This is a genomic window from Arthrobacter sp. 05N425, from assembly GCF_056397125.1.
This window is the reverse complement of the sequence record NZ_JBFTMU010000007.1, coordinates 56,434-170,016: the sequence shown is the minus strand read 5'-3', so window position 1 is coordinate 170,016 and position 113,583 is coordinate 56,434. Positions and strand designations below refer to the sequence as shown.

Sequence of the window (113,583 nt, the reverse complement as noted above, 5' to 3'; positions counted from 1 at the left end):
GCCCTCAAGGATGGAGCGGCCTTCGCCGATGGTGGTGGTCTCGGTGGCGCCGTATTCGCGCAGTCCGGTCTGGGCGACCTTGCCGCCCAGGGCGTTGGCCATGGCCTGGAAGCCGTAGCAAATGCCGAACACCGGGACGCCGGCCTCAAACAGGTCTGCGCCGACGCTCGGGGCACCTTCGGCGTAGACGCTCGCGGGGCCGCCGGAGAGGATGATGGCGGCCGGGTTCTTCGCCAGCAGCTGCTCGGTGCTGTAGGTATGCGGAACGACTTCCGAATACACATTCGCTTCCCGGACGCGGCGGGCAATCAGCTGCGCGTACTGGGCACCGTAGTCAACAACCAGCACAGGCCTTTGGGACGTCTGGGATGCAGTGGGAGTGGTCACCCCACTAGCCTACTTTGCGCCGCCGGTCCCCCGCACATTGAGAAGCCCCGGGTAATCGAACTCACAGGCCGCCGGAGCGTCCGGAGGAGAGCAGGTCAGTAGCGCTGCGGCGCCTGCGGGTTGGCAGCCAGTTCCGCCTCCACCTCTGCGTGGAACCTCTTTTCCACAAAGAAGGACAGGAACGGCACGACGCCGCCCAGCGCCAGGATGACGAGCTTGGCAAAAGGCCAGCGCATCAGCGACCAGAGTCGGAAGTTGGACATCAGGTAGACGACGTACATCCAGCCGTGCACGATCAGCACCGCCACGGAGAGGTTCACTCCCCCGATTACTCCCGGCGGCTCGGCGTCGGCGAACCCGAAGCCGAACGGCTGCCCGGTCACGGCGTTGGTGCCGCCGGCGAAAAGGTAGTGGCCGAAGACGTAGCGGGCGATCAGCTCCGCGCAGAGCAGGAGGAGCATGGAGCCCGTCAGGTAGGCGAGGACCTTGTAGAACTTCAGGGCGGAGCGGATCTGCGCCTCGGTCCCGCCGAAGCGGCGCTTCTTGCCGTTGGCGCTTCCCGTTCCGTTGGACTGCTGCGGCTGGATGGCCGGCTGGGGCTCGATCATGATTGCACTCTCGGATTGGTTGGTTCGGTTGCGGGGGAATCAGTGGGCGGATCGGTGTCGTGGGGTCCGCCGGCGGCGGCCAGCCGGGCGGCCGCCTCGTCCTGGGCGTCTTCGAGGCCGCGGCGGTAGTCGTCCTTGACCAGGCGCCACCAAATAAACAGTGCGAAGCCGGCAAAGACCACCCACTCCGCGGCGTAGAAGAGGTTGAGCCAGTTCACGGTCTGGGCGGGCGGCTGCGGGCCGATATTGAGCGGTTTGACGGAGCCGGCGGCGGCAACGTCCGCACCGCCGGAGCGCTCGGCGCTGGCGGCCACGAACCCGGGATAGCTGCTGACGTCCCAGAGATTAATGAGTTCCGCGACGGAGACGGCGCTTGCCCGCCCGGCGCCGGCGTCGGTGTTGGGCAGCGGCGCTTCGGAGGGGATCAGCCGACCGGTGAGTTCAATAGTGCCCGACGGCGGCGCCGCGGCGTCAGCCGCATCGGCCACCCAGCCCCGGGCCACCGGGATCCAGGTCTGCGGCGATGCGCCGGCGCCGGTCAAGGCGGGAGCGCCCTGCACGGCGAAGGCGGAGACGATCCAGAATCCCTTGGCGCCCTCGTGAATCCGGCCCGGCACCAGGACCTGCTTCCGCGGGTCGTAGCTGCCGGTGGCGGTGACGACCTGGTCGGCCACCGAGCCCGGGAAGAACTGCCCCGGCTTCAGGACCGTGGTCAGCGGGCGGGCGTCCTCGGTTCCTGTGGAAACCGGCGCCTCGGACCGTGTGGAGCGGCCGAACTGCCACTGGCTCAACAGCACAAAGACTCCCGAAATCACGATCGCCAGCACCAGGCCTGCGATCCAGCGGGGTTTGAGGGCGGTTTTCAGCACCCCTTAACCGTACTTCGTCGGCGTGTAGAACAACGAAACGGCTCTGGAGACCAGCCATAGCGTCGGCAGCAGGTGCTAGTGGTCGAAGAACACCAGGCTGGAATTGATCAGTTCGGAGATCACTTCGGGATCATAGGCCCGGCGGAGCGACTCCCGGAAGGACTCCTTGGACAGCGAACGCGCCAGGGTGGCCAGCACCTCCAGGTGGTCCGAGAAGGAACTCGCGGGCGTCGCGATCAGCAGGATAACGGTGGCCGGTCCGTCGGCCGCCCCAAAGTCCAGCGCCTTGCCGTACTTGGTGATGCCGACCGCGATCGAGGTGCGGGAAACAAATTCGCTGCGGGCGTGCGGCAGGCCGACGCCGCCGGGAAGCCCGGTGGCCAGCTGGTGTTCGCGGGCGTTGACGTGGCTGAGGAACCCCTCCAGATCGGAGATCCGGCCGGCGTCGTACATCCGCTGCGCGAGCTGGGCGGCGGCGTCGAACTTGTCCTCCGCGTCCAGCTCCAGGATCACCATCTGCGGCGTGGTGAGGTCGGCATCGTACCGGTCCAGTGGTTCCGCCAAGAGGTGTCCCTTCGAAGTGGCGTCGGTGCACGCCGGCTGGCGGCGCCGTACGGCGTCCCCGGTCAGCGCAGCGGAACGATGTCCTCGACGCCCAGGCGTGCTGCGTCGGCGGATTCGTCGTCCGGCTGCTCCTGGCTCAGCCGTTCCGCGTCGACCCGGGCCAGGTAGTGCTTGATCTCGCTCTCGCGCTGCGCGTCGCTCCAGCCGAGAACCTCACCGATCAGTTTAGCGACTACCGGCGCCGCGGACACACCGCGGTCCCACGCCTCGATGGAAATGCGGGTCCGGCGGGTCAGCACATCCTGGACGTGGCGGGCCCCCTCGTACCTGGCCGCGTAGACGGCCTCGGCTGCGAGGTAGTCGTCCGCGCCCGGCAGCGGCTCGGCCAGCTCGGGGTTCTCCCCGATCAGCGCCAGCACTTCCGGGGCCATCGAACCGTAGCGGTTGAGCAGGTGTTCGATCCGCGCGACGTGCACCCCGGTTTCTTCCGCCATCCGGTTGCGCTTGTTCCAGGCAGCCTTGAAGCCGCTCGCACCGAGCAGCGGGATGGACTCGGTGCAGGACGGCGGGACGCGTTCGTCCATGCTGCGGGTGGCTTCGTCGACGGCGTCCTTGGCCATGACCCGGTAGGTGGTCCACTTGCCGCCGGCCACGACGACGAGGCCGGGCACCGGGTGCGCCACCACGTGTTCGCGGGAGAGTTTAGCCGTTGAGTCATTCTCCCCGGCCAGCAGCGGGCGCAGTCCCGCATAGACGCCTTCGACGTCCTCGCGGGTCAGCGGCCGCTTGAGGACCTTGTTGACGTGCTCGAGGATGTAGTCGATGTCCTTGCTGGACGCCGCCGGGTGCGCCTTGTCCAGGTGCCAGTCCGTGTCGGTGGTGCCGATGATCCAGTGCCGGCCCCAGGGAATAACGAACAGCACGGACTTCTCGGTCCGCAGGATCAGGCCCACCGTGGACTGGAAGCGGTCGCGCGGCACCACCAGGTGGATGCCTTTGGAGGCGCGGACCTTGAGCTGGCCGCGGTCGGTGACCATGGCCTGGGTTTCATCGGTCCAGACGCCGGTGGCATTGATGACCTGCTTGGCCCGGATGTTGAAGCTGGAGCCGTCCTCGTGGTTGACGACCTTGGCCCCGACCACCCGTTCGCCCTCGCGGAGGAAGTCGACGACGGCCATCTGGTTCACCGCGTGCGCGCCGTAGTAGGCGGCGGTGCGGACGAGGTTCGCGACGTACTTCGCGTCGTCGACCTGGCCGTCGTAGTAGCGGATGGACCCGACGAAGGCGTCGTCTTTAAGGCTGGGCGCCGCCCGCAGGGTGCCGCGCCTGCTCAGGTGCTTGTGGAACGGGACGCCGCGGCTGTGGCCGCCGGTGATGGACATGGCGTCGTAGAGCGCGATGCCGGAGCCTACATAGGGCCGTTCCACGAACCGCTTGGTGAGCGGGTAGAGGAACGGGACGGGCCGGGCAAGGTGCGGGGCGAGCACGGAGAGGATCAGCCCGCGCTCGTGCAGGGCCTCCTTGACCAGCGCGAAGTCCAGCATCTCCAAGTACCGCAGGCCGCCGTGGATGAGCTTCGAGGACCGCGACGAGGTGCCCGCAGCCCAGTCGTTGGCCTCGACGATGCCCACGCTGAGGCCGCGGGTCACGGCATCGAGGGCGGCGCCGGCGCCGACAATGCCGCCACCGACGATCAGGATGTCGAGTTCCTTGCCGGGCTGGGTGCTGGCTTTGAGCACCGCGAGGGACGCTTCGCGTTCCGCGGGCCCTAGCGCGCCACCGGCCAAGGGAGCACCACCGGGAAAACTGTTCATCTCACGCCTCCATCCGGATCAAACCTCGTAGTGCACCACACTACTTCCAAGTTCTTCGGATGGGCAGGGTCTTGGCCCCGCCGGCGCCGGGCTCAGTTTCCGGCGTACGGGGAGACGACGACGTCGACGCGCTGGAATTCCTTCAGGTCCGAGTAGCCGGTGGTCGCCATTGATCGGCGCAGCGCGCCGATCAGGTTCGAGGTCCCGTTGGTGTGGTGGCCCGGGCCGAACAGGACCTCCTCGAGCGGTCCGACGGTGCCGACGTTGGCCCGGTCGCCGCGGGGCAGTTCGAGGTGGTGGGCTTCCTGGCCCCAGTGCCAGCCCTTGCCTGGAGCCTCTTCGGCGCGGGCCAGGGCGCTGCCGAGCATGACCGCGTCGGCTCCCATGGCGATGGCCTTGACGATGTCGCCCGAGGTGCCCATGCCGCCGTCGGCGATCACGTGCACGTAGCGGCCGCCGGATTCATCCATGTAGTCCCGGCGGGCGGCCGCGACGTCGGAGATGGCGGAGGCCATCGGTGAGTGGATGCCCAGGGCGCGGCGGGTGGTGCTCGTCGCTCCCCCGCCGAAGCCGACCAGCACGCCGGCGGCGCCGGTGCGCATCAGGTGCAGGGCCGGGGTGTAGCCGGCCGCCCCGCCGACGATCACCGGGACGTCGAGTTCGTAGATGAACTGCTTGAGGTTCAGCGGCTCATGGTCCTTGGAGACGTGCTCGGCTGAGACCGTGGTGCCACGGATGACGAAGATGTCAACGCCGGCGGCCACGACGGTCTTGTAGTGCTCCTGGGTGCGCTGCGGCGTCAGGGAGCCGGCCACGGTCACGCCTGCGGCGCGGATTTCGGCGAGCCGCGAGGTGATCAGTTCGGGCTGGATCGGGGCCTGGTAGAGCTCCTGCATCCGGCGGGTGACGGCCGGGCTGTTGGTCTCGTTTTCGAGGGCGGCAATCTGGTCCAGGACCGGCTGCGGGTCCTCGTAACGGGTCCAGAGGCCTTCCAGGTCGAGGACGCCGAGGCCGCCGAGGCGGCCCAGTGCGATGACGGTTTCCGGGGACATCGCGGAATCCATCGGCGCGGCAATGACGGGCATATCGAACTTGTAGGCATCGATCTGCCAGGAGACGGAGACGTCCTTGGGATCGCGGGTACGTCGGTTGGGGACGATCGCAATGTCGTCCAGGGAGTAGGCACGACGCCCACGCTTGCCACGGCCAATCTCAATCTCGTAAGTCACGTCCCCACTTTACTTGACCGGGCCGGGGACCCGGCATTGGCCGCGCCTGCCGGGCTGCGGGCCGGCCCGCGGGGGCACGGCGGCGGCCGCGGCGGCGGCGTTGCCGGGCCGGCCGATAGCGAAGTATGCACCCGAATTAATCGATAGCTCACACTTACTTGACGCGATCTGTCAATAGTTTACAAAACCTGAAAATGCCCTTACGTTTACTTTCGGCCGGCCGGGGATTTCGCCGGGGGCCTCCACACCCAGTTCCGGGCATTCCGCAATGCCCGGTTAAAGAAAGCAGAACCCATGGGAAGTGCATCACTCAGGAAGTCCCGCGTCCTGGCCCTGTCGCTGGCCGCCGTCGTCGGAACCATGACCCTCGCCGTCACCCCGGTGCTCGCCGCCCCCGGCACCGGGCCGGTCGCCACCGAAAATGTCCCCGCGCCGGACGTCAACGCCGGCGAGGCGTACACGCAGTTCATCGTCAGTTTCAAGAAGACCCCGGGCAACGCCACCCCCAACGGCCGCGCGAACGCTTGGGGCAAGGCCGCCAAACAGCAGGGGGTGAGCGTACGGGAGCTGCGCGCCCTGGCTACCGGAGCGACCCTGATCGCCTCCGACAAACCCCTGTCCGACCAGGCCGCCACGGACTTCATGGACTCGATCGTCGCTTCCGGCGCCGTCAACGCCGTCGAACCCGACGCCCGCATGACGGCCGTCCTGTCGCCGAACGACACCCGCTACGGGGAGCAGTGGGACTTCACCGGCGCCAATGGCATGCGGATCCCCGGCGCCTGGGATGTCTCCACCGGGTCGGGGTCCACCGTTGCGGTGATCGACACCGGCATCACCGCACACCCGGACCTGGACGCCAACGTGCTGCCGGGCTACGACTTCGTCTCCGATGCCACCGATGCGCGTGACGGCAACGGCCGCGACTCCAACGCCCAGGACCAGGGTGACTGGTACGCCGCCGGCGAGTGCGGGCAGACCACCGCCGGCAACTCCTCCTGGCATGGCACGCACGTCTCCGGCACCATCGCCGCGGTGACGGGTAACTCCACCGGCGTGGCCGGTGTCGCGCCCAACGCCAAGGTCCTGCCGGTCCGGGTCCTCGCCAAGTGCGGCGGCTCCCTCTCCGACATCGCGGACGCCATCATCTGGGCCTCCGGCGGGACTGTCTCCGGGATCCCCGCCAACGCCAATCCGGCCAAGGTCATCAACATGAGCCTGGGCGGCTCCGGCGCCTGCGGCACCACCTACCAGGCCGCAATCGACTCCGCCGTGTCGCGGGGCACGACCGTGGTGGTGGCGGCCGGCAACAGCAACCAGGATGCCTCCGGCTTCCGTCCGGCCAACTGCAACTCGGTGGTGACCGTCGCCGCCAGCAACCCGAGCGGCGCCCTCTCCTACTACTCCAACTACGGCGCCACCGTGGATCTCACCGCTCCGGGCGGCGACACCAGCGTCAGCGGCGGAGGCATCCTCTCCACGCTCAACACCGGAACCACGACGCCGGGTGCGGCGGGCTACGCCAGCTACCAGGGCACGTCGATGGCGACCCCGCACGTCGCCGGGCTCGTCGCCCTGATGAAGTCCAAGTCACCTGCCCTCACCCCGGCCCAGGTCGAGTCCACGCTCCGGCAGGGCACCCGGGCCATGCCCGGCGGTTGCACCAAGGGCTGCGGCGCCGGCCTCTCTGACGCCACGGCTACGATGGGGCTCCTCGGCGGAAGCACCCCGCCGCCGCCGTCGGGCAACCTGCTCCTGAACCCCGGCTTTGAAAGCGGCTCGGCGTCCTGGACCTCCAACCAGTCGGACACCTTCGAGACCGGCACGGCCGCCCGCAGCGGCAGCGGCTTCGCGGGGCTGAACGGCTGGGGCAAGTCGACGTCGTACACGCTGGACCAGGCCTTTTCCATCCCGTCCTCCGTCAGCGGCTCCTCGCTGTCCTTCTACCTGAAGACGCTCTCGGATGAGACCACCACCAGCACCGCATACGACACCCTGAAGGTCCAGGCCATCAGCGGCGGCGTGACCACGACGCTGGCCACCTACTCCAACCTGAACAAGTCCACCGGCTATGTCCTGAAGACGCTGGACCTGTCCTCGTTCAAGGGCAAGACCGTCACGCTGCGGTTCCTCGGCGTGGAGGATTCCTCCCTGGCAACGTACTTCTACCTTGACGACACCTCGGTGACCACCTCGTAGCACCACCGGCCGCTGCTAAGAATGGGCATGCCCTCCCTCCCCGGGAGGACATGCCCATTCTTTGTGCCCCGGAGTGGACATAACACCGCTATGTCCACGGGACGTCGCCGGCAGAGGGCATGTCCGGCGGCTCAGACCCCCTCGGCCTCGTCGACGGCGAGCTGCGATTCGAACATCCGGAAATAGCGGCCGCGCAGTGCCACGAGTTCCTTGTGCGTGCCCTGCTCCACGATCCGGCCGTCCTCGAGCATGTAGACGATGTCCGCCTTCTCGATCGTGGCGAGCCGATGGCTGATGGCGATGATGGTACTGCTGCGGTCGGCGAAGAGCCGGGTGAAGATCCGGTGCTCGGCCAGGGCGTCGATTGCCGACGTCGGTTCGTCCATCACCATGAAGGACGCGTCCCGGTAGAAGTTCCGGGCCATGGCCAGGCGCTGCCACTGCCCGCCGGACAGGCCGCTGCCCTTCCGGCCGCGCGGGTCCTCCATCCAGTTGCTGACGTGGTTATCCAGCCCGTTGGGCAGCTTGTTGATGAACTCGAGGGCCTCCGCGTCCGACGCGGCCCGGCGGATCCGGTCGTCGTCGCGCGGCGCATCGACGTCGCCGAAGAAAATGTTCTCCGCCGCGGTGGCGAACTCGTACTTCAGGAACTCCTGACTGAGCACCGCGAGGTGGCGGTGCCACGACTTCACGTCGACGGCGGCGAGGTCCACGCCGTCGAGCAGCACCTGGCCCGAATCCGGGCGGTAGAGCCCGGCGAGGATCCGGATCAGGGTGGACTTGCCGGCGCCGTTCTCGCCCACTACCGCGATGTGCTGGCCCTGCCGGATGGTCAGCGAGATCCCTTTGATGACCTCCAGCTCGCTGCCGGTGTAGGTGAACCGGATATCCCGCAGTTCCACGGTCCGGGGCGCCTGGAGCAGGGGCGGGGCATGGTCGGAGTGGACCGGCAGCGCCATGAACAGCTCGTAGTCCTTGAGGTTGGCGAGGTCCTCGTCGATGGAACTGAGCGAGGAGACGAGGCTGTTGGCGGTGGACAGGGCGCGGCTGACGATCTGCTGGACGTAGAGGAACTGCCCCACCGGCTGGGCCCGGGCGATGATCTGGCCCACCACCCAGATCAGCKAGACCACCTCCGCGCCGTATTGCMGGGCGTCGGCGGCGAGCTGTTTGGGGATGTAGCGCTTCTGGAAGTCGAGCCGGCGCTTCTCATCCGCGTCCCGGAGCCGGGAGCGGAGCCCCATCAGGTAGCCGACGATCCCGTAGAGCCGCATCTCGGCGATGTGCTGCGGGCGCAGCAGGTTGGTTTCGATCATCCGGCGCTGCCGGCGTGAATCGACCTGCGTGTTCCAGTGCGCGATCTGTTCCCGGGACAGTTTGAACTGCAGGTAGACGCTGGGCACGATCGCGACCAAAACGATCACCGCGATCCACCAGCTGACCAGCAGCAGCGCGCCGATCGCCAGGACCACCGAAACCAGTTGGGTGAAGATGGCGGCGATCCGGTCCAGGACCCGGGCGTAGGAATCGGAGAAGCGCTTCGCCCGGTCGTACAGGTCCACCGTTTCCTTGTCGTCGTAGCGCCAGAAGTCGAGGGCGAGGAACCGCTCGTACATCAGGTCCCCGACGATCGCGCCGACCCGGAAGCTCATCAGCTGCTGGATGTAGCGGTCCACGCTGCTGAAGGCTCCCCAGAACAGGCCAAGCGCCGCGGTGATGATGACGTAGACGATGGCCTGCTGCCCGGCGGCGGCGTTTCCCGCATAGGCGGCTGCCAGCGCCGTCGTGGTCAGCGCGGCGTAGTAGGTGGTGACGAGGGGCAGCAGCGCCGAGACCAGCGAGCCCACGACTTTCATGACGACGGCGGCGGGCGAGGCGCGGAAGCTGACCCGCAGAACCTGCGCAACGGCCCGGGCGTAGGGCCGCAGCGCCAGTTTCCGCTTCGGCTCGCGTGCGGGCAGGAGTTCGGACATGCCTCCAGCCTAGTTGCGGGCCGCGGCGGCGGAACGCGAAAGGGCCACGGGACGAATCCCGTGGCCCTTCAAGTCGGCGTGGTGGCAGGGGCCGGATGGGCCCACGGCGCCCGGGACTTAGCGCGAACCGTAGTTCGGCGCCTCCACCGTCATCTGGATGTCATGCGGGTGGGATTCCTTCAGCCCGGCCGGGGTGATCCGGACGAACTTGCCACGGGCCTTGAGCTCGGGGACGGTGGGTGCTCCGGTGTAGAACATGGTCTGGCGGAGGCCGCCGACCAGCTGGTAGGCCACGGAGGAGAGCGGGCCGCGGTACGCCACGCGGCCTTCGATGCCCTCCGGGATGAGCTTGTCGTCACCGGAAACGTCGGCCTGGAAGTAGCGGTCCTTGGAATAGGAGGTGTTCTTGCCGCGGGTCTGCATGGCCCCCAGCGAACCCATCCCCCGGTAGCTCTTGAACTGCTTGCCGTTGACGAAGATCAGGTCGCCCGGGGACTCGTCGCAGCCGGCCAGCAGGGAACCGAGCATAACGGTGTCCGCACCGGCGACCAGGGCCTTGCCGATGTCGCCGGAGTACTGCAGGCCGCCGTCGGCGATCAGCGGCACGCCGGCCGGGATGGCCGCCTTGGCGGACTCGTAGATGGCGGTGATCTGCGGGACGCCGACGCCGGCGACGACGCGGGTGGTGCAGATGGATCCGGGGCCGACGCCGACCTTGATGCCGTCGGCGCCGGCGTCGATCAGGGCCTGGGCGCCTTCGCGGGTGGCCGCCTGGCCGCCGATGATGTCCACGTGCGCTGCCACCGGGTCGGACTTCAGCCGGCGGATCATGTCCAGCACGCCCTGCGAGTGGCCGTTGGCGGTGTCCACGAAGAGGGCGTCCACGCCGGCGTCGATCAGGGCCATGGCCCGCTCCCAGCCGTCACCGAAGAACCCGATGGCGGCACCGACGCGCAGCCGGCCCTCGTCGTCCTTGGTGGCCAGCGGGTACTGCTCGGCCTTGGTGAAGTCCTTGGTGGTGATGAGGCCCTTGAGCCGGCCCTGCTCGTCGACGAGCGGGAGCTTCTCGATCTTGTTGGTGGCAAGCTTGTGCGAGGCTTCCTCGCGGCTGATGCCGACGTGACCGGTGACCAGCGGCATCTTGGTCATGACATCGCTGACCAGCCGGATCGGGAAATCCGTCTCCGGCACGAAGCGGGTGTCGCGGTTGGTGACAATGCCCAGCAGCCGCATGCCCTCGTCCACGACCGGCAGGCCGGAGACCCGGTAGTGCGAGCAGATCTCGTCCAACTCGGCCAGCGTGGCCTCGGGGCCGATGGTGAGGGGGTTGGTGATCATGCCGGACTCGCTGCGCTTGACCCGGTCCACCTGGTCGGCCTGGTCGGCGATCGAGAGGTTCCGGTGCACGACGCCAAGGCCGCCCTGGCGGGCCATGGCGATGGCCATCCGCGACTCGGTGACGGTGTCCATCGCGGCGGACAGCAGCGGCGTGTTCACCGTGATGCGCTTCGAGATCCGCGAGGAGGTATCAGCTTCGGAGGGGATGACGTTGGTGTGTCCCGGCAGGAGCAGGACGTCGTCGTAGGTCAGGCCAACAAAGCCGAAAGGGTCGTGTTCGGGCTGGGTCATGAGTGCGCCTCTTACCTTGGGTTTCTGGGTTCACGGGTAGGGGTTGCAGCAGATGACCAGCCCGTCATTACGGGCATGGCCTGTGCAGAGGTGTTGTGTAAATACTAGAACCTTGGCGGCGATCCCCATATTCCGGGACGCGAATGTGAGCAACGGCATCCGACTGGCGGCGCCGGGGGCGTCACTTCCAGCCGGTGGCGGCGAGCAGTCGCTTTTCGAACATTGGGATCATGCTTTGGACGTAGGTCTTGGTCAGGTGGTTGTCGTCCTTGTAGACGTACACGTTCCCGACGACGGCGGGGCAGGTCCCGTCGGCGCAGATGAAGTCGCTCATGTCCATCAGGTGCAGGCGGGCAACCTTGCCGCGGTAGTCGTCCAGCGGTGAGGACGCCGCCAGGGATTCCTGCAGCGGGACGTTGCACTCGGCGGCGTCGGGGCCCTTTTTCTGGACGCATTCGGGCATGTTGGTGGTGAACCGCGGGTTGTCGCGGATGCCGACAACCTCGATGCCGGCGTCGGTGAAGGGCTTGATCCCCTCCAGGTACTGCGGCACCTCGGTTTCGAACGGCGCCTCCTTGTGCGTCAGCGACGCGACCGTGAAGACGGCGTCGGGCTTGTGCGACAGGACGTAGTCGGAGCTGGCTTTGTTGAAGGCATTGCAGTCGGCATCCCGCTCGGGTGACTCTCCCCCGAAGCGGCAGTTTCCCTTGAGCAGGGTGACGACCTCCCAGCCGTGGCTCTTGGCGATGGGGCCCAGCGCGGCCATGTACTGCTGCGCATGCGAGTCGCCGAGCACCACGATTTTCTTGGTGACCTTGTCCGGCCGGCTGTTCTGCAGGCAGCCCTGCAGGAGGGGGTCGCTGGGCACGTTGCCGTCGGTGCAGAGCCCGTCGATGTCGGCCCATTCGTTCTTCATGGCGGCCGGTGCCGGGATGATCTTGGCCTCCGGCGTCGGCTTCCCGGCGTTCTCCGGGGCCAGGGCTGCGGCGCCGGGCGTCAGTTCCTTCGGCTGGGACGCGGCCGCGGCTTCGTCGGCCACAATGTGGCTCTGCCACAAAGTCACCGGGCCGGCCAGCAGGGCCCCGCAGGCGGCGATGACGACGGCGGTGCGCCAGGCGCGGCGCTGCGGCCAGTGCCACTCGCGCAGCGGCTTCTCCACGAAGCGGGTGGTGAGCACGGCCAGCACCACGGAGATGGCGACTATCGCGAGCCCCTGCCACAGGTCCGGCACGCTGACTCCCATCCCGGCCAGGGCCAGCACCAGCAACGGCCAGTGCCAAAGGTAGAGGGCGTAGGAGTTGTCGCCGAGGGCGACGAGCGGCCGCCAGGTCAGGAAACGGTCCACGCCGAACCGGCTGCCGCTCTGCCCCGCCACAATGATGGCGGCGGCAGCCAGCGTCGGCCACAGCGCGATGAATCCGGGGAAGGAACGGTCGACCGTCAGCAGCAGCCCGCAGGAGAGCATCGCCGCCAGTCCCGCCCAGCCCAGCACCAGGCGCAGGATCCTTCCCGGTTTCAGGTACGGCAGGGCCAGCGCCAGCAGCGAGCCCAAAGCGAATTCCCAGAGCCGCGCACGGGTGTCGAAGTAGGCGTAGGCCTGGTTGCTGGCGGTCTGCTCGATAGAGTAAACCAGCGATGCGGCGAAGATGGCGCCGAACGCGAGGGCCAGGAACAGGCGGTAATTCAGCAGTCGTTCGTCCACCCCGGTCCAGCGGCGCAGCGCGTAGCGCAGTCCCTTGCGCAGCAGGGCGGCGCCCGCGAACACGAGCGGCCACAGCAGGAAGACCTGCCCCTGGATGGACAGCGACCAGAAGTGCTGCAGCGGGCTGGCTCCCGAGTGGTCCTGGGCGTAGTAGTCCACGGCAGAGTCCGCGAGCAGCCAGTTCTGCCGGTACAACAGTGACGCCCAGGCCTGGTCGAGGATGTCCGGCCAGCGGCTTGCCGGCAGGATGGCCCAGGTGCCTGCCAGCACGCCCAGGACCACCACGACGACGGCGGGCAGCAGCCGCTTGAGCAGATGCAGCCAGTGGCTCACCAGGTGGAGCGGCTTACCGCTTTCCACCTTGCGGGCAAAGCTCAGGGTCATCAGGAAGGCCGAGATGAGAAGGAAGATGTCGACGCCACCGGAGACCCGGCCAAGCCACACGTGGTAGGTCACCACCATAAGAACGGCGAGGGCACGCAGGCCCTGCACCTCCGGGCGGTACCCCGATTTTCGGCTCGCGGGAGAACCCGCGGCCGCGTGCTGCGGGCTGGCTATGGTTCGCTCGTTCGTCACGCGGGATCCCTCAGGCTGGCTTCCAAAACATCAATGTTACCGAACCGTAATTTTCATTGCCACTTTCCGGGGCGCCTTCCGCCCGGGATTCCCGGGGCAGGGCGTACCGGCGAGGCTAGGCTGTTACGAGTCGAAGGAGGCCGCGAGTGATCGTGCAGGTGCGGATATGTGTCCCGGAGGAGCTCTCCGGAGCCGTGGTGGAGTGCTGCTCCGGTGAGCTTGGCGTCGCGGAGGTTGCGTTGCACCCCGGCGCCTCGGTGGTGCCGCCGGGCAACGTCATCCTCGTGTTCATGGCACGGGAGTCCGTCGAGTCGCTGATCGAAAAACTCCACGCACTGAACGTCCAGGACGTTGGCTCCATCTCGGTCACCACGCCGGAGCTGGTGCTTTCCGATCGCGCGGACCAGGCGGTCGCTGAGGCGCCCGGCGAAGGTGCGGACGCGATGATCTGGGATGAGGTGTCGCGGCAGACCGGGGAGGATTCCCGGCTGACGTGGAGCTACCTGGCGTTTCTGGTCCTCGCGACGCAGCTGGCCGCGATCGGCATCGTCACCGACTCGACCATCGCGATCGTCGGTGCCATGGCGGTGGGGCCCGAGTTCGGCCCGCTCGCCGCCCTGGCCGTGGCCCTGGTGCGGCGCCAGTGGCGGCTGGGGCGCAGCGCGGCACTGGCACTCGGTGTCGGGTTCCCGGTCGCGATGCTGGCGGCGGCCTTCACGGCCTGGCTCTCCGTACCACTCGGGCTCTTTCCAGCTGACGCCCTGGACCGCGGTTCGGCTGTGGAGTTCATCTATCACCCGGGGCCCTATTCCCTGATTGTCGCCCTGCTGGCAGGGACCGCCGGCATGCTGTCCGTGATCAGCCGGCGCTCGGCGGCCCTCATCGGGGTGTTCATCTCCGTGACCACCGTCCCGGCCGCCGGTTTCGTAGCGGTTTCCCTCGTGCTGGGCGAGTACCAGAAGGCCGCAGGTTCCGCCCTCCAGCTCCTTGTGAACTTGGTCGGGATTATTGTCTCGGCGGTGGCGGTGCTGCTGTTCTACCGGCTAGTCACGAAGCGGCTGCCGCGCGACGCCGCGCGGAAGCTGCGGAGGAACGCCCAGCGCCTGCACCACTGAGCTGCACCGTGGCGGCCCCGGGGCGGCCCCCGCGGGGCCTGCGCGCTACATCCAGCCGGTCGACTCAGCGAGCCGCTGGCCGAACACGGGTGACATCGAGGCCACATACGTGCGGGTCAGGTGGTTGTTGTCCTTGTAGACGAACGTGTTCCCGACCACCCCCGGGCAGGTTTTTCCGTCGCAGATCAGGTCGGTCATGTCAACGAACGACAGTCCTGGCACCCGGCCATGCAACGGAGCCAGAGGGCTCTTCGCGGCGAGCACGTCGCGTTCGGCGCGTTCGCAGTCCGGGCTCTCAATTCCCTTGTTCGCCACGCATTCGGCAATGTTGAAGTTGAAGCGCGGGTTATCGCGGATAGCGACCATTTCGACGTGCTTCCCGGTCCAGAATTTCGCGGTCGCTTCAAGGCCGGGTGACAACTTTTCCGCCGGGGAAGACACCGCGGCGACGGTGCCCACGGTGATGATGGCGTCCGGCGGATTGTCGGTGACCTCTTCCGTGACGGCAGCGTTGAAGGTGTCACAGGGAATGGACCGCCCCTGGGCGGCAATGGTGTACCGGCAGCCGGCCCGGAGGATGGAATAGACGCGCCAACCGTTCTTCTTGCCGACGGCATCGATAGCGGCCAGCCACTGCTGCGCGTGGGAATCCCCCAGCACGAGGACGGTCTTGGCGGGCTTGTCCGGAGCCGTGTTCTGCGAGCAACTGCTCCTCAGCGAACGGTCCTCGGGTTCAAGGTCGCCGGAGCACCGGTTGCCCAGGCTGGACCAGTCGTTCTTGAGCTGTTCGGGCAGGGGCAGGATCGGGGCGTCGCTGTCCGCCGCGCTGACGAAACCGGGCACCAGGGCCAGGGCGCCGGGGTTGTTCCGCTGTGACTCTGCCATCACAGCCTGCGCTTGGAAGTGCTGCTGGAGCTGCACCCCGGTGAGCGGCACCGCGACCACTGCGAGGCAGAGCGCCACGGCGAGGGCAGCGCGCCGACGTCGGACTTCCGGCCATGCCCAGGACCGCCACGGCTTCTCGACGAAACGGGTGGTCAGGAAGGCGAGCCCCAGTGAGACGGCGATGATCAGGCTGCCTGAAAGCCATCCCGCATGCTCCTTGCCGCTCCAGGCCAGGGCAAGCACCAGGACGGGCCAGTGCCAGAGGTAGAGGGCGTAGGAATTATCTCCGAGCCTTACGAGGGGGCCAGCGCTGAGGATGCGGTCCACTCCCCAGCGGCTGTTGGTCTGCCCGGCCAGGATGACGCAGCTGGCGGCCAGGGTGGGCCAGAGCGCCACGAACCCGGGGAAAGCCCCTTCCACATCCAGGATGAAGCCGCAGCTGACCATGGCCAAGACACCGACCCAGCCGAGGACCACGCGCACCGACTGCGAAAGGAACGACAAGCCCGGCAGGAACAAGGCCAGAAGCGTGCCCAGTGCGAACTCCCAGAGGCGTGCGCCGGTGTCGAAGTAGGCCTGGGACTGGTTGGTGGCCGTGTAGTAGATCGAGAAGGTCAGCGAAGCCAGGAAGATCGCGGCGAAGATGTAGCTGAGCAGCGCCCGGTAGCGCAGGTTGTACCGTCGTGCGAGGAACGCTGCGCCGGCAAAGATTAGCGGCCACAGGATAAACACCTGGCCCTGGATGGACAGCGACCAGAAGTGCTGGAGCGGGCTGGCCAGCGCGTGGTCCCCCGCGTAGTAGTCGACGGCTTCGGCCTGCAGGACGCGGTTTTCCACGTAGAACAGCGATGCCCAGCTCTGCGCGACCACATCCGGGAAGCGGGTGCGGGGCAAAAGGAAGTAGCTGGCCGCCAGCGTGGTGACAATGACGACGGCGGCCGCCGGCAGGAGCCGCCGGAACAGGTGCAGCCAATGCTTGATCAGCGCCATCTGCGAACCCCGCTCGAAGCGGCCCACGAACTGCAGCGTCATCAGGAACGCCGAGATCAGCAGGAAGATGTCGACGCCGCCGGACACCCGGCCAAACCAGATGTGGTAGGTGACCACCATGAGCACCGCGAGCGAACGCAGTCCTTGGATTTCCGGCCTGAATTTCGTCCCCCGGGCAGGACGTGGCTCGGCGCTCGTTTCGCGCGGCGAGACGAGCGTTACCGCTCCAGACATACAAACCCCCGTAGAAACAACGCAAGACAGCCAGAGCAACTATACAACCCGGTTCGGCGTCGGTCCCTTTCGGATGACGCCGGCCACGATGCCCGGACCCCGACGGCATGGCTCCGGGGAACAAAAAGGACCGGACCAGCTGACGCTGGTCCGGTCCCTTCTTTGCACGGAACCTAGTGCGCGGGAACCTTAGTGCTGGTGTCCGGCGTGCTCGTCCTCGTCGGCCGGCTTTTCCACCACGAGGGTTTCGGTGGTGAGAACCAGCGCCGCGATGGAGGCCGCGTTGCGGAGGGCCGCGCGGGTGACCTTGACGGGGTCGATGACACCGGCCGCGATCAGGTCCTCGTATTCGCCGGTCTTGGCGTTGAAGCCTTGGTTGACGGCGGATTCGGCCACCTTGGCGACGACGACGTAGCCGTCAAAGCCGGCGTTCTGGGCGATCCAGCGCAGCGGCTGGGTCAGGGCCCGGCGGACGATGCCCACGGCAGCTGCCGCGTCGCCGTCGAGCGCCTGGACAGCCGGATCCTCATCAAGCGCCTTGAGGGCGTGGATGAGGGCGGAGCCGCCGCCGGCCACGATGCCTTCTTCGAGGGCAGCGCGGGTGGAGGACACGGCGTCCTCGATGCGGTGCTTCTTTTCCTTCAGCTCGACCTCGGTGGCAGCGCCAACCTTGATCACGCCGATGCCGCCGGCCAGCTTGGCCAGGCGTTCCTGCAGCTTTTCCTTGTCCCAGTCCGAATCGGTGCGGGTCAGCTCGGCGCGCAGCTGGGCAACCCGGGCCGCGACGTCCTCGGCCGAACCGGCGCCGTCAACGATGGTGGTGTTGTCCTTCGTGACGGTGATGCGGCGGGCGGTACCCAGGACCTCAAGGCCCACGGTGTCCAGGCTGAGGCCCAGTTCCGGGGAGACAACCTGCGCGCCGGTGAGGGTCGCGATGTCCTGCAGCATGGCCTTGCGGCGGTCTCCGAAACCGGGAGCCTTGACGGCCACGACGTTCAGGGTGCCGCGGATACGGTTGACGATCAGCGTGGAGAGTGCCTCGCCGTCGACGTCTTCGGCGATGATGAAGAGCGGCTTGGAGCTCTGCAGCGCCTTTTCCAGCAGCGGCAGGAATTCCTGGACCGAGGAGATCTTGCCTTGGTTGATCAGGATAAGGGCGTCTTCGAGGACTGCTTCCTGGCGTTCCGCGTCGGTGACGAAGTACGGGGACAGGTAGCCCTTGTCGAACTGCATGCCCTCGGTGAGGACCAGTTCGGTCTGCGTGGTGGAGGACTCCTCGATGGTGATCACACCATCCTTGCCGACTTTGCCGAAGGCCTCGGCCAGGAGCTCGCCGACCTCGTCGCTCTGTGCGGAGATCGCGGCCACGTTGGCCACCTGGGTGCCCTCGACCGGGCGGGCGTTTTCGAGCAGGCGGGCGGCCACGGCCTCGACGGAGACCTCGATGCCGCGCTTGATCTGGCCCGGGGCGGCGCCGGCGGCAACGTTGCGCAGGCCTTCCTTGACCAGGGCCTGGGCGAGCACGGTGGCGGTGGTGGTCCCGTCGCCGGCGACGTCGTTGGTCTTGGTGGCGACCTCCTTGGCGAGCTGTGCGCCAAGGTTCTCATACGGGTCGTCCAGCTCTACTTCGCGGGCGATGGTCACACCGTCGTTGGTGATCGTGGGGGCGCCCCACTTCTTGTCCAGCACGACGTTGCGGCCGCGCGGGCCGAGCGTCACCTTGACCGTGTTGGCGAGCTTATCGATGCCGGCTTCGAGCGACCGGCGGGCAGCGTCGTTAAACGCAAGCTGCTTTGCCATGGTTTTGTCCTTTCAAGACAGAACCCCGCGCAGCCGTTCGTTCAAAGCGAAGGATCGGCGGCGCGGGGGTCCAAGAGAGTTACTTTACGACGATCGCCAGAACGTCGCGGGCGGAGAGCACGAGGTACTCGGTGCCGCCGGTCTTAACTTCGGTTCCGCCGTACTTGGAGTAGATGACAACGTCGCCAACGGCAACGTCAACGGGAACGCGGTTGCCATTGTCATCAAAGCGGCCGGGGCCTACTGCAACAACTTCGCCTTCCTGCGGCTTCTCCTGTGCGGAGTCCGGGATAACCAGGCCGGAAGCCGTGGTCTGCTCGGCTTCGAGCGGGCGGACAACAATACGATCCTCAAGAGGCTTAATAGAGACCGACACTCGGACCTCTCCTTTTCGTCAGCAAATTTGTGGACTATGAAGCGGTGATCCGTGGCGTACAAACCGTCGTCGCGGTGCCGGCAGTAGCCCGGCGGAACATGCTTCACGTGTTAGCACCCGCCTAGGGAGAGTGCTAATGACGACTCTATGTAAGTAGTTAGCACTCGGTCAAGGTGAGTGCCAGAAGTTCGTCACTGGTGAACGTCCGGCGGGACCGTCCGGAGTGACGGACATGCTCATCGCCAGCTGCCGGCAATGGACATATCGGCAATATGTCCGGTGCTGGTGCCGAAGGATGGGCATGTCCCTCGGTCCGCGCCCAGGCTGGGGCGGCCTACTCCCCCGCCAGGTCCTCGTAGTCCCAGTCCTGGCCGTCGTCGTCTTCCTCGATCCGGGCGGAGGCGTTGCGTTCGCGGTACAGCACGAAGCCGCCGGCGAGGGCAGCGACCACGCCGAGGACGAGGGCGATGATGCCGCCCACCCGGGCTGCGGCATAGGTGTCACGGATCGCGCGCGCCTCATCGGTCGCATCCTTCACGTCTTTGCCGCCGACCGAGTAGACGGTCGCATTGAAGGAGTCCAGTAAGAAGATAATGACGAGCAACGCCACGCATACGACGGCGATCACGATGCCGGCGATCAGCGCCGGCCGGGCGAAGCGGGCCAGTCCCCGGCTGTCCCGGGCCTCCCCGACGGTGTTCTCCCGGGTGCCTGCCGTGCCGAAGTCGTCTGTGTCCCTGCCATCCATGCCGTCCAGCCTATCGGGCGCGCCCGGCGTTCCCCGCCTGAACTACGCTTGATGGCATGGCTGAGACTACGCAGGACCAGATCGCCCCGCTCCTCAATCCGGAGGGCTGGGAGCTGCTGGCCTCGCTGGGACCGTACCGCGAGGAGGAGGCCTTCCGCCTCAACGCCTCGCTCCGGAAGGCCGGTCATTCCCCCGAGCTGGTCTCCGCGGCACTCACCCAGTCCCGCCTGCGGACAAAGGCGGAAGCGAAGTTCGGTGAATTCGCCCGGCAGATGATTTTCACCCGGGCCGGCCTGGAACAGGCCACCCGGCTGACCGTAGCGGCGCGGCACGCGCAGCGCTTCGCCGAGGCCGGGATTGCCCATGTGGCGGATCTGGGCTGCGGACTGGGAGCCGACGCAATGGCCCTGGCCTCGCTGGACATCAAGGTGACCGCCGTGGAACTGGACGAAACCACCGCCGCCTGCGCCACGATGAACCTGATCCCGTTCCGGAACGCCACCGTCGTCCATGCCGATGCCGCCGCCGTCCCGCTCGACGGGATTGACGGCGTCTGGCTGGACCCGGCGCGCCGCACCACCTCAAGTTCCGGGACCAAGCGACTCTGGGATCCGGAGGACTTCTCCCCCCCGCTGTCCTTCGTGGAATCCCTGGCCTCGTCCGGCCGTGCCGTCGGCGTGAAGATGGGCCCGGGCATGCCGCATGCCTCCGTCCCGGAGGACTGCGAGGCGCAGTGGGTCTCGGTGGGCGGCGACGTCACCGAAGTTGCGCTGTGGTTCAACGCGGTCCGCCGGCCCGGAATCCGGCGTGCCGCGCTGGTACTCGGCCCGCAAGGCGCCGCGGAGCTCACCAGCTCGGAGGACTTCGGCGCCGGGCCGGAGGCCCCGCTGGGCCCGGTGGAAGGCTACCTCTACGAGCCCGACGGCGCCGTGATCCGCGCCGGCCTGGTCGCCGACGTCGCGCTCCAGCTGGGCGGTCATCTGCTGGACGAACACATCGCCTATATCTGCGCGCCGGAACTGCACGATACCCCGTATGCCCGCGCGTACAAGGTCCTTGAGGTGATGCCGTTCAACGTCAAGGCGCTCAAGTCCTGGGTCAAGGACAACGGCGTGGGCGTCCTTGACATCAAGAAGCGCGGCACCTCGGTCACGCCGGAGGAACTGCGCAAGCAACTGCTCCCCGGCGGCGGCAGGAGCGCCAAGAATGCGGCCAAGAAGACGGCCACCCTGGTCCTCACCAGGATCGGGGAGGAGCGGGTGGCCATCTCGGTGGAACCGGCCTAGGGCCGGCCTTGCGGGGCGGGGCTACTGGGCCCGCATGAACTCCTCGGCGGCACGGACCTGTTCGTCGCTGGGCCGGATGCCCGTGTAGAGCACGAACTGTTCGAGGGCCTGGATGGTGGCGACCTCGGCGCCGGTGATCACCTGCTTGCCGGCCGCACGCGCGGCTTTGATCAGCGGCGTTTCGGCGGGCAGCGCCACAACATCGAACACCACCTTCGCGGCCGCCACGGCTTCCGGCGGGAAGGACAGGGCGCCGGACTCGGGGCCGCCAGCCATGCCGACGGGCGTCACGTTGATCAGCAGGTCGGCTGTGCCCTCTGCGGAATCCGGGGCCGGGAGTACTGCACGCCATTCGAATCCGTAGAGCCCGGCGAGCGCCCGGCCGGCCGCCTCGTTGCGGGCGATGATCGTGACGTGCCGGAATCCGGCGTCGCGCAGTGCCGCCGCAGTGGCCTTCGCCATTCCACCGGCGCCCAGCAGCCACACCGTGTAGTCCGTGGGGACGGCGTTGCGTTCCAGCAGCTGCTCGATCGCCGTGTAGTCGGTGTTGTAGGCCGTGAGCTTACCGCCGTCGTTGACGATCGTGTTGACCGAGTCGATGGCTTTCGCGGACGGGTCCATGACATCCACGAGGGCGATCACGTCTTCCTTGAATGGCATGGACACGGCGCAGCCGCGGATGCCCAGGCCCCGCACGCCGGCGATGGCCTGGGCCAGGTCGGTGGGGGCGAAGGCCTTGTAGATCCAGTTCAGGCCCAGCTGTTCGTACAGGTGGTTGTGGAAGCGGGTCCCGTTGTTGCTCGGCCGGGCCGAGAGCGAGATGCACAGGGTCATGTCTTTATTCAGGATGGGCACAGCACCATTAAACGCCACGAAACGCCACGGCAACGGCTCAGCGGCAGCCGGAACCAGGCCCTTGCCGCCCGACGGCGACCGGCAGCTTCCCGGGGGCGCTGGTCCGGACTCCATCCGAGGGGGCGTGGCTTCGCGGAACGGGCATCTCCGGCCGGCGGAGGGGCGCTGTGGACACTCCGGCCCTGGGACGGGGCGGGATTCGAGGCGCCGGGGCCGGTGCAGCCTGTGGATACCAGGGCGAGCCCTGTCAGAACCGCCGCGGCTGCCGGGAACAGGCTTCTTCTGTGAAAACTCTCACGCATCAGCTGTAACTTGACCACCAGTTGGATGCTACCCCTGCACTAGACTTTGAACACCGCTGCCTGGCCACTGCATGCCGCAACCGGGCTGCACCAGCGGCCAATGAACACCAGCGGCCAATGAACACCGGCGGCGAACACACACTGGCAGGTGACAAACACCGGCGGGCAACAAAACAGCGAAGGGACCACATGAAGATTGATTTCGCTTCATCCAGGCAATCAACTCTTGGTGTGGAATGGGAGCTCGCGCTCGTCAACGCCGAAACCGGTGAGCTGGCCTCGGTGGCCAGCGAGGTGCTCCGCGGCGTGTCCGCCCGGCATCCCGAGCTGAACGAGGATGACGAACACCCGCACATCAAACAGGAGCTGCTGCTCAACACGGTGGAGCTCGTCACGGGCATCTGCACCACCGTGGCGGAAGCGAAGGCGGACCTGAACAGTTCCCTCGCCGCGGTGCGCGAGGTCACCGACCCGATGGGCGTCGAAGTCTTCTGCGCCGGCAGCCACCCCTTCAGCCCGCCGCAGCTCCAGCCCGTCACCGACAAGGCGCGGTACGCCAAGCTGATCGACCGCACCCAGTGGTGGGGCCGCCAGATGGTCATCTACGGCGTCCACGTGCACGTGGGCCTCGACAGCCGCGACAAGGTACTTCCTGTACTCGACGGGCTCGTCAATTACTTCCCGCACTTCCAGGCGCTTTCCGCCTCCAGCCCGTTCTGGGGCGGCGAGGACACCGGCTACGCCTCGCAACGCGCGCTGATGTTCCAGCAGTTGCCGACGGCGGGACTGCCGTTCCAGTTCTCCAGCTGGGAAGAATACGAGTCCTACGTCCAGGACATGTTCACCACCGGGGTGATCGACACCCTCTCCGAGATCCGCTGGGACATCCGGCCGGTACCCAACCTCGGCACCATCGAGATGCGCATCTGCGACGGCCTGGCCACGCTTGAGGAGGTGGGGGCCATCGCCGCCCTGACCCAGTGCCTCGTGGACGAGTTCTCCACCATCCTGGACAACGGCGGCACCATCCCGACCATGCCGCCCTGGCATGTCCAGGAAAACAAGTGGCGCGCGGCCCGCTACGGTCTGGACGCAATTATCATCCTCGACGCCGAGGGCAACGAGCAGCTCGTCACCGAGCACCTGCGGGAGACGCTGGCCCGGCTCGAGCCCGTGGCTGCCAAGCTCGGCTGCAGCGCGGAGCTGGCCGACGTCGAGAAGATTATCGAGCGCGGGGCCGGCTACCAGCGGCAGCGCCGCGTCGCCGCGGAGCACGGCGGGGACCTGCGCGCCGTCGTCCTGGATCTGGTCGAGCAGATGCGCAAGGGGCCCGAAGCCTAGATTCCTGGGCCGTCTCCTAGGCGGATACGCTCGTCACCGGCATCGACGAGTCCGGCGCGAAGCTGAGCCCGCTCGGCACTATTCCGTACATCACCAGCTGCGCCCCGAGCGCGGCCACCATGGCCCCGTTGTCCGTGCACAGCGAGAGCGGCGGGACGGTCAGCCGGATTCCGGCCGCCGTGCACCGCTGCTCCGTGAGCTGGCGCAACCGCGAGTTCGCCGCCACTCCCCCGCCCAGCAGCAGTTCGGTGATGCCGTTTTCGCGGCAGGCGAGCACCGCCTTGGAGGTGATCACGTCCACCACGGCCTCCTGGAAGGCGGCCGCGATGTCCGCCACCGGCACCGCTTCGCCGCGCGCCTCAAACTGCTCCACGCAGCGGGCGACGGCGGTCTTGAGTCCGCTGAAGGACCAGTCGTAGCGGTGCGGGCCGGGTTCTTCGGCGGTCCCCATGTACTTGGGCTGGGTAAGACCGCGGGGGAAACGGATCGCCTTCGCATTGCCGGTGCGTGCCAGCTTGTCGATGGCCGGCCCGCCCGGGTAGCCGAGCCCCAGCAGCCGGGCCACCTTGTCGTACGCCTCGCCGGCGGCGTCGTCGATCGTGGAGCCCAGCAGCTCGACGTCGTCCGTGATGCTGCGGATCCGGAGGATCTCGGTGTGGCCGCCGGAGACCAGGAGCGCGCCGAGGTTCTCCGGCAGGGCGGTCCCGGAGCCGGCCGCCTGCCCGCTGTCGTCCGAGCCGCCGTCCTCCGGCGCGCCGCCGCCGGGCTCGAGCAGTCCGACGCCCACATGCGCCACGAGGTGGTTGATCGCGTACAGCGGCTTGCCGGTGGCGACGGCGAGGGCCTTGGCTGCGCAGACGCCCACCATCAGGGCTCCGGCCAGTCCCGGGCCGGAGGTGACAGCGATGGCGTCGATATCGTCCAGCGTCACTTCCGCTGCGGCGAGCGCTTCCCGGAGGGTGGGGACGAAGGCGTCGAGGTGCGCGCGGGAGGCGATCTCGGGGATGACCCCGCCGAAGCGCACGTGCTCCTCCATGGAGGACGAGACGGTGTTGGCGAGCAGGCGGGTGCCGCGGACGATGCCGACGCCGGTCTCGTCGCAGGAGGACTCGATCCCAAGCACCAGCGGGGCGGAGCTGCGTGGGTGGTGGTTCATTCTTGGCCTGTTCCCCTTGGCTGTGTGTGGTCCGTGGTGTTGCCGGGCGCTGGCTGTTCCGTCGCGTGCAGCTCGAGGCGCATGATGAGCGCGTCGACGCCGTCGCGGTAGTAGCGCGGCCGGACATGGATCTGCTCGAAGCCGAAGCGCCGGTAGAGCTGCTGGGCGCGGGGGTTGTCCGCGCGCACCTCCAGCAGCACATCGGCCGCATGCCGCCGCCGGCTTTCCCGGATGAGCTCGGTCAGCAGCGCCGAACCGATGCCACGGCCCTCCTGTTCGGGCACAACCGCGATGGTCTGCACGTCCGCGATGGGTTCGATGCACATCAGCCCCGCGTACCCGACGATTGAGCCGCCGGACTCGGCAACGATGTAGCGTCGGGTCTCGGTCTGGGCGAGCTCGTCGACAAACATCTGCAGGGGCCAGGCGTCCACCGGGAACAGCCGGCGCTCCAGCTCGTGCACCGCGGGGATGTCCGCGGAGGCCATGTCCCTGAGGCTCACACCTGCCGGGGACGGTCCGCGCGGCGTATCCGGGGCGTTCACAGGGCGCGCTTCCGCGGGCCCGGGACCTGCGCGTCCGATTCCCGCAGGTACAACGGGGTGGTGTCCAGGAGCTGCTCGCCGGCGGCGAGCCGCGCCAGCGCGAACTGGCCCAGCGAAAGCGCCTCGGGCTGCCGCGCGGCGAACTCGGGGACGGCATTGAGGACGTCCGGGTACAGGCCCGCGCCCGCGCCGTAGACCGGAAGGTCCGGCAGATCGGCGGCGAAGCCCACATGCGGCCCGTCCAGCAGCTGCGGCAGCTGGCTCCCGGCCAGCGCGTAGCGGGCCCAGTAGACCTCCTTGCGCCGCGCGTCGGTGGCCACAATGAACTCCGGGGCCGCTTCCGTGGACTCCGCTACCTCCAGGGCAATGGCATCCAGGCTCATGAGCCCGTAGAGGGGCTTTTGCCAGACGAAAGCCAGGCTGCGGGCGGTGACGATGCCGGAGCGGAGGCCCGTGAATGGACCCGGTCCCACCCCGGTGACAATGACGTCGACGTCGGCGCCGCTGAGACCCGCGGCGGCGAGCAGCTGCTTGATGCCCGGGGCCAACACCTCGGCATGGCTGCGGGTGTCCGCGGTGGCGAAGCTGCCGACGACAGATTCCAGGGAATCATCGGAAACGAGCGCCGCGCTGGCAACGGCCGAGGTATCGATGGCGAGGATCAGCATCTTCAGTCCGTTTCCGTGGTCGCGGGCAGGTCAGGGATTCCGGCAAGGGCGGCGGGCGGTTCGGCCCAGCGCGGCCCAAAGCCGCGGAAGACCACGGTCCTGGGCTCGTCGGCGTCGTCGGTGTCGAAATCCAGCACGTCGGTGCCGCTGGGCTGGGCGGGGCCGGACGGGGCTGTGCCGCTGGGCGGGGCTGTGCCGCTGGGCTGGGCTGTGCCGCCCAGCCGGCGTTGCAGCTCAACCTCCAGCCGGCTCTCGCTCAGGTGCTCCACCCGGCCGCGGCCCCACTCCACGACGGTCACTGCACTGTCCATGGTGTTTTCCAGGTCGATGTCGTCGATTTCGGAAGCAGAGGCGAGCCGGTACGCGTCGACGTGGACCAGGTCCGGGCCGCCGGGACGGGGTCCGTCCGGAAGGTTGGGGTGGATCCGCACCAGCACGAACGTGGGAGAGATGATTCCGGCGCGGACGCCAAGGCCCTCGCCGAGCCCCTGCGTGAAGGTGGTCTTCCCGGCGCCAAGCTCGCCGCTGAGCACTAGCAGGTCGCCCGCCTGCAACTCGGCGCCAAGGCCGGCCGCGAGGGCATGTGTCTGCTCCGCGGTCCCCACTTCCAGGGTCCGCTGCCAGGCCGGGTGGCTCACTGCGCGGCCCCGTCGCCCGGTGCGGGCTCTTCGTTGATGTAGCGGCGCGGCACCCGCGGGCTGATGCGGGTGACGATCTCGTAGTTGTTGGTGCCGGCTGCCCTGGCCCAGTCCTCGGCGGTGGGACCGCCGTCGGCACCGTTTCCGAACATCACGGCTTCGGCACCCAGCAGGCTGGGACCGCCGGCGGAGACGTGGAGCGGGCCGAGGTCGATCACCATCTGGTCCATCGCGATGCGGCCCACCACGGGGTAGCTGATTCCGGCCACCCTGATCGGACCTCCGGTGGCGACGCGCGGAACGCCGTCGGCGTATCCCAGCGGGACGAGGCCCAGCGTGCTGGCGCCCCCGGTGCGGTAGTTCAGTCCGTAGGAGACACCCTGGCCGGCGGGCACGTCCTTGCAGTGCGAGACGACGGTGCGGACTGTCATTGCCGGGCGCAGCCCGATCTCCGCGGAAGTCTGGCCCTCGAACGGTGAGAGCCCGTAGATGCCGAGGCCCACCCGGACGAGGTCGAAGTGCGTGTCCGGGCGGGACAGCGTCGCCGGGGTGTTCGCGAGGTGGCGGACCTCGGGATCGACGCCGGCGTCCTGGGCCATCGCCAGGACATCGCGGAAGGCGGCAAGTTGCTCGTCGGTTTCGGGGCGCTCGGGTTCGTCGGCCACGGCAAGGTGGGAGAAGATGCCCACGACCCGCAGCAGGCCCTGGTCCTGGTAGTCCATCGCTTCGCCGAGCAGGGTGTCCCAGGACTCCAGGGTGGCGCCGTTGCGGCCGAGCCCGGTGTCCACCTTCAGGTGAATCCTGGCTGGGCGCTCCTGCTCGCGGGCTGCGGTTACGATCCGGCCCAGCTCCCAGCCGGAGCAGCCGATGTCGATCCCGGCAGCGACGGCGGCGGCAAAGTTGCTCTCGGGGGTGTGCAGCCAGGCCAGCAGGGGGGCCTCGATCCCGGCGGCGCGCAGGGCAAGCGCCTCGGAGATATGCGCGACGCCTAGCCAACTGGCCCCGGCGCTGAGCGCGGCGCGGGCCACCGGGATGGCCCCGTGGCCGTATGCGTCGGCCTTGACGACGGCCATCACCTTCGCCGGCGAAGCCACCTTGGCCAGCCGCCGGACGTTGTGCCGTATCGCCTCGAGGTCGATGACGGCCGAGCGCTCCTCGACGTGGTCCGGACCTGCTTCCGCCACCGGCCGGAAATCACCTGTTGCTGCTGGGTATATCACTTTACGATTCTACGGGTGGCCGCAGATCCTGCTGAATTCCGCTGGCGCCCCGCACTTTGGGACATGCCCATCCTTGGCTTCGGGACATGCCCACTCCTCGCAGCCGCGACTGGGCATATGCGGACTATGTCCAGTCCACGGCCCGGGCGCAGGGCATGTCCCTCGGCCCGCACCCCGCGGCATCCCAAACCATTCACGGATCCATTCCTGGCGTCGGGACATGCCCACTCCTCGCAGCTACGAGTGGGCATATGCGGAATATGTCCAGTCCACGGGCCGTACGCAGGGCATGTCCCTCGGCCCGCAGCCCGCGGCGCCCCCGAACCATTCACGGATTCATCCCTGGCTTTGGGACATGCCCACTCCCCGCGGCCAAGGGCGGGCATATGCGGACTATGTCCAGTCCACGGCCCGGGCGCGGGGCATGTCCCTCGGCCCGCACCGCGCGGCGCCCCCGAACCATTCACGGATCCATCCCTGGCTTTGGGACATGCCCACTCCTCGCAGCCACGAGTGGGCATATGCGGAATATGTCCAGCCCACGGGCCGTACGCGGGGCATGTCCCTCGGCCTGCGGGCCTGCACCCGCTCCCCAGCCGCCCGCCACCCCAAGGGCTACGCGTCGGAGAGGTGCGCGATCGTCGCCGTCGCCCGCCGCTGCGCCTCCGGCGGCACGTCGCGGACGATTTCTTCCAGGAAACGGTAGCGGCGCAGCCATTGACTGCCCTGCCGCTCCTTGCGGGCATTGGCCCGCTGCCACCAGTCGGCGAGGTCGCCCCAGCCGGGAGCGGCCAGCGAGCCGCCCACCTGCTGCACGGCCAGGGCCGCGCACAGGTTGGCGAACCGGAGCCGGTCCCCCAGCGGCCAGCCGGCCAGGCAGCCGACGATGAACGCGGCCCCGAAGCAGTCCCCGGCCCCGGTGGGGTCGAAGGCCGCCACGGGCAGCGACGGCACCCACTCCTCCTCACCGGTCTCGGAGTCCACCGCCATGGATCCCTGCGGCCCCAGGGTCACCACGGCCACTGGGACCCTGTCCGCGAGCGCGTAGAGCGCGGCCCACGGGTTGTCCTTGCCGGTGAACGCCATGGCCTCCTGCTGGTTCGGCATGAAGGCGTGGAAGTATTTCAGGTTGTCCAGTCGCGCCTGCGCCCACGTCCCGGTGGGATCCCAGCCGACGTCGCCGAAGAGACGCACACCGGCCCGGTGAGCGTCGACGGCCCACGGTTCCAGCTCCTCGCCTAGCTCGGCGACGGCGGCGAGCGCGGGCGGCGGGCAGCCGATCAGTTCGCTTGAGGTTACCGGCGCCGGGTGGCCGTGGGTCACCATGGACCGGTCCTTCTCGACACTCAGCGACACGGTGACCGGCGAGTGCCAGCCGGGAACGCGCCGCGACAGCGACAGGTCCACGTGTTCCTGCCGGTCGAGGATCTTCCAGTTGTAGTCGCCGTAGCCGTCGTCGCCAAACGCTGCGGCCAGCCCGGTCCTCAGCCCCAGCCGTGCCGCGGCGATGGCCTGGTTCGCCACCCCGCCGGGACAGCTGCCCATCCCGTCGCTCCAGATTTCCGTGCCGGGCCGGGGTGCGTGCGGCAGCCCGGTGAAAATGATGTCCTGGAATACGGTGCCGGTCAGGAGCACGTCGAAGCTTCCCGCCGCCGGGGTACGGACGGCGGCGAGCGGGTCGAAGCGCGGCGCTGGAATCGCGTCCATACACGGCACACTACGCCGTCCAGGTAACCGGCGAAAGACGACGTTCCGGGCCCATCAGCGCGGCGCGGAATAGACTGCAGCCATGCGGCTCATGATTGCTGGCGGCGGCGGATTCCGGGTGCCGCTGGTCTACCGGGCGCTCTCCGCCGGTCCCTTTGCCGGGCTGGTCCGGGAGCTGGTGCTGTACGACGTCGACGCCGGCCGGCTGGCCGCCATCAAAGCGGTGCTGGCCGCCCTGCCGGGCAGGGAACCGGGCCGGGAACCGGGCAGGGAACCGGGCAGGGAACAAGGCGGCGGGCCGCCGTTCCGCACCACCACGTCGCTGGCCGAGGCCCTGTCCGGCACAGACATGGTCTTCGCCGCCATCCGCCCCGGCGGCACAGCCGGCCGCACGGCCGACGAGCGCGTGGCGCAGGAGCTGGGCGTGTTAGGCCAGGAGACCACCGGCGCCGGCGGCATCTCCTACGCCCTGCGCACCATCCCGCCGATGTTGGCCCTGGCGCAGGCGATGAAACGTTTCTGCCCCGGGGCGTGGCTGGTCAACTTCACGAATCCGGCTGGCATGGTGACCGAGGCCCTGGTCCCGGTGCTGGGCCGCCGGGTGGTGGGTATCTGCGATTCGGCCGGCGGACTGGTGCACCGCGCGGCGCGGGCCGCCGGCGTCGTGCTGCCCGAGGGCAGGCTCGACGGCGTCGGCTACTACGGGCTCAACCACCTGGGCTGGCTGTACCGGCTGGAGTCCGGCGGCAGGGATGTCCTCCCCGCCCTGCTCGCCGACGCCGGGACCCTGGCAGGTTTCGAGGAGGGCCGGCTCTTCCCCCAACCCTTTCTGGCTGGCCTCGGCTGCCTGCCGAACGAGTACCTGTTCTACTACTACGAGACCGCCCGCGCCCTGGCCGCCATGCGGGCCGCTGCCCAGACCCGCGGCGAGTCCATCCACCGGCAGCAGTCCGAGCTGTATCCGCGGCTCGCGTCCGCCGGTGCGGAGGCCTACGGGCTCTGGGATGCCGCCCGCCGGTCCCGCGAGGAGGGCTACCTGGCCGAGGCCCGATCCGCTGGCGAGCACCGGGACGAGGAGGACCTGGCCGGCGGCGGCTATGAGCGCGTCGCGCTGGCGGTGATGCGCGCCCTCTCCGGTGGCGGCGGGGCCGAACTGGTGCTGAATACCCCCAACGCGCTACCCGGCCCGGACGGTGCACGGGCTGCCGCGATCCCGGGGCTGCCGGCGGACGCCGTCGTGGAGGTCCCCTGCCGGGTGGACGCCGACGGAGTGGTGCCGCTCCCACAGGAACGCCCGTCGGAAGCGCAGCTCGCGCTGATGCTGCGGATCAAGGAGGTGGAACGGCTCGTGGTCCAGGCCACCGGGCCGGGACCCGGCAGCCTGCGGCGTGGGGCCGCCCTCGCCGCGTTCGCCCGGCATCCGCTGGTCGACTCGGACGAGCTCGCGGCGAAGCTGCTCGCCGGTTACGAGGCCGCGTTCCCGGGCCTGTTGCAGCTCTGGCGCAGCGACGTCCGCAGTTCCGGTGACTCCTAGCCGAGTCCGCCGCTCAACGCGGGCCACTCAGCGCAGTCCGCTCAACGCAGTCCGCGGGCGAGGGTCTCCTGTAGCGCCTTGTTGGGTTCGCCCGGCTGGCCGGTGCCGCTGAGGTAGAGCCCCATCTGGGTCCCGTGGTATTCCCAGTACGCGAAGCTGAGCTCGTTCTCCGCCAGGAGATCAAGCATGTCGGTGGCCCACTGGCTGCCGCCCTTGCCCTCCATCTCAAATGCTTGCCGGACCAGGCCGAACTCCATGACCGACATCGGCACGTTGTTATCGATGCCGAACTTGAGTCGCTTCCCCAACTCATGTGCCAAATAGCCTTTGTCGCGTGCCAGGAAGCCGTTTCCGGGTGTTCCGGGCGACTGTGCGTAGACGTCGAGCTGGAGCCCGATCCGGGGTGCCGAACCGGCCGAGGCCGCAATGCTCTGCCCCCGCATGTGGCCCTGGATGCGGTACTTGTTACCCGGCACGACCTTGAACAGGTGGGCGTCGTTGCTCCACCCTGCGATTGCCGTGGCGTCGACGGCATTGCTGATGGAGAGGCTGCCGCTGTCCTGGTGCCCGGTCTTCTCCCGCGCGAACTTCGGCGGCGCCGCCGTGTCCCCGTACTGCCATTGATGCCAGTCCAACGTCGAGTCGCGGTCCAGGGGATCGTTGATGACTTGCCGGAGTTCGGTCCCGTCGGGGCCGTATTCGGTCACCCTGATTGCATCGAAGCCGGCCGTTCCGCGCATGCCGCCCTGCGCAGTGACCATGGGTGCAGCCGCCACCGCGCTGCTGTCCTCGATAGTTACGATGCCGCTGTCATACGCCGCCCAGCCTGAGGTGCCGGGCGGCAAGGACTTGGTTGCGATGCGGCTTTCCGGCAGCAGGACCCGCTGACCGGTCGGGAGAATGGTGTCGGGGTCGGGATAGCGGCCGCCGTCCTGAACCGGGCCCTCGACCCAGGACGCATACTGGTGGGTGTATTTGATGGGCTCGTAGAAGTGGAAGTCGTAAACCACGTTGTCGTCATCAACAAGGAAATGCTGGTCGACCCCGGAGATGCCGTAGCTGCCGTTGACCCCATAGATCCCGCCCACAACCAGAAGGTGGTTCTGGTCCTCGGACCGGACTGCGGCGACCAACTGCCGGGCCAGCACTTTCCATTGTTCCCCGGTCGCGTCAGTCGTCACCGGCTCATTGAGCAGGTCGTAGGCTGCGATGGCTGTTTCATCCTTGTAACGGGCTGCGATATCGCGCCACAGGTCCGCGTTCTGCTGCTGCAGCCGGGGGTTGGACCAGATGTCGAAACTGACGGCGTCGCTGGTGGGGTCCAGCCAGAATCCGCCGATCGGGGTGTGCAGATCCAGGATCAGGCGCATCCCGTGTTCCCGCGCCCAGGCCACGTTTTGGTCCAGCCACTGCCAGAAGACCTGCGGGGAGTCGACATACCAGTCCCCGTCGAAGGCGAAGCGGATGCTGTTGAAGCCAATTTCTTTCGCCCGGGCGAAGTCGTCCCCCGCATGGTGCTGCGAATTAGGAAGCTCGGCCCCGTTCAGGTTTCGATGGTAGAAGTTGGAGAAATTCACCGCTTTCAGCCGGGTGGGCTCGCCGTTGAGGACGAGGCCGCGGCCCGAGGCGGTGACGAAGCCCCGCGAATTCTCCGCCGAGGAGCTTCTGTCGTTGTTCCGGGCCAGCGTGCACCCGGCCATGACCAGCAACGGAACCACCAGCAGCAGGACGGCCGGAACCCACCCAGGCAAGCGGCGCCGTCGTGCACCCCGTTCAGGGCTGCGCCGTTCCTGGTGCGGCAGTTGCGGATCGCCACTTCCGGGCATTCAGGCCTCCCTCGCTCGGCCCCCAGAGGGCCAGCCTATTCGGGCCGGCAGAAAATGTCTTGGGTTGAATCCGGCGAAGGCAGCTATAGCTTGCGGTACATCACGTGGAGTCCCACGTAGCCCAGCTGCGGGTGCCGGAAGGCTTCCGGGATGGTGGCGAGGATCTCGAAGCCCATGGCTTGCCAGGCGGCGACGGCCGGGACGTTGCTTTCCACCACGGCGTTGAACTGCATGGCGCGGAAGCCCGCGGCGCGGGCGGCGTCCAGCGAGTAGGCGCACAACGCCCGGGCCACTCCCTGGCCGCCGTAACCGGCGCGGACCATGTAGCCGGCGTTGGCGACGTGGCTGCCGCCGCCGCCCTGGTTCGCGTGCAGCTCGCCGGCGCCCAGTACGACGCCGTCGAACCGGCCAGTTCCGACGGCGACGAAGGTCCTGCCCGGGACGGTTTTGAACCACTTGGCGCGGGCCTGGTCCTCCGTGGTGTCGCGGTCCCAGGTAAACGTCTCCCCGGCACGGATCACAGGCTCCAGGATCTCCCAGATGGCGGCCCAGTCCTGCGCGGTGGCCTCGCGGATCTCCCACGACGCCGTGGCCGGCCGGTCTTTTGCGTTTGCGCTCACAGCCGCCACGCTAGCAGCAGGCAGCCGCCCGCGAACCGGCCCGGCGTTCAGGAGTAATGTTTTACCGAATCCACGTCACGCGAAGGGAAGGAAGAGGATGCCGCTGGTCCGCCGTGTCGCCTTCCTCTCCCTGCACACCTCGCCGATGGAGCAGCCCGGGTCCGGGGACGCCGGCGGCATGAACGTGTACATCCGGGCCCTCGCCGCCGCCCTCGCGGAGACCGGCGTCGAGGTGGAGATTTTCACGCGGTCCAACGCGGCCGGCCAGGCCGCCGTCGAACACCCCACCCCGGGAGTCTGCGTGCACAACGTGCTCGCCGGGCCGCCGCGGAAACTTCCCAAGGAGGAACTGCCGGCGCTGCTGCACAGCATGGTGGCCGAAATCGACCGGATCAAGCAGCTGCAGCCGCATGGCCGCTACGACGTCATCCATTCGCACTACTGGGTTTCCGGCGTCGCGGGCCTCGAACTCTCGGAGCTGTGGGGGGTGCCGCTGGTGCACACCATGCACACCATGGCCAAGGTCAAGAACCTGCTGCTGGAATCCGGCGAGCAGCCCGAGCCGCGCCGGCGCGAGGATGGTGAACACCGGATCGTCGACGGCGCCACCCGGCTGATCGCCAACACCGGCGCCGAGGCCGCCGAGCTGGTTTCGCATTACGACGCCGACCCCGACCGGATCGACGTGGCGCCCCCGGGCGTGGACCTCTCCGTCTTCACGCCTGCCTTCCGGAGCCGTGCCCGCAGCCAGCACGGGGTCCCGCCGGGCCGCTTCCACCTGCTCTTCGCCGGGCGGATCCAGCGGCTCAAGGGCCCGCAGATCCTGATCAAGGCGGCCGCGCTGCTGCGTGCGCGCCGCCCGGACATCGACCTGCAGCTGACCATCCTCGGTGCGGTGAGCGGTGCGAAGGACTTCGACCTCAAGGCCCTGATCACCGCCGCCGGGATGGACGACGTCGTCACGCACCATCCGCCGGTCAGCGCGCCCAAACTGGCAGGCTGGTACCGTTCGGCCGACGTCGTGGTGATGCCTTCTTACAGCGAGTCGTTCGGCCTCGTCGCGCTGGAGGCCCAGGCCTGCGGAACGCCCGTGGTCGCCACGAAGGTGGGCGGGCTGTCGCGGGCGATCTTCGACGGCCGGACCGGGCTGCTGGTGGAAGGGCACAAGGCCGCGGACTGGGCCGATGCCCTGGAGGCACTGCACGACGACCCTGCCACCCGGGAGGACATGGGCCGCGCGGCGTCGGTGCATGCCCAGGGCTTCGGCTGGCAGCGCACCGCCGCGATTACGCTGGAGAGCTACCAGTCCGCATTGCTCCAGTATTTTGGAACACGGAGCATCCCGGTGGGCCACACGCCCTGAGGGAACCACACCGGGCGCCTGGCCGGAACCGCCGGCCGGAGCGACCCGAAGCCACGAGCTGAAGGGCAACGATGTCTGAGAACACCACGGAAACCGCAGCAGCTACCGAAGCGCCGGCCGGGACGGCGGCACCGGGTTCGCCGGCCGCAGCGCCGGTCCTGAGCGACCTGGAGATTGCGCAGCGGGCCACCATGCGGCCGATCGAGGACGTGGCTGCCGCGGCCGGGATCAACCCGGAGGCGCTGGAATTCTACGGCCGCTACAAGGCGAAGATCGATCCGGCCAAGCTGGCCCGGGACGGTGCGCACGCGCCGGGCAAGGTGGTGCTGGTCTCGGCGATGTCCCCCACGCCGGCCGGCGAGGGGAAATCCACCACCACCGTGGGCCTCGCCGACTCCCTGGCCCGCGCCGGGCACCGGGTGATGATCGCCCTGCGCGAGCCTTCGCTGGGGCCGATCCTGGGCATGAAGGGCGGCGCGACCGGCGGCGGCTACTCCCAGGTCCTGCCGATGGACGAGATCAACCTGCACTTCACCGGCGACTTCCACGCGATCACCTCGGCGAACAACGCCCTGATGGCTCTGGTGGACAACCACATCTACCAGGGCAACGCGCTGAACATCGATCCGCGCCGGATGACGTTCAAGCGGGTGCTGGACATGAACGACCGGGCGCTGCGCGAGGTCGTGATCGGCCTGGGCGGTCCCACCCAGGGCGTGCCGCGGCAGGACGGCTTCGACATCACGGTCGCCTCGGAGATCATGGCCGTGTTCTGCCTGGCCACGGACCTGGACGACCTGCGCGCCCGGCTGGGCCGGATCACCTTCGGCTACACCTACGACCGCGAGCCGGTCACGGTCGCGGACCTCGGCGTCCAGGGTGCCCTGACCATGCTGCTCAAGGACGCGATCAAACCGAACCTGGTGCAGACCATCGCGGGCACCCCGGCCCTGGTGCACGGCGGGCCCTTCGCCAACATCGCGCACGGCTGCAACTCGCTGATCGCCACCCAGACGGCGCGTTCCCTGGCCGACGTCGTCATCACCGAGGCCGGCTTCGGCGCCGACCTGGGTGCCGAGAAGTACATGGACATCAAAGCGAGGATGGCCGACGTCGCCCCGTCCGCCGTCGTGGTGGTGGCCACCATCCGCGCGCTCAAGATGCACGGCGGCGTCGCCAAGGACCAGCTCAAGGAGCCCAACGTCGAGGCGCTGGCCGCCGGCGTCGCCAACCTGCAGCGGCACGTGCGCAACGTGGAGAAGTTCGGCATCACCCCGGTGGTGGCGATCAACAAGTTCGGCACCGATAGCCAGGAGGAGCTCGACTGGCTGCTGGACTGGTGCGCCGCGGAGGGCGTTCAGGCGGCCGTGGCCGACGTCTGGGGCCGCGGCGGAGGGGGCGACGGCGGCGACGAGCTTGCCGCAAAGGTTGCCGCCGCCATCGACGCCCCGCACGGCTTCCGCCACCTGTACCCGCTGGCGATGTCGGTGGAGGACAAGATCCGCACCATCGTGCAGGAAATCTACGGGGCCGACGGCGTCGACTTCTCCGTCCCGGCGCTCAAGCGGCTCGCGGAGATCGAGAAGAACGGCTGGTCCGGGATGCCGGTCTGCATGGCGAAGACGCAGTACTCCTTCAGCGACGACGCCACCAAGCTCGGCGCCCCGAAGGGCTTCACCGTCCACGTCCGGGACCTGATCCCCAAGACCGGTGCGGGCTTCATCGTGGCGCTCACGGGTGCGGTGATGACCATGCCCGGACTGCCCAAGGTCCCGGCGGCCATGCGGATGGACGTGGACGCCAACGGCAACCCCGTCGGCCTGTTTTAAACAGCAACGCGGGGTCACTTACGGCCCATCCCAAGGGGGATGTTGGGCTGTAAGTGACCCCGCGTTGCGGTGTACGGTGCGGGGCTTAGCGCTCCAGGTCGCCGCGGATGAAGGCCTCGACCTTTTCGCGGGCGAGGTCGTCGTTGAACTGCTCCGGCGGGGACTTCATGAAGTAGCTCGACGCCGAGAGCAGCGGGCCGCCGATGCCGCGGTCCAGGCCGATCTTGGCGGCGCGGACGGCATCGATGATCACGCCGGCGGAGTTGGGCGAGTCCCAGACCTCCAGCTTGTATTCGAGCGAGACCGGGGCGTCACCGAAGTTGCGGCCCTCGAGGCGTACGAAGGCCCACTTGCGGTCATCGAGCCACTGGACGTAGTCCGACGGGCCGATGTGCACGTCCTTGGCGGCGAGCTCGGCTTCCACGTTGGACGTGACGGCCTGGGTCTTGGAGATCTTCTTGGACTCGAGGCGGTCGCGCTCCAGCATGTTCTTGAAGTCCATGTTGCCGCCGACGTTCAGCTGGTACGTGCGGTCCAGGGTGACGCCGCGGTCTTCGAAGAGCTTGGCCATAACGCGGTGCGTGATGGTGGCACCGATCTGGCTCTTGATGTCGTCGCCCACGATCGGCACGCCGGCGGCGGTGAACTTGTCCGCCCACTCCTTGGTCCCGGCGATGAACACCGGCAGCGCGTTGACGAAGGCCACGCCGGCGTCGATCGCGCACTGGGCGTAGTACTCGGCGGCTTCCTGGGATCCGACCGGCAGGTAGCAGACCATCACGTCGACCTTGGCGTCCTTGAGGGCCTGGACGACGTCGACCGGCTCCTCCGGGGACTGCTCAATGGTCTCGAGGTAGTACTTGCCCAGGCCGTCGAGGGTCGGGCCGCGCTGAACGGTGACGCCGGTCGGCGGGACGTCGGCGATCTTGATGGTGTTGTTTTCGCTGGCGAGGATGGCGGCGGAGAGGTCCTGGCCCACCTTCTTGCCGTCGACATCGAATGCTGCGACGAACTGCACGTCGTTGACGTGGTACTTGCCGAACTGCACGTGCATCAGACCCGGAATCGTGGCCTGGGGGTCGGCATCCTTGTAGTACTGGACACCCTGGACCAGCGAAGTGGCACAGTTACCCACGCCGACGATTGCAACACGAATCGGATTTGAAGACACGAAACTCCCTTTGAGAACAAACTTCACGTGCCCGGCGCGGCCATACTCTGATGTACGACGGCGGCAAACGGGCACAACGCCAKGCGGCACTCTTGCATTCTAGTCAACGGCGCCGGGACTCAAGTTGTTCCCGGCCACGGCACCGAATCTGTTACGTCAGCCGGCGGCGCCGCGGAACGGCGCCGCCGGGGCTTATTTCTGGGCCCAGAGGTTGATGTCGGACTCGACGGCGAACTCGTCGATCGCGTCCAGCTCGTCGGCCGTGAAGTCCAGGTTGTTGATCGCGGCCAGGGTGTCCTCCAGCTGTCGGACGCTGGACGCGCCGACCAGGGCGGACGTCACCGAGGTGCCTTTGCCCTGCTCGCGCAGGATCCAGGCGATCGCCAGCTGCGCGAGGGTCTGGCCCCGGCCCTCGGCAATCCGGTTGAGCCCGCGCACGCGGTCCAGCTTCTCCCCGGTGATCATCGCCTCGTCCAGGGACTTGTCCTGCGCCGCACGGGAATCCTTGGGGACACCGTTGAGGTAGCGGTCGGTAAGCATGCCCTGCGCCAGCGGCGAGAAAGCGATGGCCCCTGCACCCACCTGCTCCAGCACCTCGTAGAGGTTGGGGCTGCCATTCTCGGTCCAGCGGTTGAGCATCGAGTAGCTGGGCTGGTGGATCAGCAGCGGGGTGCCGAGTTCCTTCAGGATCCGGGCCGCCTCGAGCGTCTGCTCCGGAGTGTAGGACGAAATGCCGGCGTAGAGCGCCTTGCCGGAGCGCACGGCCTGGTCCAGGGCGCCCATGGTCTCTTCCAGCGGCGTCTCGGGGTCCGGGCGGTGGCTGTAGAAGATATCCACGTAATCCAGGCCCATCCGGCCCAGCGACTGGTCCAGGCTGGCCAGCAGGTACTTCCGGGAGCCCCAGTTGCCGTAGGGCCCCGGCCACATGTCGTAGCCGGCCTTGCTGGAGATGATGAGCTCGTCGCGGTACGGCTTGAAGTCGTCCTTGAAGTGGCGGCCGAAGTTGGTCTCGGCGCTGCCGTAGGGCGGGCCGTAGTTGTTGGCGAGGTCGAAGTGGGTGACACCCAGGTCGAAGGCGCGGCGCAGGATGGCCCGCTGCACTTCGAAGGGCTTGTCATCGCCGAAGTTGTGCCAGAGGCCCAGGGAAATGGCCGGCAGTTTCAGTCCGCTGCGTCCCACCCGGCGGTAGGGCATCGTCTCGTATCGGTTCTCTGCTGCAACATAAGTCATGGCTATTATCCTGTCCTAGTTTGAGACGACGGCGGCACTGTGGCCGGGCAGTTCCACGCGGCCGGCGGACAGCGCGACGCCGTCCTCGGTGGCCAGCAGCAGCGCGCCGCCGTCCACGGCTATCTGGCGGGGTTCGGTAGAGAAGTTCATCGCGACCTCCACGCTGCCGCGGCGCAGGCGCAGCCAGCCCTCCTCCTCGCTGAACGCCACTGCGGTGTCCTCGAACCCGAGCCCGGCCAGCTCGGGGGTCGCACGGCGCAGCGCGATAAGTTTCCGGTACAGCTCCAGCAGCCGCGCGTGCTCCCCGGACTCGGCTTCGGACCAGTCCAGCTTGGAGCGGGTGAACGTGGCCGGGTCCTGCGGGTCGGGCACGACGGCGGGGTCCCAGCCCATCCGTTCGAACTCCTTGATCCGGCCCTCCGCCGTGGCCTTGCCCAGCTCCGGCTCCGGGTGCGAGGTGAAGAACTGCCAGGGCGTCGTGGCGCCGTATTCCTCACCCATGAACAGCATCGGGGTGAAGGGCGAGGCCAGGGTCGCGACCGCTGCGAGCGCCAGCTGCCCGTAGCCGAGGCTCTGGGAGAGCCGGTCGCCGGTAGCCCGGTTGCCGATCTGGTCGTGGTTCTGGCTGCAGACCACGAGGGCGGCCGGGTGCACGAGGGCGGTGTTGATGGGCCGGCCGTGGTGCCGCTCCCGGAAGCTGGAGTAGCTGCCGTCGTGGAAGAACCCGTCCACCAGGACCTTCGCGAGGGCCGCGAGCGAATCGAAGTCGCTGTAGTAGCCGGTGGTCTCGCCGCTGACGTTGACGTGGACCGCGTGGTGGAAGTCATCGCTCCACTGCCCAGCCAGGCCGTAGCCGTTTACCTCCCGCGGGTAGAGCAGCCGCGGGTTGTTCAGGTCCGACTCGGCGATCATCGTCGCAGGGCGTCCGGTTTCGGCGGAGACCTCATCGGCGAGCGCCCCGAATTCCTCCAGCAGGTGGACCGCCCGCTCGTCCTTGAAGGCGTGCACGGCATCGAGCCGCAAGCCGTCCACGTGGTAGTCGCGCAGCCACATGGCTGCGTTGTCGAGGATGTAGCGGCGGACGACGTCGGAGCCGGGGCCGTCCAGGTTGACCGAGTCGCCCCAGGTGTTGCCCTCCCCGGACTTGAGGTACGGCCCGAACCGGGGCAGGTAGTTGCCGCTGGGGCCGAGGTGGTTGTAGACGACGTCCTGGATGACGCCCAAGCCGGCGGCGTGGGCGGCGTCGACGAATCGCTGGTAGGCGGCCGGGCCGCCGTAGCCCTCGTGCACGGCGTACCAGAGGACCCCGTCGTAGCCCCAGTTGTGGGTGCCGTTGAACCCGTTGACCGGCAGCAGTTCGACGAAGTCGATGCCGAGGTCGGCGAGATAGCCGAGCTTGCCGATCGCGGCGTCCAGCGTCCCCTCGGGCGTGAACGTGCCCAGGTGCAGCTCGTAGATCACGCCGCCCTGCAGGCCGCGGCCCTTCCACTGCCCGTCTGCCCATTCGTGGCTGCCGGCGTCGAAGGTCCGCGAGAGTGCATGCACTCCCCCGGGCTGGCGGCGTGAGCGYGGATCCGGCAGCGGGGTGGAATCCCCGTCGAGCAGGTAGCCGTAGTCGACGTCGCCGGAGGCCGGTGCCTCCGGCGCGCTCCACCAGCCGGCGGACCCGGACCGGACCATCGGGTAGTGCCGGCCGTCGGCCAGCAGCGTGACGTCCTGCGCTTCCGGTGCCCAGAGGTCGAAGCGTGCGGTTCCGTGTGCGGGCAGAGTCATTGCCGTTCCCCTAAGTTGGTTCGTCAGTTCGTGCATTCAGGCGCCCGGCACCAGCAGGGCCACCGGGTAGTCGCGGAGGATCTCCGCCACGTCCGTCGTGCCCGGCCCGAAGGACCTGCCGCTGAGCTGGTCCGTCATGGCGACGGTGAGGCCGATGGCGGTGTCCTGCCAGCCTCCGCGTTGTTCGAGGCCGCGGGGCAGCCTTGTGGCCAGGGTGAGGGCCCCGGGCGTGCCGACGCCGCGGTCGAAGGCGACCAGGTGTTCGGCGGCGGCTCCGGTGGCAGCAACCGGGGCGTAGCCGGCGAACAGCTCCGGCCGGTCCCGGCGCAGCCGCAGCGCCCGCGAGGTCACGAGCAGCTTCGCCGCGTCCTCCCGGTACGACGCCGGCCGCTCACCGGCGTCGATCGCTTTGAGGGCGGCGCGCCGCGCCCCGAAGTCGAACGGCCGCCGGTTATCAGGGTCGGTCAGCGACCGGTCCCAGAACTCGGTGCCCTGGTAGACGTCCGGCACGCCCGGCATGGTGAGCTGGACCAGTTTGGCGGAGAGCGCGTTGGCGGAGCCGTAGGGTTCCAGCAGGTCCACCAGCGAATCGAGTTCGGCGCGCACCTGGGCGTTGTCGAACGCAGCGTCGACGGCGGCTGCAAGTTTCGCTTCGAAGTCCGGGTCCGGGTCCAGCCAGTTCGTCGAATTGCCGGCCTCTCGGGCCGCCTTCTGGGCGTAGGACTGGAGGCGTTCCCGGTCCGCGGGCCAGACCCCGGCCACGGCCTGCCACAGCAGGTTGGCCAGCGGGCCGTCGGGCAGGGGCGCCAGCTCCTGCAGCCGGCGCAGCGAGGCCGTCCATTCCGGGGCCAGCTCCGCAAGCACGGAGATCCGGGCCCGGGTGTCCTCGCTGCGCTTTGTGTCGTGGGTGCTGAGCGTGGTCATCGACAGCGGCTGGCCCGCCTGGCGGCGTGCCATCCGGGCGTGGAACTCGTCGGCGGACAGCGCGAACTCGGTGGGGTCCGCGCCGACCTCGGTGAGGGTGCCGAGCCGGGTGTAGCGGAAGAACGCGGTGTCCTCCACACCCTTGGCCATCACCATGCCGGAGGTCTGCTGGAAGCGGCGGCCCAGCTCGGCGTCGGGCCCGGGGCCGGCATGCAGCAGCAGCGGGAGCAGCGCCTGCACCACGGGTTCCAGCTCGGGACGCCGCCGGGCGGCGAGTTCGCATGCCTCGCGCAGCACGCCCTCGCCCTCGGGCAGGTAGCTGCGGTAGACCGGGAAGGCCGCGGTGATCTCGGACAGCGCATCGACGGCGGCCTCCGGGCTGAGGCCGGCGGACGCCGGTACCAGCCGGGCGAGCCGCCGCATCTCCGAGTGCAGGATGCCGTCGGTGATCCGGCGCTTGGTGCCGCGGATCATGTCCTCATAGTCGGCGGGCGTGCCGCCGCGCAGCGAGGTGTCCAGGGCGTCGAGGCCCGCCTGGCCGGCGGGGTCGACGAAGAGCCGGTCCACGTCCGCGAGGGCGTCGTACCCGGTGGTCCCCTCGCACTCGAAGCCGGCCGGAAGCTCTTCACCGGGCTCCAGGATTTTCTCGATCAGCAGGTAGGCCCCGCCGGTCACTTCGCGCAACCGGCGGAGGTAGCCTGCCGGATCCGCGAGGCCGTCCGGGTGGTCGATGCGCAAGCCGTCAACGAGGCCCTCCCGGAACCAGCGGACAACCTCCTCGTGCGCCTCATCGAAGACCTCCGGGACCTCAACCTTGATCCCGGCGAGGGTGTTGACCGCGAAGAACCGGCGGTAGTTCAGATCGGTGTCCGCACGGCGCCAGCCCACCAGCTCGTAGTGCTGCCGGTCATGGACCGCGCGCGGGTCGTCGGCGGTGGAGTCACCTGCGGTATAACTGCCCTCGGCCAGCGGGAAACGGTGGTCGTAGTAGCGCAGTTCGCCGTCACGGATCTCGAGCGCGTCCACGTCCGCGTCCTCGCCCAGCACCGGGATCCGGATCCGGCCGCCGCCGAAGTCCCAGTCGACGTCGAACGCCTGGGCGTAGCGCGACTGTTGGCCTTCCTTGAGCAGCGACCACCACCACGGGTTCTGGACCGGGGTGGCGACGCCGACGTGGTTGGGCACGATGTCCACCAACACACCCATGCCGGCCTCCCGCGCCGCGCGCGACACCGCTGCCAGCCCCTCCGGCCCGCCGCGGTCCGGGTCGATCGCGGCGGGGTCGGTGACGTCGTAGCCGTGGTCCGAGCCCTGCTCGGCCGTCAGGATCGGAGACAGGTAGATCCAGTCGACCCCAAGGGACTTCAGGTAGGGCACGGTGTCGGCGGCGTCCTGCAGGGTGAAGCCCGGCCGGATCTGGAGCCGGTAGGTCGAGACGGGGGTCCTCATGAAGCAGTGGCCTTCGCTTCGCTGGCTTCGGCGGCCTTCGTCTGGGCTTCCGCCATCTCCTCCTGCGCGTCCTCGTGCTCGGCCATGGAGGCCAGGGAAGCGGCTGCGGAGTGGTCGACCTCGATCTCGGGGCCTGAGTAGGCGCGCAGCACGGCCATCGACTTGGCTGCCAGCGTCAGGGTCGACCCTGCCTTGAGCGGCTCGTCCGTATCGGCCTGGTCCGCGGTGTCCACGAGGATCTCCCAGAAGGGCGAGTACTCGTCGTTGGGCAGCACGAAGTCCACGCTGTCGTCGTGGGCGTTGAAGGCCATCAGGAAGCTGTCGTCGGTGATCCTGCGGCCCCGGGAGTCCTGTTCCTGGATGCCGTGGCCGTTGTAGAACACGCCGATGGTCCGGCCGAAGCCGCTGTCCCAGTCCTCCGGCAGCATTCCGGTGCCGTCGGTCTTCAGCCAAACGATGTCCGGCAGTTTCTCGCCCTCACCACGGACGACCGGGCGGCCGTCGAAGAAGCGGCTGCGGCGGAACGTCGGGTGGTCGTGGCGGATCTTGTTGACGAACGCGGTGAACTCCACGAGGGGCTGGTCCATGGCTTCCCAGTGCACCCAGCTCAGTTCGGAGTCCTGGCAGTAGGTGTTGTTGTTGCCCTGCTGGGTGCGGCCCAGTTCGTCGCCGTGCAGCAGCATCGGCACGCCCTGGGAGAGCAGCAGCGTCGCAATGAAGTTCCGCTGCTGGCGGGCGCGGAGGGTCAACACCGTGTCGTTGTCGGAGTCGCCCTCTTCGCCGCAGTTCCAGGAGCGGTTGTGCGATTCGCCGTCGTTGTTGCCCTCGCCATTGGCCTCGTTGTGCTTCTCGTTGTAGGAGACCAGGTCGCGCATGGTGAAGCCGTCGTGCGCGGTGACGAAGTTGATCGAGGCCACCGGGCGCCGAGCCGAACTCTCGTACAGGTCCGCGGAGCCGGTCAGGCGGGAGGCGAATTCGCCCAGGGTGGACGGTTCGCCGCGCCAGAAGTCCCGGACGGTGTCGCGGTACTTGCCGTTCCATTCGGTCCACTGCGGCGGGAAGTTGCCCACCTGGTAACCGCCGGGGCCGACGTCCCACGGCTCGGCGATCAGCTTGACCTGGGAGACGATCGGATCCTGCTGGATCAGTTCGAAGAAGGTGGAGAGCTTGTCGACGTCGTAGAACTCGCGGGCCAGCGTGGAGGCGAGGTCGAAGCGGAACCCGTCGACGTGCATTTCCGTCACCCAGTAGCGCAGCGAGTCCATCAGCAGCTGCAGCGAGTGCGGGTGCCGGACATTGAGCGAGTTGCCGGTGCCGGTGTAGTCCATGTAGTGCTTCAGGTCCCCGTCGACCAGGCGGTAGTACGCCTGGTTGTCGATGCCCTTGAAGGAAAGGGTGGGGCCGAGGTGGTTGCCTTCGGCGGTGTGGTTGTAGACGACGTCGAGGATGACCTCGATGCCGGCCCGGTGCAGCTCGCGGACCATGGCCTTGAACTCCTGGACCTGGTGTCCGACGTCGCCGGAGGAGCTGTAGGTGTTCTGCGGGGCAAAGAAGCCGATGGTGTTGTAGCCCCAGTAGTTGTTGAGGCCCTTCTCCACCAGGGTGCCGTCGTTGACGAACTGGTGGACCGGCATGAGCTCGATCGCCGTGACGCCGAGCTTCTTCAGGTGCTCAATGACCGCCGGGTGGGCCACACCGGCGTAGGTGCCGCGCTGCTCTTCGGGGATTTCCGGGTGCAGCTCGGTCAGGCCTTTAACGTGGGCCTCGTAAATGACCGACTCGTGGTAGGGGACGCGCAGCTGGCGGTCACCGTCCCACTCGAAGTACGGGTTGATGACGACGCCGTGCATGGTGTGCGGTGCCGAATCGGCGTCGTTGCGCGAATCGGGGTCGCCGAATTCGTAGGAGAAGAGCGCCGGGTCCCAGTCGATCTGGCCCTGGATTGCCTTGGCGTACGGGTCCATCAGCAGTTTGTTGGCGTTGAAGCGGTTTCCGCTCGCCGGGTCGTACGGGCCGTGCACCCGGTAGCCGTACTTCTGTCCGGGCTGGATCTGCGGCAGGTAGCAGTGCCAGACGTAGCCGTCCACCTCGGTCAGTTCGATCCGCGTCTCGCTCAGGTCGTCGGCCAGGAGGCAGAGCTCAACCCGCTCCGCTTGCTCGCTGAACAGGGCAAAATTGGTGCCGGTGCCGTCAAAAGTGGCTCCCAGCGGGTAAGCCGTTCCGGGCCAGACTTCCATGTGTACTCCTCGTGCGATGCGGACAATCTCTAGACAGACTACTTGTAAGTAAGGTTACTAATTTACCGGAGGCGCGAGGCGCGCGCTTTTGTTACAGCTTCGCGATAACCTCCGGCAGGGCTCCGGCAATGTCCGACGCCGTCAGCGGCCCGCCGTCCGAGGCAGCTGTTCCGGCACGGCCGTGCAGGCTGGCCGCCATCGCGGCGACGGCGGCCCACCGGTCCGGCCCCTCGAGCCCCAAGGCGCTGAAGGCGCCGGAGCCCTCCGGGAGTTGTGCCAGCAGGGCGCCGAGCACCCCGGCCAGGACGTCGCCGCTGCCGGCGGTGGCCATCCACGGGCTGGCTTCGGCCTGGCTGAAGACCGCCCCCGAGGGGGCAGCCACCAGGGTGGTGGCGCCCTTGAGCAGCACGGTCGCTCCGGTGAGCCCGCTGGCCTGCCGGACGGCGGCGAGCGTTGCGCCCTCGACGGAGGTCCGGCCGGGGCCGGCGCCGTAACGTTCCAGCAGGGCGGCCAGCTCGCCGGCATGCGGGGTCAGCACGGTGTGCGGGGACAGTTCGCGGGGCAGGGCCGGCAGCGCACCGGCATCGGCCACGGTGGGAAGTCCGGCGGCTGCCGCCTCGCGGACCCGCTCCAGCTGCTCGTGGGCGCCGGCGTCGAGTCCGGATCCGAGCAGCCAGGCCTGGACGTGCGCGTCGGCGACGGACGTGCCGCACACCACTTCGGGGCAGGCCTGGCGGACCAGGTCCGCGACCTCCGGCGGGCCCACGTAGCGGACCATGCCGGCACCCGCGGCCAGGGCGCCGCGGCAGGCGAGGACGGCCGCCCCCGGGTAGCGGGCGGATCCGGCCACGACGCCGAGCACGCCCCGGGAGTATTTGTGCGAGCGGCGGCCGGGCTGCGGGAGCAGCGCGGCCAGGTCCGCGGCCTCGAGGCGCCGCAGCTCCGGATGCACCAGCGCGTCCTCGATGCCGATCGGGATGGTCCGGAGCCGGCCGGTGAAGTCCGCGCCCGGGTCGGCGAGCAGGCCGGCCTTCGCGGCCCCGAAGCTCACGGTGACGTCCGCGGCCAGGACAGGGGCGTGCGCTTCGCCGGTGTCGGCGTCGACGCCGCTGGGGATGTCGCAGGCAACAACCAGCCCGTGGCGGCTGCGCTGCAGCTCTTCGATCAGCGTGCCGGCCGCGCCGCGCAGCCCACCCTGCGCGCCGGTTCCCAGGACCGCGTCAATGACGACGTCGGCGCGGGCGGCGTCGGCAGCCAGGTCCCTGGCGTTGCCGTCGGTGAGGGCGGTGTCCCGGCCGCCGGCGGCGCGGAAGGCCGCCAGCCCGCCTGGATGGGCGTCGCCGGCGGTGAGCACCGCCGTCGTCCGCAGGCCCCGGCGGGCCAGCAGCGCCGCGGCGTAGAGGCCGTCGCCTCCGTTGTTGCCCTTGCCGGCAAGCACGGTGACGCTGGAGCCGTAGGGCCGCAGTCCGCGGCGTTGGAGTTCCCGGATGACCGCGTTGGCGAGCCCGTAGGCGGCCCGCTGCATGAGAACAGCGCCCATACCAGGGTCCGCACTCGCCTCAAGGAGTTGCTTCTCGAGGCCTCGAATGTGGGTACCGGTATAGGCGCTGATCATGTGCTTAGCCTTCGGCGATCACCGTGGCGGTGGCGATGCCGCCGTCGTGGCTGATCGAGAGGTGCCAGCGCTTGACGCCTCTCGACTCGGCCACGGCCAGTACCGTGTCCTTGACCTGGACGGTGGGTCCGTTCTGGTCCAGGCCGATCCAGCAGTCCTGCCAGTTCATTCCGGCGGGCGCGCCGAGCACCTTGGCCACGGCCTCCTTGGCCGCGAACCGCGCGGCCAGGGACCGGGTGTTCAGTTCCCGCTCGGCCGGGACAAACAACCTGTCGCGCAACCCGGGGGTGCGCTCAAGCTGCCGGCCGAACCGCTCAATGTCTACGACGTCTACGCCAATGCCAACAATCATGCGGCTATTCTACGGTCACGCTCTTGGCCAGGTTCCGCGGCTGGTCCACGTCGTAGCCCTTGGCGCTGGCGAGTGCCAGCGCGAAGATCTGCAGGGGCACGGTGGACAGCAGCGGGGCCAGGAGGGTCGGGGTCTCCGGGATGTAGATGACGTGCTCGGCGTAGGCCTTCACCGCTTCGTCACCCTCCTCGGCGATCACGATCGTCTTGGCGCCGCGGGCACGGACTTCCTGGATGTTCGAGACGACCTTGGCGTGCAGCGAGTCGCGGCCCCGGGGCGACGGGACGACGACGAAGACCGGCTGGCCTTCCTCGATCAGGGCGATCGGGCCGTGCTTGAGCTCGCCGGCGGCGAAGCCTTCGGCGTGGATGTAGGCGAGCTCCTTGAGCTTGAGCGCACCCTCCATGGCAACCGGGAAGCCGACGTGGCGGCCCAGGAACAGCACGGACTTGGCGTCCACCATGTCATGGCCGAGTTTCTTGATCGCGTCGGCATTGTCCAGGATCTGCTGGATCTTGGCCGGGATCTTGCCCAGGTCGGCGAGGATGTCCTTGATCTCGCCCTGGAACTTGTTGCCGCGCAGCTGTGCCAGGTACAGGCCCAGCAGGTAGGCGGCCGCAATCTGGGCGAGGAACGCCTTGGTGGAGGCCACCGCGATTTCCGGACCGGCGTGCGTGTACAGCACGGCGTCGGACTCGCGCGGGATGGTGGAGCCGTTGGTGTTGCAAATGGACACCGTCTTGGCGCCCTGTTCCTTGGCGTACCGGACAGCCATCAGCGTGTCCATGGTCTCGCCGGACTGTGAGATGGAAACGATCAGGGTGTTGGCGTCCACGATCGGATCGCGGTAGCGGAACTCGTGCGAGAGCTCGACCTCGGTGGGGATCCGGCACCAGCGTTCGATCGCGTACTTCGCGACCTGGCCGGCGTAGGCGGACGTGCCGCATGCCAGGACGATGATCTTGTCCACGCTCTTCAGCAGTTCCGTGTCGATCCGGAGTTCGTCGAGGGTCAGCTTGCCGTCGACGTCCGACCGGCCCAGCAGGGTCTGCAGCACGGCGTCCGGCTGGTCGTGGATTTCCTTTTCCATGAAGGACGGGAAGCCGCCCTTCTCCGCGGAAGCGGGATCCCAGTTGACGTAGTATTCCTTGCCCTCGGCCGGGGCACCGTAGAAGTCGGTGATCGCGACGGTATCGGCGGTGATGGTGACGATCTGGTCCTGGCCCAGTTCCACGGCGCGGCGGGTGTAGTCGATGAAGCCGGAGACGTCGGAGCCGAGGAAGTTCTCGCCCTCGCCCAGGCCCACCACGAGCGGGGAGTTGCGGCGGGCGGCCACGACGACGTCGGGCTGGTCGGCGTGCACGGCGAGCAGCGTGAAGGCGCCCTCGAGGCGCTGGCAGGCAAGTTCCATGGCCTTGGTCAGGCCGCCGTTGGCGTTGTCGCCGCCCAGCTGGTTGCGGTAGATGTCACCGATCAGCGCTGCGGCCACCTCGGTGTCGGTCTCGGAGAGGAAGGTCACGCCTTCGCCCACGAGTTCCTGCTTCAGCTCCGCGAAGTTTTCGATGATGCCGTTGTGGATGAGCGCCAGCTTGCCGCCGTCGGACAGGTGCGGGTGCGCGTTCAGGTCCGTGGGGCCGCCGTGGGTTGCCCAGCGGGTATGCCCGATGCCGGTGAGGGCGTCCGGCAGCGGGTGGGCCTCCAGTTCGGTGATCAGGTTGCTCAGTTTCCCCGACTTCTTGCGGGAAGAAATGGCACCGTCCGCCACGACCGCGATCCCGGCGGAGTCATAGCCGCGGTACTCAAGGCGCCGCAATCCCTCCAGGACAACGTCCAGGGCTTTGTGTTCAGTATTTACCCGGCCAGCCGAGCGGCCTACATATCCAACGATTCCGCACATGGACATAAGCCTAACCGGTTTCCCGGTCGTCCGACGTAGGATGTGCCGGTCCGGGCCCGCCGCTGGCGGCTGGCGGGGTGTCCATTTCGCTCTGGGCGTTGTCAAGGGCAGAATCTCTAAGGTGACTTTGCAACGCAACGAAGCGAACGGCGAGGGCGTCTCCCCGTTCGTTGAGCTGGACCGGCAGACCTGGTCCCGGCTCGCTGCCCAGATGGAGCAGCCCCTCAACGAAGAGGACGTGCTCCGCCTCCGCGGCCTGGGCGACCCCCTGGACATGAAGGAGGTCCGCGAGGTCTACCTCCCGCTGTCCCGGCTGCTGCACCTCTACGTCGAGGCCGCCAACCAGCTCCACGCGGCCACCACGACCTTCCTGGGCGAGAAAACCCAGCGCACCCCCTTCGTGATCGGCGTGGCCGGCTCCGTGGCGGTGGGCAAATCGACCATCGCCCGCGTACTGCGTGAAATGCTGCGGCGCTGGCCCGGCACCCCGAACGTCGAGCTGATCACCACCGACGGGTTCCTCTACCCCCTCGCCGAACTCAAGCGCCGTCAACTCCTGGAGCGCAAGGGATTTCCGGAGTCCTACGACCGCCGCGCACTGCTGCGCTTCGTGAGCGAGGTCAAAAGCGGGGCCGAGGAAGTGCGGGCCCCCTGGTACTCGCACGTCACCTACGACATCGTTCCGGGCAAGGAAGTTGTGGTCCGCCGGCCGGACGTGCTGATTGTCGAGGGCCTGAACGTCCTGGCGCCGGCACGCCCGCGGCATGACGGCCGGCAGGGCCTGGCGTTGAGCGACTTCTTCGACTTTTCCATCTACGTGGACGCGAAGACCTCGTATATCGAGGAGTGGTATGTGGACCGGTTCCGCAAGCTGCGTACTACCGCCTTCGCACAGCCCGAATCCTACTTCCACCGCTATGCGACGCTCTCCGATTCGGAGGCCGAGCAGACCGCCCGGGACATCTGGAAGCGCATCAACGAGCCGAACCTGGAAGAAAATGTCCTCCCCACCCGCGGCCGGGCCCAGCTGGTGCTGACCAAGGACGCCGACCACTCCATCCGACGCATGTTGCTGCGCAAGGTCTAGCACAGGTGTGCCACGACAGCGCCGGCACTTCCCCGGGCCCGGCAACCCCGAGCCAGCGGACGCTCGGGCGCCTGCTCGCGGCGGGAACGGCACTGGCTCTCCTTACCGCCGTGGCCGGCTGTAGCCCCGGCAGCAGCCCGGAGCCATCCTCCAGCACGGCTGTGCCAACTGAGCGTTCCTCCGCCGCGGTTTCCGCCTCCGGCTCGCCTACGGCGACGACCACCTCCGCGGGAGTGGCCAGCGCCACCGCCCCCACACCCACGGCCGACGCAGCGCCGTCAGCCTCCGCGCCTGCGGCTTCCGGACCGGCCGCGTCCGGGCCGGCCCGGAAGCATTCCCTGACCGATCCTGCGAGCCCGTGGGTGGTGGTGAACAAGCACCGGCCGCTCTCCCCCGCCACGTTCGTTCCGCCCGACCTCGTGCAGCCGGCCGTCAGGCTGGCGGTTTCCGGCGAGGCCGCGCAGCTGAACAGCACGACGGCGGCGGCCGCCGAGCGGATGTTTGCAGCCGCCGCGGCGGACGGCGTGATCCTGACCCTGGCGAGCGGCTACCGTTCCTACGCGACCCAGACGGCCACCTACAACGGCTACGCGAACGCCCGGGGGCGCGCCGAGGCGGACACGGCTTCCGCGCGGCCCGGTTACTCCGAGCACCAGACGGGCTGGTCCTTTGACATCGGCGACGGCGGAGGGGCCTGCAGCTTCCAGCCCTGCTTCGCGGAACAGCCGGCCGCCGTGTGGGCCAAGGCCAATGCGCACCGCTTCGGCTTCGTGGTCCGCTACCCCTGGATGGCCCACCCGGTCACCGGCTACTTCTACGAGCCTTGGCACCTGCGCTACATCGGTACCGAGGCCGCGGGCGACATGCACAAGCGCGGCGTCGCCACCATCGAAGAGTATTTCGGCCTGGAAGCCGCGCCAGCCTACCGCTGAGCCTGCCGGGCCCGGGCTACCGTGGGTTCATGCTGACTGGATTCAAGAATTTCATCATGAAGGGCAACGTCGTTGACCTTGCCGTCGCCGTCGTCATGGGGGCCGCCTTCGGCGCCGTCGTGACCTCCATCGTGGAAGGACTCCTCACGCCACTCATCGGCTTGCTTTTCAACGCCAAAGGCATCGAGGAAATGGCCTGGGAGGGGTTCAAGTACGGCTCCGTCATCTCCAGCATCATCTCGTTCGTGCTGATTGCAGCTGCCATCTACTTCGTGGTGATCCTGCCGATGAACCACATGATTGAACGCCGCAACCGCCGGCTGGGCATCAACCCGGACGTCAAGGAGGAATCGGCCGAGGACCCTCAGATCGCCCTGCTCACCGAGATCCGCGACGCCCTGACCCGCACCGCCCGCTAGCTTCCGGACCAACAAAAGGTGGCCCGCTTCCTTACGGAAACGGGCCACCTTCTTGCGTTCTTGGAGTCAGTCGGCGATGAGCGCCAGGGCAAGCTCGGTCCGGACCACCTGGGCCAGGCCTTCGGCGACTTCCTGGGCGGTGTCCTGGTCCGCGGCTTCCACCATCACGCGGACAACGGGTTCGGTCCCGGAAGGACGCAACAGCACTCGTCCGGTGTCACCCAGCCGTGCCTCGGCCCGGGCCACGGCTTCAGCCACGGCCTCGTCACCCTTGACCCGGCTGCGGTCGACRCCCTTGACGTTGATCAGCACCTGCGGGAGCTTGGTCATGACCGTGGCCAGTTCCTTGAGCGGACGGCCGGTCAGCGCGACCTGGGCGGCAAGCTGCAGGCCCGTCAGGACGCCGTCGCCGGTGGTGGCGTAGTCGGCGAAAATAACGTGGCCGGACTGCTCGCCGCCGAGGTTGAAGCCACCTTCGCGCATGCCTTCCAGCACGTAGCGGTCGCCTACCCCGGTCTCACGGAGGCTGATGCCTGCCTCGCGCAGGGCGATCTTGAGTCCGAGGTTGCTCATCACGGTGGCAACCAGGACGTCGTCCTTGAGCTTTCCGGATTCCTTGAGGGCCACGGCAAGAATGGCCATGATCTCGTCGCCGTCCACCTCGTTGCCCTCGTGGTCCACGGCCAGGCAACGGTCGGCGTCGCCGTCGTGGGCGATGCCCAGGTCAGCCCCGTTGTCCAGGACCGCCTGCCTCAATGGGCCGAGGTGCGTTGAACCCACCCCGTCGTTGATGTTGAGGCCGTCCGGATCGGCGCCGATCAGTATCACCTCGGCGCCGGCCGTCTTGAAGACCTGCGGTGAGCAACCGCTGGCGGCGCCGTGCGCGCAGTCCAGGACCACCTTTAGACCGTCCAGGCGGTGCGGGAGCGTGCCCAGGAGGTGCACGATGTAGCGGTCTTCCGCGTCGGAGAAGCGCTGGATGCGGCCAACTTCGCCACCGACCGGGCGGTACGGCTCCTTGCTCAGCTGTTCCTCGATCGCGTCCTCGACGTCGTCGGGGAGCTTCTGGCCGCCGCGGGCAAAGAACTTGATGCCGTTGTCCGGGGCCGGGTTGTGGGAGGCGGAGATCATCACGCCGAAGTCGGCGTCGAGGTCGGCGACGAGGTACGCGGCGGCCGGCGTCGGCAGCACGCCGGCGTCGTAGACGTCGATGCCGGAGCTGGAGAGCCCGGCCTCCACGGCGGCCGCGAGGAACTCGCCGCTGGCCCGCGGATCGCGGGCGACGACGGCGCGCGGCCTGTTGCCGTTGGTGTTGCGGTCGTGGCCGAGCACGACGGCGGCGGCCTGCGCCAGCTGCAACGCCAACTCTGCGGTCAGTAGGCCGTTCGCCAGGCCCCGGACACCATCTGTTCCAAATAATCTAGACATCGAGCCCAAGTTTAGTCGATCGCGGGCCCGGGTCCGGTTTCCGACCATCGGAGACCCGTTAAACGCCGGAAACCCGCCCCGCAGAATGCGGGACGGGCTTCCAGTTGAGCGTGTTTAGCGCTTGGAGTACTGCTGAGCCTTGCGTGCCTTCTTGAGACCAGCCTTCTTACGCTCGATGATGCGAGCGTCGCGGCGCAGGTAGCCGGCCTTCTTCAGGGTGGCGCGGTTGTTCTCGGTGTCGATCTCGTTCAGTGAACGGGCGATGCCGAGGCGCAGGGCACCGGCCTGGCCGGAGATGCCGCCACCGTGGATGCGGGCAATAACGTCGTAGGCGCCTTCAAGGTCAAGGATCTTGAAGGGCTCGTTGACGTCCTGCTGGTGCAGCTTGTTCGGGAAGTAGTTCGCCAGCTCGCGACCATTGATGGTCCACTTGCCGGAACCGGGCACGACGCGAACGCGTGCAACGGCTTCCTTGCGACGGCCAACTGCAGCGCCGGCAACGGTCAGTGCCGGACGTTCCTTCTTCGGCGCCGCTGCGTCAGCAGCACCGCTCTCCGAGGTGTAGCTGGTCAGGTTTTCCTCAGCCTCAACGGCTTCGGTGGTCAGTTCTTCGTTCTGAGCCACGATTCTCCTTGATAAAAAGTTGGTTGGTGGCCAGGACTACTGGGCGACCTGGGTGATTTCGAAAGTCTTGGGCTGCTGGGCGGCGTGCGGGTGCTCGGCACCGCGGTAAACCTTCAGCTTGCCCAGCTGCTGTGCAGCGAGGGAGTTCTTCGGGAGCATGCCCTTGATGGCCTTCTCCACGGCGCGGACCGGGTTGGATTCCAGCAGCTCCGCGTAGTTGACGGAGGTCAGGCCGCCCGGGTAACCGGAGTGGCGGTATGCGCGCTTCTGCTCCAGCTTGGCACCGGTGAGGGCGACCTTTTCAGCGTTGATGATGATGACGAAGTCGCCCATGTCCATGTGGGACGCAAAGGTGGCCTTGTGCTTGCCGCGCAGCAGGATTGCGGTCTGGCTGGCGAGACGACCAAGGACAACGTCGGTGGCGTCAATGACGTGCCACTGGCGGTTGATATCGCCGGGCTTCGGGGTGTACGTACGCACGGTGTTTGCCTCGTTCTTGTTCTGGCGTTCTTGTTTTAGGCGTCACGCAAAAGGTGCACCTACTATCTATGCGCTACCGGAACAGAGGTGAGGGCTCCATGTAACCAGTCATCCTGTGGTCTCGAATGTGCACGTTGAGTAGCTATCCTGCAACCGGATTCTCAAGCGGGCACGCATCATCGAGATAGGACACGCACAACGACTACCAAGAATAGCGGAAGCCGGGGTCGTGGGTCAAAATGGGCATGTCCGGTGGCATGCAGCCCTGCGTGCCGTTCAGTTCCGGTATGCCCCGCGTTCCTGGAGGTCCCGTGCCCGATCCCGCCGTTGCAGCTTCCGCGCCGCTGCTGTTCCTAGCGGGAGTCGCCGCCGTCGGGCTGTGCCTCGGGCTGCTGGCAGATGTCTTCGTCAGGCGCGCCCTGCCGGAGCTGGCACCCGGTCCTACGCCTGCGCAGCGGACGGCGACGGCGGTTGCCGCCGCGGGGCTTTGCGCCCTCCTGGCCTGGCGGTTCGGCGCTTCCCCGGAATTGCCGGCGTTTATGGTTTTGGCGGTTATTGGCGTCCAGCTGGCCCGAATTGACGTTATTCATCATTTGCTGCCTAACCGGCTGGTCCTGCCACTCCTGGGAGCCGGCGTTGTGCTGCTCGCAGTGCCTTCGATAGCCCTCGGAGGCTGGGGGCAGCTGGCCCGGGCCCTGGCCGGGGCGGTAATTCTCTTCTTTTTCTACTTCATCTTGGCCCTCATCAGCCCCACAGGCCTCGGAATGGGCGACGTTAAGCTCGCTGCGCCACTCGGCCTGTACTTAGGCCACTTGGGCTGGACCCAACTGTTCTATGGCGGCGCCCTGGGGTTTGTCGCCGGCGGCCTGGTTTCCTTGGTCCTCCTCCTAAAGAACCGCGGAAACAAGCCGAAGGAAGTGGCCTTCGGGCCCTCGATGCTGGCCGCCGCCCTGCTCACCGTCCTGCTCTCCGCGTAGCGCCCTCTCCTACGCCGCTTGTTGGGTGAACCAGTAAGCCGACTTATCAAAACAAGTAGTCGGCTCCGTAGCGCCCGAAAGTACTGAGTACACGTCCCTCAGAGCGGCAAGTAAACGCTCCTTTTCCACCCAAAAAGTCGGGTAGTCGCATGCATTGCCGGGCCGTTAATCGGCGTGCAAATGTTGTCCCAACGGAGCTCCAGCAGGTAGCAAAGGGGACTTGCTGGAATTCCGTCAAACTATTCAAATCTCTGGAGAAGGACTTTCAAAATGACTGGTCTCATGGTCTCAATGCTCGCTTTTGTTGCCGGCGTCAAGAACAAGCTCGAATCCGAAAAGGGAGCAACCGCGACGGAATACTCGCTGCTGGTGGCGTTCATCGCCTTCGCTGTTATTGGCGGCGCAACCGTCTTCGGCAACCAGTTGAGCGCCTGGTTCACCGAGCTGGGCAACAACGTCCGCGCTTGGTCCAACTAGGCAACTAGTTCCGCCACAGGTCTCAGTAACACCGATTGTGCCGCGTCCGTGTATCGCGGGCGCGGCACAGTTCTTATTTCGTCGACTGCATCTATCCCTGGGGGGATCCAATGAAGCGCAGCAATTTTTCGCCCTGGTTTGGGGCTGAGGGACGCGAGCAGGGGGCGGCCGCAGTCGAGTTCGCCCTCGTTGCACCTATACTCCTCGCCTTGGTGGGCGGGATCATCGAATTCTCTTACATCTACAATTTGCAGATCTCGGTGACCCAGGCCGCCCGCGAGGCTGCCCGGACTATGGCCATCTTCAACGATCCGGCCCGCGCCCAGGCTGCCGCTGTCTCAGGTGCGCCCGGGTTGAATGCGGCAGGCTTCACCTACACCTTCACGGGCGCATGCCCCGCCGGCGGCACGGGCAACGCCAAAGTGGCCGTTGGTTACACCGCAAATTCACTGACCGGGATTTTCGGTGGTTCCGTCACCGTCCACGGAACCGGAGCCATGCGATGCCACGGTTGAGGACTTCGATCCAAGACCAGTGCGGCCTAGGGCGGGAGCGGGGCGCGACCGGCGCGCTTGTAGCAGTGATGATGCTGGTGCTCATAGGAGCCGGCGCCCTGGCCGTTGATGCCGGCCAAATCTACGCCGAACGGGCCCAACTGCAGAATGCAGCGGACGCAGGCGCATTGGCGGCAGCACAGAGGTGCCACGCGGCCGGAACCTGCACAGTTCCCCAGGCTCTGGGCTGGGCCCGCGAACTTGCCGGTCCCAACTCCAACGACGGAGCCTCTGCCGTCGATTCAGTAAACGTGGACCTTTCCCGCGGCCAGGTCAAGGTGGTCACGTCCACCCTGGGCAGCAACGAGGCGGGCTTCCTGACCAAAATCTTTGCCAATGCGCTGAACGCCCCACCCGCAACAGTCCGCGCCGGCGCCACCGCGGCCTGGGCACCGTTGAGCAGCGGCTCCGGATTTCCGCTTGCGATCTCCAACAGCTGCTTCAACCTTTCCACTGCCGTGGCCACCGGAGAGGTACAAAAGATCTCCTACAAGCCGGGCGGAACCTGCACCGGTCCTTCCGGAACGCAAATCCCGGGCGGCTGGGGATGGCTCGACCGGAACTCACCATGCGTTGCCGTGACGGCCACCGGAAACAACCGGGTGGGGTCCGACCCAGGCAACAACCCGCCGACCGACTGCGACACCGTGCTGGGCGGCTGGATCGCCACCATCCTCGCCGGCGGAGAGGTGAAAGTCGCTTTTCCCGTCTTCGACGACGCGAGCAACCAGGGGCAGAACGGCTACTTCCACGTGATCGGTTACGCCACCTTCAAGATGTGGGGCTGGAAATTCGGCAACAACCACAACTACGAATTCCGGAACACAGCCGGCGACCCGAACATGACGAGCGCCCTGGCCTGCAGCGGCGGCAACAACCGGTGCATCATCGGCCAATTCGTGAAATTCGAAACTATTAACTCGACCGGACCTGGTGGCGGCGCCGACTTGGGAACCGTCGATATCAAACTCATCAAATAGGTAATTTCTAAGGAGTTACGATGAAAACACGCCTACTGGGAGGCATCGCCGCATTACTTGTGGCAATTATCGGAACCGTATTGCTGGTCTCATATGTTCAGAACGCTGATAAACGAGCGTTAGCCGGCACGGAAACAGAATCAATCTACATTGTGCAAAAGGCCATTCCGGCCGGAACCGCCGCGGACAAGATTGCGGCAATGGTGACAAAGAAGGAAGTTCCCAAGCTGGCGCTGGCTGACAGCAGCGTCACGGATCTCGCCTCACTGGGCACCAAGGTCACCGCCGTTACCCTCATGCCGGGTGAGCAGCTGCTGTCCACCCGGCTGGTGGAAGAGAGTGCTTTCCTCGGCCCGTCCCGGGTCCAGGTACCTGCGGGCTTCCAGGAGATCACGCTCAAGCTTCCGATCGAGCGCGTCGCCGGCGGCATTTTGAAGGCCGGCGACACGGTGGGGGTTTTCCTCTCGCTGGAAGACGCCGGCGGCAAGGCCGGTGCCAAGGTCAGCAGGACGCAGCAAACTTTCCACAAGGTCCTGGTGACCGCGGCGCAGTTCAGCGATGGGGCGGCCACGCAGACTGGGACCTCCGACACCGCGTCCGGGGCCAGCCAGGTCTCGTCAACCTCCTCCACCAAGGCACAGGGTGACGGCAGCTACCTCATTACCCTGGCCAGGAATTCCGCTGATGCGGAGCGGATCGTGTTTGCCACGGAGTTCGGCAAGGTCTACCTGTCGAAGGAACCGGGCAATGCTGTCGAATCGGGCAAGGGCACAGTCGATGCGGCAGGACTGTTCCGATGAGCCGCTTCGTCCTGATCACGCCCAACGCCGATTTCGAACGGCTGGTCCGGCTGGCTGTCGGCGGAATGCATGGGGACCTCCACGTCTTCAAAGCCGACTACCTGCCAGAGGGCCCCGCCGACATCCTGCGCCAAATGGTCGGCGACCCGCCCGAGGTCCTCATCCTTGGTCCCGGCGTGCCTGTGGCCGACTCACTGAAGCTGGCCGCAGTGGTCGACCTCCAGTATCCGGAGATCAGCGTGGTCCTGGCCGTTAATGCCAGCCCGGAAACCGTGGTCCAGGCAATGCGCGCCGGCGTCCGGGACCTGCTCGATCCCGGAGCCGACCCCGACACCATCCGGGTCATGCTGGAGCGTGCCAGCCTGGCCGCAGCGGGCCGGCGTCGGGGTCTCGGTCCGCAGACGACCGAGCATGCCGACCACGGCTCAGGACGTGTCATCGCCGTGATGTCCCCCAAGGGCGGCGTTGGCAAGACAACGGTCGCCACCAACCTCGCGGTCGGGCTGGGAAAGACCGCGCCGATGGGGGTTGTGATCGTGGATCTTGACCTGCAGTTCGGCGACGTGGCCAGCGGACTCCTCCTTGAACCGGAGTTCACGATCACGGACGCCGTAATGGGGGCCGCAAGCCAGGACTCAATGGTGCTCAAGACGTATCTCACAGTCCATCCTGCAGGCATCTACGCGCTCTGCGCCCCCAGGACGCCCGTGGAGATGGACCGTATCAGTGCGGCCCATGTCTCCCACCTGTTGGAACAGTTGCGGCAGGAGTTCCGCTACATCGTGGTGGACACGGCCCCGGGACTGGGCGAACACGTCCTGGCCACGCTCGAACAGGCGACCGACGCCGTGTGGATCTGCGGCATGGACGTTCCGAGCATCCGCGGTATGCGGACCGGGTTCCAGATCCTCGAAGAACTGAACCTGGTACCGGCCCAACGCCACATCGTCCTCAACATGGCCGACCGCCGGGCGGGACTATCGCTCAAGGACGTCGAAGCCACCATCGGGGCCCCCGTGGACGTCGTGCTGCCGCGTTCCCGGACCCTTCCCTTCTCCACCAACAAAGGCGTTCCCGTCCTTCAGGACGGCGGCCGGGACGCTGCCCTCAAGGGGCTCCGCCAGCTGGCTGACCGTTTTAAGCCGGATTGGGAAGCCAGACCGCACAAGCAACTGCACAGAAGGGCGGTAGTCCAGTGAGCCTCACCGACCGATTCCAGCAACTACGCGGCGGACTTCCGCCCGCCGCGCCCGAGGAAAAGCCGGCCGCCGTCGACGTCTTCGCCTCTCATACGCCACCGGCGACGCTGGGGCGGATCCTGGAAGCGAAGACGGCAGCAGAATCGCACCCCGGATTCACCGAGCTGCAGCAGACCGCGTCCGTGGCCAGCGAGGCGCTGAACGCGCTCAAGGAACGCGCCAGCCAGGCGCTCTTCGAACGGCTCGGATCCCGCATCACCGATTCCTCTATCGATGAGACGGAACTTCACCAGTCGGTCAAGGACGAGTTGAAGGCCGTCGTAGACGAGGAGCAGATCCCCCTCACCGCGGTCGAACGCCAGCGCCTGATCCGGGAGATCATCGACGACGTTCTCGGCCATGGCCCCATCCAGCGGTACCTGGATGATCCCACGGTGACAGAGGTCATGGTCAACCGTTTCGACCAGATCTACGTGGAACGCCAGGGGCAACTCCAGCTGACGGACTCGAAGTTCACCTCCGACGACGCCCTGCGGCGGGTCATCGAAAGGATTGTCTCCAACGTGGGACGCCGGATTGACGAGTCATCGCCGCTCGTGGATGCCCGGTTGTCGGACGGTTCCCGCGTCAACGCCATCATCCCGCCGCTGGCCGTCAATGGACCGGCCCTGACCATCCGGAAGTTCGGCCGGGATCCACTGACCGTGCATGACCTCATTTCGATGGGCAGTCTTTCACCGGAAATGGCGGAGCTGTTGCAGGCCTGCGTGCTGGCCAGATTGAACATCATTGTTTCGGGCGGCACCGGCACCGGCAAGACGACCCTGCTGAACGTGCTCTCCTCGTTCATTCCGAGCTCGGACAGGATCGTCACGATCGAGGACGCGGTGGAACTCCAGTTGCAGCAGGACCATGTGGTCCGGTTGGAGAGCCGCCCGCGGAACATCGAGGGAAAGGGCGAAATTTCCATCCGCGACCTGGTCCGCAACTCGCTGCGTATGCGGCCGGACCGGATTGTGGTCGGTGAAGTCCGCGGCGGCGAGTGCCTCGACATGCTGCAGGCCATGAACACCGGCCACGACGGCTCCATTTCCACCGTGCATGCGAACTCCCCCCGGGACGCGATCGCCCGGCTGGAAACCTTGGTGCTGATGGCCGGCATGGATCTGCCGCTGCGGGCCGTCCGCGAGCAAGTGGCTTCGGCGGTGAACCTGATCGTGCATATTTCCCGGCTCCGTGACGGTTCGCGGCGGGTCACGCACATTACGGAGGTCCAGGGCATGGAAGGCGACGTCGTCACGCTCCAGGATGCCTTCGTGTTCGACTACTCCGCCGGTATCGACGCCGGCGGCCGGTTCCTCGGCAAGCCCATGCCTACCGGTGTTCGTCCGCGCTTCACTGATCGCTTCGCCGAATTGGGAATCCCGATTTCGCCGGCGGTCTTTGGCGCAGCGCCTGCTAGGGGGCGGTAACAGTGCAGGATATGTCTCCCCTTGTCTTTGTAGCCGGCCTCGTCCTGGCGTACGCAGCCTTGGCGACGATTGTTGCCGTCCTCTTCAAGTCAAACGCGGTGCCGCTGTCCCGGCGCCGGCCCGACGAGGCGGCCGTCCACTCGTCAAACCTCAGCAGGCTCACCGATCAAGCCGTGCACACCCTCAACAGGGGCCTGCGGAGCCGTGACTCGGGACTGCTCAGCCGCACGAAACTCGAGAACGCCGGTCTGAAGAAACAACCCGGCGACTACGTGCTGATGGGCTGTGCCTTCACTTTCGTGGCCGCGGTCCTTGGCTTCCTCCTCGGCGGACCGGTCCTGGCCGTTTTGTTGACGCTGCTGACACCAGTGGTCCTGCTCTTGTTTCTCAACGTCCTGGTCTCGCGGCGGCGCAAGAAGTTCGACGAGCAGGTGCCGGACGCACTGCAGATGCTCGCGGGCGGCCTCCGGGCCGGCCACAGCCTGCTCCGCTCGGTGGACGCCGCCGCGGAGGAGAACGAGGCGCCAATGAAGGAGGAGCTCAATCGGGTGGTGAACGAGACACGCATCGGAAGGGACCTTGGCGAATCCCTCGCGGAGGTCGCCAGGCGGACCGACAACGAGGACTTTGCCTCGATCACCAGGGCCATCGATATCCACCGCGAAGTCGGCGGCGACCTCGCCCAGGTCCTGGACCACGTGGGCGAGACCATCCGGGACCGCAACCAGATCCGGGGCCAGGTCAGGGCCCTCAGCGCGGAGGGCCGGATGTCCGCCATAGTCCTGATGTCACTCCCGGTGGTGATGTTCATCGGGCTGACACTCTTCAACCCTCTGTACTCCAAGGTCTTCCTGACCACTTTTCCGGGGTTCCTGATGATCGTCGCTGCCATAGTCCTGCTGACTGTGGGCGGCTTCTGGCTCAGCCGACTCGTCAAGCCGAAGTTCTGAGAAGGGAGAGAACCGTGCAAACAATTGCCTACGCAGCGATCCTGGGGGTCGTCGCACCGCTCTCGATCATGACCTGGCTTGCCTTCACCGGAGACCGGGCCGGCCTTCGCAACGTGCAAGCCAACCTCGGGCGGGGTCCGCAGAGCAACGGATCCGCGCTCTCGGCCACCGGCCAATTCGCGGCACTAAGCCGGAAGGTCACGCCGAAGGGCTACACGGCGTGGCTGGACAAGCAGCTCGCCGGTGCCGGCCGGCCCAAGGACTGGCCCCTGGGACGCGTCCTTATGGTCAAGCCCCTGCTGGCCCTCGCGGGAGCCATGACGGGAATCTTCATGGTTGCCGGGAGCCCCACGGCGACCACGGTCCTCCTGATGGTGGGCATGACCGCGCTGGCTTACTTCGTCCCGGACATTCTGCTCCGGAACCACGCCCAGAAGCGCCGCGAAGCAATCAAACTGGAGCTGCCTGACGCGCTGGACCAGATGCTCATCTCGGTCCAGGCCGGGCTCGGCTTCGAAACCGCCATGGCCCGGGCTGGCCAAAACGGCAAAGGGCCGCTCGCCGAGGAACTGATCAGGACCCTGCAGGATATCCAGGTCGGCCGGTCCCGAAAGGACGCGTACCTGGCCATGTCCCAGCGCGTGGATGTGCCGGACCTGCGGTCCTTTGTCCGGGCCGTGGTCCAAGCGGACGCTTACGGCATCGCCATCGCGCAGGTATTGAACGCCCAGGCGAAGGACATGCGCGTGAAGCGCCGCCAGCGGGCGGAGGAACACGCCATGAAGATGCCCGTCAAGATGCTCTTTCCGTTGATCTTCTCGATCCTCCCCACGTTGTTCATCGTGGTGCTGGGCCCCACGGTTATGAGCATCATGGAGGTTTTTGCCAACAAATAGCCACGCGGCCCGCGTCAGGGCCGCCCATAGACCGGACCCCCTTGGTACCCAGAGCCAAGGGGGTCCTCCTTTGTGCCCGGGGCCCACTCCCAGGGCCTACGGCCAGTTCCGCAGCCCCCAGCGCAGGATCCGCGCAGGGAAAGTACAGGAATAGGGCAGTTTGGGAAGTCTTGGCACAGGATGTTCCAAACTCCGATTGACGGCGTGTCGGCGCTTGCTAAGTTCCTCTCAGTGCTGGTGCAGGGCCAGCCGCCCAACTCGCTCAGGAGTCACCAATGCGTTCCTACCTCTCCAACATCGCAACCCGCCTTCGCCGCGACCAGCGCGGCGCGACCGCCGTCGAATACGGCATCATGGTCTCCCTCATCGCCGTTGTCATCATCGTCGCCGTTACGCTGCTCGGAGGCACCTTGAAGGACACCTTCACCCAGGTGCAGTGCTCGGTCAGCAACGGCAGCTTCTCTCCCGCCGTGGCCGGCGTCGACGGGGCTGCAGGAACCGCCGCCAAGTGCACGCCGAAATAGAACGCATTCACCCCCCCCGCCACACTGCCATCTCCGGATGTACCCAGCCAGGAAGGCGGTCCCCCATGTCCAAGACAAGCGAACGGGGCGCCGTCGCGGTGGAGTTCGCCCTGCTGGCCCCGGTCCTGGTCATGATGCTGCTGGGGATCATGGAGTTCGGCCGCGCCTACAACGTGCAGATTTCGCTCTCCAACGCTGCCCGTGAAGGCGCAAGAGTGATGGCCGTCAACTACGCGGCGCCAGCAGCCGCGACGACCGCCAAAGCCGCTGCTGTGAGCGCCGCGAGCGTCCTACAGCCGAGTCTGACAAACGACAAGATTGTCTTGACATATCAGACGACACCCGCCTCGACGCCCGCGCCAACGGCCTGCGCCGCGAATGTCCAAGTTACCGTGACAATCAACTACACCCTGTCCACTATGACCGGAATTGCCGGACCATTTGCGATGAAGGGCGTAGGTACGATGCAATGCGGCGGATAGCAGTTTCGGGCGACACGGAACGTGGCGGGATCGCTGTCATGGTCGCCCTCCTTATGCTGGTTCTACTTGGGTTCGCGGCCATCTCCATCGACGTTGCTCGACTCTATTCCGAGCGTGGCCAATTGCAGAACGGGGCCGATGCGGTGGCCCTCATGCTGGGCCAGAAATGTGCCAAGAATCCGAATGATGTGGACTGCTCGGACACCATGACTTCGCCAGTGATTCTCGCCAGGACGCTTGCCAATGCGAACGCCGTTGACGGTCAGAGCAATGTCAAGACCATCGTCTTGGATAAGGCGAACCGCAAAGCCACGGTCACCACGAGCGCCAAGGACAGTGGGGGCGCCCTCAACTCCGTACCCGACCTTTTTGCCCGCGCACTGGGCTTTTCGAACTCTGAGGTCGCGACAACTTCGAATGTTCAGTGGGGGACGCCGTCCAAGGGCACCGTCATCGTCCCTTTGGCCATCGCCGAGTGCAAATTCTCCCCCGACCCCTCCTTCGTGCAGGTCCTCAATATGAGTGCGGGCGGATGCGCAGGGATCCCCGGAGGTTTTGGATGGATCACGGACCCCAATGCGGCCGATTCTGCGTGCAGCGTTGTGATCAGCGCCGGCGCCTCGAATGATCCGGGCATCTGGTTCAGCAGCGACACCGGCGCCTCCAGACCCTCGGTCTGTACGCCCGGGGACATCAGCGCTTTGAACGATCAGACCGTTCTCCTACCGCTCTACGCCGTGGCCACGGGCACCGGGTCAGGCGGCAAGTACTACATCAAGGGTTTCGCAGCCTTTCACGTCACCGGCTACCGCTTTTCGAGTGACACCTGGAATTCCAGCGGGCTGGCCAACAAGTCCATCCGCGGATACTTCGTGAAGTTCGTGTCCCTGTCACAAGCCCTCGAACTCGGAAGTACAGCCGATTACGGCGCGTCAGTCGTCCGCCTCACCATTGGAGCCCCCTAGTAATGAAGTCACGCCTATTGGCAGGACTGGCCGCAGTCGTGCTGGCCATCGTCGGCGCCGTCCTCGTCGTCAGCTATGCACAGGGCGCCGATACCCGTGCAGTCCAGAACCTCAACCCCGTCAGCGTCATGGTGGTGCAAACGGCCATCCCCGCCGGCACCCCGGTAGCGCAGCTAACAGCCTTCGTCACCGCCCAGGAACTCCCCGGCAAAGCCGTGTCCAAGACTGCGCTGAAGAATCTTGACGGCTTGGCCGGCAAGGTCACCGCCGTCGACCTGTTGCCGGGTGAGCAGCTCGTCGCCGAGCGGCTGGTCGAGCCGGAGGAGCTGAAGACGAGCGGATCCGTGGAAGTTCCAAAGGGGCTGCAGGAGGTGTCTTTCCAGCTTGAACCCCAGCGCGTCGTCGGCGGTCGCATCACGGCCGGGGACCATGTGGGCATCTTCATCAACCTCAAGGAGGGCGGCATCGAGGGAAAGCCTGACCAGCAAACCACGCAACTGACCGTCCACAAGGCCCTCGTGACGGCGGTGCAGCGCGCACCCGTTACCACCCCCACTCCGCAGCCCTCGGCGAGCGGCTCCGCCGCTCCCGCCGAGGACACCTCGCTCCCCGTCGGCTCGATGATTGTGACCGTTGCCGTCAACGACGTGGCCGCCACGAAGATTGTCTACGCCTCGAACTTTACGGACGTGGCGAGCATCTGGCTGAGCCGGGAACCGCTCGACGCAAAGGACAGCGGCCGCCCCGGAATTATTACCCGACCGGAGGTCTACAAGTGAGCCGCTTCGTCCTCATCACTCCCAACGCCGACTTCGATGCGCGCGTCCGCCAGGCGGTCGCGGGCGGGTTGCCCGGCGGCGTCCAGACCTTTGCCTTCATCAATCCCGCCAATCCCGGTGAACTTTTCGCCAACCTCAACCAGGAGCGTCCCGAGGTGCTGATCCTCGGACCCGACGTTCCGATTGAGGACGCCCTGCGGCTCGCCACGGTGTTCGACGTGCAGCTGCCAGAGTTAAGCGTGATCCTGGTGGGCGAGCCCGAACCGGAGTTTGTGCTGCTGGCGATGCGTGCCGGGATCCGCGACATCCTCAGCCCCGCATCTGACCCGGCCCAGATCCGGGTGCTCCTGGAGCGGGCCTGCCAGTCCTACGCCAGCCGGACCCGGGCCACGGCCGTCCAGCAGCCGGATAACAATCCCAAAGGCCTGGTGATCGGAGTCTTCTCCCCAAAGGGAGGAGTCGGCAAGACGACCATTGCCACGAACATCGCCATCGGTCTGGGCCAGGTTGCACCGATGGGCGTCGTCATCGTGGACCTGGACCTGCAGTTCGGCGACGTGGCCTCCGGCCTGTACCTGAATCCGGAACACACCGTCACCGACGCCGTCTCGGCGTCGGCCAGCCAGGACTCGCTGGTCCTCAAGGCGTTCCTCACCGTGCACCCCAGCAGCATCTACGCCCTCTGCGCGCCCCGGACCCCGGTGGAAGCGGACGACATCACGCCCCAGCAGGTCAGCCGGCTGATCGAACAACTCGCGGAGCAGTTCCAGTACGTCGTCGTGGACACCGCCCCCGGCCTGCCCGAGGTGGGCCTGGCCGCCATGGAACAGTGCACCGACGTCGTCTGGGTCAGCGCCATGGACGTGCCCAGCATCCGCGGCCTCCGTTCGGGGCTGGAAATCCTCCGCCGGCTCGACCTGCTTCCGGAAACCCGCCATGTGGTCCTGAACATGGCGGACTCCAAATCCGGGCTCAGCGTCCAGGACGTCGAGGCCACTATCGGCGCGCCAGTGGACGTGAGCATTCCGCGCTCCCAGGCGGTGGCGTACTCCACCAACCGCGGGATCCCGGTCCTGCAGGACGGCCGCAAGGATCCCGCAGTGAAGGGCCTGCGGCAGCTGGTGACGCGCTTTGATCCGGCCTGGCGGGCCACAGCGCAGAAGAAACTGCACCGACGGGTGGTGGTCTAAGTGAAACTCTCCGAACGTCTCTCCGCAGCGGAAGCCGGCCCCCAAACGCAGCCGGCACCGCCGTCGTCGGCCCCGCTAACGACGGCGACCGCCCCGTCGGCCCGGCCACCCCGGCTCTCCCCCCACCTCGAAGCAGCGCGCTCCGAGCCGTCGCGCCTCGCCGCGGCGGCCGCGCCGTCGTTCGCAGAACACCCCGACACGGCCCGCGCCAAGGGGCAGCAACCGGTGGATGCCTTTGCCGCGCTCAAAGAGCGGGCAGCCACCGCCCTGTTTGAGCGGATGGGCACCCGCTTCAACGATTCGGCGGTCAAGGAAGAAGAGCTGCGTGCCACCGCGCGCGACGAATTGACCCGCATCATCGACGCCGAACAGGTGCCGCTGTCCACCGAGGAGCGCACCCGGCTGGTCCGCGACGTCGCGGACGACGTGCTGGGGTACGGTCCGCTCCAGCGGCTGCTGGATGACCCCGCGGTTACCGAGATCATGGTCAACCGGATGGACCAGATCTACGTGGAACGAAAAGGCCAGCTCACCCTGACCGAGTCGCGCTTCAGCTCGGAGGACCACCTGCGCAAGGTGATCGAACGCATCGTCTCCAAGGTGGGCCGCCGGATCGACGAGTCATCCCCGCTCGTGGACGCCCGGCTCGAGGACGGCTCCCGCGTCAACGCCGTCATCCCCCCGCTGGCAGTCGGCGGCTCCTCGCTGACCATCCGAAAGTTCAGCAAGGTCCCGCTCACCGTGCGCAACCTGATCGATTTCGGCACGCTGACACCGGAAATGGCCGAACTGCTGAACGCCTGTGTCCGGGCCAAGCTAAACATCATCGTCTCCGGCGGCACCGGCACCGGCAAAACCACCCTGCTGAACGTCCTCTCCTCCTTCCTGCCGCACGACGAGCGCATTGTCACCATCGAAGACGCGGTGGAACTCCAGATCCAGCAGGAGCACGTGGTGCGGCTTGAAAGCCGGCCGCCGAACACCGAAGGCAAGGGCGAGGTCACCATCCGCGACCTGCTGCGCAACTCCCTGCGCATGCGGCCGGACCGGATCGTGGTGGGCGAGGTCCGCGGCGGCGAGTCCCTCGACATGCTCCAGGCCATGAACACCGGCCACGACGGCTCCCTCTCGACCGTCCACTCGAACTCGCCGCGCGACGCCGTTGCCCGGCTCGAGACCCTGGTGCTGATGGCCGGAATGGATCTTCCGCTGCGCGCCATCCGGGAACAGATTGCTTCGGCGGTGAACTTGATCGTGCAGATCTCCCGTCTGCGGGACGGAACCCGCCGGATCACCCACGTGACCGAGGTGCAGGGCATGGAGGGGGACATTGTCACCCTCCAGGATGCCTTCATCTTCGACTACTCGGCCGGGGTGGACGCCCACGGGAGGTTCCTCGGCAAACCGGTGGCCACCGGGATCCGGCCCCGATTCATCGACCGCTTCGAGGACATGGGCATCTACGTTTCCCCCAACGTCTTCGCGGCGCCGCTGGCACCGGCCGGCAAGGCGTGAGCCGGCCATGACACTGACTATCGGCGCCGCCTTCCTGGCCACCGCCCTCCTCCTGCTCGCCGTCGCGGTCCTCTTGCCGGGGACCGCCCGCGTTCCACTTGACCGACGGCGGCCGGTCCAGGCCGCACCGGACTCCTCGCTCAGCCGGTTCGCGGGATCCGCGGTCAACCTGGCGGACGGCTTCTTCGCACAACGGAAGGTCCGGCTCTTCAACCGGGAGGCTTTGGAACAAGCGGGACTGCGCATGGGCCAGGGCGACTTCTACGTGCTGCTGGCGGTCGGCGCCTTTGTGGGGGCCCTGGCCGGCTTCGTCGTCGGCGGCGTCCTGCTTGCCCTTCTGCTGGTCCTGCTCGCCCCGGTGGCCGGTCACCTGGCCCTCACGGTCCTGGCCGGAAAGCGTCGTGCCAAGTTCGACGACCAGCTGGGCGACACCCTGCAACTGCTTTCCGGCGGCCTGCGGGCCGGGCACAGCATCCTGCGCGCCATCGACGCCGCCGGGAGCGAATCGCAGAGCCCCACCGCGGAGGAAATGCGCCGCGTCATCACCGAAACGTCCCTCGGCCGCGACCTGCTGGCCTCGCTCAGCGACACCGCCGAACGGATGCGCAACGAGGACTTCGTCTGGATCGCCCAGGCCATCCAGATCAACCGCGAGGTGGGCGGCAACCTCGCCGAAGTGCTGGACCAGGTGAACGAGACCATCCGCGAGCGCAGCGAGATCAAGGGCCACATCAAGTCCCTCGCGGCCGAAGGCAAGTTCTCCGCCTACATCCTGATGGCCATGCCCATCGGCATCGTGGTCATGCTGATGCTGGTCAACCCCGGCTACATGAACGTGATGTTCACCAACCCGCTGGGCTGGGCCATGATGGCGGCCTCCGTGATCCTGATGACGATCGGTGGTCTGTGGATGCGCAAGATCATCGACCTGAAGTTCTGAGGCCCGGATGAACCCCCTGATCCTGTGCTCCCTCCTGCTGGTCAGCCTCCCCTCGGCGTACCTGACGTGGTCCGTCCTCTCCGTCGACCGGAAATCCCAACGCGCCATCCGGGAGATGCTTTCCCTGGGCACCGGACCCGCCGAGTCCGCCGGGCCCAAGGAGACGGCCCTGCTCGAGCGGATCGGCCACCGCCTGACGCCTCCCGCCTATGTCCGGAAACTCGACCGGCTGCTGTCCTTGGCCGGACGTCCCGCCTCGCTCCCGCTGGGTCGGGTTCTGGCCGCCAAACCGCTGCTGGGACTGCTGGGCGCCCTCCTGGGTCTCTGGCTCGCCGGCACGCCGGCCCCGCTCCTGAAGCTGGTGGGCTTGTTCGTGATGCTCCTGGGCTACTTCATCCCGGACCTGCTGCTCTACAGCAAGGGCCAGGAACGCCAGAAGATCATGCAGCTGGAACTGGCCAACACGCTGGACCAGATGCTGATCTCGGTCGAGGCCGGATTGGGATTCGAGGGGGCCATGGCGCGGGCCGGTGAAAACGGCAAGGGACCGCTCGCCGAGGAACTGGTCCGAACCCTGCAGGATATGCAGGTGGGACGCAGCCGGCGCGAGTCGTACCAGGCGCTGGCGGCACGAACCAACATCCCCGAGCTGCGCAGCTTTGTCCAGGCCGTGGTGCAGGCCGACACCTACGGCATTGCCATCAGCCGCGTGCTCCGAATCCAGGCCAAGGTGATGCGCGTCAAGCGGCGCCAGCGAGCCGAGGAGAAGGCCATGAAGCTGCCGGTCACCATCCTGTTCCCCCTGCTGTTCTTCATCTTTCCGGTGCTCTTTATCGCCATCCTGGGGCCCGCCGTGATCAATGCCATAGAGACCTTCAGTGGACACTAATCGGCCCATAAGTTTGCGGCGAACGGCCTGCACGGACGCCGCTAGTTGGCCCATAAAAGTGCCGGACAAGGATAGCCGCAAGGTTTCCGCAGGATACTCCGCCGCCTCCGGCGCCGGTCCGGACAGCTAGTACCGTAGAGCCATGTCTCTCTTAGCTGCCTGCCCCGACGACGCAAACGCGGGGTCCTTGCTCGCCGCCGATGCCCCCGCAGGCGGGGCCGGACTGACGGCGCCGTCCTCCGGCGCGGCCCCGCTCGTGGACCCCGCGGCCCTCCAGGACCTGGGCGAGCAGCTGAACAGCGCCGCCGTCGCCAAGGGCTTCGCCCGGGACTACGCAGAGATGTGGGACCAGCGCTATGACTCGCTGGCCGGGGCCCTGGAACGCCGAGACCAGGCAGCCGCGCTGGACGCCGTGCTGAGCCTCAAGACGTCCTCGTCGATGGTCGGCGGCCTGCGCCTGGCCGAACTCGCCGGCGAACTCGAGGAATCGATCCGGGGCGGGGACCTCGGAAGGGCCGCTTCCCTGCTGGACGATGTCGCCGCCCGCGGCAGCGAAACCGTGGACGAGCTGCAGTTCAGCTACATCCTCTGGGAGCGCTAGGAACGTTCAGCGTACTGGGAGCGCTCAGGCGCCAGCCGGTAGCCCACTCCGCGCACCGTCTGAAGCCAGCGCGGTTGCACCGAATCCTCCCGGAGCTTCCGGCGCAGGTTGCCGATGTGGACCTCAACGGCCCGTTCATCGGACTCGCTGATGTAGGCGTCGGCGCGGTAATACTCTCCCCGCACCACACGGACCAGCTCGGTCTTGGACTTCACCGCGCCGGCGCCGCGGAGGAGCGCATGCAGGAGGTCGAACTCACTGCGGGTCAGGGCGAGCGGTTCGCCCTCGACCGTCACCGAGCGCATGTCGGGATTCAGTGCCAGCCCGTTGTGGCGCAAAACATTGTCCGGCACGGCAGCGTCGCCGGCCGGCCGTGCCGACGCCGCAGTCAACGCGCCCTGGCCGTCATGCCGGGGCCGGCGCATCATCGCGGCCACCCGGGCCCGTAGCTCTCGGGGCCGGAACGGTTTGGTCAGGAAATCGTCGGCGCCGGTGTGGAGCGCAGTCAGCGTGTCGAGCTCGTCCGTCCGTGCGGTCAGCATGACGATGTAGGCGTCACTGAACTGGCGGATCCGGCGCAGCACCTCATAGCCGTCAATGTCGGGAAGACCCACGTCCAGTGTTACGACGCTGGCCTCCCGGCGCCGGACAACCTCGACGCCCTCCCGGCCCCCGGCCGCTGAATGCACCTCATAGCCGGCCTGCCGGAGCACTGCCTCCACGAGGTTGCGCACATCCGCATCGTCCTCAACAACGACGGCCACCCCAAGGTCAGTCATGCCACCCTCACATCCGATGCTGCTCTGCCGGCCGGCGATGACCGTGCATACGCCGCCGCTGTAAATCCGGGCCTCATGCCCCGATGCCCACGCCGTGCCCAAGGGACACGGCCTACACATGTCCTGCCACCATACCTACCAAGGGCCCCAATTTCGGTCTCCGGCGCAGTAACACGGGCAACAATAATATGTTTAGTGTCAAGTAGGTGTGACAGCAATGTAAACTCCAGTTGCGAGGAAGGGGCGCTTGTCATTGGGTGAACAGCGGCTGTTTCGTGGCGCGGGCGTGGACCGCCGCCTGGGCGCCCTGCACCCGCGCGCCCGTGTGCTGCTCAGCCAGCTACCACTCACCCTGTTGTTCGGCGCCGGCCTGACGGCCGCGCCGGCCGCTTGGAGCCTCCACTTGGCCAACGGCTGGGGCCAGATCTCCCTCGCCCTTCATGCCGCACTTCTCCTGGCCTGCCTCCTCGTGCCGTGGCAACGGTTCGGGCCGCTGGCGCCCCTGGCGATTCCGGTCCTGGACCTCGCCGCGATCGGACTCAGCCGGGTGGCGGCCGCCGAGGAACTACCGGGCCTCGGAGTGCTGTCAGTGCTTCCCGTCGTCTGGATCGCCGCYTCGCAGCTCTCCCCCGCCGTCATCGCGGCCGTCAGCTTCCTGGGGCCGCTGCTGGCAGGTCTGCCCTGGTATTTTGCCGCCGGCGCCGGGGACAGCCCGGGGCGCGGCGCCACCGTCGTGCTCCTGGCACTGATGACCCTGGCAGTCGCCCTGGCCATGCAGTTCGCCAGGGCGCAGCTGTGGCGCCAGCAGCGCAAGGTCGAAGCCAAGGAGGCGGAGTTGCAGGCCCTCCTCGCGGAAAGCCGGGAGCGTGAACGGCTGCTGAATACCATCCTGGACACGGTCGACGTCGGCATCGTCGCGATCGGCGCGAACGGCCGCCGACTGCTCACCAACAGCTGGCAGGCACGGCTCGAGGCGGCCGCGGCGATTCCCGGGCCTGCCGGGCCCGCGGATCCGGGCTGGGAAGACCAACTGCTGCTAACCGGGCGGGACCAGACCACGCTGCTCCCGCCTGCCCGGCGCCCGCTCCGCCGGGCGCTGGAGGGCGAGTCCTTCGCGGACCACCTTGTCTGTTTCGGGGAAGCGCCGGGCAGCCGGGTTGTGTCCACCGGGGCGAGGCCGCTGAAAAACGACGACGGCGGCTTCGGCGGCGCCGTCGTCGTGTACAACGAGGTCACCGGGCTGGTCAATGCCCTTGCTGCCAAGGAAGACGTGGTCGCGACCGTCTCGCACGAGTTCCGGACACCGCTGACGTCGATCATCGGCAACCTGGACCTGGTCCTGGGCGATGAACTGCCCCTGCCGGTGCTGCGCCGGATCGAGGTGGCGCAGCGCAACGCCGAGCGGCTGCTGGCGCTCGTCTCCGACCTGCTGATGTCCGCCAGCTCAGCGGTTCAGGTCCACCCAAGGAAAACCGACCTGGCCGGCCTGGTGGAGGCGAGCCTCGGCTCGGCCCAGGCGCATGCCCAGTCCTCGCGGGTGTCCCTGGCGATGCACGTGCCGGCGCCGCTGTGGGCGAATGTGGACCCGCTGCGGATCAGCCAGGCGCTGGACAACCTGGTCTCCAATGCCATCAAATACTCGCCGGATGGCGGCGCGGTGACTGTCTCGGCCTGGGCCGACGACGGCCGTGTGCTGCTGCAGGTGGAGGACAGCGGCATCGGCATGACCGCTGCCGACGCCGAAAGGGTCTTCACCCGCTTCTTCCGGAGTCCGGCCGTACGGGACGGCGCAATCCCCGGGGCCGGGCTGGGCTTGTCCATCACCAAGGCGATCGTGGAGGGCCACGGTGGCTCCATCACCTGCAGCACCCTCCCCGGCTGCGGGAGCACCTTTACCGTGGACCTGCCGGCAGACGGCCACCCTGCCGCTTTCTAGTCCCTCGGGTCAGTCGCCGGTCGGAACTCCCCAACTTCGGCGCCGTGGCCCGGCGTGTTGCGCCGACCCGCCGTCCTTGCCGGCTTTGGTGCCGTCAAAGACGGGGAAACTCGGCCGCGGGCTATTTGCGAAGGGCGCGCGTCAGCTCGGCCCGTGCCAGCAGCCCGCTAGCGGAGGGGTACGCCACCTCTTCAAGGACCAGCGGGTGCGGGGCGGCAAGGACGGACCGGGCATCCCGCTGGCGGGCGATCAGCCGCTCGTAGAGCCACCCGGGCTGCTCGACGCCGGCTCCGACGTAGAGCGCCGATCCCACGAGCGAACGGACCATGTTGTGGCAGAAGGCGTCAGCCTGGACCGTGGCGACGATGACGCCGTCAGCGCCCCGGGTGAACTCGAAACGCTGCAGTTCCCGGATGGTCGTGGCGCCTTCGCGGGGCTTGCAGTAGGAACGGAAGTCCTGCAGCCCCAGCAGCTGGGAGGCGCCTTCGTTCAGCAACGCGGTGTCCAGCTGCTCCTTGTGCCAGAGCGTCGAGTACCGGCCGAGCGGATCCCACAGGGCCGCCCCGTCCGCGATCCGGTAGCTGTAGCGCCGCCACAGCGCGGAGAACCGGGCATCGAAGCCTTCCGGCGCCAGGGCAACCCGGTGCACTTCGATCGCGCCGCTGAGCTCGCCCAGCCCGCGGCTCAGCGCGCCGCGCAGCCGCCGGAGCAGGGCCGCAGCAGGGTCGAGTTCGGCCCCGCGGTTCAGCCCCTGCCATTCCGCTTCACTCAGGTCCACGTGCACCACCTGTCCGCGCGCGTGCACGCCGGCGTCGGTGCGACCGGCGACGGTGACGCGGACCGGCCGGCGGATCAGCAGGGCGAGGGCCTCTTCCAGGACGCCCTGCACGGTACGGCGGCCGGGCTGCAGGGCCCAGCCGCTGAACGGGCCGCCGTCGTACGAAAGATCCAGCCGGATACGCAAAAACCCGCCGCCCCCCATAACGGGGGCAGCGGGTTTGAGCTCGTTCATAGACTTAAGTCTATAAGAAGGTTCTAGCGAATTACTTCGCGTCCTTCTCGGACTCTGCAGCAGCTTCCTCGGCGGCCGGAGCCTCTTCGGTCTCGGCGACCTCAGCTTCGGGAGCCTCTTCGGTCTCGGCAGCTTCAGTCTCGGCGACCGGAGCGGCTTCAGCCTTGTCAGCGTCCTTCTTGTCGGCATCGCGCTTCGCAGCGGAAGTAGCCTCGGCTACCACGGCCTGCTTGGCGGAAACCGGCTCGAGAACCAGTTCGATGACAGCCATGGGAGCGTTGTCGCCCTTGCGGTTGCCGATCTTGGTGATACGGGTGTAGCCGCCGTCGCGGTTCTCCACTGCCTGTGCAATGTCGGTGAACAGCTCGTGGACGATGCCCTTGTTGCTGATCAGGCCGAGTACACGACGGCGGGAAGCGAGGTCACCGCGCTTGGCGAAAGTCACCAGGCGCTCGGCGTACGGCTTCAGGCGCTTGGCCTTGGTCACCGTGGTGGTGATCCGCTTGTGCTCGAACAGTGCGGCGGACAGGTTCGCGAGCATAAGACGCTCGTGAGCCGCTCCGCCTCCGAGGCGCGGACCCTTAGCGGGGGTAGGCATTATAGTTTCTCCTCATATGGAAGCCGGCGGGCTGCGCACGCTGCGGTGCGTCCAGCCTGCTGGCCAAGATCTGTTTTAGAGCTCGTCGTCGCTGAAAGCGGCGTCGTCCTCTTCGATGGCTGCGGCGCGGGCTGCGAGGTCGAAACCGGGAGGGGAGTCCTTGAGGGACAGACCCAGTTCAACGAGCTTCGCCTTGACCTCATCAATGGACTTCGCACCGAAGTTACGGATGTCCATCAGGTCAGCCTCGGAGCGGGCAACGAGTTCACCCACGGTGTGGATGCCCTCACGCTTGAGGCAGTTGTAGGAACGGACGGTGAGGTCCAGATCCTCGATCGGCAGAGCCATGTCTGCTGCCAGGGCAGCATCCGTCGGCGACGGGCCAATCTCGATACCTTCAGCTGCGGTGTTCAGCTCGCGGGCCAGACCGAACAGTTCCACCAGGGTGGTACCGGCCGAAGCAACCGCATCGCGCGGGGCGATGGCCTGCTTGGTCTCAACGTCGACAATCAGCTTGTCGAAGTCAGTGCGCTGCTCAACACGGGTAGCTTCCACGCGGAAAGTAACCTTCAGGACCGGCGAGTAGATCGAGTCGACCGGGATGCGGCCGATCTCGGAGTCGCCGGACTTGTTCTGAGCTGCCGAAACGTAGCCGCGGCCGCGCTCGATGGTCAGTTCGAGTTCGAACTTGCCCTTCGAGTTCAGCGTGGCAATGTGCAGATCCGGGTTGTGGAATTCGACGCCGGCCGGAGGAGCGATGTCCGCGGCGGTGACGACTCCCGGGCCCTGCTTGCGCAGGTAAGCAACAACCGGCTCGTCGTGCTCGGAGGAGACCGACAGGTTCTTGATGTTCAGGATGATCTCGGTGACATCTTCCTTGACACCCGGAACCGTGGTGAACTCGTGCAGCACGCCATCGATCCGGATGCTCGTTACAGAGGCACCGGGGATGGAGGAGAGCAGGGTACGGCGGAGGGAGTTTCCGAGGGTGTAACCGAAGCCCGGCTCCAGCGGTTCAATGATGAAACGGGAGCGGTTATCGGAGACGACCTCTTCGGAGAGGGTGGGGCGCTGTGCAATGAGCACTTAGGTTTCCTTTCGGCGAGCATCCGCTATATGACGCAACACAGGTGGTGGAAAGATCGGTCTGAAGACTTAACGCGGCTGGGCTTGCCCGGACCGGCGAGGGTCCGGGCAAGCTCCGGCTAAGACTTAGACGCGGCGGCGCTTCGGCGGGCGGCAGCCGTTGTGCGCGCTGGGGGTTACATCCTGGATGGATCCAACCTCGAGGCCAGCGGCCTGCAGTGAACGGATTGCGGTCTCGCGTCCGGATCCCGGTCCCTTGACGAATACGTCAACCTTGCGCATGCCGTGCTCCTGAGCGCGCTTTGCGGCGGCTTCGGCGGCCATCTGGGCTGCGAACGGGGTGGACTTACGTGAGCCCTTGAAGCCAACCTCACCGGACGAAGCCCAGGAGATGACAGCACCGTTCGGATCCGTGATGGAAACGATGGTGTTGTTAAAGGTGCTCTTGATGTGCGCCTGGCCCAGCGCGATATTCTTCTTGTCCTTCTTACGCGGCTTGCGAACCGCGCCACGAGTCTTCGGGGGCATTATTTCTCCTACAGAAAGTTATCGGGGGGAAGACGAGCTAATCCCGAGGGATTTAGCGGGTCTTCTTCTTGCCTGCGACGGTGCGCTTCGGGCCCTTGCGGGTGCGCGCGTTCGTCTTCGTACGCTGTCCGCGCACTGGCAGGCCCTTACGGTGGCGAATACCTTCGTAGCTGCCGATTTCAACCTTGCGGCGGATATCTGCTGCTACTTCGCGGCGAAGGTCACCCTCAACCTTGTAGTTGCCTTCAATGTAATCACGCAGCTGGACGAGCTCGGCGTCGGACAGGTCCTTGACCCGAACGTCCGCGCTGATGCCGGTGGCAGCCAGGGTTTCGTGTGCACGGGTCTTGCCCACGCCGTAGATGTAAGTAAGCGCAATTTCCAACCGCTTTTCGCGGGGAATGTCTACGCCAGCGAGACGAGCCATAGTGGCAGTGCTCCTTGAATAAACCGGAGGTCGTAGGCAGTACACCCGTACAGTCCGTACGGCCCCAGCCTCCGACCGGGGGTTAGCTGTCCGGACTCGTTATTGCTCAGTGTCCCAGATCAGCTTGTGCTGCCTTTTTATTTACTTGCGTGGGTTAGCAACCCAGGGTTTCCGGTGAAGGAAATTAGCCCTGGCGCTGCTTGTGGCGCGGGTTCTCGCAGATCACCATGACCCGGCCATTACGGCGGATCACTTTGCACTTTTCGCAGATCTGCTTGACGCTCGGCTTGACCTTCATGGCGTTCCTTTGCGTGTTGCAGTTGGTCAGCTGGACCGGCCTTTGGCTAATGCCCTGGCCGGCCAGTGTTTACTTGTAGCGGTAGACGATACGACCACGTGTCAGGTCGTACGGGCTCAGCTCCACCACTACCCGGTCCTCAGGGAGAATCCTGATGTAGTGCTGGCGCATCTTTCCAGAGATGTGTGCCAGAACGATGTGCTTGTTGGTGAGCTCAACGCGAAACATCGCGTTAGGCAGCGCCTCGGTCACAACGCCCTCGATCTCAATGACCCCGTCCTTCTTGGCCATACCCTCCGCTAACTGTTGTTGCCACAGCCCCTCCGGCTTGCACCGACGATCACTGCGGACGATTTTAATTGCTTGTTTTGCTAGCTTGCCTGCTGCCACCAGGCCACAAAAGGGCACAACAGGGCAGACAACCAACAGTCAACACTACGGCATTGCGGGCCGAATGTTAAATCCAGCCATGCTAGCGCACTCCGTCCCCGTATGCACGAAAGCGCCCCGCCGGGGTCTCCACCTCCGCCGCCGCGGCGATCCCGTCCAGGATGGCCAGCCGGACGACGTCGGCTGCCGCGCTCTGCAGGTTTATCAGGCTCAACTGCCGTGCGGCGTCGGTACTGCGGTCCAGCGCGACGGCGCCAGTGGAGAGCGCGAACACCGTGTCGCCGTCGGCCAGCGTATGGCTTGGATTCAGCGCCCGGGCGAGGCCGGCGTGGGCTGCCGATGCTGTCCGCTTGCACTCGGCCTTGTCCAATACGGCGTTGGTCGCGACGACGACGAGGGTTGTGTTGAGGGGCGGCGCGGCATTCGCCGACGTGGAATCGGGAACCCGGAAGCGCGCGTCTAAGGGAGGAACGACCGAGCGCGCGGAGGGTTCGGGATTTCCCGTAGGCACCACAAATGGGAGTCCCAGCGCGTTGACTACAGCAAGCGCCCCGACGACGACGCCGTTTTCCAGGGTGATCGAGGCCGTGCCTACTCCGCCCTTGAATTGGCCCCGGCCGATAGCTGCGCCGGTGCCGGCTCCCACGTTGCCTCGTTCGACGTCGTGCCCCTCCTGGTGTGCGGCGGCATCGGCGGCGGCGGCATAGCCCATGGCCTCGTCCGGGCGGGCGGCGAAGTCGCCGCCGCGGCCCAGGTCGAAGATGGCCGCCGCGGGGACAATCGGCACCACGCCGCCGGGCACGGGGAAGCCCCTCCCCTGCTCCTCACACCAGCGCTGGGCGCCGTGGGCAGCCGCCAGCCCGAAGGCGCTGCCCCCGGTCAGGACCACGGCGTCGACGGCGGTGCTCAGCGTGGTGGGGTCGAGCGCGTCGGTCTCGTGCGTACCGGGACCGCCGCCCCTGACGTCCACCGAGCCTGCCGTCCCCGGGGGCGGCAGGACCACCGTGACACCGCTCTGCCAGCCCTCCCCGGTCCGGGCGGCATGGCCCACGCGGATTCCGGGCACATCCGTAATCGCCGTCATGGCTCCATTGTGCGCCCCGCCGCCGGGAAACCAGGCGCCGCGATCTCCCCGCCCGCAAACGAACGTTGTGGAATACTGCAACCAACAATAGGTAAAAGGGCAAGGAAGCCTGACATAACAAAGCTCTGACGAGGCCTTGTGCGGGGTTCCGCCCACCCAGCGTGTGGTGAAGTGTTCTTGATCCCCCGCCCAACTGCCTGCCCTCGGCAGGCCCGGATCCGTTAGAGACGCCCTATGACTAGACAATTGACGGACAGTCCCGTGGCTACCGCCGGGACCGTCACGCGGGACCAGCGCCGGGGACGCTGGTCTGCCCGGACGCGCAGGGACTTCATCGTGTTCCTGGCGCTGGCCCTGCCGAACCTGGCACTGATAGCGGTGTTCACCTACCTCCCGCTCATCAACAACATCTACTACTCCACGCTGGACTGGACGCTGGGCTCCGCCTCCGCCACGGTCGTCGGCTTCGACAACTACATCAACTTCTTCACCAGCGCTGACGCCCCCAAGGTGCTGGGCACCACGGCCATCTTCACCGTCATAACGGTCGGCGGGTCCATGGTCCTCGGACTGCTGGTGGCCCTCGCCTTGAACTCCAAGGTCCGCGGCACCACCTTCGCCCGGTCCGCCGTTTTCGCCCCCTACGTGCTCAGCGGGGTCGGCGTCGGACTGGTCTGGCTGTTCATCTTCGACCCCGGCTACGGGGTGCTGTCCTGGCTGCTGCGCGGGATCGGCCAGCAGAGCCCGCAATGGATCAACGATCCGCAGCTCTCCCTGGTCATGGTGATCACGGTCTACATCTGGAAGAACCTCGGCTACTGCGCCGTCGTCTACCTCGCCGGCCTCCAGTCGCTGCCCCAGGACGTCATGGAAGCGGCGTCGCTGGACGGCGCCAACGGGTTCCGCCGCTTCGTCAGCATGTCGGTCCCGCTGCTCTCCCCCACCACGTTCTTCCTGCTGATCACCACGATGCTCAGTTCGCTGCAGGCTTTCGACCTGATCCGGATCATGACCCCGCTCGGCAACGGGACGTCCACCCTGATCTACGAGGCGTACCTGCAGGCCTTCGGGGCCTTCAACCGGGCCGGCTACTCGGCGTCCATTTCCGTGGTGCTCTTCGCCATCCTCCTGATCATCACCGTGCTGCAGGTGCGGTTCGTAGAACGGAAGGTGCACTACTCGTGAGCACACTCTCTCCCGTGAACCCCGATCCCGCTGCCAACGCCGGACCCGCCGCCGGCCCCGAGGTTCCACCGCAACGGCAGCGACCGTTTTCCCGCGCAAACCTGGTCCAGACAATCGCCGCCGGCTACGTCCCGCTCATCCTCGCCACCCTCGTGGTGGTGCTGCCGCTGCTCTGGATGGTGCTGAGCTCCTTCAAGCAGCCGGGCGAGATCGTCACGACGGACCTGATGATCCTGCCGGAAAGCGTGAACCTGGACAACTACCACGTAGCGATGACGACGGTGCCCTTCGCCAGGTTCTTCCTGAACAGCCTGATCGTCACCACGGTGGGCGCCACTGTGAAGGTGATCCTGGCCATCCTGACGGCCTACGCCCTGGTCTTTGTCCGCTTTCCGTTCAAGAACGTCATCTTCATCCTCATCCTGGTCGCGCTGATGGTGCCGCCGCAGGTGTCCATCCTGCCCAACTACATCCTGATCGCGGGCCTGGGTGGCAAGAACACCCTCTGGGGCATCATCCTGCCCGGGCTGGGCACCGCCTTCGGCACCTTCCTGCTCCGCCAGCACTTCATGACGCTGCCCGGCTCCATCCTGGAAGCTGCCGAGATCGACGGTGCGGGGCACTGGCGCCGGCTGTGGCAGGTCGTCGTCCCGGTCTCCGGCCCGTCAATCGCCACCGTCGCCCTGGTCACCGTCGTGAGCGAATGGAACGACTACATCTGGCCGCTCATCATCACCGACCGGCCGGAAACCATGACGCTGCCCGTGGGCCTGACCCTGTTGCAGAACTCTGAAGGCAACGGCTCCGGCTGGGGCATCCTGATGGCCGGCGCGGTCCTGGTGATTGTTCCGATCCTGCTGGTCTTTGCGGCGCTGCAACGCTACATCGTGGCCGGCCTCACCCAGGGCAGCGTCACCGGGTGACGCCGCCTCCGAATGCACCCCACCATCACAACAAGTCAACACTTTTGAGAGGATCCACCATGGCAACGAATCTTGGCCGCAGACACTTCCTTGGCCTGGCCGGCGCGGGCGCAGGGGCCGCGGCCCTGGCGGCCTGCGGCGGCCCGTCCACGGGAGGCGGCACCGGGGCCTCCGGCGCGGCGGACATCGACTTCAGCGGCGTGAAGCCGGCCTCGTCGATCGATTTCTGGACCAACCACCCGGGCAAGTCCCAGGACGTGGAAAAGGCGATCATCGAGAAGTTCCAGGCCAAGTTCCCGGACATCAAGGTCAACCTGATCACCGCCGGCGCCAATTACGAGGAAATCGCGCAGAAGTTCCAGACCTCCCAGGCAGCGAAGTCGGCCCTGCCCGGCCTTGTGGTGCTCTCGGACGTCTGGTGGTTCCGGTACTACACCAACGGCAACATCATCCCGCTCGACAACCTGATCAAGCAGTTGGACATCAAGGTTGATGACTTCCAGAAGTCACTCGTCGCCGACTACCAGTACGCCGACAAGCAGTGGGCCCTCCCCTACGGCCGCTCCACCCCGCTGTTCTACTACAACAAGGACCACTTCAAGGCCGCCGGCTTGCCGGACCGGGCGCCCAAGACCTGGCAGGAGTTCGCCGAGTGGGCCCCGAAACTGAAGGCCAGCTCCGGCGCCCAGTACGCCTACATCTATCCCGCACTGGCCGGATACGCCGGCTGGACCCTGCAGAACAACCTCTGGGGCTGGGGCGGCAGCTGGTCCAACGAATGGACCATCAACTGTGATTCCGCCGAGTCGGTGGAAGCGCTCCAGTGGGCCCAGGATTCGATCTACAAGGACAAGTGGGCGGGTGTCTCCTCCAAGGAGGCCGCGGACGACTTCGCGGCCGGCATCACCTCCGCCACGATTGCCTCCACCGGCTCCCTGCTGGGCGTGCTGAGCTCCGCCAAGTTCAACGTGGGCGTCGGCTTCCTCCCGGGCGGCCCGAAGAAGGAAAGCGGTGTCTGCCCCACCGGCGGCGCCGGGCTCGGCATCCCCAGCGGTGTCAGCAAGGAAGTCCAGCTCGCTGCCGCGACATTCCTGAAGTTCATGACCGAGCCGGAGAACACCGCCGCGTTCTCCGCCGCGACCGGCTACATGCCGACCCGGACGTCCGCCGACATGACCGCGGTGCTCGCCAAGACGCCTCAGATCAAGACGGCCATCGACCAGCTCGCGGTTACCCACGTCCAGGACAACGCCCGGGTGTTCCTGCCGGGCGCGGACCAGGAAATGGCCAAAGCCGCCGCGAAGATCCTCACCCAGCAGGGCGACGTCAAGGCCACCATGACCGAGCTCAAGACCACCCTCGAGGGCATCTACACGAAGGACGTGAAGCCGAAGCTCAAGAGCTGACGCTGCGCTCACTGCCTGAGGATACGACGAATCCCTGGCGACGCTGGAATACCAGCGCCGCCAGGGATTCGTCGTATCACAAGCCGCCAAGCGCATCGCTAGGGAGCCGCGAAAGAAACGCTTAGGGAATCGGGACGGGGACGACGCCGAGCGGCGCCAGTTTCGCGGCTCCGCCGTCGGGCGCCGAAAGCACCCAGATGCCCTTCTCGTGCACCGCCACGGAGTGCTCCCACTGGCAGGAGCGCTTCCCGTCGGTGGTGACCACGGTCCAGTCGTCGTCGAGGGTGGCGGTTTCGATGCTGCCGCGGACCAGCATGGGTTCGATCGCCAGACACAGTCCGGGCCGGATCTTGGGGCCGCGGTGGCCCGTACGGTAGTTCAGCACGTCCGGGGCCATGTGCATCTCGGAGCCGATCCCGTGGCCCACGTAGTCCTCCAGGATGCCCAGCGGCTTCCCGGGCACGGAGGAAACATAGTCGTCCACAGCGTTGCCGATGTCGCCGACGAACTTGCCGGTGGCCAGCGCCGCGATGCCGTGCCACATGGCCGCCTCGGTGACGTCGGAGAGCCGCTGGTCTTCGGGGTCCGCCGTCCCGACGATCACGGTACGGGCCGAGTCGGAGTGCCAGCCGTCCACGATGGCGCCGCCGTCGATCGAGATGATGTCCCCGTCCTGCAGGACACGGTCGCCGGGGATGCCGTGCACTACTTCCTCGTTGACCGAGGTGCAGATGGTGGCCGGGAAGCCGTGGTAGCCGAGGAAGTTGGACTTCGCTCCGGCGTCCTGGAGCACGCCGGCAAAGACGGCGTCGAGGTCGCGGGTGGTCACTCCGGGGACGGCTGCCGCCACGGCGGCGTCGAGCGCGCGGCTCAGCACCAGCCCGGCCTCGTGCATGGTCCGCATCTGGGCGTTGGTCTTGTATTCAATGCGGGTCTGGCCGAATGCCATGCTCAGCGTCCTTTCGGTGGTGCCGCAGCCGCCCTGCAGGGGGTGTGCGGACAAATGGCTGAGGCTCCTCCCGGCACTGCGGGAGGAGCCTCAATAGTCACGGGCCGGATCAGGCGGACTGCGCCGCTTTGATGGCCTGCATGACGCGGTCGGTGACCTCGTCGATGCCGCCGATGCCGTCGACCTGGGTGAGGATGCCGCGGTCGGCATACTTGGCCACCACGGCTTCCGTCTGGCCGTGGTAGAGGTCCAGGCGGTGGCGGATCACGGCTTCGTTGTCGTCGCTGCGGCCGGTGTCCTTGGCGCGGCCCAGGAGGCGCTTGACGAGTTCCTCGTCGTCGGCCGTGAGCTGCAGGACGACGTCGAGCTTCTGGTCGGCGTCGGCGAGGATCGCGTCGAGGTAGTCCACCTGCGCGGTGGTGCGCGGGTAGCCGTCCAGCAGGAAGCCGGCTTCGACGTCGTCCTCCGTGAGGCGGTCCCGGACCATCTTGTTGGTCACGCTGTCCGGGACGAAGTCGCCCGCGTCCATGTACTTCTTGGCTTCGATGCCGAGCGGCGTCTCACCCTTGACGTTGGCACGGAAGATGTCGCCGGTGGAGATCGCAACGACGCCGAGTCGCTCCGAAATGCGTTCCGCCTGCGTTCCCTTGCCGGAACCGGGAGGTCCGATAATCAACATTCTCGTCATCGCAAAAGCCCTTCGTAGTGACGCTGCTGTAGCTGAGCATCAATCTGCTTGACGGTCTCCAAACCTACGCCCACCATGATCAGGATCGAGGTGCCGCCGAACGGGAAGTTCTGGTTGGCGTTGATCAGGACCAAGGCAATCAGCGGGATCAGGGCCACAAAGCCCAGGTAGATCGCGCCGGGCAGGGTGATCCTGGAAAGCACATACTGCAGGTAATCCGCGGTCGGCTTGCCGGCACGGATACCCGGAATGAAGCCGCCGTACTTCTTCATGTTGTCAGAAACTTCCTCAGGGTTGAAAGTGATCGCAACATAGAAGTAAGTGAAGAACACAATCATGGCGAAGTACAGGGCCATGTAGATGGGGTGGTCACCGCGGGTGAGGTTGTTGTTGATCCACTCAACCCACGGCGCGACGGGCTCGCCCGGCGCAGGCCGGTTGAACTGGGAGATCAGGCCCGGCAGGTACAGCATCGAGGACGCGAAGATGACGGGCACGACGCCGGCCATGTTCACCTTGATGGGGATGTAGGTGCTGGTTCCGCCCACGGTGCGGCGGCCGATCATGCGCTTGGCGTACTGCACCGGGATCCGGCGCTGGGACTGCTCAACGAAGACGACCAGGGCCACGGTCAGCAGGCCGATGACGAGGACCATAAAGAAGGTGCCCGGGCCCTGCGCCTTCCAGATGGCGCCGAGGGACGTCGGGAAGCCGGCAGCGATCGAGGTGAAGATGAGCAGCGACATGCCGTTGCCCACACCCTTCTCGGTGACGAGCTCGCCCATCCACATGATCAGGCCGGTGCCGGCCGTCAGCGTGATGATGATCAGGATCGTGGTGATGATGCTCGCGTCCGGAATGATCGGCAGCTGGCAGTTCGGCAGCAGTTGGCCGGAGCGCGCCAGCGACACCAGCGTCGTGGCGTTCAGGAGGCCCAGGGCGATCGTCAGGTACCGGGTGTACTGGGTCAGCTTGGACTGGCCCGAGGCGCCCTCTTCGTAGAGCTGCTGGAACCGGGGAATGACCACGCGGAGCAGCTGGACGATGATGCTTGCCGTGATGTACGGCATGATCCCGAGCGCGAAAATTGAGACCTGCAGCAATGCACCGCCGCTGAACAGGTTGACGAGCTGGTAGATCCCGCCCGAGGTCTGACCGTTCTGCAAGCATTGCTGGACATTCTGGTAGTTCACACCAGGCGAGGGGATGAAGGCACCCAAGCGGAAGATTGTGATGATTCCCAGCGTGAACAACAACTTGCGTCGCAGATCAGGCGTGCGAAAGGCCCGGCCAAATGCGCTAAGCAAGCGTCCTCCTGAGTAATAAGTAAAGTCGTGTGAGATAGGTCAAATAAACCCAACAACCGAGTCTAACGGGTGGATGCGCCCGGCGAACAATCGGCATGGCCGGGAAACAGAAAAAACTCCCGGCACCGGGGGCCTGAGCCCCATGGTGCCGGGAGTTTGAACAACGGGCAACTGCCCCGCCGCCTCTTTAGAGGGCGGTGGTGCTTCCGCCTGCTGCGGCAATCTTTTCTGCGGCGCTGGCCGAGAATGCGTGGACGGTGACGTCAACCTTGACGGTGATGTCGCCGGTGCCCAGCACCTTGACGGGCTGGTTCTTGCGAACGGCACCCTTTTCGACCAGGTTCTCCACGGTGACTGCGCCACCTTCCGGGAACAGCTCGTTGAGCTTGTCCAGGTTTACAACCTGGTACTCAACCCGGAACGGGTTCTTGAAGCCGCGCAGCTTCGGCAGGCGCATGTGCAGCGGCAGCTGGCCGCCGGCAAAGCCAGCCTTGATCTGGTAGCGGGCCTTCGTACCCTTGGTACCGCGACCAGCGGTCTTACCCTTGGAACCTTCACCACGACCAACGCGGGTCTTGGCGGTCTTGGCACCCGGGGCGGGACGCAGGTGGTGAACCTTCAGTGCGTTCTGCTTCTCAGCAGCGGCGCCCTGTGCCTTCTCGGCGGTGTTCTTCTCTGCCATTTACTTCGCCTCCTCTACCTTTACCAGGTGCGGAACCGTGTTGAGCATCCCGACGGTCACGGCGTCGGCGGTGCGGACAACGGTGTGTCCGATCCGCTTCAGGCCGAGGGAGCGAAGGGTGTCGCGCTGGTTCTGCTTGCCGCCAATGGCGGACTTGATCTGAGTGATCTCCAACTGAGCGTCGGAGGGAATCAGGTTCTTAGCCATGACTCAGACACCTGCCTTCTGGTTCAGGAGCGCCTTCACCATTGCCGGCGGAGCGACCTCGTCGAGCGGGAGGCCGCGGCGTGCTGCCACTGCTGCCGGCTCTTCGAGGCGCTTCAGCGCATCAACGGTCGCGTGAACGATGTTGATGGCGTTGGAGGAACCGAGCGACTTGGAGAGGATGTCGTGGATGCCCACGCACTCCAGTACTGCACGGACCGGACCGCCGGCGATAACACCGGTACCGGCGGAAGCCGGACGCAGCATGACAACGCCTGCAGCGGCTTCGCCCTGCACGCGGTGCGGGATGGTGCTGCCGATGCGGGGAACGCGGAAGAAGGACTTCTTGGCCTCTTCAACGCCCTTCGCGATGGCGGCGGGAACTTCCTTAGCCTTGCCGTAGCCGACGCCGACCATACCGTTGCCGTCACCGACGACGACGAGGGCGGTGAAGCTGAAGCGACGACCACCCTTGACGACCTTGGAAACGCGGTTGATGGTTACGACGCGCTCTACGAACTGGCTCTTCTCGGCTTCGCGGCCGCCGTCGCGGCCACCACGGCCACCACGGTCGCCACGGCCCTGGCCGCGGTCGCCACGCTCGCCACGACGGGCGCCACCACGGCGGTCGTCAGTGGTAGCAGACGCAGCGGTCTCAGTTGCCGGAGCAGCTACAGCTTCAGTCACCTGAATGTCCTTTTCGTTATTTTCGGTCACAGTGCCAGCCCACCTTCACGTGCGCCGTCAGCGACGGCGGCGATCCGGCCGTGGTACTTGTTACCACCGCGGTCGAAGACAACAGCTTCGATACCGGCAGCCTTGGCGCGCTCGGCGACGAGCTCGCCAACGCGCTTGGCCTTGGCGGTCTTGTCACCGTCGAATGCACGAAGGTCGGCTTCCAGAGTGGACGCGCTCGCTACGGTCAGGCCCTTGGTGTCATCGACAACCTGGACGAATACGTGGCGTGCGGAACGGTTGACGACCAGACGCGGACGTACAGCCGTACCGGAGATGCGCTTGCGGATACGAAGCTGGCGGCGGCTGCGCTGGGCAGACTTGCTCTTGTTCGTACGCTTCTTGTTAATTGCGATGGCCATGGTTACTTACCAGCCTTTCCGACCTTGCGGCGGATGACTTCGCCGGCGTAGCGGATGCCCTTGCCCTTATAGGGGTCCGGCTTCCGCAGCTTGCGAATGTTGGCAGCAACCTCGCCGACCTGCTGCTTGGAGATACCTGAAACAGAGAGCTTGGTCGGGGTCTCAACTGCAAAGGTGATGCCGTTCGGAGCCGAGACGTTGACCGGGTGGCTGTAGCCCAGAGCGAACTCAAGGTCAGAACCCTTGGCCTGGACGCGGTAACCGGTACCGACAATCTCAAGCTTCTTCTCGTAGCCTGCGGTAACGCCCTGGATCATGTTGGCGATCAGGGTGCGGGTCAGGCCGTGCAGCGAACGGGAGGCGCGCTCGTCGTTCGGGCGGGCGACAGTCAGGGTGCCATCTTCCAGGGTGACCTCGATCGGGCTGGCCACAGTGTGGCTCAGCTCGCCCTTGGAACCCTTGACGCTGACGACAGAGCCGTCAACCTTGACCTCAACGCCGGCAGGAACGGTGATGGGGAGACGTCCAATACGTGACATTATTCTCTTCCTTTCCCGTTACCAGACGTAAGCGAGGACTTCGCCGCCCACGCCCTTCTTGCCGGCCTGCTTGTCAGTCAGGAGGCCGGAAGAGGTGGACAGGATTGCGATACCCAGGCCACCCAGCACGTGCGGCAGGTTGGTGGACTTTGCGTAAACGCGCAGTCCCGGCTTGGAAATACGACGAACGCCAGCGATGGAACGCTCGCGATTCGGACCGAACTTGAGCTCGAGGGTCAGCTTCTTGCCAACCTCCGCGTCTTCTTCCTTCCAGGAGGCGATGAAGCCTTCTGCCTTCAGGATGTCAGCAACGCGTGCCTTGAGCTTGCTGTAAGGCATAGACACGGAATCGTGGTATGCCGAGTTTGCATTGCGCAGACGCGTAAGCATATCTGCGACAGGATCTGTCATAGTCATGTGGGCTCTTGCCCTTCCTCATAACGGTTTCCGCTGTCCTGGAAACAAAGCCAGGCAGCCGGACCTTTTACGTAGCTAGATTAATCTTCGGTCTTGAACGGGAAGCCAAGCGCCTTGAGTAGCGCGCGGCCTTCGTCGTCGGTCTTGGCAGTGGTCACGACGGTGATGTCCATGCCGCGAACGCGGTCAATGGAATCCTGGTCGATCTCGTGGAACATAACCTGCTCGGTCAGACCGAAGGTGTAGTTGCCGTTGCCGTCGAACTGCTTGCCGCTGAGGCCCCGGAAGTCGCGGATACGCGGCAGTGCCAGCGTGACCAGACGGTCCAGGAATTCCCACATGCGGTCGCCACGCAGAGTTGCGTGCGCACCGATCGGCATGCCTTCGCGCAGCTTGAACTGTGCGATCGACTTGCGGGCCTTGGTTACCTGCGGCTTCTGGCCGGTGATCAGGGTCAGATCGCGGACAGCGCCGTCGATCAGCTTGGAGTCCTTAGCGGCATCTCCAACACCCATGTTCACAACGACCTTCACCAGACGGGGAACCTGGTTGACGTTCTCGTACTTGAATTCCTCAACGAGCGAGCTCTTGATGGAATCCGCGTACTTGGTCTTCAGACGAGGAACGATCTTGCTTGCCGGAGTCTCGAGAGTCTCAGTCATTAGATGTCCTTCCCTGAGCTCTTGGCCACGCGGACACGCACTTCACGCTTCACGCCATCGCGCTCAACGGTCTCGGTGCGGAAACCGACGCGGGTGGGCTTCTTGGTGGAGGGGTCAACCAGAGCCACGTTGGAGATGTGGATTGAAGCCTCAACGACCTCGATGCCACCGGTCTTGGTGCCGCGCTGCGACTGACCGACCTTGGTGTGCTTGGTTACGCGGTTAATGCCTTCAACCAACACGCGGTTGGTCTCCGGGAATACGCGCAGAACCTTGCCCTGCTTGCCACGGTCGCCGCCGCGCTCAGCCTTGGCGCCAGTGATGACCTGAACCAGGTCACCCTTTTTGATCTTAGCCATGGACTAGAGCACCTCCGGAGCCAGAGAAACGATCTTCATGAACTTCTTGTCGCGAAGTTCACGACCAACCGGTCCGAAGATACGGGTACCGCGGGGGTCACCGTCGTTCTTCAGGATCACAGCTGCGTTCTCGTCAAACTTGATGTAGGAACCATCCGCACGGCGGCGTTCCTTCTTGGTACGGACGATGACAGCCTTGACGACGTCGCCCTTCTTTACGTTGCCGCCCGGAATTGCGTCCTTGACGGTAGCGACGATCACGTCGCCAATGCCTGCGTAGCGACGGCCAGATCCACCGAGAACGCGAATGGTAAGGATTTCCTTAGCACCCGTGTTGTCGGCGACCTTGAGTCGCGACTCCTGCTGAATCACTATTTACTCCTTGCGTCGCGCCGGTTCTCAGACCGAAAATCTTCCTACGGAATGAGCCTTGCGGAACGGTTGATCGGGGTGTCTCTTGACCTGCCTGGATTTTGCCAGACCAGGCCTAAACGCCCGTGCCAAAAACAGTTGCTTCCCGGGAGCGCGAGGCGCGAGGGGGCACTATGCCGTGGCACGATTGTTTACGAGGTTGATGATGACGCACGAAAGGCGCCATACAAACTCAAAATCTTAGCACGTTTCCGGCGCATCCCCATATCACAGCTGCCAGCCCCCTGCCCACGACGCGCGAAGGGACACTTAGTGGGCGCGGGCGGGGTGCGGCCGGCCCTCAGCGGCCGACGTCGTCGCTCACGGCAGTCTCTTGGCCCGCCTTCCGCCCCCTCCCCCGCGAACTGAGCCGGCCGGCGTCGGACACCCGCTGAAACTCTGCGCGGCGTGAGATGCCGGCGACGCCACAGGCCCCCGCCGGGAACGAGGAAACCCCCGCTCCCAGAAGGGAACGGGGGTTTCGGCGCAGATTCCCGGGCGGGGAAGCTGCAGGTGTTACTTGGCCTTCTCGAGGATCTCCACCAGGCGCCACCGCTTGGTAGCGGACAGCGGGCGGGTCTCGGCGAGGAGAACGAGGTCGCCGATGCCGGCGGAGTTCTCTTCGTCGTGAGCCTTGATCTTCGTGTTGCGGCGCATAACCTTGCCGTAGAGGGCGTGCTTCACGCGGTCTTCGACCTGGACAACGATGGTCTTTTCCATCTTGTCCGAGACGACATAGCCGCGCTTCGTCTTACGGTAACCGCGCTCGTCAGCCTTGGCTGCGTCGGAAACAGTTTCCGTCACGTTCTCGTCCTTTTCACTCACTTGGCGTCCTCCTCGGTCTCAACCGTTTCAGCCTTGTCAGCCTTCTTGGTTGCAGCCTTCTTGGACTTCTTTTCTTCCTTGGCTTCCACAACCGGTGCGGCAACCTCGGCACGAATGCCCAGCTCGCGCTCACGGAGAACGGTGTAGATGCGTGCGATGTCCTTCTTTACCGCGCGCAGACGACCGTGGTTCTCCAGCTGTCCGGTGGCGGACTGGAAACGCAGGTTGAACAGCTCTTCCTTGGCCTTGTGGAGTTCTTCAACGAGACGCTCGTTGTCGAAACCGTCCAGCTGTGCGGATGCAAGTTCCTTGGATCCTACTGCCATTTCTACTCACCACCTTCGCGACGCACAATGCGTGCCTTCAACGGCAGCTTGTGGATTGCCAGGCGCAGGGCCTCGCGAGCTACCTCTTCACTGACACCGGAGAGTTCGAAGAGAACCCGGCCCGGCTTGACGTTTGAGACCCACCATTCCGGAGAACCCTTACCGGAACCCATGCGGGTTTCGGCCGGCTTCTTCGTCAGCGGACGGTCCGGGTAGATGTTGATCCAGACCTTTCCGCCACGCTTGATGTGGCGGGTCATCGCGATACGGGCAGATTCGATCTGACGGTTCGTGACGTAGGCCGGGCTCAGAGCCTGGATACCCCACTCACCGAACGAGACCTCGGTGCCGCCCGTGGCAGCGCCGGAACGACCCGGGTGGTGCTGCTTACGGTGCTTTACTCGACGCGGGATAAGCATTTAAGCCTGTCCTCCTTCTACTGCCGGTGCAGCTGCTTCGACAACCGGAGCGTCGGCAGCAGCGGGTGCAGCCTCGGCCGGGCGGTCGTTACGACGACGGCGGTCACCACGGTCAGCGCCACCCGGGCGGCCCGGACGATCGCTGGCACCACGGCCGCGGGACGGAGCAGCAGCTGCCTGCTGAGCCAGTTCCTTGGCGGTGACGTCACCCTTGTAGATCCAGACCTTCACGCCGATGCGGCCGAAGGTGGTCTTGGCCTCGTAGAAGCCGTAGTCGATGTTCGCGCGGAGGGTGTGCAGGGGCACACGGCCTTCGCGGTAGAACTCCGAGCGGGACATTTCTGCGCCACCCAGTCGACCCGAGCAAGCGATACGGATGCCCTTGGCACCAGCGCGCTGCGCGGACTGCATTGCCTTCTTCATCGCACGGCGGAAGGCCACGCGGGAAGTCAGCTGCTCTGCAACGCCCTGGGCAACAAGCTGGGCTTCCATCTCGGGGTTCTTGACCTCGAGGATGTTCAGCTGGACCTGCTTGCCGGTGAGCTTTTCGAGCTCGCCGCGGATGCGGTCTGCCTCGGCGCCGCGGCGGCCGATCACGATACCCGGACGTGCCGTGTGGATATCCACGCGGACACGGTCGCGGGTGCGCTCGATCTCAACCTTGGCGATGCCGGCGCGCTCCATGCCCGTGGACATGAGCTGGCGGATACGGATGTCCTCGCGAACGAAGTCCTTGTACCGCTGGCCGGCCTTGGTGCTGTCGGCGAACCAGTGCGATACGTGATCGGTGGTGATACCGAGTCGGAACCCGTGCGGGTTAACTTTCTGTCCCACTTAGCGAGCCTCCTCTTTCTCCGGGGTAGCGACTACCACGGTGATGTGGCTCGTGCGCTTCTTGATCTGAAATGCACGACCCTGGGCACGCGGCTGGAACCGCTTCATGGTCGGGCCTTCATCAACAAACGCTTCGCTGATGATGAGGTCACCTTCGTCAAACGCCACGCCGTCGCGGTCCGCGAGGACCCGTGCGTTGGAGATTGCCGACTGAACTACCTTGAATACCGGCTCAGAAGCTGCCTGCGGGGCAAACTTCAGAATTGCCAGAGCCTCGTTCGCTTGCTTACCACGAACAAGGTTGACGACGCGCCGGGCCTTCATAGGCGTTACGCGGATGTGACGCGCAATTGCCTTGGCTTCCATTGCTTTCCTTCTCTCGTCTTTGACGTAAGTGCAGGCGCCTAGCGGCGCTTGCCCTTACGGTCGTCCTTGACATGGCCGCGGAATGTCCGCGTGGGAGCGAATTCGCCGAGCTTGTGCCCGACCATCGACTCAGTGACAAACACCGGGATGTGCTTGCGTCCGTCGTGCACGGCGATCGTGTGGCCGAGCATGTCGGGGACGATCATCGAACGGCGGGACCAGGTCTTGATGACGTTCTTGGTGCCCTTTTCGTTTTCCCTGGCTACCTTCACAAAGAGGTGCTGGTCAACGAAAGGACCTTTTTTCAGGCTGCGTGGCATGTGTCCAGGCTCCTATCGCTTGTTCTTGCCAGTACGACGGCGACGAACAATAAGCTTGTCGCTCTCTTTGTTGGGACGGCGGGTGCGGCCTTCGCGCTTACCGTTCGGGTTGACGGGGTGACGTCCACCGGACGTCTTACCCTCGCCACCACCGTGCGGGTGGTCGACCGGGTTCATGGCGACACCACGGACGGTCGGGCGGACGCCCTTCCAGCGCATACGGCCGGCCTTACCCCAGTTGATGTTCGACTGCTCGGCGTTGCCGACCTCGCCGACGGTTGCGCGGCAGCGCACGTCAACGTTGCGGATTTCGCCGGAAGGCAGACGCAGCTGGGCGAAACGGCCTTCCTTTGCAACGAGCTGGATCGATGCGCCGGCGGAGCGGCCCATCTTGGCGCCGCCACCCGGGCGCAGTTCAACTGCGTGGATTACGGTACCGACCGGGATGTTGCGCAGCGGCAGGTTGTTGCCGGGCTTGATGTCAGCGTCGGCACCTGCTTCCACGGTGTCACCCTGGGCCAGCTTGTTCGGGGCGATGATGTAACGCTTGGTGCCATCAACGTAGTGCAGGAGGGCGATGCGAGCCGTGCGGTTCGGATCGTACTCGATTTCGGCAACGCGGGCGTTGACGCCGTCCTTGTCGTGACGACGGAAGTCGATCAGACGGTACTGGCGCTTGTGGCCACCACCCTTGTGACGGGTCGTGATCTTACCGGTGTTGTTACGGCCACCCTTTTTCGGGAGGGGACGTACCAACGACTTTTCCGGCGTCGACCGCGTGATTTCGGTGAAGTCCGCTACGCTCGAGCCACGACGGCCCGGGGTAGTCGGCTTGTACTTACGGATTCCCATAATTTATTTCCTCGTTAAAGTGGTCTCCGCTACGAGAGCGGACCGCCGAAGATGTCGATAGTGCCTTCTTTGAGGCTCACAATGGCACGCTTGGTGTTCTTGCGGGTACCCCATCCGAATTTGGTGCGCTTGCGCTTACCGGCACGGTTGATGGTGTTGATCGATTCGACCTTGACGGAGAAAATCTTCTCCACGGCCAGCTTGATCTCGGTCTTGTTCGAGCGGGGGTCCACCAGGAAGGTGTACTTGCCCTCGTCGATCAGGCCGTAGCTCTTTTCCGAAACGACGGGTGCAAGCACGACGTCGCGCGGGTCTTTGATGGTGGCTGCGCTCACTTGGCATCCTCCTCGTTCTTTGCAGCCTTGTCAGCAACGAATGCTTCGTAGGCAGCCTTGGTGAAGACTACGTCGTCAGAAACGAGCACGTCGTAGGTGTTCAGCTGGTCTGCGTACAGAACGTGAACATCCTGGAGGTTGCGCACGGAGAGTGCAGCAACATCGTTGGCGCGGTCGATGACAACGAGCAGGTTCTTGCGCTCGGAGACGCCACGCAGCGTTGCCAGTGCGTCACGGGAAGACGGCTTGGTGCCTTCGACCAGATCAGCAACGACGTGGATGCGGCCGTTACGGGCGCGGTCAGAGAGAGCGCCGCGCAGTGCAGCAGCAATCATCTTCTTGGGGGTGCGCTGGCTGTAGTCACGCGGCGTGGGGCCGTGGACGATGCCACCACCGGTCATGTGAGGAGCACGGATTGAACCCTGACGGGCGCGGCCGGTGCCCTTCTGCTTGAACGGCTTGCGACCGGCGCCGGAAACTTCGGCGCGGGTCTTGGTCTTGTGGGTACCCTGGCGAGCAGCAGCGAGCTGTGCAACGACGACCTGGTGCAGCAGCGGCACGTTGGTCTGTACGTCGAAGATCTCTGCAGGCAGGTCAACCTTGACAGTGCTAGTCATTGAACTAGGCTCCCTTCACGGCGGTGCGTACGAGTACGACCTGGCCGCGGGCGCCGGGGACGGCACCCTTGATCAGGAGCAGCGACTTCTCGACGTCAACCGCGTGGACCGTGAGGTTCAGCGTGGTGTGACGAACGGCGCCCATGCGGCCGGCCATTTTCATGCCCTTGAAGACGCGGCTCGGGGTGGATGCTCCACCGATAGAACCGGGCTTACGGTGGTTCTTGTGGGCACCGTGGGAAGCTCCAACGCCGTGGAAGCCGTGACGCTTCATAACACCGGCGAAGCCCTTACCCTTGGTGGTGCCAACGACGTCGATCTTCTGGCCGGCTTCGAAGAGCTCTACGGAGAGCTCCTGGCCCAGCTCGTAAGAGTCAGCATCTGCAGTGCGCAGTTCTACGACGTGGCGGCGAGGCGTGACGCCTGCCTTTTCAAAGTGACCAGCCAGCGGCTTGGTGACCTTGCGGGGGTCGATCTGGCCGTAGCCGATCTGAACGGCGACGTAGCCATCAGTCTCTGCATTGCGCAGCTGCGTGATGACGTTCGAGTCAGCCTGGACCACAGTGACGGGGATGAGCTTGTTGTTCTCGTCCCAGACCTGGGTCATGCCGAGCTTCGTGCCCAGCAGGCCCTTTACGTTACGGGTTGCGGTCATAGTCTCTCAGCACCTCCCTACAGCTTGATTTCGATGTTCACGTCGGCCGGCAGGTCGAGACGCATGAGCGAATCAACAGCCTTGGGCGTGGGATCGATGATGTCGATAAGACGCTTGTGCGTGCGCATTTCAAAGTGCTCGCGGCTGTCCTTGTACTTGTGCGGAGAGCGGATTACGCAGTAGATGTTCTTCTCCGTCGGCAGCGGCACGGGGCCAACTACAGTTGCGCCTGCGCGCGTGACCGTCTCAACGATCTTCCGTGCTGAAACGTCAATGACCTCGTGGTCATATGACTTCAGCCGGATGCGGATTTTTTGTCCCGCCATGTCGCCTGACTCTCTTTCAGTCTGTGCTTCCCCTGTTTAGGGCTGCCCTGTTTACTTACTCGTTGTGTGGCTGCCGAAGCATTTGAAGTCGTAACTACCACCCGCCGCACAAGCTGAATCCGGATGAATCCGGGTTCCTCAACCTGCCGGCGCAACCGACCCCCGCGGTCGGGCGTGTCGCGCTTTGCACGCGTACTCGTCCGCAGTTCCTTGGGAAGTGGGTTATGTTTGGGCTCTTACTTGGACCCTGGCACCCGGCATTATCCGGATCGGGACGCGAAAGAGCGCTTGAACAACTCATCTAGTATGCCGGAATTAATCGGCAGAAGCGAATCAGCGCCGACAGGACCTGCCCCTGGCTCCCCGCTCCTCTCGACTCTTGGTCCTGCCGGCGCCCGGTCATTGCCTTCAGCAACGGTCGATACGAAGATAGGGGCATGACCGTGCAGGATTCCCCCGCCGTCCAGGCCCTCGCTGCCAAGCTGCGGCCGGGCTTCATGCTGGGGGTGGCCTCCGCCGCCTTCCAAATCGAAGGTGCCCTCGCAGCCGGGGGGCGAGGACCCTCAGGCTGGGACGCCTTTGCCGAGAAGCCCGGCAGCATCCAGGACGGGCACTCCCCCGCCGTCGCCTGCGATCACTACAACCGTACGGACGAGGACGTCCGGTTGATGCGCGAGCTGGGCATCGATTCCTACCGGTTCTCGATTTCCTGGCCGCGGATCCAGCCGGACGGCACGGGCCCGTTCAACGCCGAGGGCCTCGACTTCTACGACCGGCTGATCGACCGGCTCCTCGAGGCCGGAATCTCGCCGATGGCCACGCTGTACCACTGGGACACCCCGCTTCCGTTGGAGCACCGCGGAGGCTGGATGAACCGGACGACGGCGGAACGCTTCGCCGACTACAGCGCCGCCGCCGGCGCCCGGTTCGGGGACCGGGTGACCCAGTGGGTGACGTTGAACGAACCGGCCTCCGTCACCCTCAACGGCTATGCCCTCGGCGTGCATGCGCCCGGCCACGACCTGCTCTTCGACGCCCTGCCGTCGGTGCACCACCAGCTCCTGGCCCACGGACTCGCGGTCCAGGCCCTGCGGGCCGAGGGCGTTACCGGGGCGGTCGGCGTCACCAACCTGCACTCCCCCGTCCGGCCGGCCACCGGGTCCGTCACGGACAAGCTGCTGGCGAAGGTCTTCGATCTGGCACTGAACCGGATCTACGCCGATCCGATCCTGTTGGGGAGCTATCCGAAACCGCCGCTGCTGGCCAGGCCCTGGTTCCGTGCCCTCGCCAGGATCTCCGACGCGGACCTGCGCAATATCCACCAGCCGCTGGATTTCTACGGGGTGAACTACTACTACCCGGTGAAGGTGGCCACCGGCCGCGGCCCCGCGGACAGCCCGGTCGGCTCAGCGGAGGCGATGGTTAAGCTGCCGTTCCACTTTGCCGCATTCCCGGAGTATGAAACCACCGGCTTCGGCTGGCCGGTTGCGCCGGACCACCTGGGTCCGCTGCTTCGGGAAATGAAGGACCGGTACGGCGAGGCCCTCCCACCGCTCTACATCACCGAGAGCGGAGCGAGCTTCCCGGAACCGGACCATGTGGACGGGCCGATCGCTGACGCGGGCCGGATCAGCTACCTCGCCGACCATCTGGGCCACGCACTCGCCGCGACGGCCCCCGGCGGCATCGCCGACGACGTCGAACTCCTGGGCTACTACGTGTGGACGCTGATGGACAACTTCGAATGGGCGGCCGGCTACTCCCAGCGCTTCGGCCTGGTCCACGTCGACTTCGACACCCAGGCGCGGACCCCCAAGGAGTCCTTCTATTGGTACCAGGCCCTCAGCAGGGCCAGGCAAGAACAGTCCGCGCGCTAGATCAATGCCCCGCTACTTGTTCTTGTTGGCGCGGTCGATGCGTTTTGCACGCTCGATCTCGTGCCGGAAGTATTTCTTGGCCCACAGCCCGCCACCGACGCCGGCGGCAATTACCACCAGGAAAATGATCCATTCCATGCCGGTCTCCTCTCTTCACCTGCAACCGTAGCAGGCACTTAAAAGGAACAGCCCCGCTGCAGTGCAGCGGGGCTGTTCCTTTTCGTCACGGAGGCCGCCAGGCGGCCGCCGATCAGGAGTTCAAGCTCAGATCAGCAAGGACTACTTGATGATCTTGGTGACGCGTCCCGAACCAACGGTGCGGCCGCCTTCGCGGATTGCGAAGCCGAGGCCCTCTTCCATTGCGATCGGCTGGATGAGCGCAACGGTCATCTCAGTGTTGTCGCCGGGCATAACCATTTCCGTGCCTTCCGGCAGGGTGATAACGCCGGTTACGTCCGTGGTGCGGAAGTAGAACTGCGGGCGGTAGTTGGAGTAGAACGGGTTGTGACGTCCGCCTTCGTCCTTGGAGAGGATGTAGACGTTAGCCTCGAAGTCGGTGTGCGGGGTGATGGAACCCGGCTTGACGACAACCTGGCCACGCTCGACATCGTCGCGCTTCAGACCGCGGAGCAGGAGGCCACAGTTCTCGCCGGCCCATGCTTCGTCGAGCTGCTTGTGGAACATCTCGATACCGGTAACCGTGGTCTTCTGGACCGGGCGGATGCCGACGATCTCGACCTCAGAGTTGATCGCGAGGGTTCCACGCTCGGCGCGGCCCGTAACAACGGTGCCACGGCCGGTGATCGTGAAGACGTCTTCGATCGGCATCAGGAACGGCTTGTCACGGTCACGTACCGGGTCCGGAACGGACTCGTCGACAGCAGCCATCAGGTCCTCAACGGACTTGACCCACTCCGGGTCGCCTTCCAGAGCCTTCAGGCCCGAAACGCGGACAACCGGTGCTTCGTCGCCATCGAAGCCCTGCGAGCTCAGGAGCTCACGAACTTCCATTTCGACGAGGTCGAGGAGTTCCTCGTCATCGACCATGTCAGCCTTGTTCAGTGCCACCAGCAGGTAGGGAACACCAACCTGGCGGGCGAGCAGAACGTGCTCGCGGGTCTGGGCCATCGGGCCGTCAGTGGCGGCAACCACGAGGATTGCACCGTCCATCTGAGCAGCGCCGGTGATCATGTTCTTGATGTAGTCAGCGTGACCCGGAGCGTCTACGTGTGCGTAGTGGCGCTTCTCGGTCTGGTACTCAACGTGGGAGATGTTGATGGTAATGCCGCGCTGACGCTCTTCGGGTGCAGAGTCAATCGACGCGAAGTCACGCTTCTCGTTGAGAGTCGGGTACTTGTCGTACAGCACCTTGGAAATGGCGGCCGTCAGCGTCGTCTTACCGTGGTCAACGTGACCAATGGTACCGATGTTAACGTGCGGCTTAGTCCGCTCGAACTTTGCCTTTGCCACAGGTTCCTCCTAGAACGTTTTCAAATGACTTACCCTTCGACCGCGCTTGTCGCGGCTGAAACTCCAGTAAGTCTACTTGGGGGGCTTTGGATTGGTGAAATTGCAGATTCAGGAACTAATACTAGTCCCTCGAGCCTGTTCGTGCTGGCGGCCGGTGCCCGGCTGGACTGCGTCCGACCGGGGCCGGCCGCCAGCACCAGGTGAATCTCCTATTGAGGAAACGCACCCGAGTGTTTTCGCTGCTGCGGGAAGTCCTTGCGGACTACTCGCCGCGGCTCTTCTGGATGATCTCGTCGGCAACTGCCTTCGGGACCTCGGCGTAGCTGTTGAACGTCATGGAGTACACAGCGCGGCCCTGGGTCTTCGAACGCAGGTCACCGATGTAGCCGAACATGCCGGACAGCGGGACGTGCGCGCGAATGACCTTGACGCCCTGGGCATCTTCCATGGACTGCATCTGGCCACGGCGGGAGTTGAGGTCACCGATAACTTCACCCATGTATTCCTCAGGGGTGCGGACCTCGACATCCATCAGCGGTTCAAGCAGGACGGGGTTCGCCTTGCGTGCGGCTTCCTTGAAAGCCATACGTCCGGCGATCTTGAACGCCATTTCCGAGGAGTCAACATCGTGGTAAGCGCCGTCAATCAGCGTCGCCTTGATGCCGACAACCGGGTATCCGGCCAGGACGCCGTCGTTCAGCGCATCCTGGATACCAGCGTCAACGGACGGGATGTATTCGCGCGGAACGCGGCCACCGGTGACCTTGTTCTCGAACTGGTACATCTCGCCTTCGGACGTGTCCAGCGGCTCGATGGCGATCTGGATCTTTGCGAACTGGCCCGAACCACCGGTCTGCTTCTTGTGCGTGTAGTCGTGACGCTCTACAGCACGCTTGATGGTTTCGCGGTAGGCAACCTGGGGCTTGCCCACGTTTGCCTCGACCTTGAATTCGCGGCGCATGCGGTCCACCAGGATGTCCAGGTGGAGCTCGCCCATGCCGGCGATGATGGTCTGGCCGGTGTCTTCGTTGAGGGAGACCTGGAAGGTCGGGTCCTCAGCGGAGAGCTTCTGGATGGCCGTGGAGAGCTTCTCCTGGTCACCCTTAGTGTTCGGCTCGATCGCGACCGAGATCACGGGCTCCGGGAAGCTCATGGACTCGAGGACGATCTGGTTCGAAGAATCGCACAGGGTGTCGCCCGTGGTGGTGTCCTTCAGGCCGATCGCTGCGTAGATGTGGCCAGCGGTAGCGCCGTCAACCGGCATTTCCTTGTTGGCGTGCATCTGGAACAGCTTGCCGATGCGCTCCTTCTTGCCCTTGGTGGAGTTGACCACCTGTGCGCCTGCTTCCACGTGACCGGAGTACACGCGGATGAAGGTGAGCTGGCCGAAGAAGGGGTGCGCGGCGATCTTGAACGCCAGTGCGGAGAACGGCTCGTCAGCGGAAGGCTTACGGGTCAGTTCCTTCTCTTCGTCGCGAGGATCGTGACCGATCATCGGGGGGACGTCGAGCGGGTTCGGCAGGTAGTCCACGACGGCGTCGAGCATCGGCTGGACGCCGCGGTTCTTGAACGCGGAACCACAGAAGACCGGGTAGAGCTCGGAGTTGATCGTCATCTTGCGGATGCCGGCCTTGAGCTCGTCGATCGAAATCTCTTCGCCCTCGAGGTACTTCTCCATGAGCTCTTCGGAGGACTCTGCAACGGTCTCAACGAGCGTTGCGCGGTACTCTTCGGCCTTTTCCTTGAGGTCAGCCGGGATCTCCTGGATCTCGTACTTGGCACCCATGGTGACGTCACCCTTGGAGTCGCCGGGCCAGACCAGTGCACGCATGTACAGCAGGTCGACGACGCCGATGAAGTCGTTCTCGGCGCCGATCGGCAGCTGCATGACGAGCGGCTTGGCACCGAGGCGGCTGACGATGGTGTCGACGGTGAAGTAGAAGTCAGCGCCGAGCTTGTCCATCTTGTTGACGAAGCAGATGCGCGGGACGTTGTACTTGTCGGCCTGGCGCCAAACAGTCTCGGACTGCGGCTCCACACCTTCCTTGCCGTCGAACACGGCGACTGCACCGTCGAGGACGCGCAGGGAGCGCTCAACCTCAACCGTGAAGTCAACGTGGCCGGGGGTGTCAATGATGTTGATCTGGTTGTTTTCCCAGAAGCAGGTCACGGCGGCAGACGTGATGGTGATGCCGCGTTCCTTCTCCTGTTCCATCCAGTCGGTGGTCGACGCGCCGTCGTGCGTTTCGCCGATCTTGTGGTTCACACCCGTGTAGAACAGGATGCGCTCGGTAGTAGTGGTCTTGCCGGCATCAATGTGGGCCATGATGCCGATATTGCGGACCTTGCTAAGGTCGGTAAGCACGTCCTGTGCCACGGTGTCTCCCTTTCGGATGGACTGCACGTTCGCCGCCGACTCGGTTGAGCCGGCGGCGTCCGGGAAGTATTACCAGCGGTAGTGTGCGAAGGCCTTGTTGGACTCGGCCATCTTGTGGGTGTCTTCGCGACGCTTCACAGCGGCTCCGAGACCGTTCGAGGCATCCAGGATTTCGTTCTGGAGGCGCTCGGTCATCGTCTTTTCGCGGCGGGCCTTGGAGTAGCCAACCAGCCAGCGGAGGGCGAGGGCCGTGGAACGGCCCGGCTTGACCTCGACGGGAACCTGGTAGGTGGCGCCACCGACGCGGCGGGAGCGGACCTCGAGGGAAGGCTTGACGTTGTCCATGGCCTTCTTGAGGGCTGCAACCGGGTCGCCGCCGGACTTGGCGCGCGCGCCTTCGAGTGCACCGTAGACGATGCGCTCTGCGGTGGACTTCTTGCCGTCAACCAGCACCTTGTTGATCAGCTGAGTGACCAGCGGGGAGCCGTAAACGGGATCTAGTACTAGCGGCCGCTTGGGGGCCGGACCCTTGCGAGGCATATTACTTCTTCTCCATCTTTGCGCCGTAGCGGCTGCGGGCCTGCTTACGGTTCTTCACACCCTGGGTATCGAGGGCGCCACGGACGATCTTGTAACGGACACCCGGAAGGTCCTTAACACGGCCGCCACGGACGAGCACAATGGAGTGCTCCTGCAGGTTGTGGCCAACACCGGGGATGTAGGCGGTGACTTCAACGCCGCCGTTGAGGCGCACGCGGGCAACCTTACGGAGAGCCGAGTTCGGCTTCTTCGGGGTCGTCGTGTAAACGCGGGTGCAGACACCGCGGCGCATGGGGCTGCCGTTAAGCGCGGGAGCCTTGGTCTTCTTGACCTTAGGCGTGCGGCCCTTGCGGACCAGCTGGTTAATCGTAGGCACTCTCGTGTTCTCCGTTTTATCCGGAGCGGTCGTTGACGGCCGCTCTCTTGTCGCTTCGCCTCGCCGCTCGAGCTTTGAAGTTCTCTCCAGAGCAGCTGAGGCGAAGCCTTAATAGTCGGACCGCATACCGGGCCTCCGGACTCTCATCCTGGACTGCCCCTAGGCATGCGAAAATGTGGCATACGTTGCACAAGAACCCTGCAAACCGGAAACGTCGTCCTGATTGAACCTTTCGGCTGCAACCGGCGCACTCATCCACTGCCACAATAACAATTAGTCTCAAGTCTAACACGGACGGCCCCCAGCCCTTAATCGGCGGGCTTTCGGGCCCATCCGCCGCCGGCCGCCTCCCGCCGTCGAGTGCTGAGATACGGCCCTTCCGGGGCCCGAAAAGGGCGGCATCGGAGCAACCGACTGACCAGGGGCCGGAGGCGCTGGCACCGGGGACGCGGCAGGCTGCGGGTTAAACGGGGATGGTCCCGCACCTTGCGGTGCGGGACCATCCCTGGCAGAGCTACGACGGCCCGGAGGGGCCGCCGTGGCGGTTAGCGGAAGTCGCTGCCCAGATCGTAGTCATCCAGCGGGATGGCGTGGAACTCAGGAGCTCCGTCGCCGCCCAGGGAGTCGTAGGAGAAGTCGCTGAACGCGCTCGGGCCGGTGAACAGATTGGCCTTCGCTTCTTCAGTCGGCTCCACCGTGACCTCGGTGTAGCGCGGGAGACCCGTGCCGGCCGGGATGAGCTTACCGATGATGACGTTTTCCTTGAGGCCGAGCAGCGGATCGCTCTTGCCTTCCATGGCCGCCTGCGTCAGGACGCGGGTGGTCTCCTGGAAGGAAGCTGCGGACAGCCAGGACTCGGTCGCCAGGGACGCCTTGGTGATACCCATGAGCTCGGGACGGCCGGAGGCCGGCGTCTTGCCCTCGGAGACCACGCGGCGGTTGGCATCCTCGAAGCGGCTGCGCTCGGCGAGCTCGCCGGGCAGCAGATCCGATTCACCGGACTCGATGACCGTGACGCGGCGCAGCATCTGGCGGACGATAACCTCGACGTGCTTGTCGTGGATACCGATGCCCTGGCTGCGGTACACGCCCTGGACTTCGTCAACCAGGAACTTCTGCGCGGCACGGGGGCCCATGATGCGCAGAACCTGCTTGGGGTCGACCGGACCGTTGATGAGCTTCTGTCCGACACTGACGTGCTCGCCGTCTTCGATGAGAAGACGTGAACGGCGCAGCACCGGGTAGGCGATCTCTTCGGACCCGTCATCCGGGGTGATGACCAGGCGCATCTGGCGCTCGGACTCTTCGATGGTGATGCGGCCGGCTGCTTCAGCAATCGGTGCGACACCCTTCGGAGTACGGGCTTCGAAGAGCTCCTGGATACGGGGCAGACCCTGGGTGATGTCGTCGCCACCGCCGGCGGAGACAGCACCACCGGTGTGGAAGGTACGCATGGTCAGCTGGGTACCCGGCTCACCGATGGACTGTGCGGCGATGATGCCCACGGCCTCGCCGATGTCCACGGTCTTGCCGGTGGCCAGCGAACGGCCGTAGCACAGGGCGCAGGTGCCGACGCTGGACTCACAGGTGAGTACGGAGCGGACCTTGACCTCGGTAATGCCGGCTGCGAACAGTTCGGCAATGACGACGTCGCCGCAGTCAGTGCCGGCCGCCGCCAGGACCTTGCCCTTGGCGTCAACGACGTCCACGGCCAGGGTGCGGGCGTACGCGCTGTTCTCGACGTTTTCGTCCAGGACCAGCTCGCCGTTGGCGTCAGCCACCGCGATCGGGGTAACGAGGCCGCGTTCGGTGCCGCAGTCCTCTTCACGGACGATGACGTCCTGCGAAACATCCACCAGACGACGGGTCAGGTAACCCGAGTTGGCGGTACGCAGTGCGGTATCGGCCAGACCCTTACGGGCACCGTGCGTGGCGATGAAGTATTCCAGCACCGACAGGCCCTCGCGGTAGGAGGACTTGATCGGACGCGGGATGATCTCGCCCTTCGGGTTGGCCACCAGGCCACGGATACCCGCGATCTGACGGACCTGCATCCAGTTACCACGGGCACCGGAGGACACCATGCGGTTGATGGTGTTCATCGGGGACAGGCTGTCACGCATCGCCTGGGCGATCTCGTTCGTTGCCTTGTTCCAGATCTCGATCAGTTCCTGGCGACGCTCGTCGTCGTCGATCAGGCCCTTGTCGTACTGGCCCTGGATCTTGGCGGCCATGGTCTCGTAACCGGCGAGGATCTGCGGCTTGTCCGTGGGCACCTCGATGTCCGAGATGGCGACGGTGACGCCCGAGCGGGTTGCCCAGTAGAAACCGGCGTCCTTCAGGTTGTCCAGCGTTGCCGCCGTGACGACCTTCGGGTAGCGCTCGGCGAGGTCGTTGACGATCCGGGACAGCTCGCCCTTGTCGGCAACAGCCTCAACCCACGGGTAGTCCGCGGGCAGCGTCTGGTTGAAGATGACCTGGCCGAGGGAGGTTTCGACCAGTGCGGTCTGACCCGGCTCCCAGCCTTCGGGAGCTTCCCAGCCGGCGTAAGGAACGAAGTCCTCGAGCCGGATCTTGACCTTGGAGTTCAGGTGCAGCTCGTGCAGGTCGAACGCCATGATGGCTTCCGAAACGGAGGAGAAGATCCGGCCTTCGCCAGCTGAACCGACACGCTTGGTGGTCAGGTGGTAGAGACCGATGATCATATCCTGCGAGGGCAGGGTCACCGGGCGGCCGTCGGACGGCTTCAGGATGTTGTTCGAGGACAGCATCAGGATCCGGGCTTCGGCCTGGGCTTCGGGGCTCAGCGGCAGGTGGACTGCCATCTGGTCGCCGTCGAAGTCGGCGTTGAAGGCGCCACAAACCAGCGGGTGGAGCTGGATTGCCTTGCCTTCAACAAGCTGCGGCTCGAACGCCTGGATGCCGAGACGGTGCAGGGTAGGTGCACGGTTCAGCAGCACGGGGTGCTCGGTGATGATCTCTTCGAGCACGTCCCAGACCTGCGGGCGGTAGCGCTCGACCATGCGCTTGGCCGACTTGATGTTCTGTGCGTGGTTGAGGTCAACCAGGCGCTTCATCACGAACGGCTTGAAGAGCTCCAGTGCCATCTGCTTCGGCAGGCCACACTGGTGCAGCTTCAGCTGCGGGCCGACGACGATCACGGAACGGCCCGAGTAGTCGACGCGCTTACCCAGGAGGTTCTGGCGGAAACGACCCTGCTTGCCCTTGAGCATGTCGCTCAGGGACTTCAGCGGGCGGTTGCCCGGTCCGGTGACCGGACGGCCGCGGCGGCCGTTGTCGAAGAGGCTGTCAACAGCTTCCTGAAGCATGCGCTTCTCGTTGTTGACGATGATCTCCGGGGCACCGAGGTCAAGCAGGCGCTTGAGGCGGTTGTTGCGGTTGATCACGCGGCGGTACAGGTCATTGAGGTCGGAGGTCGCGAAGCGGCCACCGTCCAGCTGGACCATCGGACGCAGTTCCGGCGGGATCACCGGGACGGCGTCCAGCACCATGCCGAGCGGGCTGTTGTTGGTGGTCAGGAACGCGTTGACCACCTTGAGCCGCTTCAGGGCGCGGGTCTTGCGCTGGCCCTTGCCGTTGGCGATGATGTCGCGCAGCAGGTCCGACTCGGCCTGCATGTCGAAGCTCTCAAGACGCTTCTTGATGGCCTCGGCACCCATGGAGCCTTCGAAGAACATGCCGTAGCGGTCACGCAGCTCGCGGTACAGGCCCTCGTCACCTTCGAGGTCGGCGACCTTGAGGTTCTTGAAGCGGTCCCAGACCTGCTCGAGGCGCTCGATCTCAGCATCCGCGCGCTTGCGGACGTTGGCCATCTGGCGGTCGGCGGAGTCGCGGGCCTTCTTCTTGTCGGCGGCCTTGGCACCTTCACCCTCGAGCCGCGCGATCTCGTTTTCGAGGTCGCGGGCGATCGTGGCGATGTCGGAGTCGCGGTTGTCGATCAGCTGCTTCTTCTCGATGTCGTGCTCAACCTGGAGGTTGGGCAGTTCCTCGTGACGGGCATCAGCGTCGACGCTGGTGATCATGTAGGCGGCGAAGTAGATGACCTTTTCGAGGTCCTTCGGCGCCAGGTCAAGGAGGTAGCCCAGGCGGGACGGGACACCCTTGAAGTACCAGATGTGCGTGACCGGGGCGGCCAGCTCGATGTGGCCCATGCGCTCACGGCGCACCTTGGCACGGGTGACCTCAACGCCACACCGCTCGCAGATGATGCCCTTGAAGCGCACGCGCTTGTACTTACCGCAGTAGCATTCCCAGTCGCGGGACGGGCCGAAGATCTTCTCGCAGAAGAGGCCGTCCTTCTCGGGCTTGAGCGTGCGGTAGTTGATGGTTTCCGGCTTCTTAACCTCGCCGTAAGACCAGCCACGGATGTCTTCCGCGGTGGCGAGGCCGATCTGCATGAGGCCGAAGGAGGATTCGCTGGACATATGGTCCCTGTTCTCTCTTGTTCTCTAAATTCTGAAGTCTTGGGTTACGGGAAGAGGGAGGTGGCGTCCGACGGCGGGTGGTGACCCGCCGTCGGACCCCGCCTGCTAAACCTCTTCTACGGAACTGGGCTCTGCACGAGACAGATCGATGCCCAGTTCTTCCGCAGCCGTGAAGACTGCGTCATCAGAGTCACGCATTTCAATTGTGGTTCCGTCCGTGGAAAGAACTTCCACGTTCAGGCACAGCGACTGCATTTCCTTGATCAAGACCTTGAAGGACTCAGGAACGCCCGGCTCCGGGATGTTCTCGCCCTTGACGATGGCTTCGTAGACCTTCACACGACCGTGGATATCATCCGACTTGATCGTGAGGAGCTCCTGGAGCGTGTAGGCGGCGCCATAGGCTTCGAGCGCCCACACTTCCATTTCACCGAAGCGCTGGCCACCGAACTGTGCCTTACCACCCAGCGGCTGCTGCGTGATCATGGAGTACGGGCCGGTGGAGCGCGCGTGGATCTTGTCGTCCACCAGGTGGTGGAGCTTCAGGATGTACATGTAGCCGACCGAGATCGGATCCGGGAACGGCTCGCCGGAGCGGCCGTCAAACAGGCGGGTCTTGCCCGAAGAGTTGATCAGGCGGTCGCCGTCGCGGGTGACGTTGGTGGAGTCGAGCAGGCCCGTGATTTCCTCTTCACGAGCACCGTCGAAGACCGGCGTTGCGACAGTGGTCTGGCCACTCTCACGCGGCAGGTTCGGCAGCTGCTTGACCCACTCGGGCTCGCCCTCGATCTTCCAACCGGTCTTGGCAACCCAGCCGAGGTGCGTTTCGAGCACCTGGCCGACGTTCATACGGCCCGGGACACCCAGCGGGTTCAGGACAATATCAACGGGGGTGCCGTCGGCAAGGAAGGGCATGTCCTCGATCGGAAGGATCTTGGAGATAACACCCTTGTTGCCGTGACGGCCGGCGAGCTTGTCGCCGTCGGTGATCTTGCGCTTGGCGGCCACGTAGACGCGCACCAGCTGGTTGACGCCCGGGGGCAGCTCGTCGTCGTTGTCGCGGTCGAAGACGCGGACACCGATCACGGTGCCGGACTCGCCGTGCGGAACCTTCAGCGAGGTGTCGCGCACTTCGCGGGACTTCTCACCGAAGATGGCGCGCAGCAGGCGCTCTTCCGGGGTCAGCTCGGTCTCGCCCTTGGGGGTGACCTTACCTACCAGGATGTCGCCGGCTTCGACCTCGGCACCGATGTGGATGATGCCGCGCTCGTCCAGGCCTGCCAGGACTTCCTCGGACACGTTCGGGATGTCACGGGTGATTTCCTCGGCACCAAGCTTGGTGTCGCGGGCGTCGATCTCGTGCTCCTCGATGTGGATCGAGGACAGGACGTCCTCGGCCACGATCCGCTGCGACAGGATGATGGCATCCTCGAAGTTGTGGCCTTCCCATGACATGAATGCCACGAGCAGGTTCTTACCGAGGGCGAGCTCGCCCTGGTCCGTTGCCGGGCCGTCAGCGATGATGCCGCCGACCTCCAGGCGCTGGCCTTCGTTCACCAGGACACGGTGGTTGTAGCAGTTGCCCTGGTTGGAGCGGGCGAACTTGTTGATCCGGTAGTTGGTCTCCGTGCCGTCGTCGTTGAGCATGATGACGAGCTCGGCGGAAACCTCGGTGACCACACCGGCCTTCTTCGCGATGACTACGTCACCGGCGTCGACGGCGGCGGCGCGCTCCATGCCGGTGCCGACGAACGGCGCCTCGGAGCGGACCAGCGGGACAGCCTGGCGCTGCATGTTGGCACCCATGAGTGCACGGTTGGCATCGTCATGCTCGAGGAACGGGATCAGGGCGGTAGCCACGGACACCATCTGGCGCGGGGAAACGTCCATGAACTCGACGTCGGCGGCGGGAACCAGCACGGGCTCGCCTCCACCACCGCGGGCACGGACCAGCACGGTCTCTTCGGCGAAACGCTTGTTCTCGTCCAGCGGGGCGTTGGCCTGTGCGATCAGCACCTCGGCCTCGTCGTCGGCGGTGAGGTACTGGACCTCATCGGACACGACACCCTCGGAGACCAGACGGTACGGGGTCTCGATGAAACCGAACGGGTTGATGCGTCCGTAGGAAGCCAGCGAACCGATCAGACCGATGTTCGGGCCTTCAGGAGTTTCGATGGGGCACATACGTCCGTAGTGGGACGGGTGCACGTCACGAACTTCCATGCCGGCACGGTCACGGGACAGACCACCCGGACCAAGCGCGGACAGGCGGCGCTTGTGGGTGAGGCCCGAGAGCGGGTTGTTCTGGTCCATGAACTGTGACAGCTGGGAAGTTCCGAAGAACTCCTTGATGGCTGCCACGACGGGGCGGATGTTGATCAGGGTCTGCGGCGTGATGGCCTCGACGTCCTGGGTCGTCATACGCTCGCGGACAACGCGCTCCATGCGGGACAGGCCGGTGCGGACCTGGTTCTCGATGAGCTCGCCGACGGCGCGGATGCGGCGGTTGCCGAAGTGGTCGATGTCGTCGATCTCGACGCGCAGCTCGTGGTCCTGGCCGTCGCGCTTGCCCATGAGGGTCTTCTCACCGGCGTGCAGGGCTACCAGGAACTTGATCATGGCAACGATGTCTTCAACGTGCAGCACGGATGCTTCCTTGTCGCCAAGGGAGCGGTCGATGCCGAGCTTGCGGTTGATCTTGTAACGGCCAACCTTGGCCAGATCGTAGCGCTTGGAGTTGAAGTACAGGTTGTCCAGCAGGGACTGGGCAGCCTCAACGGTGGGCGGCTCGCCCGGTCGCAGCTTCCGGTAGATGTCCAGCAAGGCGTCTTCGCGGGTTTCGGTGGCGTCCTTCTCCAGCGTTGCGCGCATGGAGTCGTACTGGCCGAACTCTTCGAGGATCTGGCCTTCGGTCCAGCCGAGGGCCTTCAGCAGCACCGTGACGGACTGCTTGCGCTTGCGGTCGAGGCGAACGCCGACCTGGTCGCGCTTGTCGATTTCGAGTTCGAACCAGGCGCCGCGGGACGGGATGATCTTCGCGGTGAAGATGTCCTTGTCGCTGGTCTTGTCCGCGGTGCGCTCGAAGTAGGCGCCCGGGGAACGGACCAGCTGGGACACGACGACACGCTCGGTGCCGTTGACGACGAAGGTGCCCTTCTCGGTCATCAGCGGGAAGTCACCCATGAACACGGTCTGCTGCTTGATTTCGCCCGTGTTGTTGTTCATGAATTCGGCCTTGACGTACAGCGGAGCCGAGTAGGTAGCGTCCCGGTCCTTGCACTCGGCCATGGTGTACTTCGGATCAGCGAACTCCGGCTCGGAGAAGCTCAGGGACATGGTGCCCTGGAAGTCCTCGATCGGGGAGATCTCTTCGAAGATGTCAGACAGGCCCGAAGTGGTGGCGACGCTGAGGTCGCCTTCTTCGACGGCCTTCGCGACGCGTGCCTGCCAGCGTTCGTTTCCGACCAGCCAGTCGAAGCTGTCGGTTTGCAGGGCAAGCAGATTCGGAACGTCAAGCGGTTCGTGAATCTTTGCGAAGGAGAGCCGGCGGGTTGCACCGTCGGTGCTGTCGGCATTGATAGCGGTAGCGTTGTTTACATTAGAGGTGCTCGAGGCGACCAAGAGGGATCCTTCCACAGACCTTCAGGCGTTTTCAGATCTCCCCCGTTATGCACCCTGCGAAGTGACTTCGCAGTGCTACCAGTCCGGTTCCGCTATATGACCCGGGACCCGGCTGCCCATGCTGGTGCGCGTTGTAGACGGCACATTGATGGAGCAGCTGTCAGGCTAAGCCCACCGCTATATGAAGGCTGAAGGTAAACAGGGAAGACGCAAATATCTACGATACGGCAAAGCAACCTACTTGTCTACCCCACTTGCGGCGTGAATGCAAGCACGGCCCCCGCTCCCCCACGGCCTCGCCGCGGGCCCACCCACAGCCGGGACGATTCCGCGGAATGGCTCCGTGATGGGGCTCACGATAGCCTTGGAGGACATCGTTAGAGATCGGAAGAGATAACCATGAGCAACTCCGCGGACAACAATGATGTTGTCATCCTCGCCGCCGCCCGCACCCCGCAGGGGCGGCTCAACGGGCAGTTGGCCAGCTTCACCGCCGTCGAACTCGGCGCCCACGCGATCCGGGCGGCCCTGGCCGCCAGCGGAGTGAAGCCGGACCAGGTCGACTCGGTGGTCATGGGCCAGGTCCTGCAGGCCGGCGCGGGCCAGAACCCGGCCCGGCAGAGCGCCATCGGCGCCGGCATCGGCTGGAACGTCCCCACCGTCACCATCAACAAGGTCTGCCTCTCCGGCCTCACCGCCGTGATCGACGCGGCCCGGATGATCCGCAGCGGCGACGCCACGGTCGTCGTCGCCGGCGGCCAGGAATCCATGAGCCGGGCGCCGCACCTGCTGCCCGGCTCGCGGCAGGGCTGGACCTACGGCTCGGTCCAGGCACTCGACGCCGCCGCCCACGACGGCCTCACCGACGCCTTCGACGGGCAGTCGATGGGCCTGTCCACCGAGAGCAAGAACGTCACGCTCGGCATCGACCGCACCTCCCAGGACGAAGTGGCGGCGGCATCGCACCAGCGCGCCGCCACGGCAGCGAAGGACGGGGTGTTCGACGGCGAAATTGCCCCGATCAGCGTCAAGCAGCGCAAGGGCGACCCGATCGTGGTCGGCACCGACGAGGGGATCCGCCCGGACACCTCCGTCACATCCTTGGCGGGCCTGCGCGCCGCCTTCGCCACGGACGGCACGATCACCGCCGGCAACTCCTCCCCGCTCTCCGACGGCGCCGCGGCCCTGGTCCTCACCTCGCGGAAGTTCGCCGAGGACCACGGCCTGGACTACCTGGCCGTCGTCGGCAAGCCCGGGCAGGTCGCCGGACCGGACAATTCGCTGCACTCCCAGCCCTCAAATGCGATCAAGAACGCACTGGACAAGGCCGGCTGGTCCACCGGGGACCTGGACTTCATCGAGATCAACGAGGCCTTCGGTTCCGTGGCCGTGCAGTCGCTCAAGGACCTGGACTACCCGCTGGAACAGTGCAATATCCACGGCGGCGCCATCGCCCTGGGCCACCCGATCGGCGCCTCGGGGGCCCGGCTGGCCCTGCACGCGGCCCACGAGCTGAAGCGGCGCGGCACCGGCAAGGCCGCCGTGTCGCTCTGCGGCGGCGGCGGCCAGGGCGAAGCCCTGCTGCTGTACCGCGACTGATGAGCGAGCTCGTCTCGGGCCAGGACCGCGGCGGCGGTGCCGGCAGGAAGCGTTTCCTCGCCGACGCCGCCGCGCGCGGACTTGAGGTGGAGCTGGTTGAGCGGCTGGCCGCCAGCAGCCTGGAGGAGGCCGCCGGTATCCTCGGGATCGCCCCCGGCGACATCGTGAAGTCACTCGTGGTCAAACACAAGGACGGCAGCTTCCTCTTCGCCCTCGTTCCCGGCGACCGCCAGATCTCCTGGCCCAAGCTCCGCCAGCTGGTCGGCGTCAACAAGCTCTCGCTGCCTGGCGCCGACGTCGCCCTCGCGGCGACCGGCTACGAGCGCGGCACGATCACCCCGCTCGGCAGCACCTCCCCGTGGCCGGTCTATGCGGACAGCACCATCACCGGCCGGCGGATCTCGATGGGCGCCGGCGAACACGGCTACAGCGCGTTCGTCGACGCCGACGCGCTCACCGCGGCGCTCGGCGCCGTCGTCGCGGACATCACCGAGCCGATGCCGGCCGTCTAATACACCCGGGTTAAAACCAACGCGGGGTCACTTCCAGCCCATCCGAGGCCAAAGGATGGGCGAGAGGTGACCCCGCGTTGCTGTTTCCGGCGGAAGAGTCCGTAGGAATCAGGCGGTGACGGTCAGCGGCGCCCCGTTGACCGTGAGCCGCCAGTTGCTTTGGCTGAATACGGCCGCGTCCAGGGTGCCGCGGTCCACGACGTAGTCAATGATGCGCTGCCGGATTTCCTGCTGGCTGTTGGAGAGCACCGGCGCGGTCTTCACGGCCGGGAAGTTCCCTCCGCCGCTCTGCCGGTAGTTGTTAATCGCCATCGCGAATTCCTGGCCGGCCGGGACGGGCGCCCCGCCGTACGTCAGGTTCATGATCCGGTCCCCCACCGGGCGGGCGAGGTCGATCTCGTAGTCCAGCGGGGCGTCCAGGCCGTAGACGACGTCGTAGTTGTAGTCCGGGGTGCCGTTCGGCGCCATCGCGGTGGCCGCGTTCGTGACGTCCTGGGCGCTGGCCGTTGTGCCGGAGACCGGCTTGAAGTACTGCGCGGACCATTCGAGGTAGGCCTTGACCTGGGCGCCGGTGACCTTGATGGACAACAGCGTGTTGTCGAAGATGTACAGCCCGGCCACGTCGCGGATGGTCAGCGGGCCCGCCTTCACGTCCACGGACCGGGAAAACGCGGCCGCGATGGACAGCACCGGGAGCCCGGCTGCCGGCCCGTTGGCCAGCTCCGCCTTGATGGTGCTCGCCTGGACATAGTTGATCGCGTCGATCGCGGCCGAGTCGCCCCAGCAGGCGGTCGCCGTGCTCAGCGGCGCGGTGGACGTGCCGATCACCTGGTTCACGTACTTCACGGTCGCCTGGTGGCCGGCCTGCACGGCGCTGACGACGGCGGGGTCGGCATCGACGGTCTTGGCGTCGAGGAGGTGGGAGTGCGCCGAGACGACGCTCCACTGCCCCCGGTCCTTGGCGAGCTGCAGGTCGATCACGGCGACGCGCATCCCCCACTTGAGGGGTTCGGTCAGGAGCACCTGCCGGCCGGTGGCCTTGTTGGTGACGAAGCGTTCCGGAATCTCCAGGTGGGCGTGCCCGACTAGGATCGCATCGATCCCGGGGACCTCCTCGGCGAGCTGGGTGGAGGCGTTCTCGGGGAACGGCAGCGCATCGCCGTAGGAAGAGCCCGGCGTCGCACCGGAGTGGCTGGAGACGATGACGACGTCGGCTCCGGCCGCCTTCATCTGCGGGATAACGGTCTTGGCCTCCTCGACGATCCCGTTGAAGTCGAGCTTGCCCTGGACGTTGTCGCGGTCCCAGAGCGCGCAGCCGGGGGTCACGAAGCCGACGAGCCCCACGGTCAGCCAGCCGTTCTCGGTCTTGACGCGCTTGAGGATGTACGGGGTGAAAGCGCGCTGGCCGGTGACGGCGTCGTGCACATTCGCGCCGAGCAGCGGGAAATCCAGCTGCTTTTCCCAGGTCCGCAGCAACGGGATGCCGTAGTTGAATTCGTGGTTGCCGAGCGCGACGGCGTCGTAGCCC

The 113,583-nt window shown here is 66.1% G+C and carries 108 protein-coding genes (2 of these 108 cut by a window edge); 35 read left to right on the top strand and 73 right to left on the bottom strand.

Going from position 1 to position 113,583, the window contains the following annotated elements:
- From guaA to AC1DGE_RS11675, 6 genes are all read right to left on the bottom strand, one after another.
- On the bottom strand, positions 1-387 hold the 5' end (the start) of the coding sequence (guaA, locus tag AC1DGE_RS11700; RefSeq protein ID WP_476908483.1) for a glutamine-hydrolyzing GMP synthase. The gene continues 1,203 nt to the left of window position 1, outside the view; the window shows 387 of its 1,590 coding nt (coding positions 1-387); it begins with the start codon at positions 385-387; the stop codon falls past the left edge of the window.
- Positions 388-482: 95 nt separating this feature from the next.
- Positions 483-995 (bottom strand): DUF3817 domain-containing protein, encoded by a 513-nt coding sequence (locus AC1DGE_RS11695; RefSeq protein WP_441417100.1) that lies wholly within the window; start codon positions 993-995, stop codon positions 483-485.
- Positions 992-1,864, bottom strand: a complete 873-nt coding sequence (locus tag AC1DGE_RS11690; protein WP_441417099.1) for an SURF1 family protein — start codon at positions 1,862-1,864, stop codon at positions 992-994. Before AC1DGE_RS11690 ends, AC1DGE_RS11695 begins: the two co-directional genes overlap by 4 nt.
- A gap of 75 nt (positions 1,865-1,939) precedes the next feature.
- The gene (locus AC1DGE_RS11685) at positions 1,940-2,428 is read right to left on the bottom strand and encodes a PTS sugar transporter subunit IIA (RefSeq protein WP_441417098.1); all 489 of its coding nucleotides are present in this window, start codon (positions 2,426-2,428) and stop codon (positions 1,940-1,942) included.
- A gap of 62 nt (positions 2,429-2,490) precedes the next feature.
- Positions 2,491-4,242, bottom strand: a complete 1,752-nt coding sequence (locus AC1DGE_RS11680; protein WP_175321236.1) for a glycerol-3-phosphate dehydrogenase/oxidase — start codon at positions 4,240-4,242, stop codon at positions 2,491-2,493.
- A 92-nt stretch (positions 4,243-4,334) separates the two neighbouring features.
- The gene (locus AC1DGE_RS11675; RefSeq protein ID WP_441417097.1) at positions 4,335-5,471 is read right to left on the bottom strand and encodes a GuaB3 family IMP dehydrogenase-related protein; all 1,137 of its coding nucleotides are present in this window, start codon (positions 5,469-5,471) and stop codon (positions 4,335-4,337) included.
- Between the two features lie 294 nt (positions 5,472-5,765).
- Between AC1DGE_RS11675 and AC1DGE_RS11670 the strand changes: the two genes are divergently transcribed.
- Positions 5,766-7,670 (top strand): S8 family peptidase, encoded by a 1,905-nt coding sequence (locus AC1DGE_RS11670; protein WP_476917496.1) that lies wholly within the window; start codon positions 5,766-5,768, stop codon positions 7,668-7,670.
- A gap of 131 nt (positions 7,671-7,801) precedes the next feature.
- Here the strand turns inward: AC1DGE_RS11670 and AC1DGE_RS11665 are convergent, their stop codons facing one another.
- The 3 genes from AC1DGE_RS11665 to AC1DGE_RS11655 form a co-directional block, all read right to left on the bottom strand.
- Positions 7,802-9,643: an ABC transporter ATP-binding protein gene (locus tag AC1DGE_RS11665; RefSeq protein ID WP_476917495.1), complete on the bottom strand. Its 1,842-nt coding sequence runs from the start codon at positions 9,641-9,643 to the stop codon at positions 7,802-7,804.
- A gap of 117 nt (positions 9,644-9,760) precedes the next feature.
- Positions 9,761-11,272, bottom strand: a complete 1,512-nt coding sequence (guaB, locus tag AC1DGE_RS11660; RefSeq protein WP_175321232.1) for an IMP dehydrogenase — start codon at positions 11,270-11,272, stop codon at positions 9,761-9,763.
- A gap of 181 nt (positions 11,273-11,453) precedes the next feature.
- Positions 11,454-13,550: an acyltransferase family protein gene (locus AC1DGE_RS11655; protein ID WP_476917494.1), complete on the bottom strand. Its 2,097-nt coding sequence runs from the start codon at positions 13,548-13,550 to the stop codon at positions 11,454-11,456.
- 146 nt (positions 13,551-13,696) lie between these two features.
- On the opposite strand from AC1DGE_RS11655, the gene AC1DGE_RS11650 reads away from it, so the two are divergent.
- A complete protein-coding gene (locus AC1DGE_RS11650; RefSeq protein ID WP_476892145.1) occupies positions 13,697-14,665 on the top strand; it encodes a DUF389 domain-containing protein in 969 nt (322 codons plus the stop codon).
- A gap of 45 nt (positions 14,666-14,710) precedes the next feature.
- On the opposite strand, the gene AC1DGE_RS11645 is transcribed toward AC1DGE_RS11650, so the two are convergent.
- The 4 genes from AC1DGE_RS11645 to AC1DGE_RS11630 form a co-directional block, all read right to left on the bottom strand.
- Positions 14,711-16,774, bottom strand: a complete 2,064-nt coding sequence (locus tag AC1DGE_RS11645; protein ID WP_476917493.1) for an acyltransferase family protein — start codon at positions 16,772-16,774, stop codon at positions 14,711-14,713.
- A gap of 189 nt (positions 16,775-16,963) precedes the next feature.
- Positions 16,964-18,574, bottom strand: a complete 1,611-nt coding sequence (groL, locus tag AC1DGE_RS11640) for a chaperonin GroEL (RefSeq protein WP_175321229.1) — start codon at positions 18,572-18,574, stop codon at positions 16,964-16,966.
- Positions 18,575-18,653: 79 nt separating this feature from the next.
- Positions 18,654-18,950 carry a co-chaperone GroES gene (gene groES, locus AC1DGE_RS11635; RefSeq protein WP_028275747.1) on the bottom strand — a complete coding sequence of 99 codons (297 nt, stop codon included), beginning with the start codon at positions 18,948-18,950 and terminating at the stop codon, positions 18,654-18,656.
- A 334-nt stretch (positions 18,951-19,284) separates the two neighbouring features.
- On the bottom strand, positions 19,285-19,698 hold the full coding sequence (locus AC1DGE_RS11630; protein WP_441417090.1) for a hypothetical protein: 414 nt from the start codon (positions 19,696-19,698) through the stop codon (positions 19,285-19,287).
- Between the two features lie 56 nt (positions 19,699-19,754).
- On the opposite strand from AC1DGE_RS11630, the gene AC1DGE_RS11625 reads away from it, so the two are divergent.
- Positions 19,755-20,984 (top strand): THUMP-like domain-containing protein, encoded by a 1,230-nt coding sequence (locus tag AC1DGE_RS11625; RefSeq protein ID WP_476917492.1) that lies wholly within the window; start codon positions 19,755-19,757, stop codon positions 20,982-20,984.
- A 21-nt stretch (positions 20,985-21,005) separates the two neighbouring features.
- Here AC1DGE_RS11625 and AC1DGE_RS11620 read toward each other — a convergent pair whose 3' ends face one another.
- Positions 21,006-21,839, bottom strand: a complete 834-nt coding sequence (locus tag AC1DGE_RS11620) for a shikimate 5-dehydrogenase (RefSeq protein WP_476908475.1) — start codon at positions 21,837-21,839, stop codon at positions 21,006-21,008.
- A 491-nt stretch (positions 21,840-22,330) separates the two neighbouring features.
- Between AC1DGE_RS11620 and AC1DGE_RS11615 the strand changes: the two genes are divergently transcribed.
- Positions 22,331-23,482: a glutamate--cysteine ligase gene (locus tag AC1DGE_RS11615; RefSeq protein WP_441417087.1), complete on the top strand. Its 1,152-nt coding sequence runs from the start codon at positions 22,331-22,333 to the stop codon at positions 23,480-23,482.
- Between the two features lie 16 nt (positions 23,483-23,498).
- On the opposite strand, the gene tsaD is transcribed toward AC1DGE_RS11615, so the two are convergent.
- From tsaD to AC1DGE_RS11585, 6 genes are all read right to left on the bottom strand, one after another.
- Entirely contained in the window at positions 23,499-24,638 is a 1,140-nt protein-coding gene (tsaD, locus tag AC1DGE_RS11610) for a tRNA (adenosine(37)-N6)-threonylcarbamoyltransferase complex transferase subunit TsaD (RefSeq protein ID WP_476917491.1), read from the bottom strand.
- The gene (rimI, locus tag AC1DGE_RS11605; protein ID WP_441417085.1) at positions 24,635-25,126 is read right to left on the bottom strand and encodes a ribosomal protein S18-alanine N-acetyltransferase; all 492 of its coding nucleotides are present in this window, start codon (positions 25,124-25,126) and stop codon (positions 24,635-24,637) included. The genes tsaD and rimI overlap by 4 nt, the downstream gene beginning before the upstream one ends.
- A 53-nt stretch (positions 25,127-25,179) precedes the next feature.
- A complete protein-coding gene (tsaB, locus tag AC1DGE_RS11600) occupies positions 25,180-25,851 on the bottom strand; it encodes a tRNA (adenosine(37)-N6)-threonylcarbamoyltransferase complex dimerization subunit type 1 TsaB (protein ID WP_476892139.1) in 672 nt (223 codons plus the stop codon).
- 2 nt (positions 25,852-25,853) lie between these two features.
- Complete coding sequence (tsaE, locus tag AC1DGE_RS11595; RefSeq protein WP_476917490.1) at positions 25,854-26,489, bottom strand: tRNA (adenosine(37)-N6)-threonylcarbamoyltransferase complex ATPase subunit type 1 TsaE; 636 nt, start codon at positions 26,487-26,489, stop codon at positions 25,854-25,856.
- On the bottom strand, positions 26,486-27,709 hold the full coding sequence (gene alr, locus AC1DGE_RS11590; protein ID WP_476917489.1) for an alanine racemase: 1,224 nt from the start codon (positions 27,707-27,709) through the stop codon (positions 26,486-26,488). The genes tsaE and alr overlap by 4 nt, the downstream gene beginning before the upstream one ends.
- A gap of 615 nt (positions 27,710-28,324) precedes the next feature.
- On the bottom strand, positions 28,325-29,416 hold the full coding sequence (locus tag AC1DGE_RS11585; protein ID WP_441417081.1) for a carbohydrate kinase family protein: 1,092 nt from the start codon (positions 29,414-29,416) through the stop codon (positions 28,325-28,327).
- An 82-nt stretch (positions 29,417-29,498) separates the two neighbouring features.
- On the opposite strand from AC1DGE_RS11585, the gene AC1DGE_RS11580 reads away from it, so the two are divergent.
- Positions 29,499-30,950, top strand: coding sequence for a family 4 glycosyl hydrolase (locus AC1DGE_RS11580; RefSeq protein WP_476917488.1), 1,452 nt, complete (start codon positions 29,499-29,501; stop codon positions 30,948-30,950).
- 41 nt (positions 30,951-30,991) lie between these two features.
- On the opposite strand, the gene AC1DGE_RS11575 is transcribed toward AC1DGE_RS11580, so the two are convergent.
- Both AC1DGE_RS11575 and AC1DGE_RS11570 read right to left on the bottom strand, forming a co-directional pair.
- Positions 30,992-32,776, bottom strand: a complete 1,785-nt coding sequence (locus AC1DGE_RS11575) for a glycoside hydrolase family 5 protein (protein WP_476917487.1) — start codon at positions 32,774-32,776, stop codon at positions 30,992-30,994.
- A gap of 83 nt (positions 32,777-32,859) precedes the next feature.
- Positions 32,860-33,396, bottom strand: a complete 537-nt coding sequence (locus tag AC1DGE_RS11570) for an N-acetyltransferase family protein (protein ID WP_476908473.1) — start codon at positions 33,394-33,396, stop codon at positions 32,860-32,862.
- Positions 33,397-33,493: 97 nt separating this feature from the next.
- Here AC1DGE_RS11570 and mshA point away from each other — a divergent pair, with 97 nt between their 5' ends.
- Both mshA and AC1DGE_RS11560 read left to right on the top strand, forming a co-directional pair.
- A complete protein-coding gene (gene mshA / locus AC1DGE_RS11565) occupies positions 33,494-34,759 on the top strand; it encodes a D-inositol-3-phosphate glycosyltransferase (protein ID WP_476892134.1) in 1,266 nt (421 codons plus the stop codon).
- A 71-nt stretch (positions 34,760-34,830) separates the two neighbouring features.
- Entirely contained in the window at positions 34,831-36,588 is a 1,758-nt protein-coding gene (locus AC1DGE_RS11560; protein WP_476917486.1) for a formate--tetrahydrofolate ligase, read from the top strand.
- An 85-nt stretch (positions 36,589-36,673) separates the two neighbouring features.
- On the opposite strand, the gene AC1DGE_RS11555 is transcribed toward AC1DGE_RS11560, so the two are convergent.
- The 8 genes from AC1DGE_RS11555 to glmS form a co-directional block, all read right to left on the bottom strand.
- A complete protein-coding gene (locus AC1DGE_RS11555) occupies positions 36,674-37,759 on the bottom strand; it encodes an inositol-3-phosphate synthase (protein ID WP_476892132.1) in 1,086 nt (361 codons plus the stop codon).
- Positions 37,760-37,951: 192 nt separating this feature from the next.
- A complete protein-coding gene (gene mgrA / locus AC1DGE_RS11550; protein WP_476917485.1) occupies positions 37,952-38,989 on the bottom strand; it encodes an L-glyceraldehyde 3-phosphate reductase in 1,038 nt (345 codons plus the stop codon).
- A 15-nt stretch (positions 38,990-39,004) separates the two neighbouring features.
- Positions 39,005-40,762 (bottom strand): malto-oligosyltrehalose trehalohydrolase, encoded by a 1,758-nt coding sequence (gene treZ, locus AC1DGE_RS11545; protein ID WP_476917484.1) that lies wholly within the window; start codon positions 40,760-40,762, stop codon positions 39,005-39,007.
- A gap of 36 nt (positions 40,763-40,798) precedes the next feature.
- Positions 40,799-43,135: a malto-oligosyltrehalose synthase gene (gene treY / locus AC1DGE_RS11540; RefSeq protein WP_476917483.1), complete on the bottom strand. Its 2,337-nt coding sequence runs from the start codon at positions 43,133-43,135 to the stop codon at positions 40,799-40,801.
- Entirely contained in the window at positions 43,132-45,372 is a 2,241-nt protein-coding gene (gene glgX, locus AC1DGE_RS11535) for a glycogen debranching protein GlgX (protein WP_441417071.1), read from the bottom strand. The genes treY and glgX overlap by 4 nt, the downstream gene beginning before the upstream one ends.
- A 91-nt stretch (positions 45,373-45,463) precedes the next feature.
- Positions 45,464-46,987, bottom strand: coding sequence for an NAD(P)H-hydrate epimerase (locus tag AC1DGE_RS11530; RefSeq protein ID WP_476917482.1), 1,524 nt, complete (start codon positions 46,985-46,987; stop codon positions 45,464-45,466).
- Positions 46,988-46,991: 4 nt separating this feature from the next.
- Positions 46,992-47,339 (bottom strand): holo-ACP synthase, encoded by a 348-nt coding sequence (locus AC1DGE_RS11525; RefSeq protein WP_476917481.1) that lies wholly within the window; start codon positions 47,337-47,339, stop codon positions 46,992-46,994.
- A 4-nt stretch (positions 47,340-47,343) separates the two neighbouring features.
- Positions 47,344-49,236 (bottom strand): glutamine--fructose-6-phosphate transaminase (isomerizing), encoded by a 1,893-nt coding sequence (gene glmS, locus AC1DGE_RS11520; protein ID WP_441417069.1) that lies wholly within the window; start codon positions 49,234-49,236, stop codon positions 47,344-47,346.
- Positions 49,237-49,357: 121 nt separating this feature from the next.
- On the opposite strand from glmS, the gene coaA reads away from it, so the two are divergent.
- From coaA to mscL, 3 genes are read left to right on the top strand one after another with little or no spacing between them, the layout of a single operon-like run.
- Positions 49,358-50,323, top strand: coding sequence for a type I pantothenate kinase (coaA, locus tag AC1DGE_RS11515; RefSeq protein ID WP_441417068.1), 966 nt, complete (start codon positions 49,358-49,360; stop codon positions 50,321-50,323).
- 5 nt (positions 50,324-50,328) lie between these two features.
- Complete coding sequence (locus AC1DGE_RS11510; protein ID WP_476917480.1) at positions 50,329-51,255, top strand: M15 family metallopeptidase; 927 nt, start codon at positions 50,329-50,331, stop codon at positions 51,253-51,255.
- A gap of 29 nt (positions 51,256-51,284) precedes the next feature.
- On the top strand, positions 51,285-51,674 hold the full coding sequence (gene mscL / locus AC1DGE_RS11505) for a large conductance mechanosensitive channel protein MscL (protein ID WP_441417066.1): 390 nt from the start codon (positions 51,285-51,287) through the stop codon (positions 51,672-51,674).
- 66 nt (positions 51,675-51,740) lie between these two features.
- Here the strand turns inward: mscL and glmM are convergent, their stop codons facing one another.
- The 3 genes from glmM to rplM all read right to left on the bottom strand — a co-directional run bounded on the left by glmM (position 51,741) and on the right by rplM (position 54,206).
- Positions 51,741-53,102 (bottom strand): phosphoglucosamine mutase, encoded by a 1,362-nt coding sequence (gene glmM, locus AC1DGE_RS11500; protein ID WP_476892126.1) that lies wholly within the window; start codon positions 53,100-53,102, stop codon positions 51,741-51,743.
- 114 nt (positions 53,103-53,216) lie between these two features.
- Positions 53,217-53,726 (bottom strand): 30S ribosomal protein S9, encoded by a 510-nt coding sequence (rpsI, locus tag AC1DGE_RS11495; protein WP_441417064.1) that lies wholly within the window; start codon positions 53,724-53,726, stop codon positions 53,217-53,219.
- 36 nt (positions 53,727-53,762) lie between these two features.
- Positions 53,763-54,206, bottom strand: a complete 444-nt coding sequence (rplM, locus tag AC1DGE_RS11490; protein ID WP_015937805.1) for a 50S ribosomal protein L13 — start codon at positions 54,204-54,206, stop codon at positions 53,763-53,765.
- Between the two features lie 311 nt (positions 54,207-54,517).
- Between rplM and AC1DGE_RS11485 the strand changes: the two genes are divergently transcribed.
- The 18 genes from AC1DGE_RS11485 to AC1DGE_RS11400 all read left to right on the top strand — a co-directional run bounded on the left by AC1DGE_RS11485 (position 54,518) and on the right by AC1DGE_RS11400 (position 70,396).
- Positions 54,518-55,183 (top strand): prepilin peptidase, encoded by a 666-nt coding sequence (locus AC1DGE_RS11485; protein ID WP_476917479.1) that lies wholly within the window; start codon positions 54,518-54,520, stop codon positions 55,181-55,183.
- A gap of 270 nt (positions 55,184-55,453) precedes the next feature.
- Positions 55,454-55,660: a Flp family type IVb pilin gene (locus AC1DGE_RS11480; RefSeq protein ID WP_441417062.1), complete on the top strand. Its 207-nt coding sequence runs from the start codon at positions 55,454-55,456 to the stop codon at positions 55,658-55,660.
- A 110-nt stretch (positions 55,661-55,770) separates the two neighbouring features.
- Positions 55,771-56,175, top strand: coding sequence for a TadE/TadG family type IV pilus assembly protein (locus AC1DGE_RS11475; protein WP_441417061.1), 405 nt, complete (start codon positions 55,771-55,773; stop codon positions 56,173-56,175).
- A complete protein-coding gene (locus AC1DGE_RS11470; protein WP_476917478.1) occupies positions 56,163-57,194 on the top strand; it encodes a pilus assembly protein TadG-related protein in 1,032 nt (343 codons plus the stop codon). Before AC1DGE_RS11475 ends, AC1DGE_RS11470 begins: the two co-directional genes overlap by 13 nt.
- Positions 57,195-57,394: 200 nt before the next feature.
- Positions 57,395-57,994 (top strand): RcpC/CpaB family pilus assembly protein, encoded by a 600-nt coding sequence (locus AC1DGE_RS11465; RefSeq protein WP_476917477.1) that lies wholly within the window; start codon positions 57,395-57,397, stop codon positions 57,992-57,994.
- Positions 57,991-59,193: a CpaE/TadZ family protein gene (locus AC1DGE_RS11460; RefSeq protein WP_441417058.1), complete on the top strand. Its 1,203-nt coding sequence runs from the start codon at positions 57,991-57,993 to the stop codon at positions 59,191-59,193. The genes AC1DGE_RS11465 and AC1DGE_RS11460 overlap by 4 nt, the downstream gene beginning before the upstream one ends.
- Positions 59,190-60,665 carry a TadA family conjugal transfer-associated ATPase gene (locus tag AC1DGE_RS11455; protein ID WP_441417057.1) on the top strand — a complete coding sequence of 492 codons (1,476 nt, stop codon included), beginning with the start codon at positions 59,190-59,192 and terminating at the stop codon, positions 60,663-60,665. The genes AC1DGE_RS11460 and AC1DGE_RS11455 overlap by 4 nt, the downstream gene beginning before the upstream one ends.
- Positions 60,666-60,676: 11 nt before the next feature.
- On the top strand, positions 60,677-61,615 hold the full coding sequence (locus tag AC1DGE_RS11450; RefSeq protein WP_441417056.1) for a type II secretion system F family protein: 939 nt from the start codon (positions 60,677-60,679) through the stop codon (positions 61,613-61,615).
- Between the two features lie 14 nt (positions 61,616-61,629).
- Positions 61,630-62,511: a type II secretion system F family protein gene (locus AC1DGE_RS11445; protein WP_476917476.1), complete on the top strand. Its 882-nt coding sequence runs from the start codon at positions 61,630-61,632 to the stop codon at positions 62,509-62,511.
- A gap of 275 nt (positions 62,512-62,786) precedes the next feature.
- Positions 62,787-63,035: a Flp family type IVb pilin gene (locus AC1DGE_RS11440; RefSeq protein WP_441417054.1), complete on the top strand. Its 249-nt coding sequence runs from the start codon at positions 62,787-62,789 to the stop codon at positions 63,033-63,035.
- A gap of 65 nt (positions 63,036-63,100) precedes the next feature.
- Positions 63,101-63,517, top strand: coding sequence for a TadE/TadG family type IV pilus assembly protein (locus AC1DGE_RS11435; RefSeq protein ID WP_441417053.1), 417 nt, complete (start codon positions 63,101-63,103; stop codon positions 63,515-63,517).
- Positions 63,505-64,482 (top strand): pilus assembly protein TadG-related protein, encoded by a 978-nt coding sequence (locus AC1DGE_RS11430; RefSeq protein WP_476892124.1) that lies wholly within the window; start codon positions 63,505-63,507, stop codon positions 64,480-64,482. Before AC1DGE_RS11435 ends, AC1DGE_RS11430 begins: the two co-directional genes overlap by 13 nt.
- Before the next feature lie 2 nt (positions 64,483-64,484).
- Complete coding sequence (cpaB, locus tag AC1DGE_RS11425; protein ID WP_441417051.1) at positions 64,485-65,261, top strand: Flp pilus assembly protein CpaB; 777 nt, start codon at positions 64,485-64,487, stop codon at positions 65,259-65,261.
- Entirely contained in the window at positions 65,258-66,451 is a 1,194-nt protein-coding gene (locus tag AC1DGE_RS11420) for a CpaE/TadZ family protein (RefSeq protein WP_441417050.1), read from the top strand. Before cpaB ends, AC1DGE_RS11420 begins: the two co-directional genes overlap by 4 nt.
- A 225-nt stretch (positions 66,452-66,676) precedes the next feature.
- Positions 66,677-67,966 carry a TadA family conjugal transfer-associated ATPase gene (locus AC1DGE_RS11415; protein WP_441417837.1) on the top strand — a complete coding sequence of 430 codons (1,290 nt, stop codon included), beginning with the start codon at positions 66,677-66,679 and terminating at the stop codon, positions 67,964-67,966.
- A 7-nt stretch (positions 67,967-67,973) separates the two neighbouring features.
- Entirely contained in the window at positions 67,974-68,906 is a 933-nt protein-coding gene (locus AC1DGE_RS11410) for a type II secretion system F family protein (protein WP_441417049.1), read from the top strand.
- A 7-nt stretch (positions 68,907-68,913) separates the two neighbouring features.
- On the top strand, positions 68,914-69,795 hold the full coding sequence (locus AC1DGE_RS11405; protein ID WP_441417048.1) for a type II secretion system F family protein: 882 nt from the start codon (positions 68,914-68,916) through the stop codon (positions 69,793-69,795).
- A gap of 142 nt (positions 69,796-69,937) precedes the next feature.
- Positions 69,938-70,396, top strand: a complete 459-nt coding sequence (locus tag AC1DGE_RS11400) for an Hpt domain-containing protein (RefSeq protein ID WP_441417047.1) — start codon at positions 69,938-69,940, stop codon at positions 70,394-70,396.
- On the opposite strand, the gene AC1DGE_RS11395 is transcribed toward AC1DGE_RS11400, so the two are convergent.
- Positions 70,393-71,175: a response regulator transcription factor gene (locus AC1DGE_RS11395; protein WP_441417046.1), complete on the bottom strand. Its 783-nt coding sequence runs from the start codon at positions 71,173-71,175 to the stop codon at positions 70,393-70,395. The genes AC1DGE_RS11400 and AC1DGE_RS11395 overlap by 4 nt on opposite strands.
- Positions 71,176-71,422: 247 nt before the next feature.
- On the opposite strand from AC1DGE_RS11395, the gene AC1DGE_RS11390 reads away from it, so the two are divergent.
- On the top strand, positions 71,423-73,111 hold the full coding sequence (locus tag AC1DGE_RS11390; protein WP_441417045.1) for a sensor histidine kinase: 1,689 nt from the start codon (positions 71,423-71,425) through the stop codon (positions 73,109-73,111).
- Positions 73,112-73,232: 121 nt separating this feature from the next.
- Here the strand turns inward: AC1DGE_RS11390 and AC1DGE_RS11385 are convergent, their stop codons facing one another.
- From AC1DGE_RS11385 to AC1DGE_RS11350, 8 genes are all read right to left on the bottom strand, one after another.
- Positions 73,233-74,123 (bottom strand): tRNA pseudouridine synthase A, encoded by an 891-nt coding sequence (locus AC1DGE_RS11385; protein ID WP_441417044.1) that lies wholly within the window; start codon positions 74,121-74,123, stop codon positions 73,233-73,235.
- Between the two features lie 31 nt (positions 74,124-74,154).
- Positions 74,155-74,721 carry a 50S ribosomal protein L17 gene (rplQ, locus tag AC1DGE_RS11380; protein ID WP_441417043.1) on the bottom strand — a complete coding sequence of 189 codons (567 nt, stop codon included), beginning with the start codon at positions 74,719-74,721 and terminating at the stop codon, positions 74,155-74,157.
- A gap of 75 nt (positions 74,722-74,796) precedes the next feature.
- Positions 74,797-75,807, bottom strand: a complete 1,011-nt coding sequence (locus AC1DGE_RS11375; protein WP_024366109.1) for a DNA-directed RNA polymerase subunit alpha — start codon at positions 75,805-75,807, stop codon at positions 74,797-74,799.
- A 126-nt stretch (positions 75,808-75,933) separates the two neighbouring features.
- On the bottom strand, positions 75,934-76,335 hold the full coding sequence (gene rpsK / locus AC1DGE_RS11370; protein ID WP_018773682.1) for a 30S ribosomal protein S11: 402 nt from the start codon (positions 76,333-76,335) through the stop codon (positions 75,934-75,936).
- A gap of 52 nt (positions 76,336-76,387) precedes the next feature.
- Positions 76,388-76,762, bottom strand: coding sequence for a 30S ribosomal protein S13 (rpsM, locus tag AC1DGE_RS11365; RefSeq protein ID WP_024366110.1), 375 nt, complete (start codon positions 76,760-76,762; stop codon positions 76,388-76,390).
- A 184-nt stretch (positions 76,763-76,946) separates the two neighbouring features.
- On the bottom strand, positions 76,947-77,060 hold the full coding sequence (gene rpmJ / locus AC1DGE_RS11360) for a 50S ribosomal protein L36 (protein ID WP_009358722.1): 114 nt from the start codon (positions 77,058-77,060) through the stop codon (positions 76,947-76,949).
- 69 nt (positions 77,061-77,129) lie between these two features.
- On the bottom strand, positions 77,130-77,351 hold the full coding sequence (gene infA, locus AC1DGE_RS11355; protein ID WP_009358723.1) for a translation initiation factor IF-1: 222 nt from the start codon (positions 77,349-77,351) through the stop codon (positions 77,130-77,132).
- Between the two features lie 181 nt (positions 77,352-77,532).
- Complete coding sequence (locus AC1DGE_RS11350) at positions 77,533-78,534, bottom strand: P1 family peptidase (protein WP_441417042.1); 1,002 nt, start codon at positions 78,532-78,534, stop codon at positions 77,533-77,535.
- A gap of 234 nt (positions 78,535-78,768) precedes the next feature.
- Between AC1DGE_RS11350 and AC1DGE_RS11345 the strand changes: the two genes are divergently transcribed.
- The 3 genes from AC1DGE_RS11345 to AC1DGE_RS11335 are packed head-to-tail and all read left to right on the top strand — an operon-like array spanning position 78,769 to position 82,048.
- The gene (locus AC1DGE_RS11345; protein ID WP_441417041.1) at positions 78,769-79,719 is read left to right on the top strand and encodes a carbohydrate ABC transporter permease; all 951 of its coding nucleotides are present in this window, start codon (positions 78,769-78,771) and stop codon (positions 79,717-79,719) included.
- Positions 79,716-80,642, top strand: coding sequence for a carbohydrate ABC transporter permease (locus AC1DGE_RS11340; protein WP_441417040.1), 927 nt, complete (start codon positions 79,716-79,718; stop codon positions 80,640-80,642). The genes AC1DGE_RS11345 and AC1DGE_RS11340 overlap by 4 nt, the downstream gene beginning before the upstream one ends.
- A 59-nt stretch (positions 80,643-80,701) precedes the next feature.
- Entirely contained in the window at positions 80,702-82,048 is a 1,347-nt protein-coding gene (locus tag AC1DGE_RS11335) for an ABC transporter substrate-binding protein (RefSeq protein WP_441417039.1), read from the top strand.
- 121 nt (positions 82,049-82,169) lie between these two features.
- On the opposite strand, the gene map is transcribed toward AC1DGE_RS11335, so the two are convergent.
- The 23 genes from map to rpsJ form a co-directional block, all read right to left on the bottom strand.
- Complete coding sequence (gene map / locus AC1DGE_RS11330) at positions 82,170-82,997, bottom strand: type I methionyl aminopeptidase (protein WP_441417038.1); 828 nt, start codon at positions 82,995-82,997, stop codon at positions 82,170-82,172.
- A 109-nt stretch (positions 82,998-83,106) separates the two neighbouring features.
- Positions 83,107-83,676, bottom strand: a complete 570-nt coding sequence (locus AC1DGE_RS11325; protein WP_441417836.1) for an adenylate kinase — start codon at positions 83,674-83,676, stop codon at positions 83,107-83,109.
- 5 nt (positions 83,677-83,681) lie between these two features.
- Positions 83,682-84,992 carry a preprotein translocase subunit SecY gene (gene secY, locus AC1DGE_RS11320; protein WP_175321179.1) on the bottom strand — a complete coding sequence of 437 codons (1,311 nt, stop codon included), beginning with the start codon at positions 84,990-84,992 and terminating at the stop codon, positions 83,682-83,684.
- Positions 84,993-85,179: 187 nt separating this feature from the next.
- Positions 85,180-85,674, bottom strand: a complete 495-nt coding sequence (rplO, locus tag AC1DGE_RS11315) for a 50S ribosomal protein L15 (protein WP_011692793.1) — start codon at positions 85,672-85,674, stop codon at positions 85,180-85,182.
- A complete protein-coding gene (rpmD, locus tag AC1DGE_RS11310; RefSeq protein ID WP_056626615.1) occupies positions 85,675-85,881 on the bottom strand; it encodes a 50S ribosomal protein L30 in 207 nt (68 codons plus the stop codon). It lies immediately after the preceding gene.
- A gap of 3 nt (positions 85,882-85,884) precedes the next feature.
- Entirely contained in the window at positions 85,885-86,565 is a 681-nt protein-coding gene (gene rpsE / locus AC1DGE_RS11305; RefSeq protein WP_476917475.1) for a 30S ribosomal protein S5, read from the bottom strand.
- A gap of 26 nt (positions 86,566-86,591) precedes the next feature.
- Positions 86,592-86,975, bottom strand: coding sequence for a 50S ribosomal protein L18 (rplR, locus tag AC1DGE_RS11300; protein ID WP_018773674.1), 384 nt, complete (start codon positions 86,973-86,975; stop codon positions 86,592-86,594).
- 2 nt (positions 86,976-86,977) lie between these two features.
- Positions 86,978-87,514 (bottom strand): 50S ribosomal protein L6, encoded by a 537-nt coding sequence (gene rplF, locus AC1DGE_RS11295; protein WP_028269576.1) that lies wholly within the window; start codon positions 87,512-87,514, stop codon positions 86,978-86,980.
- Between the two features lie 18 nt (positions 87,515-87,532).
- Positions 87,533-87,931, bottom strand: a complete 399-nt coding sequence (gene rpsH / locus AC1DGE_RS11290) for a 30S ribosomal protein S8 (protein ID WP_056737814.1) — start codon at positions 87,929-87,931, stop codon at positions 87,533-87,535.
- Positions 87,932-88,011: 80 nt separating this feature from the next.
- Positions 88,012-88,593: a 50S ribosomal protein L5 gene (gene rplE, locus AC1DGE_RS11285; RefSeq protein WP_056425240.1), complete on the bottom strand. Its 582-nt coding sequence runs from the start codon at positions 88,591-88,593 to the stop codon at positions 88,012-88,014.
- Positions 88,593-88,952 (bottom strand): 50S ribosomal protein L24, encoded by a 360-nt coding sequence (gene rplX, locus AC1DGE_RS11280; protein WP_066436866.1) that lies wholly within the window; start codon positions 88,950-88,952, stop codon positions 88,593-88,595. Before rplX ends, rplE begins: the two co-directional genes overlap by 1 nt.
- A 3-nt stretch (positions 88,953-88,955) precedes the next feature.
- On the bottom strand, positions 88,956-89,324 hold the full coding sequence (gene rplN / locus AC1DGE_RS11275) for a 50S ribosomal protein L14 (RefSeq protein WP_003803789.1): 369 nt from the start codon (positions 89,322-89,324) through the stop codon (positions 88,956-88,958).
- A 555-nt stretch (positions 89,325-89,879) separates the two neighbouring features.
- Positions 89,880-90,188 carry a 30S ribosomal protein S17 gene (gene rpsQ / locus AC1DGE_RS11270; RefSeq protein WP_056737811.1) on the bottom strand — a complete coding sequence of 103 codons (309 nt, stop codon included), beginning with the start codon at positions 90,186-90,188 and terminating at the stop codon, positions 89,880-89,882.
- Complete coding sequence (gene rpmC / locus AC1DGE_RS11265; protein ID WP_476917474.1) at positions 90,185-90,514, bottom strand: 50S ribosomal protein L29; 330 nt, start codon at positions 90,512-90,514, stop codon at positions 90,185-90,187. The genes rpsQ and rpmC overlap by 4 nt, the downstream gene beginning before the upstream one ends.
- A gap of 2 nt (positions 90,515-90,516) precedes the next feature.
- Positions 90,517-90,933 (bottom strand): 50S ribosomal protein L16, encoded by a 417-nt coding sequence (gene rplP, locus AC1DGE_RS11260; protein ID WP_138768571.1) that lies wholly within the window; start codon positions 90,931-90,933, stop codon positions 90,517-90,519.
- On the bottom strand, positions 90,934-91,767 hold the full coding sequence (gene rpsC / locus AC1DGE_RS11255; RefSeq protein ID WP_476917473.1) for a 30S ribosomal protein S3: 834 nt from the start codon (positions 91,765-91,767) through the stop codon (positions 90,934-90,936). It abuts the gene before it with no gap.
- Positions 91,768-92,133: a 50S ribosomal protein L22 gene (gene rplV, locus AC1DGE_RS11250; RefSeq protein ID WP_003803798.1), complete on the bottom strand. Its 366-nt coding sequence runs from the start codon at positions 92,131-92,133 to the stop codon at positions 91,768-91,770.
- Positions 92,134-92,171: 38 nt separating this feature from the next.
- Positions 92,172-92,453: a 30S ribosomal protein S19 gene (gene rpsS, locus AC1DGE_RS11245; protein WP_018773666.1), complete on the bottom strand. Its 282-nt coding sequence runs from the start codon at positions 92,451-92,453 to the stop codon at positions 92,172-92,174.
- A 12-nt stretch (positions 92,454-92,465) separates the two neighbouring features.
- Complete coding sequence (gene rplB / locus AC1DGE_RS11240; RefSeq protein WP_024366131.1) at positions 92,466-93,305, bottom strand: 50S ribosomal protein L2; 840 nt, start codon at positions 93,303-93,305, stop codon at positions 92,466-92,468.
- Positions 93,306-93,334: 29 nt separating this feature from the next.
- Positions 93,335-93,640: a 50S ribosomal protein L23 gene (gene rplW / locus AC1DGE_RS11235; RefSeq protein ID WP_018773664.1), complete on the bottom strand. Its 306-nt coding sequence runs from the start codon at positions 93,638-93,640 to the stop codon at positions 93,335-93,337.
- Entirely contained in the window at positions 93,637-94,257 is a 621-nt protein-coding gene (gene rplD, locus AC1DGE_RS11230) for a 50S ribosomal protein L4 (RefSeq protein WP_441417035.1), read from the bottom strand. The genes rplW and rplD overlap by 4 nt, the downstream gene beginning before the upstream one ends.
- A gap of 4 nt (positions 94,258-94,261) precedes the next feature.
- A complete protein-coding gene (gene rplC / locus AC1DGE_RS11225) occupies positions 94,262-94,912 on the bottom strand; it encodes a 50S ribosomal protein L3 (RefSeq protein WP_003803812.1) in 651 nt (216 codons plus the stop codon).
- Between the two features lie 17 nt (positions 94,913-94,929).
- Positions 94,930-95,238, bottom strand: coding sequence for a 30S ribosomal protein S10 (rpsJ, locus tag AC1DGE_RS11220; protein WP_038464699.1), 309 nt, complete (start codon positions 95,236-95,238; stop codon positions 94,930-94,932).
- Between the two features lie 437 nt (positions 95,239-95,675).
- Here rpsJ and AC1DGE_RS11215 point away from each other — a divergent pair, with 437 nt between their 5' ends.
- On the top strand, positions 95,676-97,115 hold the full coding sequence (locus AC1DGE_RS11215) for a GH1 family beta-glucosidase (RefSeq protein WP_476917472.1): 1,440 nt from the start codon (positions 95,676-95,678) through the stop codon (positions 97,113-97,115).
- A 12-nt stretch (positions 97,116-97,127) separates the two neighbouring features.
- Here the strand turns inward: AC1DGE_RS11215 and AC1DGE_RS11210 are convergent, their stop codons facing one another.
- From AC1DGE_RS11210 to rpoB, 7 genes are all read right to left on the bottom strand, one after another.
- Positions 97,128-97,253, bottom strand: coding sequence for a hypothetical protein (locus tag AC1DGE_RS11210; protein ID WP_441417033.1), 126 nt, complete (start codon positions 97,251-97,253; stop codon positions 97,128-97,130).
- A 141-nt stretch (positions 97,254-97,394) separates the two neighbouring features.
- Positions 97,395-98,585 (bottom strand): elongation factor Tu, encoded by a 1,191-nt coding sequence (tuf, locus tag AC1DGE_RS11205; protein WP_003803827.1) that lies wholly within the window; start codon positions 98,583-98,585, stop codon positions 97,395-97,397.
- Positions 98,586-98,847: 262 nt separating this feature from the next.
- Complete coding sequence (fusA, locus tag AC1DGE_RS11200; protein ID WP_138768566.1) at positions 98,848-100,962, bottom strand: elongation factor G; 2,115 nt, start codon at positions 100,960-100,962, stop codon at positions 98,848-98,850.
- A gap of 69 nt (positions 100,963-101,031) precedes the next feature.
- Positions 101,032-101,502, bottom strand: coding sequence for a 30S ribosomal protein S7 (gene rpsG, locus AC1DGE_RS11195; RefSeq protein WP_026531948.1), 471 nt, complete (start codon positions 101,500-101,502; stop codon positions 101,032-101,034).
- A 1-nt stretch (position 101,503) separates the two neighbouring features.
- Positions 101,504-101,878, bottom strand: coding sequence for a 30S ribosomal protein S12 (rpsL, locus tag AC1DGE_RS11190; RefSeq protein WP_011692814.1), 375 nt, complete (start codon positions 101,876-101,878; stop codon positions 101,504-101,506).
- A gap of 545 nt (positions 101,879-102,423) precedes the next feature.
- Entirely contained in the window at positions 102,424-106,323 is a 3,900-nt protein-coding gene (locus tag AC1DGE_RS11185) for a DNA-directed RNA polymerase subunit beta' (RefSeq protein ID WP_476892119.1), read from the bottom strand.
- Between the two features lie 105 nt (positions 106,324-106,428).
- Positions 106,429-109,944 (bottom strand): DNA-directed RNA polymerase subunit beta, encoded by a 3,516-nt coding sequence (rpoB, locus tag AC1DGE_RS11180; RefSeq protein WP_138768564.1) that lies wholly within the window; start codon positions 109,942-109,944, stop codon positions 106,429-106,431.
- A 399-nt stretch (positions 109,945-110,343) separates the two neighbouring features.
- Here rpoB and AC1DGE_RS11175 point away from each other — a divergent pair, with 399 nt between their 5' ends.
- Together AC1DGE_RS11175 and AC1DGE_RS11170 are read left to right on the top strand one after the other, a co-directional pair.
- Entirely contained in the window at positions 110,344-111,543 is a 1,200-nt protein-coding gene (locus tag AC1DGE_RS11175) for an acetyl-CoA C-acetyltransferase (protein ID WP_476917471.1), read from the top strand.
- Positions 111,543-112,055, top strand: a complete 513-nt coding sequence (locus AC1DGE_RS11170) for an aminoacyl-tRNA deacylase (RefSeq protein WP_441417030.1) — start codon at positions 111,543-111,545, stop codon at positions 112,053-112,055. Before AC1DGE_RS11175 ends, AC1DGE_RS11170 begins: the two co-directional genes overlap by 1 nt.
- A gap of 108 nt (positions 112,056-112,163) precedes the next feature.
- Here AC1DGE_RS11170 and AC1DGE_RS11165 read toward each other — a convergent pair whose 3' ends face one another.
- Positions 112,164-113,583, bottom strand: the 3' portion of a protein-coding gene (locus AC1DGE_RS11165) for a bifunctional metallophosphatase/5'-nucleotidase (protein ID WP_476917470.1). 413 nt of this gene lie beyond the right edge of the window; the window shows 1,420 of its 1,833 coding nt (coding positions 414-1,833); the start codon falls outside the window, past its right edge; it ends in the stop codon at positions 112,164-112,166.

What these genes read in the sequence shown, in the direction of transcription:
- AC1DGE_RS11395 (WP_441417046.1), bottom strand. Translation starts at nt 71,175, where the DNA reads ATGACTGACCTTGGGGTGGCCGTCGTTGTTGAGGACGATGCGGATGTG.
- AC1DGE_RS11645 (WP_476917493.1), bottom strand. Translation starts at nt 16,774, where the DNA reads ATGTCTGGAGCGGTAACGCTCGTCTCGCCGCGCGAAACGAGCGCCGAG.
- AC1DGE_RS11430 (WP_476892124.1), top strand. Translation starts at nt 63,505, where the DNA reads ATGCGGCGGATAGCAGTTTCGGGCGACACGGAACGTGGCGGGATCGCT.
- tsaD (WP_476917491.1), bottom strand. Translation starts at nt 24,638, where the DNA reads ATGAACCACCACCCACGCAGCTCCGCCCCGCTGGTGCTTGGGATCGAG.
- AC1DGE_RS11580 (WP_476917488.1), top strand. Translation starts at nt 29,499, where the DNA reads ATGCGGCTCATGATTGCTGGCGGCGGCGGATTCCGGGTGCCGCTGGTC.
- AC1DGE_RS11410 (WP_441417049.1), top strand. Translation starts at nt 67,974, where the DNA reads ATGACACTGACTATCGGCGCCGCCTTCCTGGCCACCGCCCTCCTCCTG.
- AC1DGE_RS11335 (WP_441417039.1), top strand. Translation starts at nt 80,702, where the DNA reads ATGGCAACGAATCTTGGCCGCAGACACTTCCTTGGCCTGGCCGGCGCG.
- AC1DGE_RS11350 (WP_441417042.1), bottom strand. Translation starts at nt 78,534, where the DNA reads ATGACGGCGATTACGGATGTGCCCGGAATCCGCGTGGGCCATGCCGCC.
- map (WP_441417038.1), bottom strand. Translation starts at nt 82,997, where the DNA reads ATGGCATTCGGCCAGACCCGCATTGAATACAAGACCAACGCCCAGATG.
- AC1DGE_RS11680 (WP_175321236.1), bottom strand. Translation starts at nt 4,242, where the DNA reads ATGAACAGTTTTCCCGGTGGTGCTCCCTTGGCCGGTGGCGCGCTAGGG.
- rpmD (WP_056626615.1), bottom strand. Translation starts at nt 85,881, where the DNA reads ATGGCTAAGAACCTGATTCCCTCCGACGCTCAGTTGGAGATCACTCAG.
- rpsH (WP_056737814.1), bottom strand. Translation starts at nt 87,931, where the DNA reads ATGACTATGACAGATCCTGTCGCAGATATGCTTACGCGTCTGCGCAAT.
- AC1DGE_RS11440 (WP_441417054.1), top strand. Translation starts at nt 62,787, where the DNA reads ATGCGTTCCTACCTCTCCAACATCGCAACCCGCCTTCGCCGCGACCAG.
- mgrA (WP_476917485.1), bottom strand. Translation starts at nt 38,989, where the DNA reads ATGACTTATGTTGCAGCAGAGAACCGATACGAGACGATGCCCTACCGC.
- glmS (WP_441417069.1), bottom strand. Translation starts at nt 49,236, where the DNA reads ATGTGCGGAATCGTTGGATATGTAGGCCGCTCGGCTGGCCGGGTAAAT.
- AC1DGE_RS11475 (WP_441417061.1), top strand. Translation starts at nt 55,771, where the DNA reads ATGAAGCGCAGCAATTTTTCGCCCTGGTTTGGGGCTGAGGGACGCGAG.
- AC1DGE_RS11185 (WP_476892119.1), bottom strand. Translation starts at nt 106,323, where the DNA reads ATGTCCAGCGAATCCTCCTTCGGCCTCATGCAGATCGGCCTCGCCACC.
- tsaB (WP_476892139.1), bottom strand. Translation starts at nt 25,851, where the DNA reads ATGCTGATCCTCGCCATCGATACCTCGGCCGTTGCCAGCGCGGCGCTC.
- AC1DGE_RS11575 (WP_476917487.1), bottom strand. Translation starts at nt 32,776, where the DNA reads ATGCCCGGAAGTGGCGATCCGCAACTGCCGCACCAGGAACGGCGCAGC.
- rplC (WP_003803812.1), bottom strand. Translation starts at nt 94,912, where the DNA reads ATGACCGCAACCCGTAACGTAAAGGGCCTGCTGGGCACGAAGCTCGGC.
- AC1DGE_RS11405 (WP_441417048.1), top strand. Translation starts at nt 68,914, where the DNA reads ATGAACCCCCTGATCCTGTGCTCCCTCCTGCTGGTCAGCCTCCCCTCG.
- rimI (WP_441417085.1), bottom strand. Translation starts at nt 25,126, where the DNA reads ATGGCCTCCGCGGACATCCCCGCGGTGCACGAGCTGGAGCGCCGGCTG.
- AC1DGE_RS11170 (WP_441417030.1), top strand. Translation starts at nt 111,543, where the DNA reads ATGAGCGAGCTCGTCTCGGGCCAGGACCGCGGCGGCGGTGCCGGCAGG.
- AC1DGE_RS11465 (WP_476917477.1), top strand. Translation starts at nt 57,395, where the DNA reads ATGGTGACAAAGAAGGAAGTTCCCAAGCTGGCGCTGGCTGACAGCAGC.
- guaB (WP_175321232.1), bottom strand. Translation starts at nt 11,272, where the DNA reads ATGACCCAGCCCGAACACGACCCTTTCGGCTTTGTTGGCCTGACCTAC.
- AC1DGE_RS11215 (WP_476917472.1), top strand. Translation starts at nt 95,676, where the DNA reads ATGACCGTGCAGGATTCCCCCGCCGTCCAGGCCCTCGCTGCCAAGCTG.
- glgX (WP_441417071.1), bottom strand. Translation starts at nt 45,372, where the DNA reads ATGGAAGTCTGGCCCGGAACGGCTTACCCGCTGGGAGCCACTTTTGAC.
- rplQ (WP_441417043.1), bottom strand. Translation starts at nt 74,721, where the DNA reads ATGCCTACCCCCGCTAAGGGTCCGCGCCTCGGAGGCGGAGCGGCTCAC.
- AC1DGE_RS11325 (WP_441417836.1), bottom strand. Translation starts at nt 83,676, where the DNA reads ATGTTGATTATCGGACCTCCCGGTTCCGGCAAGGGAACGCAGGCGGAA.
- rplE (WP_056425240.1), bottom strand. Translation starts at nt 88,593, where the DNA reads ATGACTGAGACTCTCGAGACTCCGGCAAGCAAGATCGTTCCTCGTCTG.
- rpsS (WP_018773666.1), bottom strand. Translation starts at nt 92,453, where the DNA reads ATGCCACGCAGCCTGAAAAAAGGTCCTTTCGTTGACCAGCACCTCTTT.
- rplP (WP_138768571.1), bottom strand. Translation starts at nt 90,933, where the DNA reads ATGCTTATCCCGCGTCGAGTAAAGCACCGTAAGCAGCACCACCCGGGT.
- mscL (WP_441417066.1), top strand. Translation starts at nt 51,285, where the DNA reads ATGCTGACTGGATTCAAGAATTTCATCATGAAGGGCAACGTCGTTGAC.
- AC1DGE_RS11530 (WP_476917482.1), bottom strand. Translation starts at nt 46,987, where the DNA reads ATGATCAGCGCCTATACCGGTACCCACATTCGAGGCCTCGAGAAGCAA.
- rpsK (WP_018773682.1), bottom strand. Translation starts at nt 76,335, where the DNA reads ATGCCCCCGAAGACTCGTGGCGCGGTTCGCAAGCCGCGTAAGAAGGAC.
- AC1DGE_RS11175 (WP_476917471.1), top strand. Translation starts at nt 110,344, where the DNA reads ATGAGCAACTCCGCGGACAACAATGATGTTGTCATCCTCGCCGCCGCC.
- rplV (WP_003803798.1), bottom strand. Translation starts at nt 92,133, where the DNA reads ATGGAAGCCAAGGCAATTGCGCGTCACATCCGCGTAACGCCTATGAAG.
- AC1DGE_RS11450 (WP_441417056.1), top strand. Translation starts at nt 60,677, where the DNA reads ATGTCTCCCCTTGTCTTTGTAGCCGGCCTCGTCCTGGCGTACGCAGCC.
- mshA (WP_476892134.1), top strand. Translation starts at nt 33,494, where the DNA reads ATGCCGCTGGTCCGCCGTGTCGCCTTCCTCTCCCTGCACACCTCGCCG.
- AC1DGE_RS11210 (WP_441417033.1), bottom strand. Translation starts at nt 97,253, where the DNA reads ATGGAATGGATCATTTTCCTGGTGGTAATTGCCGCCGGCGTCGGTGGC.
- rpsJ (WP_038464699.1), bottom strand. Translation starts at nt 95,238, where the DNA reads ATGGCGGGACAAAAAATCCGCATCCGGCTGAAGTCATATGACCACGAG.
- AC1DGE_RS11470 (WP_476917478.1), top strand. Translation starts at nt 56,163, where the DNA reads ATGCCACGGTTGAGGACTTCGATCCAAGACCAGTGCGGCCTAGGGCGG.
- AC1DGE_RS11585 (WP_441417081.1), bottom strand. Translation starts at nt 29,416, where the DNA reads ATGGACGCGATTCCAGCGCCGCGCTTCGACCCGCTCGCCGCCGTCCGT.
- AC1DGE_RS11345 (WP_441417041.1), top strand. Translation starts at nt 78,769, where the DNA reads ATGACTAGACAATTGACGGACAGTCCCGTGGCTACCGCCGGGACCGTC.
- AC1DGE_RS11695 (WP_441417100.1), bottom strand. Translation starts at nt 995, where the DNA reads ATGATCGAGCCCCAGCCGGCCATCCAGCCGCAGCAGTCCAACGGAACG.
- AC1DGE_RS11435 (WP_441417053.1), top strand. Translation starts at nt 63,101, where the DNA reads ATGTCCAAGACAAGCGAACGGGGCGCCGTCGCGGTGGAGTTCGCCCTG.
- AC1DGE_RS11670 (WP_476917496.1), top strand. Translation starts at nt 5,766, where the DNA reads ATGGGAAGTGCATCACTCAGGAAGTCCCGCGTCCTGGCCCTGTCGCTG.
- rplX (WP_066436866.1), bottom strand. Translation starts at nt 88,952, where the DNA reads ATGGCTAAGATCAAAAAGGGTGACCTGGTTCAGGTCATCACTGGCGCC.
- infA (WP_009358723.1), bottom strand. Translation starts at nt 77,351, where the DNA reads ATGGCCAAGAAGGACGGGGTCATTGAGATCGAGGGCGTTGTGACCGAG.
- rpsM (WP_024366110.1), bottom strand. Translation starts at nt 76,762, where the DNA reads ATGGCTCGTCTCGCTGGCGTAGACATTCCCCGCGAAAAGCGGTTGGAA.
- AC1DGE_RS11460 (WP_441417058.1), top strand. Translation starts at nt 57,991, where the DNA reads ATGAGCCGCTTCGTCCTGATCACGCCCAACGCCGATTTCGAACGGCTG.
- rplF (WP_028269576.1), bottom strand. Translation starts at nt 87,514, where the DNA reads ATGTCACGTATTGGACGTCTCCCCATCACCGTTCCTGCCGGCGTTGAG.
- AC1DGE_RS11385 (WP_441417044.1), bottom strand. Translation starts at nt 74,123, where the DNA reads ATGAACGAGCTCAAACCCGCTGCCCCCGTTATGGGGGGCGGCGGGTTT.
- AC1DGE_RS11630 (WP_441417090.1), bottom strand. Translation starts at nt 19,698, where the DNA reads ATGGATGGCAGGGACACAGACGACTTCGGCACGGCAGGCACCCGGGAG.
- AC1DGE_RS11525 (WP_476917481.1), bottom strand. Translation starts at nt 47,339, where the DNA reads ATGATTGTTGGCATTGGCGTAGACGTCGTAGACATTGAGCGGTTCGGC.
- AC1DGE_RS11615 (WP_441417087.1), top strand. Translation starts at nt 22,331, where the DNA reads ATGAAGATTGATTTCGCTTCATCCAGGCAATCAACTCTTGGTGTGGAA.
- AC1DGE_RS11625 (WP_476917492.1), top strand. Translation starts at nt 19,755, where the DNA reads ATGGCTGAGACTACGCAGGACCAGATCGCCCCGCTCCTCAATCCGGAG.
- rplD (WP_441417035.1), bottom strand. Translation starts at nt 94,257, where the DNA reads ATGACTAGCACTGTCAAGGTTGACCTGCCTGCAGAGATCTTCGACGTA.
- treY (WP_476917483.1), bottom strand. Translation starts at nt 43,135, where the DNA reads ATGAGGACCCCCGTCTCGACCTACCGGCTCCAGATCCGGCCGGGCTTC.
- rpmC (WP_476917474.1), bottom strand. Translation starts at nt 90,514, where the DNA reads ATGGCAGTAGGATCCAAGGAACTTGCATCCGCACAGCTGGACGGTTTC.
- rplR (WP_018773674.1), bottom strand. Translation starts at nt 86,975, where the DNA reads ATGGCCATCGCAATTAACAAGAAGCGTACGAACAAGAGCAAGTCTGCC.
- AC1DGE_RS11480 (WP_441417062.1), top strand. Translation starts at nt 55,454, where the DNA reads ATGACTGGTCTCATGGTCTCAATGCTCGCTTTTGTTGCCGGCGTCAAG.
- rplO (WP_011692793.1), bottom strand. Translation starts at nt 85,674, where the DNA reads ATGGCAGAGAAGAACACCGCCGAGAAGGCACAGGGCGCCGCTGCTGAG.
- AC1DGE_RS11400 (WP_441417047.1), top strand. Translation starts at nt 69,938, where the DNA reads ATGTCTCTCTTAGCTGCCTGCCCCGACGACGCAAACGCGGGGTCCTTG.
- rpsG (WP_026531948.1), bottom strand. Translation starts at nt 101,502, where the DNA reads ATGCCTCGCAAGGGTCCGGCCCCCAAGCGGCCGCTAGTACTAGATCCC.
- rpmJ (WP_009358722.1), bottom strand. Translation starts at nt 77,060, where the DNA reads ATGAAGGTCAAGCCGAGCGTCAAGCAGATCTGCGAAAAGTGCAAAGTG.
- AC1DGE_RS11560 (WP_476917486.1), top strand. Translation starts at nt 34,831, where the DNA reads ATGTCTGAGAACACCACGGAAACCGCAGCAGCTACCGAAGCGCCGGCC.
- cpaB (WP_441417051.1), top strand. Translation starts at nt 64,485, where the DNA reads ATGAAGTCACGCCTATTGGCAGGACTGGCCGCAGTCGTGCTGGCCATC.
- rplB (WP_024366131.1), bottom strand. Translation starts at nt 93,305, where the DNA reads ATGGGAATCCGTAAGTACAAGCCGACTACCCCGGGCCGTCGTGGCTCG.
- groL (WP_175321229.1), bottom strand. Translation starts at nt 18,574, where the DNA reads ATGGCAAAGCAGCTTGCGTTTAACGACGCTGCCCGCCGGTCGCTCGAA.